This window comes from Gordonia sp. CNJ-863 (genome assembly GCF_001942325.1).
GTDB lineage: Bacteria > Actinomycetota > Actinomycetes > Mycobacteriales > Mycobacteriaceae > Gordonia > Gordonia alkanivorans.
The window spans coordinates 1-113,316 of record NZ_MKKG01000001.1; the positions used below are offsets into that span (position 1 = coordinate 1).

Sequence of the window (113,316 nt, forward strand, 5' to 3'; positions counted from 1 at the left end):
CCCGAACACACCACCGCCGCCAGCATCCTCGACCGGCTCCTACACCACGCCACCATCGTCATCACCGACGGCGACTCCTACCGCATGACACACCGAACGGAGGTACCACCCACCTAGAACATCCCGCACAGGGTGGGGACTTTTACCTGGCCACCAGCGGGGACATCAAACTGGCCGTTGACAACTCCTCGTGAGCAAACCTCGCCAGAGCAACAGCCACCTCAATGTCCGAGCGGTCCGGGAGCGTGCCACTCGCGATTCTCCGTACAAGCAGGTGGTCCATCACCCGCTTCTGGCGGACGGTGCCTTTCCACGGGTCACGGCCGGGCACCGTGCGGTCGGTCCAGAAATCGACCGACCTCATCAGCTACCGGCCGCCGATCCCGGCCTGTTCACGGCCCTCATGCCCCGTCGACCAGCTGTGCAGGCAGCGCGACCTCGACGGTGCGGTCACCGAGACGGGCGGTGATGGTGACGTCGGTGGCGCCGGCGGCGGCCAGGTAGTTGGCCAGCGTCGACAGCAACAGGTCCTCACGTGCCTCCAACCCCGACACCGCAGCCTGCTTGATACCCATCCGCTGGGCCAGCTCGGTCTGGGTCAGCTGCGCAGCCTGCCTGATCGCCGCCAACCCCATCGCATGCGCCCGGTCGGCCTGGGCCATCTCCGCGCGGATCGTCTCGACCCGCGCCGCGGTATCGGGATCGGCCAACAGCTCCGCGATCCGCTCATTGCCGCGCCGGAACGTGGCCCGCTTCTCCTCACTCATCAGCCCTCACCTCTCTCAGTCTCGGTTTGCCGTTTCCACGCCTCGATCGCGACATCCGCGCGCGGTCCGACGCTGTCGTAGAACACATCACCCATGCGCGCCTTGTCCCCGGAAAACAGGGCCACCACCACATGCGCGTCGTCGGGAAACCACACGATCAGCCGCACCGCCACACCCTCGCGATACGGGTGCGACACCCGCCACACCACATACCGCTTCGACTGCCGCACCCGCTTGAGCGTCGCCGATTCCACCACCGGCGGCTCCTCGAGGTCAGCGAGCACCTGCAACTCCGCCAGCAGCAGATCCAGCCGCAGCCGATCCACGGCATTGCCCGCCGCAGCCGACTCCTCCAGCCGGGTCAGGAAGTCGTCGAACTCGCTCGACCAGTCGATCAACACACGCTAGATATTACTCCAAAGCAATATCGCTCACAAGCGATACGGCCAGGCCTCTGGCCTACACAAGTCACGATGCCCCCTTCGGGGGCTGGTGCACGAGTAGGTGACATCTGATCTGGCTTGCCCTGCCGGGCGGCCTGGAAGGATGCCAGCTGTGCCCAAGCCCTATCCCCAGGAGTTCCGCGACGACGTTGTCCGCGTCGCCCAGAACCGTGAAGACGGTGTGACTCTCGAACAGATCGCTGCCGACTTCGGTATCCACCCGATGACCCTGAACAAGTGGATCCGCAAGGCCGACGTGGAGGCCGGGATCAAGCCCGGCACCACGTCGGCCGAATCGCGTGAGCTGCGCGAGGCCAAGCGGCGTGTGCGCCTGCTTGAACAGGAGAACGAGGTCTTACGCCGGGCGGCGGCGTACCTGTCCCAAGCGAATCTGCCGGGAAAAGGTGGTACCCGCTCGTGAGTGAGCTGGCCGCTGACGGCATCCCCGTCACGGTGGCGTGTCGGGTACTCAAGATCGCTCGCCAGCCCTACTACCGGTGGCGCAAGAACCCGATCACCGACGCCGAGCTCGCCGAGGCGTACCGGGCCAACGCCCTGTTCGACGCCCACCGCGAAGACCCGGAGTTCGGCTACCGCTACCTCGCCGACGAGGCCGAAGCCGCAGGCGAGAAGATGTGCCGGCGGACGGCGTGGCGGATCTGCTCCGCCGGCGGCTGGACCAGCACCATCAGCAAGAGAGGCCGCGGCAAGCACCGCAAGGCCGGCCCGCCTGTACACGACGATCTCGTCAAGAGAGACTTCACCGCGCCCGGCCCCAACGAGCTGTGGCTGACCGACATCACCGAGCACTGGACGGCCGAGGGCAAGCTGTACCTGTGCGCGATCAAGGACGTCTACTCGGGCCGGATCGTCGGGTACTCGATCGACTCGAGAATGAAGTCCCGCCTGGCCGTGGCCGCCCTGAACAGCGCTGTCGCCAGGCGAGGGGACGTGGCCGGCTGCGTTCTGCACAGCGATAGAGGGTCTCAATTTCGTTCGAAGAAGATGCAGAAGGCCATCACCCGGCACGGCATGCTCGGGTCGATGGGCAGGGTCGGTGCGTGTGGTGACAACGCGGCGATGGAGAGCTTCTTCTCGCTGCTACAGAACAACGTCCTCGACCGTCGATCCTGGGCCACCAGAGACGAGCTCCGGGCCGCCATCGTGCACTGGATCGAACGGACCTACCACCGCCGCAGACGACAGGACCGCCTCGGCAGATTGACCCCCATTGAATTCGAGACCATCATCAACCACGAGGCCCCTCAGGCCGCGTGACTAACCCTGTCACCTATCCGTGCACCAGGCCCCAAGAACTGACAATCTGTATATGCGTCACGTCGTCGATCGTGGCCGTAATAAAATTGCAAGTGCGTGTTGCAGACACAAACGCGCCTGCGCCTAAATAGGTACACCCTCGCCGACAAAGTACATGAAACTACGGTAGCAAACTAACGATTTCGAGCACCGATACAACTCTGAGCCTGGCAATTTAAGGGCGCGACCACTCCGTCCCTTGTCCCGGCTATCCGGCGACAAATATCGGGTACGCCCAGCAGCTCGATCTGCATTGCCCCGAGCTAATGGCTGTATACGGGCCGTTTTAGCAGGCGGGTACCCCCGCCTAACCCGCGTCGTCGACCATTGAAAGTAGCAACCGCAGGAAGGAGGCGCCTCTCGTAAGCCGGCCAAGAATGCGGCTTCGCTCTTATGGCGTCTCGTGCCGAGCCGCGCGGAGTGACAATTATGTGATCTCTTCTGGGAGTGCTGCTCGTTCGAGGGCGGCGTCGGCTCCGAGTTCGTTGATAAAGATGACCACATTGGTCCCGTCAGATCGCGCACTCGGAACGATTAGGGCGTCGAATCCCAGAAACGCTGCGTGCTCACCGATTCGTTGACACTTCGTGAAGTTTGGGTCTTCGATATCGCCTGGCGATAAGCCAAGGGAATCAAAGTCTGCGGCCGTTATCCGAAGGGCTTTCGATGCACTCGCCCGAAGCTTATAGACGAACCGTCGAGCCTTGGGACGCAGCGGCTGCGAGTCGATAGCGTGCTGCCCCTCTGCGACCGCAGTGCCCCGCTCACTCGAAGTGTATATCGCGGCTAGGCCGGGCGGGTTCCATCGTGCCCCTCGTGTATTTGATAGCTCCGGAGGGTTGTCATTAAACATGTGCCGCCACAGCGTCACATTTACCAGTGACTCAGAGCCGAGCTGTTCGATTGCATCGAGAAGGCTGGGATCGTGGATCGCCATCAGTCAGATGTACGCGCCGTCACGGAGCTGATCAATCAGAGCTAGAACGGCGTCGATATCGCCGTCGGCGATCTTCTCGGCTGGGCGCTTTCCAGACAGCAGCTTGTGGGGGCTGTATAGCCATAACCGGGCGTCCTCCGGTTCGTAGAACTCGGCAAGCTGATTGATGAGCCATTCCAACGCGAGAAGCTGGTGCAGCTTGGCGGGTTGGGGATCGACCCGCCCCTGCTGCCATCTCGATACAGTCTGCGGCGTTGTGGCGAGTAGCTCCGCGATTTCTCGTGACCGGACTCCGCCATGGCTCTTGATCGAGTCCAAGCGCTGGGCGATCGCGCCCGTCATTGCTCCTCCTGTGTACTGACTATTTGTGTAGTTCCACTCATGCGGACCTCCGCACTCGCTTGCCGGCCGCGGGAGGGCTGAAACTGTGAGCCGGGTTGTCAGTCAGATCGGCCCCGAAAGTTCCTCGCCAGCTGTCGAGGCGCCGGCGGACTACGGACAGCGCAGGCTCTGCCTCCGAAGCACGAATAGCTTTGTCCGAAGCCGGTCGAAGAAACCCTTCAAGGTACGAACCTGCGCGGAGTGTGTCTGGGGTGTTGGACAGAGATGCAACTTCCTGCGCACGCTGGGTGACAAAGTGTTCCCGGTACCTGCCGGGGGTGTCCTTCCACCCGCGTCGGCAGCAAGACGTGTCAAGGCATGCGTGCGCCGCTTTCATTCCTGGCCGGTTGAGCAGCGTCTGCGCTTTGCTCAGCTCCAAAAAAGCGCCAAGCTGATGTAAGTAGATGCGCGCTTCACCCCCGCCTCCGCCGGACTTCTTCGGCTTGCGCAGCCACCGGGACAAATCTGTTGTCTCGTTCACTGTCACGCCAGATTCGATGCCGCCAAGTGCGCCAAATGCCATCAGGCCTACGCCAACAGCGCCAGTATGCTCACCCACCAGCGGGCGACCAAGCTCGTGCATATGGCGGCATGCAGCCAGGTAACGCTTCAACGCAAGGGGACCCGATGTCGATGTGCCAAACGGGTGAATTCGGAGCCACAGCGCATCGATGGGCAGGGGTCGAAGATGCTCCTGGATCTGCTGCCGCCAATCTGCGTCGTAGAAGTTGTTGCTTCTTGCGATTAACGGATAGTAGATCGGTACGTCCGTTAGGCCATTGCGGTCCAGCGAGGAACGCAACCCGGTAGTAAGGTCCGCGTCGATTTCTAGCCACGGATCATCTGCAGTCGCGAGGAAGTGCGTTGGGGCTAGCACTGCGGAATGGCCCGCCTCGTCAACCATGTCGACGAGCTGAGCGCATAGATCAGCTCCGGCCTGACCGTAAAGATTGTCCGGAACGTGTGGCGCATTCGAACCCCAAGGCAGGTCATGAACACCACCCCGGAGCATTCCTCCCGGCGTTGAAAGGTCGAGGGAACGAGGATCCAGCACCGTCTCCACTCCGCGTTGCCGCGCCTCAACCCACAAGTCCTTGTGCCGCTCGTGACAGGCAGGATCAGCGATCAGACCGGTCCCAGTATTGCGCCCATCGACCAGCATCTGAGCCAGAAAGGAGTGGTCGTTTCGACCCACACGAAGATACGACCCCAGCGGGTCGCTCACTGGGCGCAGCGTTCGGATCATTCCGCCTCCTGATGTATGAACACATACTAGCGCAGATCCATGAACATACAAGTTCACACGCCCTCGGCCAGCTACCGCCAAGCACATCTCCACGACGGGGCGGGGTCTCGCCCGCTCTCATACCAGCGCCTCCTGCAAGGAGATCTATCCCTGACGGCCCAAACCGCTCAACGGACCGGACGGGTGACTCCCGCACCCGAACCATGATGCCTTCGCCCACCGTCGACGACACCCGAATCTGGCGCTCATCGGACATTGCCTACAGCAGCAGGCACGCCTCGCCTGCTTCGCGTCGCCCTGGTGGGGTGTCACGCACTGTTCACACGATCGCTGACGGAAAACCACGCCGCGCCGGGCATTCCCGTCGACACTGACGACATGCCCGAACGAGTCGATTGGACCCGTGAGCGACAAGCAATGCTCGCGTTCGCACTGCGATGGGCACCCCACGGCGGCGACCCCGACGACATCTGGACCACATTCGGCGTCTCAGATCGGACGTACTTCCTGCGCCTACGCACGCTCTGACCCAAGCGCGCCCCACCGCCGTCGACGACAGCACCTGGCAGCGGCTACAGCAACTGAGCACCGACCGCCTCACCACTGACCCCGAAGTCGCCTAACACTCTTCCACTCCACCGGTATTTGAAGCGGTCACCAGGCCCCTCACCCCCTCTCACCCTCCCCCTGGTCAGCTGCTGCGGACGACCCAGTCGCTACAAAGTGCAGGCGTGGCCCCACTCGGCGTCGCTACTCCGCCGTCGTCGCCGTCGGGACGTTTTCACCAGCTTCTGGACCAGTGAGGACGACGCTGGGCCCGACGGTGCGCGAACACAGACGCGAACCGTCTCGGTAAGGAGATGTGACCATGTCACGACCGCTGGAACAGCGTCGGTTATGACGTTCGGCCATGTACTGCCCTGCCCCCCTGATGATTACGATTTCCGATACTAGATATTATGACATTTCTACAGTCGAGAGGCTTGCCTATCGGCAACTCTGGGTCGTTCGGGGGGCGTTGGCCACGGATGACTCAACCCACTCGCCGCGCCGACCCGAGCGAGATCACGACGATCGAGTGCTGCCGGGCAGGCCTTGTGGCCGATGGTCTAGCTGTCGATCTCTGCGTACGTGGTACCAAGCTGCGTTGCCGCCTGGCGGGTAAGGATGATCGTGTAGTGGGCGCCGCTGTTGAGTGCGCCCCAGCCGTCGTCACGTCGGCCTTGGTCGTACGTGTCGATCAGGGCATTTGCGTCATGGGTCAAATGACGGTGGTCGCAGGAGATCTCGTCGTTGACGAACAGTTCGTGTGTGGTGCCAGCGCTATTGCAGACGAGGATTGCGCAGCCAGGGGGTGCGCTGCGCAGTTGGGTAGGACGCTCGCTCCAGGGGCGGACGGTTGCTCTGATGTGGTCGAAAGTCATTGTGTTCTCCTTGCGTGCTGTTGCAGATGGGAGGGGCGGTGGACAGCTTCCCCACCGCACCACCCCTCCCTGTAAATGGTCAGCCGTTCTCGGTGACCGTTGTGTTGGGGTGCCGCGTCGTAGTGGCTTTAGTGACGTAGCGGCCAGTGATGGCGCTGCGATGGCTGGTCCCGGAGCTGCGGTTGCGTCCGGTCTCCGTCACCGTGGTGCGCGGGTGTCGTGCCGCGGTGCCGCGGGTGACGTAGCGGCCAGTAATGGCGCTGCGTGCGTGGCCCTTTGCCATGGTTCCTCCTTGTTGGTGGCCCTCTCCTTGTTGAGCGGGTCATCTACTACTAAGTGACGGCTGGCGGGAAACCCCTGAATGTTGTTGTGTGGTGGCTTCGAGTGTCATGGCTGCTGGTTGGACCTGGTGGTGTCAGCATTTCGTCGGGCGGCTTGTTGGGCCACGGCGCGGCCGCGTTGCGCGGGCACACTGCGCCGGGCTGCGCGTGCGGATGCGGTACCGAGTGACGAGTTCTCGATTAGTTGTTGAATCATGTGACGGCGGTCTGCAGGTGTGCTCATGATGAGCGTCTCGCTCTCTTCTTCTGGTAGGTGATCATGTTTTCGATGGCTTTGGCGCCCCCGGCGATTCCCAGGTAGTCAGCAATTTCCTGGTAGGGGTATCCCTGTGCGTGCATGACCAGGGCGCTTCGCGCTCTGGGTGTGGTGATCGATCGAAGGGCGTGGCGGACGGCGTCGCTGGTGATGACTGCGTCTTCTATGCCGTGAAGGGTGCGGGCGACGAGTGCTATTGAGTCGTCGTCGGCGATGATCTCGTTGGTGCGGCGGAGGAGTTCGGCGTCGAAGAGACGCCGGTAGCAGTTAGGGAATCGGAACAGGCACTGCCCGATGAAGTAGGTGCGCAGGCTGGCTCCTTTGGTGGGGTCCCACTTGCCGGCGATGAGCACGTTGTTCTTGAAGTAGCTGAGGGCTTCGATGACTACGTCGTCGGCAAGCTCGACGACTGTGTGTTGATCGCCGGGCCAGTCCACGAGGGTGGGTAGGCCATATCCGGTCCGCCGTTTGACCTTGGAAAAGATAGTTCTTTTGTGTATCCAACTGGTGATCACCGCCAGCCCATAGCGGGCAAGCTCCTCAGCGACCGGATTCCAGTCTCGGTCGGCGAAGCCACTGAGTTGTAAGGCGAGAAGCAGTTCCTCGTCGCCGCCGAGACGCTCGATGAGGTCGCTGGTGGGGCGATCGAACTCAGCATCGGAGAGCCATAATGAGACTTCGCCTGCGTCTGCCGGTTCTAAGTGCATGCCAGCATCGGCTGCGCGGCTGGTGGGCCGGGCTCGATCCATGGCTAGTCTCCGGGCTGCTTGAGGGTGGGCACCCCGAAGCCCTTCGGGGTGTACACCCTCTTAAGTGTCGGCCGACCGGAAATCCCTGAAAGTTTCTTCAATCAATTTTGATGGCCGCCAAAACCCCATCTTACCTGCAGAAACGCGGAGAGTCCGGATCCGCTCGGCCGACAACCGGCCCCGGCGGTACTCGGTGCGCCGGCTATCGACCCACCGGCCAATCGGGAACCCGTCGATGGTGTCGCGTTGACGCGGGTTGCTGGTGCCATACGCGGCGACGTAGCGGTGCAGGTGCGCGACTCCGGCATCGAATCGAGCCTCACTCATCCGACCCCTCGTGCCTCGCCAGGAGAAGGGTACCCATTCTGGGAGGTCCCGGCGGCGGCAGAGCCGGCGCCAACGATTGACGCGCACCCGACAACCAGCGCCGAACCGGCGACCACGAGATGAATGCGGAGGCTGCGGGAATGCAGCATTGGAGTGAGAGCTCTGGTCGAAAGGAGACCTGGACCCTCGTGCGGTCCGTCGAGACGGTCGTCGTCGAGAAGCCCTCTTATACAGACCCTCCTTTCTCTCGATCACGGCGGTCCGCTTGTGAATGTCATATCACTATGCAAAGATAACATACATGACAGACTTATCGGCCGCTCCGGCCCTCCTGCGGGCTATTCGCGCCTCGCTTGATCTGACGCAAGCCGAGCTGGCTGCGCGGATCGGGGTTTCGTTCGCCACGGTCAACAGGTGGGAGGGCGGAGCCAACAAGCCGCAGCGGGCCCAACTGGCGAGGATCACTGCGCTGGCCGAAGAGGCCGGCGTCGACGTCGGTGATGCCCCAGTCACGGGCGGCGCGGTTGTGGCCCGGCGTCGCGGCCGCCAGGCCAAGCCGGCGACGCCGACCACCAAGCCGATGGAGCAGATGCTGTGGGACGCGGCCTGCTCGATTCGTGGCGAGAAGGATGCGCCGAAGTTCAAGGACTACCTGCTCCCGCTGTTGTTCTTGAAGCGCCTATCGGATGTCTTCGACGACGAAATCGACCGCCTCGCCGAGGAGTACGGCGATCGCGAGGTCGCCGTTGAGATCGCCGACAACGACCATGTTCTCCTCCGCTTCTATCTCCCACCCGAGTCTCGGTGGGCAGTCATAAGTGGTCGCACCCAGTACGACTGGCCGAACGACGAGCGCGGTCGTACGACCCGCCCCCGCGACATCGGAGAGCACCTGACCAAGGCGGTACGTGCGGTCGTCCGCTTCAACCCGACGCTGGCAGGCGTTATCGACGTCGTCGACTTCGCGGCCGAGCGCAACAGCGAGCGAGACATCAACCCCGCCAAGCTCAACGGTGTAGTTGAGACCTTCTCGGATCCGCGCTACCGACTCGGCCTCGCTGATGTGCAGCCCGACTTCCTCGGTCGTGCCTACGAGTACCTCCTCCGCAAGTTCGCCGAGGGCTCCGGCCAGAGCGCCGGCGAGTTCTTCACGCCGACCGAGGTCGGCTTCCTCATGGCCCGGATCTTGCGCCCGAAGCCCGGCCAGACCTGCCACGACTACGCCTGCGGATCGGCCGGGCTCCTCATCAAGCTCCAGCTTGTTGCCAGCGAGCTTGATCCGACCGCGAAGGTGCCGCTGAAACTATACGGGCAGGAACTCCAGGCCGAGAGCTATGCGGTCGCACGGATGAACGCGATCATCCACGACATGGACGTCGACCTCCGGCGGGGCGACACCATGATCAACCCGAAGTTCCGTACGCCCTCCGGCTCACTCGACCAGTTCGACCTCGTCGTCGCTAATCCGATGTGGAACCAGCCCTTTGGCGCCAGCATCTTCGAGGACGACCCCTACGACCGCTTCATCAAGAACGGAGGAGCGACTTCGGGCAAGGGTGACTGGGCTTGGCTTCAGCACACGCTCTCGGTCCTCAAGGACGGCGGCCGTGCCGCCGTGGTTCTCGACACCGGCGCTGTCACTCGCGGCTCCGGCTCGAAGAACGAGGACAAGGAACGCAACATTCGCAAGTGGTTCGTCGACCGGGACCTGATTGAGGGCGTCATCCTCATGCCCGACAACCTCTTCTACAACACCACCGCCGCAGGCGTAATCGTGGTGCTCAACAAGCGCAAGCCCGAGTCCAAGAAGGGCAAGATCACGCTCGTCAACGCCAGCAAGCGCTTCACCAAGGGCAGGCCCAAGAATCACCTCGCTGACGAGGCCGTTGCCAATCTCGCGAGGCTCTTCAACGCGAGCGAGCCTGTCGATGGCGAGGTCGCGGTCATCGAGATCTCGCAGGTTGCAGAGGCGGACTACAACCTCAGTCCGAGCAGGTGGGTAGTTCCGGTTGGGTCTGACGACACGGGCGATGTGGGGGTTCTGCTGAGCGAGTTGGAGAAGTGCCTCGCCGAGGAGGCGGGCCATGAGGCGCAACTCCAACGGGCATTTGCAAGCCTAAGGAAACTCGCATGAGCACTCAGACGATCCAACTGGACAAGCTGTGCGATCTCGTGAGTGTTCAGGTCAAGCCTGCCGACATGCGCGATGCGCCGTACCTGGGTCTCGAACATCTGGAGTCTGGGCGCCTCCTCCCCGCTGGGTTTGGTGGTGCTGACGAGGTGGGGAGTCAGAAGGCGGTCTTCGAGCCCGGAGACGTGCTCTACGGGAAGCTGCGGCCGTATCTCGACAAGGCAGTCCTGGCAGACCGCCACGGCATCGCCACAACCGAGTTGCTGGTACTGCGCCCAAAGCCTGAGGTCAGGCCAGAGTATCTGGTCTGTGTCGTTCACTCGCCTGCGTTCATCGACTTCGCCATTCAGGGTGTGACGGGTGCACAGCACCCGCGAACATCGTGGGCGCATATCCGCAACTTCGAGGTCCTTGATTGGGATGCCCACCAGCAGGAGTCGATCGCCGGACTCCTGTGGAGCCTGTACCGCCTACGGATGGCGACAGCAGCGGCAATCGAGTCGGCTTCGGGCTTGAAGCACTCATCGATGCGGCCGTTGTTCTCGCGGGGGCTGAGAGGGGACGAGCAGAAGGAAACCGAGATCGGCCCGGTCCCGTCGAGTTGGAGGGTCGGCGCGCTCCGAGACCTCGCTGAGTTTCAGAGAGGGTTCGACATCACGAAGAGCACGCAAGTCGTGACCGGAACTGTCCCCGTGGTTTCGTCTGGAGGAGTCAGGAGTTACCACGACACGGCCGCGGTTGAAGGCCCCGGCGTGGTCCTTGGAAGGAAGGGTTCGATCGGCAGCACCTATTACGTCGCGTCCGACTTCTGGCCGCACGACACGACACTCTGGTGCCGAGACTTCCACGGCAATCTGCCAAAGTTTGTCTTCTATCGGGTGCAAATCCTCGACTTGAAGCGCCTTGACTCTGGTGCGGCAAACCCCGCGCTGAACCGCAACTTCCTGCATGCCGAGACCATCAGCTGGCCGGGAGTCGACGAGCAGAAGGAGATCGTCGACGTTCTCGATGCTCTCGATCGCAAGATCGACCTGCTGTGTCGCAAGCGCGAGGTGCTGGACCAGCTCTTCAAGTCACTGTTGCACAAGCTGATGACGGGCGAGGTATCCGTTGACGACCTCGACCTGAGTGCGCTGCCGAAGCTCGAGGGGAGCGCTGCATGACTCAGATCAAGATCTCAGAGGCCAAGTCGGTGCAGTTCCCGATGGTGAAGCATGCTTCGGCGGTCGGATGGGAGCAGCTCACGCCAGAAGAGGCCGAGGGAATGCGGCGCGGCCGGGCGAACATGCTGTTTCCCGAGGTGATCGAGGACAAGCTGCGAGGGTTCAACGCGTGGCTGACCGAGGATCAGGCACGTGCCATCGTCGAGAGTATCGAGGCGCTCCCGGCGACGATCGAGGGCAACCGGGAGGTGCTCCGATGGTTGCGTGGCGAGCGCCAGTGGAACGACGAGAACGAGCAGCGACAGCGCCCCGTTCAGGTCGTCGACTATGCCGTCCCGGACCAGAACGCGCTGCAAGTCACCTGGGAGTGGAAGATCGAGCCGCCGGCACGCGCCAAGGGCAACCGCGCCGATGTCATGTTCGTCGTCAACGGCATCCCGGTGACCATCGTCGAACACAAGAACCCGAAGGATCGTGACGCCCTGACTAAGGCAGTCACCCAGCTCCGTCGCTACGAGAAGGAGACGCCCGAGCTCGTCACCCAGGCGCAACTGCACAACGAGACGCACCTCATCGACTACTGGTATGGCGTCACCTGGAACGTCAATCGCCGCATGCTCTTCAAGTGGAAGCACACGAGTGACGAGTTCTACCGCGACGCGGTTCAGGCGTTCTTCGAGCCGCGTGAATTCCTGCGAACGCTTCGCGAGTGGGTGCTCTTCTACGTTGAGGACGGCGAGACCCGGAAGTCTGTCCTCCGCGAGCACCAGCGCGGGGCTGTAGACGCCGTAGTCGAGCGCTGCGCCGACTCAACGAAAAACCGTGGGCTGATCTGGCACACCCAGGGCTCGGGCAAGACGTTCACCTTGCTTACTGCCGCCCAGCTGATCCTGAGCCAGAAGGACCGCTTCAAGAAGGCGACCGTCATCCTTGTCGTCGACCGCACTGAGCTAGAGGGCCAGCTCAAGGAGTGGGTCGACAGACTCCTTGGTGAGATGCAGGCCAACGACATCCCCGTCCGGCGGGCCAACAGCAGGGACGACCTGCAGAACATCTTTGACTCAGACTTTCGCGGACTCGTGGTCTCGATGATCCACAAGTTCGAGACGATCCGGAAGGACAGCTCTGACCGGGACAACATCTTCGTCTTCATCGACGAGGCTCACCGATCGGTCGCTGCCGACCTCGGGTCCTACCTGATGGCGGCCGTGCCGAACTCCACCATCATCGGCTTCACCGGAACTCCGGTCGGGGGCACGCAAGGCGGCGGGTCGGGATCGTTCCAGATCTTCGGCGCCCAGGACGAGAAGGGCTACCTGCACAAGTACTCGATCATCGAGTCCATCGACGACGAGACGACGTTGCCGATCAAGTACCTGCTTGCTCCGTCGACGATGTCCATGGAGCCTGAGGACCTCGACGAACAGTTCTACGCCCTCGCCAATGACGAGGACATCACTGACGTTGAGGAGCTCAACAAGATACTCCAGCGGGCTGTTGGCCTGCGTACCTTCCTTGGTGCAGACAGCCGTGTGAAGCAGGTGGCCGAGTTCGTCGCCAACCACTTCAAGGAGAACATCGACCCGTTGGGCTACAAGGCGTTTCTCGTTGCCGTCGACCGGGAAACATGCGCCAAGTATAAGCGCGCGCTAGACGAGCTGCTGCCGGTTGAATGGTCCGAGGTCGTCTACAGCAAGAACGCTAACGACGTCGTCGAGCGGCCGGATGTCCACGATCTCCAGCTCTCGGATGACCGGGAGAAGGAGGTGCGCCGCCAGTTCAAAAAGGCTGACCAGCAGCCAAAAATCCTGATTGTCACCGACAAACTGCTGACCGGATATGACGCGCCGGTGCTGTCCGCGATGTACCTCGACAAGCCGATGCGCGACCACGTGCTGCTCCAGGCGCTCGCCCGCGTGAACCGCCCCTACGTCGACAGCGAGGGAGTCCAGAAGAAAGTCGGCCTGGTGGTGGACTTCGTCGGCATCCTCAAAGAGTTACATAAGGCGTTGCGCTTCGACTCAGCCGACGTCGAGGGCGCGCTGGAAGACCTCGACGTGCTGCTGGCCGATCTGCTCGACAAGATCGACGCGGCATCGACCGAGTACCTCCAGGTCGAAAGCGGTCAGGGAGCCGACGAGCAGTTGGAGAGCCTCGTTTACGGCAAGTTCCTGACCGAGGACGCTCGCAAGGAGTTCTTCGACGCCTACCGCGACATCGAGTCTCTGTGGGAGATCCTCTCGCCGTCAGCAGAGTTGCGCGACCACATCACGACATACAAGCGGCTCTCCGTGCTGTACGCCGCTGTTCGAAATGCATACTCCGACGTGGGTAGCTTTACCGCCGACCTGGAGCACAAGACCAAACGGTTGATCGAGGAGAGCGCGACCCAGGAAGGTCTCGGCCGATTCAGCAAAGTTGCCACCTTCGACGTCGAGACACTGGAAGCCATCGGCAAGGACGACGGACCGCCGGAGGAAAAGGTCTACAACCTCCTGCGCGGCCTGCGGCAGGAGATCGAGGAAAATCCCGCCGCTGCTGTCGTGCTCCAGAGCATCAAGGAGAAGGCGGATCGCGTCATCGAAAACCTCGAAGAGCGGAAGGTCAACGGGCTCGCCGCCCTCGACGAACTGAAGGCAATTGCCGAGGAGAAGGACCGGCTGCGTGAGTTCGCAAAGAAGGCCGGGCTGTCGGATCGTGCCTTCGGCATCTATGCGGCACTCAGCAAGGAGCCCGCGCTGGAGGGCTCGAAGGTAGACATCCAGTGGATCGCGTCGACCATCGAGGTCGCCGTCGATCAGTTCCCGCACTGGAAGCAGAATCTGGACGAGCGTCGCCGCCTCCGCAGCGGCCTCTACAAGCCCCTGCTGGACAACAAGGTTCCCGCGAAAGCATGCAACGAGATCATCGAGAACGTCATGAACGTGCTGGAGAAGGTCTGATGGCGCGGCCCAAGATGATCCTGACTGCGGATCAGATGCTCACCCGCAGGGCGATGGCCTGGGCGACCAAGATCCGCGTGAATCCCACCCGCATCGTGATCGCTGAGCTGGAAACGAAGTGGGGTTCCTGTGCACCTGACGGCGTTGTCACCCTGGCCGGCGATCTCGTCGACATGCCCGAGGAGTTCCAGGACTACGTCGTGGTCCACGAACTGCTCCACCTGCGCTACCGCTCCCACGGCAAGGCGTTCACCGCCATGATGACCGCCCTCGTCCCCGACTGGCGAGAGCTCGAGATGTCAAGCCCCGTGAGGGAAGTGCGCAAGTGAGCGAGGCGGGCAACGTCGAGGGGCGTTGGGACGGGCATCTGATTAAGGTGCTCGAGGTGCTAGATGGGGGCGACGCGTTCCTGGGCCGCACTTCAAACGGTGGCACTGCCAGATTCTCGCTGGGATAACTGGCCGACCTTCGGAGGGGCTCCGTTGTCTTCGTGAGTGACGACAGATGGGAGGTAGTACCTAAGAATGCTTGGCCGGATGATTCTGTCGAGCTCACCTGACACCGCTTGTCGGTCTCGTTCAACACCATGCCTGGCGGGGACAAGATGGATGTCGATGAGCGGTGACACCACTGGCGGCTGGGGTCGACCAGGAAGTCCAACGGGCCGCAGCACGGTCTTGACGCGTAGGTTTTTTCCTACGTAAGGTGGGGGAATGGCTATCAACACCGTGAAGACCGTGACCGTGTTCGTCTCCGACCAGGACCGTGCCCGCGACTTCTACGTCGACGCGCTCGGGCTCGAGGTGAGGACCGACCAGACGTTCGGCGAGAACCGCTGGCTCGAGGTCGGTGCCCCGAGCGGCACCACACTGGTGCTGCACAAGCCGTTTCCCGGGATGAGCGCCGGCGGCGGGCAGGGCATTCTGTTCGGCAGCTCGGACCTCGACGCCGACGTCGCACGCCTGCAGGAGGCCGGCGTGGTCGTCGACGGACCGAACGAGATGCCGTGGGCCCGGCAGGCCACCTTCTCGGACCCGGACGGCAACGGCTACATCCTGCAGGGCTGAGGTCGTCCAGCTTGCCACGCCGTCTCAAGAGCGGTCCGCTGGACGAGGTGTTCGGCGCGCTCGCCAATCCCACTCGTCGCGACATCCTTGACGCGCTCCTCGGCGGTGAGCACACCGCCGGGGAACTTGCCGGGAAGTTCGACATGGCTCGTCCCAGCGTCTCCGAACACCTCCGCGCGTGCGCGAGTCCGGACTCGTGGAGGAGCGCCAGGAAGGCCGGCACCGCTTCTACCGCGTCACGGGAGAGCCGATGGCCGAGCTGATCGACTGGCTCACACCCTACGAGCGCTTCTGGCGCTACCGGATGACCGCCCTGGGCGGTGTGCTCGACGAAATGGACGACGATGACCACGCATGAAGACCTGACCCGGATCGAGGTCGACCAGTACTTCCCGCACCCGCCCTCGAAGCTCTGGCGGGCCCTGACGACGCCGGAGTTGATGGCGCAGTGGCTGATGCCCAACGACTTCGAACCCGTCGTGGGTCACCGGTTCACCTTCTGGGCACGCCCGGTCGCGCAGACCGGGTTCTCCGGTCGGATCGTGTGTGAGGTGCTTGACTTGCTGCCCCAGAAGATGCTCCGGATCAGCTGGGCTGACGCCGAGCAGCCCGACTCGATGGCCACCACCGTCACCTGGATGCTGCAGCCCGAAGGGAAGGGCACCCGCCTGTTCCTGGAGCACGCCGGCTTCGACCTCGACGACCCCACGCAGCAGCTCGCCCGGAAGTTCATGAACGGTGGGTGGCGCAGCCACGTCCTGCGTCGCCTCAGCGAACTGCTCCAGCACCTGCACTGATCCGCCCCCGATTCACCCGGCCCCAACCAACCACGGCTGACGCATGTCAGCGAACGGCCACGAACAAGGAAGGCCCACTATGGCACGCACGATCGCGGAGAAGCTCCAGATTAAGCCCGGCACCGAGCTGCTGCTCGGGCAGTCCTCACCAGAGCAGCGAGGGCTGCTCGACCCCCTCCCCGAGGACGTCACCGTCGTCGATGGGGTCGACCGCGACACCGGCGGCGTCGCGGTGATGTTCGCCCACAGCCGCGACGAGCTCGACTCGCTCTTGAATGACGTGTTGCCCAAGCTCACGGCCCCGAGGCCGTGTGGATCGGCTACCCCAAGGGCAACAAGGCCGACATCAACCGCGACAGCATCTGGAAGCGCGCCGAGGAGTCCGGCTGGACGCTCAACGGCAACATCTCGCTCTCGGATACCTGGTCGTCGGTCCGTCTCAAGCCCATGAACTGATCGAGGGCTCGACATGACGACCGGACGGACGGAACCGACGCCGAGCGCAGACGTGGCGATCCAGGCACGAGGGCTGCGTATCGAGTACCCCAAGCGCACCGTGTTCGAGGAGTTGAACCTGAGCGCGCCCGCGGGGAGGATTACGGCGGTCCTGGGACGAAACGGCGCGGGGAAGACCACCCTGGTGCGTGCCCTCGCGACCCTCCAGCCCTACCGGGGCGGGTCGCTGCGCGTGTTCGGGCACGAGGTGCAGGACGAAGCCCAGACGGTCCGGGGAATCGTCGGACTGGCCGGGCAGCACGCCGCCGTGGTGGCCGAGCTGACCGGCGTCGAGAACCTCCGTATGGTCGCCCGCCTCTACGGGCTCTCGCTGAAGGAGGCCGGCGCGGCCGCGGCGGCGGTGATCGACGAGTTCGCGCTGGGCGAGTTCGTCGACCGGCGCGTCTCCACCTACTCGGGCGGACAGCGACGCCGCCTCGACCTGGCAGCGACGTTCGTGAACAGGCCGTCACTGCTGCTGCTCGACGAGCCGACCACCGGGCTGGACCCCCACAGCCGCAACAGCCTCTGGGAGTCCATCCGGACCTTGCCCGCAGAAGGCACGTCGGTGCTGCTGACCACCCAGTACCTGGAGGAAGCGCAGGCCCTCGCCGACGAAGTCGTCATCATCGACGCCGGCCGCGTCGTCCAGGCCGGAACGCCCCACCAACTGCGCCGCACGATGGCCACCACCAGGCTGCGCCTCGTTACCCACGAACCGCTGTCCGACGACGACTCCGCCGCGCTGGCCGCGCGACTCAGCGGCGAGGTGAGCGAACTGCGGGACAACGAACTGACGGTGACCGGCCAGTTCGACCTCGACACCGCACATCGTGCAGTGACCGAGCAAGGGATCCCGACGGACATCACCGAGTTCTCCGTGTCCCCGCCGACACTCGACGACGTCTTTCTCTCCATGACCGGAAGCGAGGCACGCCCATGACCGCCACCATCCCCACGACATCGGCCACCCGGCCCATCTCAGCCGGCCCTGCGGCGACCAGCGCCACGATCGCGTCGAAGACTCTAAAGGTGTTCCTCCGCGACCCGCAGGTCGTGTTCCCCACCCTGCTGCAGGGCGTTCTCTTCCTGCTCGTGTTCCGCTACGTCTTTGCCGGGGCGATCGACTCCGCTCCGCTGGCATACGTCGACTACATGACGCCCGGCATCATCACCACGACGCTGCTGTTCGGCTCGTCCCAGGCAGCGGTCACCGTCGCCAAGGAACGCTCCGCCGGGTTCACCGACCGCGTGCTGTCACTGCCGGTGGCCCGCGTCGGGATCACACTGGGACGGCTCGCCGCGCAGTCGACGATCGTGGTCGCCGCAGCACTCACAACGCTCCTCGCGGCCTTCATCACCGGCTTCAGACCCCACGCAGGCGTACGCGAACTCGTCTTGGCGTTGGCGATGCTGGTGCTCTACTCGGTCGCGTTCGCCGCGCTGTTCCTCGCACTCGGGTCAGCGGCCTCCAGCCCGGAGGCTGCCCAAGGGCTGGCGTTCATCGCGATTCCGCTCACCTTCATCTCCAGCGCCATCGTCCCCACCGCGTCGATGCCCAGCTGGCTGGCAGCCGTGGCCGACTTCCAACCGCTCACCCCCATGATCGACGCACTGCGCGGCCTCACCCAGTCCAACCTGATCGGCGTCGACCAAACCTCCCTGATAGCCGCCCTCGCCTGGTCGGCCGGGATCCTGCTGGTCTCGGTGATCATGGCAGTCCGTCTCGCGCCGCGGACCAAGGCGCTCAACTAACCGCAACCCCCTGCGGACACCGACGTCATGGCGCGTGAAGCACGAACGTCCCGTGTCGACCTCTACGCAGCAATTCGACGCGATGCCAAGGAGGGCCTGTCGAAACGGGCACTGCAACGCAAGCACGGGGTCGGGTACCGCACAGTAGCGGCAGCCTTGGCCTCGGCATGGCCCAAGGAGCCCAAGCCGCCACCGAAGAGAGGGTCGCGGCTCGACCCCTACCGGCCAGTGATCGACGTCTGGCTCCGCGATGACCTGGACGCGCCGAGGAAGCAGCGACACACCGCGAAGCGCATCTTCGACCGGCTGCTCGACGAGCACGACGCCATTGGAGTGGTGTCGTACGGGATGGTGCGCGACTACGTCGCGACCCGTCGCCGCGAGATCCGCATCGAAACCGGGCGGGAGCCCGTCACCACGTTCATCCCGCAGACCCACCTGCCCGGCCGCGAGGGCGAGGTTGACTTCGGCGAGGTCGTCGTACGGCTGCGCGGAGAGCTGGTGACCTGCACGCTGTTCAGCCTGCGACTGTCCTACTCTGGGAAGGCCGTCCACAGGATCAGCGCCTCAGCCGGGCAAGAGGCGTTCTTCGAAGGCCACGTCCACGCCTTCCGTGTCCTGGGCGGGGTACCGACCGGGAAGATCCGTTACGACAACCTGAAGGCCGCCGTCGCGTCCGTGATCGGGTTCTCCCGTCAGCGGGTCGAGGCGGATCGGTGGACCGCGTTCCGCTCCCTCTACGGGATCGAGGCGTTCTACTGCCAGCCAGGGATCACCGGCGCGCACGAGAAGGGCGGCGTCGAGGGCGACATCGGCTGGTTTCGCCGCAACCACCTCGTCCCCATCCCAGAGGCCGACTCCATCGAGCAGCTCAACGCCATGGTCGACGCCTGGGACCGCAGCGACGAGCAACGCAGGATCGCCTCACGCGCGCACACCATCGGCGAGCACTTCGCAGCCGAGCAACCACTCCTCGCTGCGCTCCCGACCGAGCCGTTCGAGACCGGCCGATGGTTCACCCCGCGGGTCGACAGGTTCGCTCAGGTGAGCGTCCGGATGAACAAGTACTCCGTGCCCGCCCGCTACGTCGGTCGCCAAATCAGGGTCCTGCTGCATGCCAGCGAGCTGGTCGTCTACGACGGCCACAAGGTGGTGGCGCGCCACGAGCGGCTGATGACCAAGGGCGGTGTCCAGCTCGACCTGGACCACTACCTCGAGGTCCTCCTCCGCAAACCCGGAGCGCTCCCCGGAGCCACTGCCCTCGAGCAAGCCCGGAAGACCGGCCGGTTCACCCCAATACATGACGAGTGGTGGGCCGCGGCCTGCAAGACCCATGGCGATGCCGAGGGCACCCGCGCCCTGATCGAGGTCCTGCTCCTGCACCGACACCTCGCGCACGAGCATGTCGTCGCCGGGCTAGCCGCCGCCCTGCGAGCCGGTGGGCACACCGCCGACGTCGTCGCACTCGAAGCGCGCAAGGCCGAAGACAAAACCCACGACAACAGCGGCGCGCCCGACTCCGCGGTCTCCCCTCGAAGCGACCCCACCGTGATCGCGTCGCTCACCGAACGGCGACTACGCAAGCCCTTGCCCGTCGATATCCGCCCGCTGCCGACCGTCGACCAGTACGACCAGCTGCTACGACGCCGATCTCGCGCCCAGGAATGAAGGAGCCCCATGACCCGCCGCCGAGGCATGACTGAAGAAGCCGCCGATGCTTCCATCGACCAGGCGTGCCGCATGCTGCGGCTGCCGACCATCCGCCAAGGCTTTGCCGACGGCGCAGACCGGGCGGCAGCCGAGCAGATGTCCTACCGCGGGTTCCTCGCAGAGCTCCTCCTTGCCGAGTGCGACGACCGGGCTCGCCGCCGCTCCGAGCGACGGATCAAGGCCGCGAAGTTCCCCCGAGAGAAGTCCCTGCGGGCCTTTGAGTTCGACGCCAACCCCAACATCGACCCCGCCACCATCCACACCCTCGCCAAGTGCGACTGGGTCAAGAAGGGCCAACCCCTGTGCCTCATCGGCGACTCCGGCACCGGCAAGTCCCACCTGCTCATCGCACTCGGCACCGAGGCCGCCATGGCCGGCTATCGGGTCAAGTACACCCTCGCCACGAAGCTCGCCAACGAGCTCGTCGAGGCCGCCGACGAGAAGACCCTGTCGAAAACAATCGCCCGCTACGGACGCGTCGACCTGCTATGCGTCGACGAGCTCGGCTACATGCAGCTCGACCGACGAGGTGCCGAACTGCTGTTCCAGGTCCTCACCGAACGCGAGGAGAAGGCATCTGTCGCGATCGCGTCCAACGAGTCCTTCTCCGGGTGGACCAAGACGTTCACCGACCCGCGGCTCTGCGCCGCCATCGTCGACCGCCTCACCTTCGGCGGCACCATCATCGAAACCGGCACCGACTCCTACCGACTCGCCCACACCAACCGGCGACTCGCCCAGCAGTAACACGGGTCGCGAAGTGGTGTCGAACGAAGCCGACACTCCTACCCCATTCGGTGCCCAAGTGGTGTCGAGCGAGACCGACAAACGGTGTCAGGCGAAACCGTCATGGCCACTGTGCCGCAATGCCGAGCGAGCATGAGCCTGGCTCGGCCAGCCGTGGTGGTGCCTACGATAATCTCTTCGAGTCCGGGATCGCGCACCTGCACCGCTACACCGCCGTCCACGGCACAAGCTCGCCGGCCCGCGATGCGACGATCGACGGCTTCGCGATCGGTTGGTGGGTCGTCAACCGCCGTGCCGAGTGCCGGCGGGGTCGGTTGTCGGCCGAGCGGATCCGCCGCCTCGAAACCGAGTTTCCCGGCTGGGTGTGGAATGTGCGTGACGCGATGTTCGACGTCGGCGTGACCCATCTGCGCAGGTATGCCGCCGTCCACGGCACGAGCAACGCCGGAGAAGGAGATGTGATCGACGGTTTCGAGATCGGTACCTGGGTCGCGTCCCGTCGCGCCGACTACCGCAAAGGCCGACTGTCGGCCGAGCGGATCGCGCGTCTGGAGTCCGAGTTCCCGGACTGGCGGTGGCTGCCTCAGGACGAGGCCTTCGCGGCCGCGTTCGAGACCGGTCTGTCTCACCTCCGCCGCTACGTTTCCGCCCACGGGACCAGCCAGATCCCTCAGCGGGATGTGATCGATGGGTTCCCGATCGGTATCTGGGTTGCCACCCGTCGCGCCGACTACCGCAAAGGCCGATTGTCGGCGGAGCGGATCCGCCGCATCGAGACCGAGTTCTCGGACTGGCGGTGGACGGTACGACCCGCCGCCACGAACAGGCGGTGACGCCATGCCCAGCGAGCACAACACGGTCCCGGCCGCTGACCGCCGACGTGCGGACGATCGGCGGTTCGGCACCGGGATCGCGCACCTGCACCGCTACGTCGCCGTGCATGGTTCGAGCTCGCCGGCCCGCCACGCGACAATCGACGGATTCAAGATTGGCGCCTGGGTCGACAGTCGCCGCACCGACTACCGGCTAGGCCGGTTGTCCGCGAAGCGGATCGTGCGCCTCGAGGACGAGTTCCCGGGTTGGCGGTGGACTGTGCTTGATGCCGCCTTCGCGACCGGGATCGAACATCTGCGGTGCTACGTCGCCGCACACGGCACCAGTAATGCCCGTCAGCACGACGTGATCGAGGGTTTCGCGATTGGCCAGTGGGTCGCCAATCGCCGCACCGACTACCGCAAAGGACGGTTGTCGGCCGAGCGAATTGCACTGTTCACGAACGAGTTTCCGGATTGGCAATGGAACCCGCAGGACGCGGCATCAGCGGCCGCTTTCGAGACCGGTGTCGCACATCTGCACACCTATCGCGCGGCGCACGGCACCAGCTCGCCGGCCCGCCTCGAGGTTATCGACGGCTTCAAGATCGGCCAGTGGGTCGCCAACCGTCGGGCCGACTACCGTAAAGGCCGGTTGCCGGCCGAGCGGATCCGCCGCATCGAAACCGAGTTCCCCGACTGGCGATGGACCATCCGCACCCGCACTTGATCAGACAGCGCCAAGGCAACGGATTCAAAATCCGTCCAGTGTCAGTTCGAGTACGGCCGGGGGCACTGAAGCAAACGTGGGACGGGATTGTCCGGTTTCGTAACGTTGTCCGAGTGGGTTGCTATAGCTAGGTGACATTGCATCGGCCATTGCGCGCCGGTCGCCGTTTTCGTGAAAGGCTCTCCCGCTCAATGGCTATGCCACAGCTCTCCCCTGCCGTCTCCTCGACAGAGTCGCCGGCCACCCCTTCACCTCGCAGGATTCGCCCTCGGGTCCTGGTCGGTAGCTGCGCCGCTGTCCTGGCCCTGACGTTGGGGGCGTGCGGGACGACCGAGACGATCACCGAGCGGGTCGCTGACACCTCGACCTTGCCGGCGACCTCGACCTCGGACGCCCCGACGTCGGAGGTGTCGTTGCCCACGGCGACACCGGTGGTCACTGTGTCGGCGGCACCGGCCGCGAACAAGGCGCTGGCGACACTGGACACCCTCGCGGTGAAGGGACGCGCACCCAAGACCGGATATGACCGTGCGCTCTTCGGGCAAGCCTGGACCGACGACGTGAACGTCGACAGCGGCCACAACGGGTGCGACACCCGCAACGACATCCTGCGCCGCGACCTCACCAACATCGTGCTCAAGCCCGGCTCGAACGGCTGCGCCGTCCAGTCCGGGACACTCGCCGACCCCTACACCGGTCGGACCATCACCTTCACCCGTGGTCAGCAAACCTCCTCGGCGGTGCAGATCGACCACGTCGTCGCTTTGTCGGATGCGTGGCAGAAGGGCGCACAACAGCTCTCCCCCGCTCAACGGGCCGACTTCGCCAACGATCCGCGCAACCTGCAAGCCACCGACGGTCCCACCAACCAGCAGAAGGGCGACGGTGACGCCGCGACCTGGCTGCCGCCGAACCGTTCCTACCGCTGCACCTACGTCGCCCGTCAGGTCGAGGTCAAAGCCGCCTACAAGCTGTGGGTGACCCAGGCCGAACGGGACGCCATCACCCGCGTCCTGACCAGTTGCGGCGCCGCGGTCCCGGCACCGACGACCCGCCAGGTTCCCAACACCCGTACCTCGACGGCGACGCCGATCCCTGAGCCGAGTTACACCCCTCCGACGACGACTTACACCCCGCCGCCGGCGGCTGGGGCGCCGTCGTCGGTCTACTACGCCAACTGCTCGGCAGTCCGCGCCGCGGGCGCGGCCCCGATCTACGCCGGCCAACCCGGTTACAGCAGCAAGCTCGACCGCGACGGCGACGGCGTCGCCTGCGAGTAGCGCTGACCGTCAGCGTCACTCGAGAGGAATACCGCGAGTTGGTCCGCCGTTGAGTGGTGTGACGGTGGCGGGCTCATTGCCCCGGGCCTCACCCCTTTTCGCCGCTGCGTGCGGCCACTCGCCGAGAGGCGCACTGACCGGCACCGTCCATCTACACACTGAGGCCGTCGACCCACTCGGGTCGGCGGCCTCAGTCGTCAACCAGCACTACCGTCTCTGCGGTGATGCGGACGCGTTCGATCACGGCCTGAGGATAGACACCGACCGGTGGGTGAGCGAGGACAGTGGAGCGTATGGCTTCGATGGCGCCGATGCTCGCGACCCCAGGTCGGGCTCCGTCAGGTTCGGGCTGGTCGTGGGAGATGAAATATGACGGTCAACGGTGCACAGCCCGGGTTGCCGGCGGTGAGGTGTTGCTGTTGAGCCGCAACCTGAGCCCGATCACCTCGACGTATCCCGAGATCACAGCTGCTCTGCGCACGGCGAGCGGTGGCCGCGACGTCGTGGTCGACGGTGAGATCGTGGCCCTCGACGCTACGGGGCGACCGTCGTTCTCGCTTCTGCAACGTCGGATGCACACCCCACGGCCGGGCCGCCGGCTCCTCACCGACGTCCCGGTCGCGTTCTATCTGTTCGACGTCCTGGAGCTCGACGGCACAGACGACGTTGCACCGCTGCCCTACCTCGAACGCCGGGAACTGCTCGACTCCGCGATGACGAGCACCGGGGCGGTGCAGGTCACCCCGTATTGGCCTGACAGCTCGGCTGAACCGATGCTGGAGCTCGCGAAGCAATTCCGCTTGGAGGGCGTGGTCGCCAAAAGGCGGGCGTCGAAGTACCTGCGCGGCCAACGGTCGCCGTCGTGGGTGAAGGTCCCGCTGCGGCTGAGCGCGGAAGTGATCGTGTGCGGGTGGACCGGCGGCCCGACTGCGGTGCGGTCGCTGCTGGTGGGCGGGTATCGGCCGTCAGGTGAGTTGGTCTACCTCGGAGAGGTGGGGACCGGATTCACCAAGCAACAGCGCCGCGAGATCGCCGACCTGCTCGCCGCGGTGGCCCACCCTGGCCATCCGTTCACCGCAGAACACTCCCCTACGAGGATCAGCAACGTGCGATGGGTGAAGCCGGTCCTAGTCGGCACCATCGAGTACCGCGAGATCACCCGCCGCCTCCGACATTCCTCATGGAAGGGCTTCCGCACCGACAAAACCCCAGACGAAGTGATCTGGCCCGAACCCGACGATAGGTCCTGACCTCGACTGTCCCCGGACGGCACGCAACCACACCGGATTCTGGGGCAACCGACCCGACCGGGGAAGGCGGCAGCGCAGCGCAGCGCAGTCAGCTTGTGTCTTCTACGAGTTGCTCGACCTGGCCGCCAACCTCGGAGGCGTACGCCTGGGCTTCGGCCGCTTCATCGTCGGTATAGACCCGAACGTCGGCCGGCCGGCCGGGTGGCCGCACGATCAACGTCAGCTCACCCATCGTGACGCGACCCCGTTTGGGCGCGACCCGATTAGTGGGGCCGACCCCGTCGGTATTCTCGGTCATTGCTCGGTGGCATCCTCTCGCGGTCGCAGGGCCTCGGGCGGTACCCACATCGTGATGGTCGCGGACGAGACGTGGTTGGCGCTCTCGACCGGCATCTGACATATACCGCGCCACAACCCATTTGAGAGCTGCAACCAAGCCAAGAGGGACGCGGGCATGGTCGGCTCGATGCGCGCGCCGGATGCGCGTACTCGCAACGACACTCCCCCACCGGCCGCAAATGAGCGCCCGCACGACGGGTCCGCGATCGCCATGTCGATCAGCACGGGCCGCGGTGGGTCGAACACGCGGAGTGTCCGGGTGTCGGGCCAGTGATCGAACATGTTGACAGTCTAGCCGCGCTAGTCGAATGGGTGTTCGATGGTGGTGTAGTCTGTTCGCGTGGGCGGGGGTGTGCCCGGATCGGGAAGTCCGGGGCCGCACGCACCCCCGCCACTTCAGCCCCTTGTCCCACCTGACGACGTGACGACGTGACGACGTGACGACGTGACGACGTGACGACGTGACGACGTGACGACGTCAGGTTTTTGCGGCGCACATGAGTCTGTGGCCACCACCCAGCCCGAATCCTTGTCCCCTAAACGGCTGCACCCCCGCCACCCGGCTGCGGTGGGGCGGGGGGGCAGCCTGGGTGTGGAGTGTCTAGCGGACGTAGTTCAGGGTGAATTGCCATCCGCCGGAGGTCTTGGTGCACGGGGAGACCGAGAGGTTGGGGCTGGGGTACGGCGCAAGCTTGCCCTGCGCCCGTAGCGCTGCTCGTCGAGACGTTCTACGGGTAAGGAGCATCCAGATGGATGAGCGGCCGCGGTTGCATGTGACCCAACGCGCCATCCTCACCGAAGACGCCAACGGTGTGTGGACAGGTCGGTACGGCGGCGAAGACTGGTCTGTCACCGCCGAGTCGAAAGAAGGCGCGCTCGAACGTCTGCGGGAGAAGCTGGAAGCATTGCTCGACGACGAGGATCGCCACGCACGCATCATCGCCCTCGGCGAACAAACCGCTGCCGGCGATCACGCCGAAGAGGGATTCGACGCCCAATTTATCAGCCAAGAAGCGTATGACGGCCGGATGATCGAGACTATGGAAACCCACTTCGACGACGACTGACGAACACTGTGACCCCTACCTCTCCGCCCCGCCTGAGCCCACAGTTGGCGCGGCAGGCGCTCGTCATCGACGACGTGCTGGCACAGCAGTGGGGGTTCATCACCACCGGCCAGTGCCTACGACTGGGCCTGACGCGCACCCATATCACGCGGTTGCGCCAGCCCGGCTACCTCGATGGGGTTGCTCACGGAGTGATGCGCCGACCTCGCAGAGTCAGGTCCGGTGTCCTTTATGGCGCTCGGCTTGCGTGGGTGGCCGCCGGTGGCGACTTGTTCCCGGCCGAGCGATTGGCAGCCGAGTGGCCTGACTACGTCGTCACCGCGACCACCGCACTCGCACTCCACGGCCTGGCCGAGGCTGTCTCGCTGCCGCAACTGGCGGTCATCAACACCAGAGGCGCGCGCGAACGATGGAGCACCGCTGAAGTACTCGGTCTCGAGCGACCGCTGAGCTGGGGCACCGACGTCCTCAGGCGTAGAGGGCTCCCGGTCGCTACCCCAGCGTCGGCGATCAACGCGCTCAGCACAGTTGGCCGAGACCTGGTCGACGACTTCGCCACCTATCTGGACGGGGTCGCGGCAGCCGCGGATGATCGCCGTGATCGTGAGTCCATCCTGGCGGCCATCGCCTCAGCCATCTGACACTCGGAAATACAGATCCGCGACGCACCCACCCGCTCACACTCGTCGGCGCCAAACTGGCAGTACGGCAGGCCAGATGCGCTCACGTGCGTGCCTCTCCCCCGACTCCCGAGTGTGCGCACGCTCATGAGACGTCTACGGGCGTTGACTGAATGCCTGGGTGCGCACGCTCGCTGTGCGAGGCGACTTCTGGGCGGCACTCAGCCGCGAGTTCCATCCATCGTCCGATGGTGGTTCTGTGCACGCCTGTGAGCACGGCGGCGTCTTCGCGGGATATGCGGAGGCGCTCGGCGACGAGCACGCGAGCGACGGCGCGTTCATCGTTTCTCAGCCGACCCTTGCTGCATACAAGACGAGCCAGTTGCAGGTCGTCTTCGGAGATCTGTTCGTCGACCTCCTGAAGGCCCACGAGCTGCGCGCCAGCAGCAGGCTGCGTATTGACGGGCAGCTGTGGGGCGGTGACCTGCGAGTGTGCATAGGACGCACTCGTATCGAGCTCATCCTGTGCATGCACCGTCATGTCCGTGCCACCCTGCGCGGCAGGCTTATCGTTGTCCCTGGTCTGTTCAAACTCTGGCCCACCACCAGTCCAGACGTGCATAACGAGTCCGTGAATAGAGGCGAGCAGAGCTAGAGGTGCGACGATCGCGATAGCCACGGCCATGAGTCCGCGCATGACGCCCTGGTCGGTAGCGAGGAACGCATGGCCGGCGTTACCTGCGACGCTCACTGTCGAGAAGATTGCGAGCATCGCGAAGTGGTAGTGCCTACCGGCGTCGTCACGACGTCGCGTCGCGACGTAGACACACCAGGTGGCCTGCAAAATGAAGACGTCGACGACGACAGGCAGCAGAGGCGTCAAGGGCTTAGGGATGGCGCCGGACATACGTGCGAGGTCGGTCAATGCGCTGAAACTCAACGTGAATGAAGCACCGACAACAATCAGGCTGAGAACAACCGCGATCGCGACACTCGCGGCGCTCGTCGCGCCATTGTCGGCGTTGCGGGCGTGGGTAGGGTCGGACATAGATCAACAGCTCCATTTCTGTTGGTCGCCGGTCCTGGTGGTGCTCCAATCACCACCAGGACCTTCAAGAATTAGCAGTGCTAGCATCCCTAGCTAGGTCAGCTAGCAGCCGTGTTTCCGCAGGTATTCGTCCAAGGCTGCGTCTGTGATCGATTGCAACGAAACGTCTTTGTTGCCTGTCTCGTACCGCAATTTGCCCACTGCGCGGACTGCACGCGCCTTGACACTCGGGCGGATGCGCACGTTGTGCTGTTCCGTCATCTTTTCGACCTCTCCCCCGGTCTGCCGCACGTCCGGAGCGGCCGCGAGGGGCGCTTCCGCAGGTTGGGTAGGCGCCTCCGCCGCGGCGGCCGGCCGGGCTGGTCTTTCGGGTAGGTCGTCAGCTGGATGGTGCCGGCGAATTGCTGGGGCTCGATTGACACCACTCATGATGCCGTCTCCTTTGCACTGAGATCGAGTTCGTCGATGAGGTCGGAGTACGCCAGTTGCAGGGCAAGCGATTTGCCCCCGCGGTACTTGTGTATCGGCGTGTGGGCGCTGTGCGCATCTTGGCGCGCAGCGAGCTCGGGAACCGTGGTCGAGGCGACCAGGTCGCCGTAGGCTGCCCGCAGTTCCTGCTCTCGGAAGGTGTGCTCGCCAGTGTTTCGCTTGCGACTGATGACGACCTTGTCGAACGACAGCTGCGGGTTCGGTCGACGGGTGACACTTCGGATCGTGTCTTCGAGATTGCTGACCCCTCCTACGCTGTCGATCGTGGGCTCGGTGACGGCAACAACACCGTCGGCGGCGCAGAGCACGGCGAAAAGGAGCTTGCCCAACGAAGGCGGGCAATCGAACAGGACCACCGCGTACGGGGACAAGTCCACGCCCTCGAATGCGACGTCCAGGCGGAAGATCAGGTCGTTCGCTCCATCGGCCTCGATGTTCGCCAACGACACACTCGCCGGGATGAGATCAACCAGATCCCACGGAGTCGCCACCACAGCATCACCCGCGGTGCCCTCTTTGGTTTGAGCCATGAGGTCGTAGGAGGTAACCGCGTCGTCCGTGACCTCGACACCGAGGCCGGTGGTGGCGTTCCCCTGAGGGTCCATGTCGACCACCAGCACGTTCTGCCCTCTATTACTGAGAGCGGACGCCAGACCAAGGACAGTTGCGGTCTTTCCGACGCCCCCCTTCTGATTCGCTATCGCGATTCTGCGCGGTTGCATTTCAACTCCCTCCTCAACTGGTGGCTACTACTGCTAGCAACCTAGCTAGGCTAGTGTAGCTACGTTAGCGACTGAAGTTAGTGCAACATGCACAGCGACTATAGCTTTGGTAGCTAGAACAGCGGTGCGTGTTATGACAGCGGACGTTGCTAGTGACCCTTCGCTAGTTAGGAACGCTAGGGCAGCTGTTACCTGCGAAGTGCCTGGCAGCGCCCCTGGACAACATGATGCTCGGAGCTGGCCCCGCTCCTGTTCGGCCCACCACACGCCCACCACACCTATTGCCGGGGCCCGGCGGCCGGACTCCTGCGAGGGCTGCCGGTCTCGCTAACCTACTTGCCATAGCATTGCTAGCTATAGTAGCTGCACTAGCACGGATAGCGATGCGAGTTCCGTTTGGCGTGGAGGTCGCTCGTGGTGCCACCCATCGGACGAGCTCTAAGGATGATCCTCTAGCTGACGGCGTCCGGGAGCCCGGTCGAAAGGACCGTCATGCGCGGTGAGCATTGGAAAAAGACTGCCTTGCTCGCGTCCCACCACGTCGGCGTGGGTGAGTCTGCTTCGGAGAACCTTCAGACCGGCGCGCATGCGGGCACGCTCACCAGGTCCTTCCGCGTGGTAAGCCTTGCGTTCGCCCACGATCCGCGCACGGAGTTGTTTCGCCCGCTCGAACGCCCCGCTCGAGGTGGCCGCAGCGTCGACAGCCTCTGAGCCGGCCTGGTCAGGGGCGACAGTCCAGCGCGTTCCTTTGCCCGTGCCAGTCCGTGTGACCAGCCCCAACGAACCAAGGGTGTGTAGGAGACCGAGCACTCCCCATCCGGTACCGCCGGTGGGGAGGGGGGACTTTGCTGTCACCTCAGTTGTGGGGATCGCTTGGCCCTCGTGGGACAGCACTGCCCATAGGCCGTGGGCGTGGTGCCCCAGTTGCCCCCAGAGTGGGTGCAGCCGCAGGGGGTCTGTGACGTCATGGTCACCATTTCCACGGTAAAACTCATCTGGCACCCGCAGCGAGTACAGCGCGGCTTCGTTGACTGGTCCGTCCCGCCAGTCTCGGGTCCGAACGAGCAGGCCGCGCTCCTGGAGGCGTTGGAGGTGGACGAATGCACGGCTGTCGCAGACCGACATCCAGGTCGCGAGGCAGCGTTTGGCGATCGGGCGATCTACGAGGCCGTGGCCGTCGGTGTAGCGGTGTGTGATGACTGCGACGGCAGCCGCGACCAGGTCTGGATCGTCCCAGGTGGCGACCTCGGCCAGGGCGTCGTCGACGAGTTCTTGGTCAGCGGGGTCCAGCGGTGGGCGGTGGGTACTGGCACGCTCAGCGATGCTCCGCCAGTGCGCGGCACACGCTGAACGGCCGCGCCGGCGGTTACCATCGCGGTCACGGAACTTCGCAAACGCTGGGCAGTGCGCGTAGAACCATCTCACTGCGGCGAACGACCGCAGGCCCACGTCCCAGAGCACCCATGCCGCGGCCGTCGCCGCGGCCGAGCGGTCCTCACCTCCGGTGTCGTTGAGGATGCGCCACTGCTGCGCCGAGATAGACGTGCGTCGCCGCCAGGCTCGAGGTGCCTGCCATTGCAGCTGATCCGCATCGTCGGTGTCAGGGGCCAGCTCGTGCATCTGTGCAGCCGAGGACAGCGCGACCATCGGGCCCGGGGCAGGGGAGTGGGGGGTGAGGTCGTCGGTGATTGCGGCGCGGACTCGATCGCCGGCATGGGCGACGACATCGCCGATACGTACTCGCTTAACCTGACCGTCGCGGCGATGGACCTCTACCTCGAGGCCGGAGCGATACACCTCGGCGTCGAGCTGCACGCACCACCCGTCGTCGTGGCGGGCGAAGGTGGCCTGCACGGGTCCTGGTTCGTCGCTGCCGAGGGCAGTGCGCAGCCTCTCGGCGGTCTGGACGGCGGTGATGGGTGTGAGGTCGTCGTTGACCGGTGTGCAGTGATGGCCGCCGGGTTTCAGCGAGGCGCTGCCCGGCAGACGTAGCAGATGTCCTGGGCTCAGCACGTCGATGCGGCGAGCCGACAGGTTGAGGTGGCGGCGCAGTTCAGCGAGGAACTCGCGGATGCCGCGGTCAGAGGAAACTGAGGCGCATGTGAGCACCACGTGCAGCGAGTCCGGGCTGCCGGAGAGGGCGAGGTAGGCGGTGGTGGCGGAGTAGTGGCCGAGCACGTCGCGGAGGCGTGGCCACACTTGCGCAGCGCAGCGGTCGAGGTCGATGACCAGCAGATCGCTGCGGATCGGGGTCCCGGTAGTAATGGCGCAAAAAACAACGAAGTTCGCGTAGTGCCTGGTCAGCGGCGATTTCTCGGTTCGGGCTGCGGGCCGGGGTGGTTGGTGCTTGGCTTGTCTGCCGATGAGGTTGGTCGGCGTGTTGGAGGCTGGGGTTCGTGGCGACGCGGGTATTCGCGGACGAGGAGTTGCAGCGCCTGCGGGAGTTCCCGGAGATCAGTCGTGAGGAGTTGTTCCGGTACTTCACGCTGACCCCGGCGGATCTGGCGTTTGTTGCTCCGCAGGGCAGGGGCCCTGCGGTCCGTCTGGGCCTGGCGGTGGCGTTGTGCACCTTGCCGTGGCTGGGGTTCGTGCCGGACAAGGTGCCGTCGGCGCCGCCGGTGGCGGTGGCCCGGCTGGCGGATCAGCTGAATATCGATGCAGCGCAGCTTCGTTCGTATGGCAAGCGGGCGCAGACGCGGACCGAGCATGTGCGGCTGGTGGCCCAGTATCTGGGGTGGCGGCCTGCCGGGGCGATGGAGTTGAAGGAGCTGGATGAGTTTCTGCTGGCGCGGGCGATGGAGCACGATTCGCCGACGCTGTTGTTCCGGCTGGCGTGTGAGTACCTGATCTCGGCGCGGGTGATCCGGCCGGGCCCGGAAACGGTGGTCCGCCGGGTCGCGCACGCTCGCACGCGGGCGCAGCGGGAGACCTACGACCGGTTGGCGCGCGAGTTCACGCCGCAGCGGTGTAAGGAACTGGATGCGTTGCTGGTCGTCGACCCGTCGATCGAGATGTCGCGGTTGCGGTGGTTGTCGACCGGCCCGGTGGAGGCGTCGGCGACCGCGGTGAAGGCCGAGGTCGAGAAGCTGGTGTTCCTGCGCAACCTGGGCGCGGATGAGCTGGACATGTCGGTGCTGCCGGCGGAGCGGCGGCGGTTCCTGGCGACGGTGGGCCGCCGCTTGACGGGCCAAGCCCTCGAACGCCGGGATCCGCAACGCCGCTACCCGATTCTGCTCACCGTGTTGGCGCAGTCGGCCACCGATGTGCTCGACGAGGTGGTGCAGCTGTTCGATCAGGCGATCTCGGCCAGGTTGAGCAAGGCCGAACGCCGGATGCGCGACGAGCTGGCCGAGCGCGGTAAGGCCGGAGAGGATCGGCAGGGGTTGCTCGACGACCTGCTGGCGATCGTCTGTGACCTGCAGATCCCCGACGAGGAGATCGGCGGCCTGATCCGGGGCGATCGGATCGGATGGGAGCGGTTGCGGGCCGCGGTCGCGCAGGCCAAGCCTCGGCTGCCGCGCGATCACGGGCACCTGGCCGCTCTGGACAGCTCGTACTCCTACCTGCGGCAGTTCACCCCGCAGGTGCTGTCGACAGTCCGGTTCGCCGGCGGCACCGCCGCGACCGAGCTGCTGATCGGGGTGCACATGCTGCGGGAGCTGAACGCGACCGGTACCCGCAAGGTGCCCGACGACGCGCCGACCGGGTTCGTGCCGACGAAGTGGCGCGGCTACCTCGACGAGGCCCGCAAAGCCGGTAACACCACCGCCTATCGGCACTACTGGGAGCTGTGCGTGCTGCTGGGGCTGCGTGACGGGTTGCGCAGCGGGGATGTGTTCGTGCCGGGGTCGCGCCGCTACGCCGACCCGGCCGCGTACCTGCTGACCCCGCAGGCGTGGGAGCCGCAGCGTGACGAGTTCTGCCGCCTGGTCGGCAAGTCCGCTGATCCCGCTCGCGCGCTGGCGACCGCCACCGACGAGCTCGACGCCGCTATGGGCGAGTTGGAGAAGGTGCTCGCCGGCGGCGACGGGCCGGTCCGTCTCGATGAGGCCGGTGACCTGGTGATCTCACCGCTGTCGGCGGAGGATGTGCCCGCGGAGGCGACGGCGCTCAAGGCCGAGCTGACGGAGATGCTGCCGTTCGCGCCGATCGTGTCGCTGCTGATCGAGCTGGACAAACGCACCGGCTACCTGGACTGCTTCACCCACGCCGGCGGCAAACAGGCCCGCAGCCCGGAGCTGAAACGCAACCTCATCGCCGTCCTGCTGGCCTACTCCACCAACCTCGGGCTGACCCGAATGGCCGAGGCGTCGGGCCTCTCCTACGACATCCTGGCCTGGACCAGCGAATGGTATGTGCGGGAGGAGACGCTGCGGGCGGCGAACCTGACGATCATCGACTACCACCAAAGGCTGCCGCTGACCCCGGTCTTCGGCGCCGGCACCCTGTCGTCGAGTGATGGGCAACGGTTCCCGACCCGCGGCAAATCGGTCACCGCCAGAGCGTTGAGCCGCTATTTCGCGAACGAAGGACTGAGCACGTATACCCATGTCACCGATCAGCACGCCACCTACGGCACCAAGGTCATCGTCGCGACGAGACGCGAAGCTCACTACGTGCTGGACGAAATCCTCGGCAATGCAACGGATCTGCCGATCACCGAGCATGCGACCGACACGCACGGCGTCACCCTCGTGAACTTCGGGCTGTTCGACCTGCTCGGATTGCAGCTCTCGCCCCGCATCCGGGACCTGGGCCGGATCACCCTGTATCGGGCGGCGCCTCGGGCCCAGGTGGAGTCCGCGTTCCCGCACGCCGGGCCGCTGCTGACCCGCAAGCTGAATCTGGATCTCATCGCCGAGCACTACGACGACCTGCTCCGGCTGAGCGGGTCGCTGAAGTTCGGGCACGCCACCGCGTCGCTGCTGGTCGGCAAGCTCTCCGCGTCGGGCCGGCAGAACGCCCTCGCGGCGGCGCTCAAGGAATACGGGGCGCTGCGGCGCACGATCTACGCCGCCCGGTACCTGTCCGACCCGGGCTATCGGCGCAAGATCTCCCGACAGCTCAACAAGGGCGAATCCCTGCACGCGCTCCGCCGCGACCTGCTCTACGCGCACGAAGGCGCCGTGCGCGCGAGGCACCTGGAGGGACAGACCGAACAGGCATGGTGCCTCACGTTGGCGACCAACGCCGTCATCGCCTGGACCACAGAGTATTACGGGCTGGCGACCGAACAGATGCGGCGGGCCGGGCGGCGCATCGACGACGAGGTGCTGACGCACATCTCCCCGGCCCACAGCGAGAACATCAACTTCTTCGGCGCCATCGAGGTCGACATCGACGCCGAACTCGCCCAGCTCGGCCCCACCGGGTACCGGCCGCTGCGCGTGCGGGACACCCTGTTCTGACCCGCAGCGCCGGCCCGGATCGGCGGCGGCGCGATCTAGCAGCAGGCGCTGGTTCCGGTGGTCGTGGTCGGGTCGGTGATCGCGTCGGCGAGGGGGCGGGCGAGCTGGTGGTAGGCGTCGGTGACCGGCAGCACCGTCATGCCTGGGAATTTCGCCTGCCAGTGGTGGGCGGCGTCGGAGGTGGCGAGGAACATCTGCGGGTTGCAGCAGGTGGCGCGGAGGTGACCGGGCTGGATCCGGTCGGGGTCGACGAAGGCCACCATCGCGGTGGCCGGTTCCAGGTCGCTGACCCCGGTGACGGGGTCGATGGTCAGGCGCACGGTGGTGCCCGTGATCGGGCAGTCGGATTCGATGCAGGCGGGTGCGCCGATGACGGCGGGGAAGATGAGGGTGTCGGGGGCACACCAGGTGTAGAGCTGGTGGCCACCGACGCTGAACCGGTGCGGGGTCGGGTTGAGGGTCAGGCCCCAGCCGACGATCCGGCCGGCCTCGTCGTATTCGACGTCGGCGCCGATCGGCGTCTGCGCGGGGTCGAGGTCGGGCACTCCCGCGGCGGCGGCGAGTTCGGTGACGGTGACCGGGGTGCCGTGGGCGAGCAGCCGCAGCGCGGCGCGCATCAGCGCCCGGTCCCGGCCGGCGGGCAGGATCTTGGCGAAAACGTCGGCAGTGAGGTTGTCGGTACTCATGGGATCGGACTCCTCGAGGGCGATCGGACAGTGACGGTGCCGACGGTAGGGTCTGTCCCCGGGGTGAGGGTCAAGCCCGTAGCTCGCATCCGCACGGGTCACCGGCCCAGCACAGGTCGTCGGTGGCCAGATGCGCACGGTGTGCGGTTTCGAAGGCGTCGATGCGGTCGAGGATCTGCTCGGCATCGGGCGCAGCCGCTGCCGCGACCGCTGCAGCAGCTCGGCGAGATGGGCGCCGACCGAACGGCCGTGGTCGTCACGGTCGGTGGAGGTGAGCTGGCAGATCTCGGCGATGGTGAGCCCGAGGCCGCGCAGCTCGCCGATGAACCGCACGCACCACTCCGCGTCGTCGGTGTAGAGGCGGTAGCCGGCCGGGCTGCGGCCCAGGGTGTAGATCAGGCCGAGGTCGGTGTACTCGCGCAGCGCCTTCACCGGCACCCCGGTGCGGGCCGAGAGGTCCCCGATCGTCATGTGTCCGTTCATCACTGCCTCCCGTCCGACGGCGTCAGCCTGCGCAGCAGGACAGTTTGGTGACGTCGGTGGTGAAAGTCTGCGCGGTCAGTTTCAGCGCTTCGGCCATGGTCAGGTACGGCGCCCAGGTGTGGGCGAGCCGGTCGACGGTCAGACCCGCGGTCATCGCATAGGTGGCGGCGGTGATCAGGTCCCCGGCGCCGTCGCTGAGGGCGTGCACGCCCATGATCCGGCCGGTGCCGGCTTCGGCGACGATCTTGACCAGGCCGCGGGTGTCCCGGTTGACCAGCGCCCGCGGCACGCTCGACAACCCCAGCACCCGGCACTGGCAGGCCAGCCCGGCCGCGGCGGCTTGCGCGTCGGTCAGTCCGACCGAGGCGATCGCGGGGCTGGTGAACGTCACGCGCGGCACCGTGGTGTAGTCCAGGACGCGATCGGCACCGGCCAGGGCGTTGTCGGCGACCAGGGTGCCCTGCGCGGCGGCCACGTACACGAACTGCGGATCCCCGGCCACGTCCCCGGCCGCCCAGATGCGCGGATTGCTGCTGCGCTGGCGGTCGTCGACCACGACCGCGCCCCGCTCGTCGACGGCGACGCCGACCGCATCCAGGCCCAGCCCGGCGGTGTTGGGGCGGCGGCCGGTGGCCATCAGCACCTGCTCGGCCCGCAGCTCGGTGCTGGCGCCGCCGCCGGTGCGCACGGTCACCACCTTGTGCCCGTCGTCGGCGAGGACCTTCTCGACGGTGGCGGCGGTGAGCACGTCGATGCGCTCGTGGGCGAAGACGGCCTCGAGCGCGGCCGAGATTTCCGGTTCCTCACCCGAGGTCAGCCGGCTACGCGCGATCACCGTGACCTTGCTGCCCAGGCGGGCGAACAGCTGGGCCTGCTCGAGCCCCACATAGCCCGCACCCACCACGATCAGCGACTCCGGCAGCTGCTGGAGGTCCATGGCGGTGGTCGAGGTCAGATACCCGGCCTCAACGAGGCCGTCGATCGGCGGAGCCCAGGGCGCGGCACCGGTGGCGATCAGATACTGGTCGGCCTCGATCACCCGTACACCGCCCTCGGCGCGCGCGACCCGCAGCACGGGTGCCTCGGCGCTGCCGTCGAACACCGCGGTGCCGGAGACGATCTCCCACCCGTAGTCGGCGGCCAGGTCGACATACTTCTCCGCCTGCAGCTGCCCGACCAGCGCGTCCTTGCCCGCGATCAGGGCGGGGAAATCCAGCGGCACCTCGGCGGGGGTGAGCCCGGGGAACCGGCCCGCCGCCTCGGCGGCGTGGCGGGCCTCGGCGGCGGCCAGCAGCGCCTTCGAGGGCACACACCCGACGTTCACGCACGTGCCCCCGACCGTCCCGCGCTCCACCATCACCACCCGTTTGCCGAGGTTGACCGCGGCGATGGCGGCGGCGAACGCCGCCGAGCCGGAACCGATGATCGCCAGATCGGCGCGGGAATCTGTCAAGGTCACGAGGGTGCCTCCTGGTCGGGCAACCGCTGAACCGACAACGGCTGCTATTCGTGTTGACGAATATCTACCGGAACCATATTATGCGTTTATCCGAATAGTTCAAGTCTCGTGGAGGCGATCCCATGGCCCGGTCCACCACCGCCACTGTCACCGTGCCCGGTGCCGAGTCGGCGTGTACGCATCTGGATACGACGGCGAAGTTTTTTCGCGCCCTGTCGGATCCGACCCGGCTCAAGCTCCTCGAATTCATCCTCGCCGGGGAGCGCACCTCCGCCGACTGCGTCGAACACGCCGGCATCTCGCAGCCCCGGGTGTCGGTACACCTGTCCTGCCTGGCCGACTGCGGGTATGTCCTCGCGCGCCGCGACGGGAAGAAACTGCGGTACTCCGTGGGTGATCCGCGGGTAGCTGACCTGGTGATGCTGGCGCGGTCGCTGGCGGCCGACAACTCCGCCGCGCTGGGCTGCTGCCCGCGCATCCCCGCCGCGGACGGTAGTGGGCGGCGATGAACACACCCGACAACAAGGCGATGAACACACCCGACAACGACTCGGGCGGGTTCGGTGGTCTGCTCGCAGTGGCCGGTGGCGTGCTGGTGATGGTCGCCTGCTGCGCCGGTCCCGCCCTGATCGCCGGCGGCGTGCTCGCCGGTCTCGGCGGTGTCTTGACCAGCCCGTGGCTGCTTGCCGCAGGCGTGCTGGTCGTGGCCGCCGCCGTCGGCTACACCCTGCGGCGCCGCGCCCGTAAGGCCACGGGGTGTTGTCCGCCCCGACCCGGATCCCCTCGGTCGGCTCCGGCCGACCGCGACCGGACGGAAACCCCGGCATGACCGTCTCGAACTCTGACACCCCGATGAGCGGTCGCGAGACCGCGCTGACACTCCCTCGCCCCCCGCACGAAAGGCCACTGTCCTCGAATGGCCACTCTGCCACGCTTTCGCCGCCCCGCCCTCGCCGCCGCCGCGCTGGCGCTGTCCGCAGCCCTGGCCCTCACCGGGTGCACCTCGACCGACACGACGGCGCAGGATCCGGTGGCGCCGGTGCAGGTCGACACCGTCACCGGCACCTCCATCAGCGTGCCCGGTGACAAGCCGACCGCGTTGTTCTTCTTCTCCGTCGGCTGCGGCGAATGCGTGGGCGGCGCGAAATCGGTGGCGCAGGCGGCCGGACAACTCGGCGACAAGGCGTCGTTCGTGCTGGTCGACATGGATCCGGGTGAATCCGCGCAGACGGTGGCCGGGTTCCAGGACTTCACCGGCACCCAGGCGCTGCCCGCCGTGATCGACACCGGCGCCACCCTCACCACACGACTCTCGGTGGCGTCGCTCTCGACGCTGGTCGTGGTCGATCCGGCGGGCAAGGTCACCTACCGCGCCACCGACCCGTCCGCCGACCAGATCACCACCGCACTGCGCGACGCGGGAGCGGCGTGATGGGCGGACTGCTGGCGCTGGCGTTCACCGCCGGGATGCTCGCCCCGGTCAACCCGTGCGGATTCGCGCTGCTGCCCGCCTGGATCACCCACACCCTCGGCGACACCACCACCGACGCGTTCCCGGTCCGCATGGCGCGCGCCCTGCGCGCCGGGACCGCGCTCACCCTCGGATTCGCGGGCACCCTCGCCGCGGCGGGCCTGGCCGTCAGCGCCGGCGCCCGCGCGCTCATCGCCGCGGCCCCCGCCTCGGCCTGGCCGTCGGCGCGGCGCTGGCGGTGCTCGGGCTGGTCATGCTCACCGGCCGTGGCCTTGGCCTGCGCCTGCCCCGCCGCGCTCAGCGCCCGCCCCGCGCATCGATGACCACCACCGGTATGGTGGCCGCCGGTGCCGGCTATGCGGCCGCGTCGCTGTCGTGCACCTTCGGGGTGCTGCTCGCCGTGATCGCCCAAGCCCAGGCCACCGCCGGATGGGCAGCGCTGCTGGTGGTGTTCGCCGTCTACGCCGCCGGGGCCGCGACGGTCTTGCTGCTGGTCAGCCTCGCCACCGCCGCGGCGGGCACCGCTGCCACCCGCTACCTCGCGGTGCTCGCCCGCCACGGCACCCGCATCACCGCCGTCGTGCTCGTCGCTACCGGCGCCTACCTCGTCTGGTATTGGTGGCCCGCCGCTATCGGCAGTACCGGTGGTGCCGCGATGGGCTCCACCGCCTGGTCCGCCGCGGTGAGCATCTGGATTCAAAACCACACCGGCACGGTCATCATTCTCGCCGTGGCGGCCGTGGCCGCCACGCTTGCCGCCACCGTCGTTGCCCGCAACACCCGGGCCCGACACCGCGACGCCACCCCCGACAACGACTGCTGCGCCCCCGCACCCGCCACAATCGAGGAGAAACACGCGCGCTGACCGCGCCGACCGGTCGACTGCCGTACCCCTTCCAGAGCGATTCGATCGAGGAAAGGCACCGAGCACATGAGCGAACGCTACGACACCCTGGTACTCGGCGGCGGCATGGCCGGCCTGCCGCTCGCGCTGCGCGCGGCCCGGCACGGCCGCGTCGCGTTCGTGGAGAAAGAACTGCTCGGCGGGACCTGCCTCAACCGCGGCTGCATCCCCACCAAGACCATGATCGCCTCCGCCGCCGTGGCGCACCAGGCGCGCCGCGCCGCCGAATTCGGGGTCCGCCTACCCGGACCGGTCACCGTCGATTTGGCCGCCGTGGTCGACCGCAAGAACACCATCGTCGACTCCATCCGCGCGGGCTCCTACCGCACCGTCGAGAAATCAACGGACCTCGACTTCTACCACGCCACAGGACATTTCACCGCACCCCGCACACTCACCGTCGACGGCACCGACCTGACCACCGACCGGATCTTGCTGGTCACCGGCACCCGCAGCACCATCCCCGCCATCGACGGCCTCGACACCGTCCCCTACTTCACTTCCCGCACCCTGCTGGACCTCACCGACCTGCCCTCACATCTGCTCGTCGTCGGCGGAGGCTACGTCGGCTGCGAGTTCGCCCAAATGTTCCGGCGATTCGGCTCCGAGGTCACCCTCATCCAACGCGCCGACCGGCTGCTCCCCGGCGAGGACCCCGACATCTCCGCCGCCGTCAGAGAGGGCATGACCGCCGACGGCATCACCGTGCTCACCGGCACCACCTGCACCGCGGCCACCGGCACCACCGGGAACATCCGGCTCGGCTGCACCGGCAGCGAAGCCGACGACATCACCGGCAGCCACCTGCTGATCGCGACAGGACGCACCCCCAACAGCGACAATCTCGGCCTCGAGTACCTCGGTCTCGAACCCGACCCACAGGGCTTCCTCACCGTCGACGCCTCCCTGCGCACCGACGCCGAAAATGTTTGGGCGCTCGGCGATCTGCGCGGCGGGCCCATGTTCACCCACACCGCCCGCGACGACGCCGACATCGTCTACCGCACCATATTCCGAAGCCAGGACCGCACCACAACCGGGCGCATCGTGCCTCACGCGGTGTTCACCGACCCCGAAGTCGGCGCCGTCGGGCTCACCGAACCTGCCGCCCGCGCCGCCGGCTACGACGTCGTCGTCGGGCGCCAGGACTTCACCGGCGTCGTGAAAGCCCGCGCCATCGGCAACACCCGCGGCCTGGTCAAATTCGTCGCCGACGCCGCCACCGACCGTATCCTCGGCTGCCACATCGCCGGACCCGACGGCGGGAACCTCGTTCACGAGGCCGTCATCGCCATGACCACCGGCGCCACCTACACCCAACTCGCCCAAGCCATCCACATCCACCCCACCCTCGCCGAAGCGGTCAACACCGCCGCCGGCGGCGTCCACCGCGAAATCGGCGCATAGACACCCCATGAGCATCGCCCGGTACTCGGGTGAGGCCATTTTCCGACTGCCACGGATAACACCCTGTTATCTGTAGCATCATGACATCCGGCCTGCGCCGACTCCGCTCCGGCGGTGCGCGACGCGGACCTGTTATCTGCGGCAAGCCCAGTGAGGGAGGTACCACCGTGCCGTCCGGGATCACCGTCCGCGCCGCCGGCGACAGCTTCCTCGACTCGATCGGCTCCCCGAACACCCGCCGCGCCTACGGCATCGCCGTCGACAAGACCACCGCCACGCTCGGCGAGACCCGGCGGCTGGCCGACGTCGCCGACGATGAGATCGGTGAAACCCTCGAAACCCTGTGGGGCTCCTCAGCAGTCAACACCTGGAACGCCCGCCGCGCCGCGGTCGCGTCGTGGCTGGCGTGGTGCCGCGAGCACGGCCACACCGCCCCGGCGGTCCCGGCCTGGGTGAAACGCTCCACTCCACCGGACTCCACCACCCCGGTGCACTCGCGCACCGCGATCGACCGGCTCATCGCCCGCCGCGACATCGACCTCCGGGAGAAGACGCTGTGGCGGATGCTCTACGAAACCTGCGCCCGCACCGAGGAACTGCTCCAGGTCAACATCGAGGACCTCGATCTGGCCGGGCGGTGTTGCCCGGTGAAGTCCAAGGGCGCCAAGCCCCGCACCCGCCGCCGCGGTGCCACCTACCACGAGTACGCGCACGAGCTCGTGTACTGGGACGCGGGCACCGCCCGGCTCCTGCCACGCCTCACCAAGGGCCGCACCCGCGGACCGCTGTTCGTCACCCACCGCCGACCGGGCCCCGGAAAGGCCGCCGCCGACCGGGACATCTGCCCCGACACCGGGCTGGCCCGGCTGTCCTACGGCCAGGCCCGCGCCGTGCTGGATGCCGCCACCGCGACGAATGGGCCCGGCACCGGTTGGGATCTGCACGAACTTCGGCATTCCGGCCTGACGCATCTCGGCGAGGCCGGTGCCAGCCTGGTGGAGCTGATGGCCAAGTCCCGCCACCGCAAACCCGAGAACCTACGCCGCTACTTCAAACCCTCACCGGCAGCCATGCGCGGCATCACCAGCCTCATCGGCCCCGACCGCAGCCACCGATAGCGGCCACCAACAAGAGCGTCCGTCTACCCGCTGACCAGGCACTACGCGAACTTCGTTGTTTTTTGCGCCATTACTACCGTGACCCCAACAAGCCGAACTGATCCGTAGCCACCGCCCGCAACTTCGAAACCCGTGCCGCCATGCAGCAATAATAGCAACGGGGCCGGTGCGTCGACGGCCGTCGGCATTACGCCTCGAACACGCCATCCAGGTAGCTCAAATCGAGCTGGGATCGCATATCGACAAGGGTCCCGTCGTAGTCGAACGGTTGTGGGTGCGTCCACGTCTTGGTGTCCATTGACACCAGTGAGCCTCCGTGGGCGGTGTCGACGTAGGACACGTTGGGGCCGACGAGACTTCGATACATCTCCTGGACCGCGAAGTGGGTGGGAAACTTGAGCCCAGGGACCAGTGCTCGCCCGTTGCGGATCGCGGGGGGAATGCAGGCGAGGTTGCTCGACACCGCGCCGAGGTAGCTCTCGAAGCCGCTGTAGTGCAGCTCGCGGGCGATCATCGTGTTGACCCTGAACTCGGCGGAGATGATCACCACCGGTCCGGCGTGCAGCGCGCTGAACCACGACACCCCTCCGTCGGTCGAGCCGGGCTCGGTCTCGAAGCGCATGAAGTCGAACTGTGTGCCCGGGTAGGTATCTAGGGTCAGGATGAGGTGCGTTCCGAAGTCTCGAGGCTGCCCTGTTCTCGTGAACCTGATCTGGCGACGGTGCTCGACCGGTACGTCGAACCTCGGGCCTGTCTGCGTTGCGAGTGCGCCGACGATCGTCGCCCAGTGGGCCAGCCGGAAAAGGTCTTTCGGGGGCGGAGCGCCGTGTCCTCCCATGAGGGCTTTGATGATAGGACCAACAGCCCTCTCGATCGGTTCCATCCAGAGTCGATTGCAGGGGCCACACAGCTTTTTGACGTTCATTTCACGAACATCACCTGTGTAAATGAGGTCTTGTACGAGCCCCCCAGCGATGCTCGACGCCGCCAGAGTCACCTCCGTGGACTCATTCGGAAGCGCTGCGCGGATGTCCTTATGGAACAGGTGCGCGCGGGTGAGCTTGGCATCAGTTCCGCAGAAAAAGCACTCGGCCATCTCTCCCTACCGTCGTTTTCTACTCCGCCAACAAGTCCGAGACCGGAACGCCGAAGTGGTCGGCCAGTCTGTAGAGCGTGGAGAACTCGATGTCGTCACGTTGCGGATGATCCCAGCCGTTGAGAAGGTTGTTGTCGATCGCCTGCACGACTCCACGGACCTGGAGGTCGGTGAGACCTGAGAACAACTCCGGCCAGCGGGCGATCCACCGTAACTCAATCATCGCCACACCCACTACTCGCCGGCACCCTCGTCGAAGCCGAGGGCACGAATGTCCTGAGCCTCGGGAATGCGAGCCCGCGCAATAAGGAAGCATACGGCCGCTCCCGGACAAAGCACCACAGCGCCGTACACCAACGTCGTGCTGCGTCCGTTGTTGAGGGCCGCTGCGGTAGCACCGCATACGACTGTGATTGCGGCACAGGTCATCGCGACCCGTTCAACAACATGTCAGTGGGCATGATTGGAGCCGACGTTCGTTGGGTCTGCGCGCGATTCGGTCGTCAGACTGCTTGATGAATGATCGTCCGGTGGTCGAGTACGAGCCGGGTGTCCGGTGTCTCGTTCCCGCGGTCCGCACACTCCTCTGGGGTCACGAACAGCACGCAGCAGTCGACATCATCGACTGCTGTTGACCGCCACAGGATGCCGTCGACGGGACCATGTGGGAGGCCGTAGCGCAGGAACTCGGTGATGATCTGGGTCGGGATGTAGGTGACGTCATCGGAGCCACCGGGGCGGGTGGGTTCACCGATGGACTTGATGAACTCCCGCAGAAACACAGTCGCCGGCCTCCGGTCCCGGTCCGCTGCGTTGAACAGGGACGGAACGGGCGGCGGGGTACGCAGATCGAGTACCCGCACTCCACGGTGGAGCGCGAACTCGCCGACGCTGAGCCCGCTTCCGGGATCGGCATACTTGCTCACCTCCCCGACGGCACCGGCACGCGTCGAGGCGCCGTAGAGCGCACTGATCCCCGCCGCCGTCATACGGTTGCTACGCGCGTACTCCGACGGCGGTGGACCAATGTCGGAGGCGGTCGCGAACGTCTCCCCGGCGTTGCCGACCCGCGCACGCCACCAGGTGCCACCGGCGGGTTGGTCGATGACCAGATCGGCGAGTTGGACGGCTCTGGTGACGGCGGCGGGAACCTCGTGCACCAGATGCATCCCCGGCTCGTCTTCCTCGGCAGGATCGGGCAACAGGAACGTGTAGCGGCGCCGCGTCCGTACCTCCTCGCGAAACCGGTTCCAGCTCCACGCCAGGCCCATGCCCACCGGGGGCATGGCGAGATCGCGGTCGCACCACTCGGTGGTGTGGACGCTGCGCGCGATCTCCTCAATGACGGCGTGATCGCTGCTGACGTCGTTCTCGTAGAGCAGTTCCTCGGTGTCCTGCATCGCGGCCTGATACCCGCCTTCGCTGGAGTCGTAGTACGCCTCGTTGATCGGGTCGGTGTACTCAGTCCTCAGGCCGTCGACGACCAGCTCCAGGACGACGTCGAGCGACGCCGCGGGTCGCCGACCGCAGAACGTGCACGGTCCGACCGAGGTGTCAGCGGCGTGATGGACCGACTGCTTGAGGATCGGGTCGTCGAGGCACTGCGAACAGACAACAGCGTCAGAGTAGGACCAACCCTGCTCCATCATGTGCTTGGCCATACCCATGTCATAACTATCCCGCGGCCCATCGTTTCGCGCGAACGAGCGCGGCGGGCCGGCCATCGCTCGGCACCGTCGTCGACAACGAGGATGAAGTCCTGCTGTTCGGTCTCGCCAGGTACTACGGCCGCGCGCCGTACGGCCACCCCGTTCATGGCGGGTGGTCGCACGGCGCGGGTGTCCGGGGGCAGGGCTACATGCGGATTCCGAAGATGGCTTGCATGCACCACTTCATCACTCCAGCCCCGACGGGGCCGAGCCGCGGAATCCACGCTTTGGCCGCCGAGATCGCGCCCGAGGGGCCGCCGAAGGTGAAGCCGATGACGATCGGGGCGGCAGCGACTCCGAATCCGCCCAGGCAGCCGGCGAAGCGTGCAGTGTCACCGGCGACACTCACCTGGTGGCGACCTGAGTCGGCCAGCAGCGGACTCGGCTGCGCGTGGGCGGGGGCCAGCTCTGTCGCGGGCGCCGTTGATGCGGGCGGGGTCGCGGAAGGCTGGGCCATGGCCGGGGAGCTGGCGGCGAAGGTCATCGCCAACCCTAGGAGCAGGGAAATTACGATGGTGACCGTAGGCGAGAGGATACGCCGCGGCCCCAGAGGGGAGGGTGCTTTCGATGACATGTGCGTGCTCCGTTCGGGGTGTGGATGGGTGTATGCCCTCTCGATCTGAGGCGTCCGGCCGCCCGTCCGCACCTGGACGGACAAGCTCGGATGATCTGCGCTCGTCGTCCAGTCCGGTTCGGTTGCCGCAGCCGAGCCTGGACGGTCAGATCGAATGACCGACACCCAACGTGCACCGTGGAAGGACTATGTGATGTGGCGATGACGTCATCGGCGGACGACGAACTCTCCGACCAGCCCCCTGCCTCATCGGACCCAGACGACGAATACCGCGCGGCCGTGGCAGCGTTCAAGACCGAACTCAACGCGTTCCGTAAACGTCATCCGAACTCCAGCTTCGAAGCGTTGGAGAAGACTGTGGCCCGACGTCATCCTCACCTGACAGTGGGCAAGACCACGCTGAATGACGCGACTCGCGCTGATCGGCCGCTGCCCACGCCGCGCACGCTGACCGCCATGGTGATGGCGTTGACAGACGACCCGGCCGAGGTGGCTGACTGGCAGCAACGTCTCGCCGATCTCACCCCGTCTGCGGCCCCGTCTCCGCTCGCACCAACAGAGCTATCGACTACCGGCGGCTACCCAGGCTGGCGACAGCGGCGGTGGTTGCTCGTCGTTGCGATTGTCGCTGTGCTGATCGGCAGCAACGCGGCCACCTTCTTCATCACCCGCCATATGTCGACACCATCGCCGCCTGCTGTTCGCACCGGGGACAACCCCATCGCGACCGACTGCGTGGCGGACGCGCGCCCTGCCGCGAACAGCACCGACAACCCAGCCTTCTTGCTCGAGTTGATCTTCTCTCCGAGCTGCGACGCCGGGTGGGGGCGGATCACCCGCTTGGCCGGCGCCGACACCAACAACATCTTGTCGGTCACCATCTACCGCAATGCAGACCCCTCCGGACCATCGCGCCAGCTAGCCACCGAACCCGACACCCACTCGGCGTTCAGCACTCTCCTCATCCGCGACAACCCCACCGACCGACTCTGTGTCACTGGATGGGCCACCATCGACGGCCAGCGCACCGACAGCCCCACTCCCCTATGCATTTGAAGACGTCTCGAGCGGCTGGGGTTTGGGAGTAGGACGCCGTACGACCGCGCCCCGCCAACTGATGCGGTTGGCGGGGCGCAATACACAGTCGGGCAGGAGATCACCAGGTGAGCTGCGGCTGTTTCGTCGGAGCCTGGTAGGTGTCGAACTGCCAGCCCTTGAAACCCCGCGCGCAGGCCGTTGCGCCCAGGCTCGAGTTTTGCGCGAGGACCGTGTTGCGCCACGCGTCGCATTCCACGAAACCTGTGTAGGTGTAGGTGGTCGCCTGCGCGGGTGACGCAGCGAGCCCGCCGACGACCACGGACGCACCGATTCCGGCGGCGGCGACGGCACAGGCGACCACTGAGGCGCGCATTCTCTTCTTCGTGATGTCCATAGTGACCTCTTCTTGGAGTGTGTGTGATCGCTACACAACGTGATTGGTTTCATAAGCTGCCGAAAGGTGGGCGCCTGTAGTGACCGTCGATGCGTCGATGCTCACCCTCGTCGACCGCGTACGGGGCGGGCGACATCGGCTACGACGCAGTGCTTGTCATCGGACGAACCCGATCGGCACCCGAGCAGGTGTCTAGTTCTGACGAGATCGGCGCCAGCAACGCTCAATGCTGCGCTGGCCGTTACCTCACTTCGAAGTGCGGATCGTCAGGGAGGCTGGACCATTCTCCGCCCCAAACGATTTGACCGCCCGTGCTGGCTAGCTTGGCGCGAATCTTGCCGGTCTGCTCGGGGGTGAAGGTGCCCGAGAAGCCCTGCCCGCCATGAATTTCGAGGTTGAGATCCACGGCGGTGCCGCTGCCGTGGTTGGAGTAGGCCGTATTCGTCGGCGGGACGAGTGCCGGTTCGGCCCATGACCAGTCGTCACCGTTGCCGAGAGTGATGGGCTCGACGTTGGCGTCGAACCAGGTGACGAACTCGCGGAGCAGTTCGGTGGGCTTACCGGGGGCGGTCCAGAAATTGACCCCGTTAACGGCCCATTGGGTGGTTTGGGCCTGAGTGATGAGAGGGTACCCATTTTGGGAGGTCCCGGCGGCGGCAGCGCCGGCGCCGAGGATGGATGCGCATCCAACGACAAGCGCCGAACTGGCGGCCAGGAGATGGGTGCGGAGGCTGCGGGTGGGCAGCGTGGAGCGAGAGTGACTGGACGGCATCAGTCAACCTTTCGATTTGATTGTGAACGTGCGGTTCTCAGCAGACCCGCGCCGACGGCAACCAGCAGGGATCTGCAGCAGAGAACCTATCGCAAACAGTACCCGTAACTGTCCACCTCAAGGTCTGCGACCGCGGACTATCCGTATACCGTCGAGTCGAAGAGTCCGGGAGTACGTCAGTTTTCGCGCTGTGAAGTCCCTGGCGACCGACCGCTTGCGGCGGGTTAGGCTACGCGCGTGACCATGCCGCCACCTGGTCCTGGCCATCCCGGTTACGGGTTCCAGGGCCCGCCCGGACAGCCCGGGCAGCATCCGCCGAACGCCGGCTTTCCGGGACAGGGAGTCCCGTACGGCGCGCCTGCGCCCTATCCGGGAGGTGTGTACCCGCCGCATCCCGGTGGTCGGCCACCGAATAAGGGCCGCAAGGGATTATGGTTGCTCGCCGGGTTCTTGGGGTTCGCGACGGTGCTGGCCTTGATGATCGCGGTGAGCGTGGCCCTCGAGGACCCCAGCGACTTCGAGAACAACGTCGCCAACACCACCGAAGTGGAGGTCGGTGACTGTTTGACGGTAGGCGAACTCGCCGGGGAGCTTGAGGTCGAGACCGTCGACTGCAGCTTCCGAGGGTTTCATTATGCAGTCGCGGAACGGGTGCAGACCCGAAACGGTTGTGGCACTGAGTACGCCGCATTCTGGTATGAGGAACGCCCGTACGCCGGCGCCCGCCCGCGCATCGCGGAAGTACTGTGCCTTGCCCCGGTGTACCGGCAGGGGCTGTGCTACTCCGAACCGCCAACGGATGTGCCAAATCCGTTAACCAAGGTGAACGAGGTCGACTGTTCAAGGGTGACGCTGGTCCCTGGCGGTACGAACTACTTCAAGGTCGAGACCAAGGTGGCCGCGGCTCCGGAATGCACAGAGGGACAGGTCGAGTACTTCGCCGCGAAGCCGACACCGGCTGGATACTGCTTGACGTACTTCGAGCCTTAGACCATCCGCCGCGCGGCTAGTACGCAGTCGTAGAGCCCTCTGCGCCGTGATCGTGAGGCACGGGCGGCCGGGGCGAGGATCGGAGGTTCCACTGCCAGTCGGGGAACTCGGTTTCGAGCTGGGTGATCCGGTCGGACGAGAGTCGGTGTCGTCGGTACTCGGTGCGGCGTTTGGCCACCCAGGCGCCGATCGGGAATCCGTCGATTGTTGCATCGCGGGGCGGTGAGCTGGTGCCGTGTGCGGCGGCGTAGCGGTGCAGGTGATCGAGGCCGACGTGGAACGGTGGTCGAGCCCGCAGGGTCCACTGCCAGTCGGGGAACTCGGCTTCGAGCTGGTGGGCGTGTCCAGGTGGCATTTGTCCGGCCCGGTATTCGGCGCGGCGGCTGGCGACCCAGGTACCGATCGGGAATCCGTCGATGACGTCGTGGCGGCGGGCGTTGCTGGTGCCGTGGAGGGCGACGTAGCGACGCAGGTGGGTCACGCCGGCAGCGAAGGTCGTCCGGGCATTGGTCTTCCATTGCCAGTCGGGGAATTCGGATTCGAGTTGCGCGATCCGCTCCGCGGGCAAGACGCCACGACGGTAGTCGGTGCGGCGGGTGTTGACCCACCGGCCTATCGGGAAGCCGTCGATGACGTCCCGCTGGCGCGGGTTGCTGGTGCCGTGCACGGCGACGTACCGATGTAGATGGGCGATACCCTCATCGAATCGGCTGGTCACGGTCACCTAGTGTGCCTGTCGCTGGCAGCGGTCGGCCACCCACCCGAAGTCCTCACCACGACCACCAACGGGTCGCGGCGAGCATTACTTCTGGCGTCTAGCTGTCACACACCGTGGGATCTATACTGGGATCGAGAGGTGATCACCATGACAGCAGCGCATCCCCGGCCAGACCTGGCCGCCTACGCCGAAGCGGCACGTATGTCGCAGCCCGAACTCGTGGCTGCGTTGCGCGATCTGCTCGGCGCGAAGCTCGTGGCCTACCTGGGGCGGGTGAGCGAGACCCGAGCGGTACGGCAGTGGGCCGAGGGCACCCGCACCATCGCCAACCCCGACGACGTCGAACGGCTCCGGATCGCCTACCGCGCCGCCCGCCTGATCACCGAACGCGACACCCCCGCCGTCGCCCAAGCGTGGTTCCAGGGCCTCAACCCGGTCCTCGACGACCGGGCGCCGGCGTTGCTGCTGCGCGACGGCGAGCTCGCCGACGTCGGCCCCCAGGTGCTCAACGCTGCCCGCCAGTTCGCCGCGGTGGGATGAACCAACCCCGCACGTCGACGGTCGGCACCCCGCACGGTCCGATCACCACCAGCATCCAGGTCGCCGCGCCCATCTATCGGGTCGGGTACGCGCCGAGTCCGTGGGAGTGGACGCCGTGGGAGTACGCCACCGACGGCCGTTTCGCCGGCCGCTGGGATGACCCCGACGGGGTGTGGCGCACTCTGTACTGCGCCGGCACTCCCTTGGCCTGCTATCTCGAAGTCCTCGCGTTCGCCCGACCCAGCCCGCAACTGATCGCCGAGCTCGACGACATCGTCGTCGACGAGGAAGACGAGCAGGACTATCCCACGCTGCCGCCCGGGTGCGTCCCGCGATCGTGGTGTGAGGCACGGATGCTCGGCCACGGCACCCTGACCGGACGGTTCGCGGTGCCCGCCGACCCGGACAGCCTCGCCACCCTGCGGACGGTGTTTCGGCCGCTCGCGATCCGCTACGGGCTCGATGACCTCGACACCGCCGCGTTGCGGGACGGCCGGCCCCGCGGCCTCACCCAAGCCATCTCCCGTTGGCTCTACGCCCTCACCGACCACGGACAGGCAGCAGTCGACGGGATCGAGTTCGACTCCCGCCACGGCGACCAGCTACGCATGTGGGCGCTCTACGAACGCGCCGCCGACCCCGACATCAGCCCCCACATCGACGTGGTCGACCACTGCCCCATCGACGCCGCGGATCCACACCTGGCCCGCGCCCTGACCCTCCTCGGACTCAAGTGGACCCCCGCATAGACCGACCTGAAACAGGCTGTGCCGCAACGCCGAGCGAGGATGAGGCTGGCTCGACCAGCCGTGGTAGTGCCTACGACCGTCTCTTCGACACCGGGATCGCCCACCTGCACCGCTACGTCGCCATGCATGGTTCCAGCTCACCTCCCCGCGGCGCGACGATCGACGGGTTCGCGATCGGTCAGTGGGTCGTCAACCGCCGTGCCGAGTACCGGCGGGGCCAGCTGTCGCCCGAGCGGATCCGCCGCCTCGACACCGAGTTCCCCGGCTGGGTGTGGAATGTGCGTGAGGCGATGTTCGACGTCGGCGTGACCCATCTGCGCAGGTATGTCGCCGTCCACGGCACGAGCAACGCCGGAGAAGGCGATGTGGTCAACGGTTTCGAGATCGGCACCTGGGTCGCGTCCCGGCGCGCCGACTACCGCAGAGGCCGACTGTCGGCCGAGCGGATCGCGCGTCTGGAGTCCGAGTTCCCGGACTGGCAGTGGCTGCCGCAGGACGAAGCCTTCGCGGCCGCATTCGAGACCGGACTGTCCCACCTGCGCCGCTACGTTGCCGCCCACGGCACCAGCCAAGTCCCTCAGCGGGATGTGATCGACGGGTTCCCTATCGGTACCTGGGTCGCCACGCGCCGCGCCGACTACCGCAAAGGCCGATTGTCGGCGGAGCGGATCCGCCGCATCGAAACCGAGTTCCCGGACTGGCGGTGGACGGTACGACCCGCCGCCACGAGCAACCGGCGGTGACACCGTGCCCAGCGAGCACGACTCCCCGACCGCTGGCCGTCGCCGTGCGGACGAGCGGCGGTTCGACGCCGGGATCGCGCACCTACACCGCTACGTCGCCGCGCACGGTTCGAGCTCGCCGCCCCGCCACGCGACGATCGACGGCTTCGCGATCGGCGGCTGGGTCGACAACCGCCGCACCGACTACCGGCTCGGCCGGCTATCGCCCGAGCGGATCCGCCGCATCGAAACCGAGTTCCCCGACTGGCGGTGGAATGTGCTCGATGCCGCCTTCGCGGCCGGGATCGCACACCTGCGCCGCTACGCCGCTGCACACGGCACCAGCAACCCCCGCCAGCACGACGTCATCGACGGGTTTCCGATCGGCCAGTGGGCGGCGAACCGTCGCGCCGACTACCGCACAGGCCGACTAACTGCTGATCGAATCGCGCTGTTCGACAACGAGTTCGCGGACTGGCAGTGGAACCCCCAGGACGCGGCATCGGCCGCCGCGTTCGAGGCCGGCGTCGCGCACCTGCATCGGTATCGGGCCGTGCACGGCACCAGCAGCCCCAGCCAGCGGGACGTGATCGACGGCTTCGCGATCGGCCAGTGGGTGGCCAACCGTCGCGCCGACTACCGTCGGGGCACCATGCCAGCCGACCGGGTCGGCCGCCTCGAGGCCGAGTTCGACGACTGGCGATGGACAGGCCACAACCGACCTGGTGTTCGTCGCGGCGCTGGGGAGCGATGAGGAGATGCGGTGAACCTTGCTGCGGCAGTAGCGGAACGGGTGGCAGCGAAGGCGGCACAGCCTCCTGCATGCGACGACGTCGCTGTAATGGCCGCGTGGGCTGTCGGGGACTGTGTGTGCGTGGTGTTTCGTTCACGCCTGGTCAGTGACCCGGCGAAGGTGTTCGGCGTGATCTACGACCTCGACTTCCACCCTTCGGATGCAGGACCCGTCACCGATATCGAGGCTGCCGCCTATCACATCCTCGCGTTCGAGGTCATCGAGCCGCACCCCTATCCCCAGGTGTTCGCCACCGGTAACGAAGCTATTCACTGGCGGGTGATGTCGGCGCGGGAACATGACCTACTGGCCGTCATATCGCAGCTGCCAGACGTCGGCGCTGTGGGCGATCAGGGCATAACGATCCGAGGCCGCTCCTGATCCGACACAGCAGCCCGCCGGGCTGAGGCAACGGGTTCAAAACCCGGCCAGTGTCAGTTCGAGTACGGCCGGCGGCACTGAAGCAAACGTGGGACGGGATTGTCCGGTTCGGTAACGATGTCCGAGTGGGCTGCTATAGGTAGTTGACATTCGATCGGCCATTGCGCGCCGATCGCCGCTTGTGTGAAAGGCTCTCCCGCTCAATGGCTATGCCCCCGCTCCCCCCTGCCGTCTCCTCGTCAGAGCCGCCGGCCACCCCTTCACCTCGCAGGACTCGATCCCGGGTCCTGGTCGGCAGCTGCGCGGCTGCGCTGGCCCTGGCGCTGGGAGCGTGCGGGACGACCGACACCGTGACCACCGAGCGTGTCGCTGACACCTCGACGCTGCCTGCGACGAAGACGTCCGCGGTCGCGGCGTCGGAGGTGTCGCTGCCCACCGCGACGCCGGTCGTCACGGTGTCGGCGGCACCGGCCGCGAACAAAGCGCTGGCCACGCTGGACACGCTCGAGGTGAAGGGTCGCGCACCCAAGACCGGGTATGACCGGGATCTGTTCGGGCAAGCTTGGACCGATGGCGTGAACGTCGACAGCGGCCACAACGGCTGCGACACCCGCAACGACATCCTGCGCCGCGACCTCACCAACATCGTGCTCAAGCCCGGCTCCAACGGCTGCGCGGTGCAGTCCGGAACACTCGCCGACCCCTACACCGGCACCACCATCTCGTTCGTGCGTGGCCAGCAAACCTCGTCGGCGGTGCAGATCGACCACGTCGTCGCGTTGTCGGATGCATGGCAGAAGGGCGCCCAGCAGCTCTCCGCGGCTCAGCGAGCGGACTTCGCCAACGATCCGCGCAACCTGCAAGCCACCGACGGCCCCACCAACCAGCAAAAGGGCGACGGTGATGCCGCGACCTGGCTGCCGCCGAACCGTTCCTACCGCTGCACCTACGTCGCCCGTCAGGTCGAGGTCAAAGCTGCCTACCAGCTGTGGGTGACCCAGGCCGAGAAGGACGCCATCACCCGCGTTCTCGGTAGCTGCGGCGCCGCGGTGCCGGCACCGACGACCCGCCAGGTCCCCAACACCCGGACCTCGACGGCGACACCGATCCCGGAACCGACCTACACGCCGCCGACGACGACCTACACCCCGCCACCTGCGGTTGAGGCGCCGGCGTCGGTCTACTACGCCAACTGCTCGGCAGTCCGCGCCGCGGGCGCGGCCCCGATCTACGCCGGGCAACCCGGTTACAGCAGCAAGCTCGACCGCGACGGCGACGGCGTCGCCTGCGAATAGACACCCCGCCATCCCCCACGCCGTCACGACGGTCCTTTCGGAACGTCGTGACGGCGGTCTAGGCTGCGGGCGCGGCACCTTCCCGGGGTGTTGCGAACCCTGTCGTCGAGAACTCTCAAGGAGTGGTCATGGCTGGAATCGCAGACAAGTTCGACAAGGCATACGAAGACAAGTCGCTGGCCGAGCTGGCCGATGCGCCGGTCGCGGCGCTGCAAGGCGTCAGCGACGGTGACGCCGAAAAGCTCCAGGCGGCGTTCAACATCAAGACCGTGCGTGACCTGGGCACCAACAAGTTCTTCCTCTGGGCCCAGGCGGTCGCCAAGCTCGCCGAATAGACCGGCCAGCTGCGCGGAATACCGCGGGTGGGGCCACCGTTGACTCGTGCGACGGTGGCGGGCTCATTGCCCCGGGCCTCACCCCTTTCCGCCGCTGCGTGCGGCCACTCGCCGAGAGGCGCACTGACCGGCACCGTCCATCTACACACTGAGGCCGTCGACCCACTCGGGTCGGCGGCTTCAGTCGTCACCAGCAGCGCGTGTGTGCAGTCACCGCGGGATGACGGTGCCCTCGGGGAGGTCGTACTCGGCGAGGATCACCTCGTCGCCGTAGACGGGTGGGAAGTCATCGCCGGGGATCTGTGGGACGGCAAACATGAGTTTGAGGAACAGGCCGGGGTCGGCTCCGTCGAAGGCGCGCAGGGAGATCCACGGCCGGGTGCCGAACGGGTCATCGACGTGGCCGTCCCATCCGCCGAGCTGGTCGAGATAGTTGGCGAGGGTGCGGCCGGGGTAGCCGAATCGGGCTGCGTAGTTGATCGCTGTGGTCTCTGCGGTGATGCGTACGCGTTCGATCACGGCCTGAGGATAGACACCGACCGGTCGGTGAGCGAGGACAGTGGAGCGTATGGCTTCCATGGCGCCGATGCTCGCAACTGCGGGTCCTCCCCCGTCGGGTTCGGGCTGGTCGTGGGAGATGAAGTTCGATGGCCAGCGCTGTGTCGCCCGAGTCGCTAGCGGGAAGGTGTTGCTGTTGAGCCGCAACCTCAGCCCGATCACCTCGACCTACCCCGAGATCACGGCCGCCCTGATGAACGCCAGTGGCGGCCGCGACGTCGTGGTCGACGGTGAGATCGTGGCTCTCGACGCCGACGGGCGGCCGTCGTTCTCGCTTCTGCAACGACGCATGCACACCCCGCGGCCGGGCCGGCGGCTGCTCACCGATGTTCCGGCGGCGTTCTATCTGTTCGACGTCCTGGAGCTCGACGGCTCCGACGTCGGACCGCTGCCCTACTTCGAGCGCCGCGAACTGCTCGACACCTCGCTCACCAGTATCGGCGCGGCGCAGGTCACCCCGTACTGGCCTGACAGCTCCGCCGAACCGATGCTCGAGCTCGCGAGGACGTTTGGCCTGGAGGGGGTGGTCGCCAAGCGAGCAACGTCGAGATACGTGCGGGGGCAGCGGTCCCCGGCGTGGGTCAAGGTTCCTCTGCGGCTCAGCGCCGAAGTGATCGTGTGCGGGTGGACCGGCGGCCCGGCGATGGTGCGGTCGCTGCTGGTCGGCGGCTACCGATCCTCGGGTGAGTTGGTCTACCTCGGGGAGGTCGGTACCGGGTTCACCCAGCGGCACCGCCGCGAGATCGCTGAACGACTGGCGGCGATAGCGCGCCCCGAGCATCCGTTCACCACCGAGCACTCGCCCACCAGGATCAGAAACGTGCGGTGGGTGCGACCGGTATTGATCGGCACCATCGAGTACCGCGAGCTCACCCGCCGGCTGCGACATCCCTCGTGGAAAGGCTTGCGCACCGACAAAACCCCGGACGAGGTGATCTGGCCCGAACACGACACCCAGTCCTGACTACTCGGACGTCGACTCGGTCACCTGCACAACGCAACCACGATGGCCCTGTGGCAACCGACCCGCCGGGGAGGGCGGCAGCGCAGCGCCAGCGGAGTCAGCTCGTGGCTTCTCCGAGTCGATCGACCTGTCCGCCGACCTCGTCGGCGTACGCCTGGGCCTCGGTCGCCTCATCGTCGGTGTAGACCCGGACGTCTGCCGCCCTACCGGGCGGCCGCACGATCAACGTCAGCTCGTCGATCGCGACGCGGCCGCGTTTGGGTGCGACGCGATTCGTGGGCCCGGCCCCGGCATCGTTGTTCTCGGTCATCGCTCGGCGGCGTCCTCTCGCGGTTGCAGCGCCTCGGGTGGCACCCACATCGTGATGACGGCCGACGAGACGTGGTTGGCGCTTTCGACCGGCATCTGACAAATACCGCGCCACAATCCATTTGAGACCTGCAACCACGCCAAGAGGAGCGCGGGCATGGTCGGTTCGATACGGGCACCGGAGGCTCGCACCCGCAGCGAGACTCCCCCGCCGGCGGCATATGACCGTCCGCAGGACGGGTCAGCGATCGCCATGTCGATCAGCACGGGCCTGGGCGGGTCGACCACGCGTAGTGTTCGGGTGTCGGGCCAGCGATCGAACATGCTCACAGTTTAACCCAACGGGTCGAATGGGTGTTCGATGCTCGTGTAGTTTGTACGGGTAGGCGGGGGTGTGACCGGAAGGGAAGTCCGGGACCGTACGCACCCCCGCCGTTCCCGCGGCTGGGAGGTGAATCGGTGGATGCGCGACCACGGTTGCACGTGACCCAACGTGCCATCCTCACCGAGGACGACAGCGGTGTCTGGACGGGCCGGTATGGCGGAGAAAACTGGTCTGTGACAGCGGATTCCGAAGAGGGCGCTCTCAGACGTCTGCGCGAGAAGCTTGAATCCCTCCTCGACGAGGACGAGCGCACCGCACGCATCATCTCCCTCGGGGAGCAGGCCGCCCAGGGCAGCTACACCGAAGAGGGTTTCGAGGCGCGTCTCATCAACCAGGAGGCCTACGAGGATCGGATGATCGAGGCGATAGAGACCGACTTCGACCAGGACTGACCCGTGACGTCTGCCTGCCTGACGGCCCTCGCCGGTGATGCAGCGGTGCACCGACACCGCAGACCTTCGCCCCAGCACTGGTTCATCACGCGACCTGCTGAAAGGGCGTGACGGTCCGGCCTGTCGAACCGCTCGACAGGGGCCTCGCGGCGAATGCCCGGGATCAGATTGCGCCGCTGCTAGCCGCGAACACCGCGGCGTAGAGGACTGCCACAGTCCGGGATGCTTGCTCGCGGACAGCGCTGTCGGGGTCGTAGAGGTAGGCCTCGACCGTGCCGATGAGATGGACGGGGGTCGGCCGGAACCGTCGGAGGCAGGCTATCGCTGTCGCCCGCACGCTGGGATCGCTGATTTGGTCGGCAACGAGATGCACATCCTCTTGCTGGCCATGCTCGGTCAGGAACTCAAGGATCCCCGATCGACAAACGCCCAGTGTGCGGTCTGCTGCGAGCCTCGATAGTTCGTCGCGATGATCGCGGGATGCCAACTCCCGCAGCGCTTGCGCCGCTTCGGTCAAGACTTCAGCGCTCACTGGTGGCTGAAGGTGAAACTGGTCGATGAGCGCCTCGGCGGCGCCGCAATCGCGGACGCCGGTGCTGGCCAGCAACCGGCAGAGATCGATCCGGAGTTGATCGACCTCGCTGCTGTCGGTGAACCCAGATCGTTCCTCGATATGGCGCAACCAGTCCACGAGAACGCGCGTGGGAGAGGACATCCGCCGCGTGTCGGCTACGCCGAGGTGTCCGTGCGAGTGTGGCGAGGGATCGGCGTGTGCGAGGTCGGCGGCGAGGCGCTGGTAGACGCGCTCTCGCTTCGACAGCGCGGTCACATCGGGCCTGTCGATCGGCGGTCGATGTTTACCTGCGTGGGTGACGCGGGAACGCATCCTGGCATCGCGAGTCCTTACCCGTCCGGAGCCGCCGCGGATCGGCTGGCTGTTCGGAGGGTCTGATGCAACTGGGCTGCCGAGATGTTCCGACCGACCGACCAATCGGCCGGATAGGCCTGGCCCACGGCGTCGGTGGGACGGCGCTGCCAGGTGCTAGAGCTGATCACTGACACGCCGGAAGCCGGTGATGCCCGCGGAGTCGATCACTGCCCGCGATAGCGGGCGACCCAAGGCTTGTGCGGTGTCAGTTGCAAGTTGCCGAGAGCTCGAATTGCTTGGTGATAGGTACGGCGAGATCCCAGCTTTCCGCAGTCCCGCGAACCGTGATACGGGAACCGTCCTGGTCGACAGCTTCGACTGAACCCTTGCCCTGCTTGGCGGTGTAGAGGACCCCATCGAGTCCGAACGACACCCTCACGAGTTTTGGTGGATTGCCTGGCTGGAGATCGGCACTCAGCCCAGGCTGCCCGTCGGTGGGGTCCTGTCCGGTGATGCTGATGGAATTGCTCTGTCGGTAACACATGAACTCAGACGGGTCGATGCCTGGGAGTGGTTGGCCATCGACAGTGGCGCTGAGTTCGGCGTAGGGGATGTCGATCTTGGACAACTCCGGTCGCGTATCCGCGGTTTGGGAGGCATCGGATTCCGAACATCCGGCTATTACGAGACCGACACAGGATGCCACCAGGAGTGGCACCACGAAACGCTGACGGCTAGCCATATTCTGTCTCCCCCTGGGCTGGTCGTGAGGCACACGATCTGCTTGCTTGCTGCGGGACTGTACCGGGCGAACCCGCGAGGGGAAGGCGCCGGACCGCCGCGGCGCCGGTCGGTCACATACCGCCGGGGTCAGTAGACGGAACCCACCGGCTGGAACTAGGCGGGGTGGTTGCTGCAACACATCAGCATGCAGCCATTGATTCGAGGATCATCCTCGACAGGGAGATCCCTGCCGCCGCACACCCGAGGGCGGTCGGCGTCTCCACACGCTTCTGTGCGCGCGGCGGCTCCGAGCGGCACCGTCCGAGTGCGAGAACCGCTCGCACACAGTGATAATCGGTCACTGGCGATGTCGTCGGCTGTATGGGAGGCCCACCGATTCTCGGTTGCCGTCATGCAGCTGGTGTGCGAGGTGATCGGCCGCCAGCGAGGAACGTCTCGTCTTGGCGAGACGGTGACCCCGGCGATCGCGGACCAGATCGCGGTACTGGTCCGTCACGACGCCTTTCATATCGCGAAGACGGTTGCCGCGACAGCCAGTAGGGCCCAGAGGTCCTCGATCGGGCCATCGGTGCATCGCCTCCACGTACAGCTGTGTGACCCCTGCGGCGCCGAGATCTTCGGTTCCGTCACCACGGACGGCCAGGTGCGGCCATTCGCCGCCCGCGTCGAGCGCAAGCCATGTCGGATACGTGCCGCCGCGCGGCCGGGCAGCCGATCCACTCTGGGCCGTGTCGCCTATCGGTGGCAGCTGGTTGCCCTCGAGTTCTGCTGATTCGACGGCTGGCGTTGACATCTGTCATCGGCTCGGCGTGACCTATCCTTTCCCGGTGGTTGCGCAGTCGTCGGTGTTGGCTCGGAGATGGGCCGATTCTGCACCGTTGCGTGCCCAGCAGTGGGGCCTGATTACCAGCGCCCAACTCCAGCGCCTCGGCGTCAACGGGTCGAGTCAGCTTCTGCTGCGGCGCAGAGGATTGCTGGTGTCGGTGGCCAGAGGTGTGATGCGGGAACCCCGCCCGCCGGCGGACGACCTGCTGGCCGTAGCCCAGCTGGCCTGGGTGTCGGCAGCGCCGGGTTCGGCTCCGGAGGAACGGCTCTCGGCCGCGCGGCCAGACTATGTGGTCACCGCGTACACCGCGCTGGCCCTGCATGGACTCGCCGCTCCGCCCGTCGAGACGCTGCCGCTACTGGCTGTCACCGGGCGCTTCCAGCACCGGCAGACCGCCACCTACGCGATCGTTCCTCGCCGGGCGGAACTGTCGTGGGATGACGTGGCGGTTCTCGACGGACTGCCCGTCTTCACCCCGGCCGCGGCGATCCGCGATGTCGCCGCGCACGGTGGCGCCCGATTCGGCGACGACCTGGCCGACTACTTCACTACTATCGCCGGGGCTGCGGCCGACCGCCCCGATCAGGCCGCCATCGACGCCGCGATCGCGGCCACCGGTATCCGCCTGGACGCCCCGTCACCGTCATCTCCCCTGCCCCCGCTGCTGGCTCGCAAATGGGCCGATACCGCGGCGCTGCGGACGGCCCAGTGGGGACTGATCACCAGCGTCCAGCTCCAGCAGCAGGGCGTGACCCGCAGCGATCACGTGAAGCTGCGCGACGCGGGCCTGGTGGTTCCGGTCGCCAACGGCGTGATGCGCGAAGCCGACCGTCCCGGTGAGGGCGCCCTTGCTGCGGCGCAGCTGGCCTGGGTAGCGGCCGTACGGGATTCGACCCCTGCTCAGCGGCTGTCGGCGCCCCGTCCTGACTGTGTGGTCACCGGCACGACCGCCTTGGCCATCCATGGCCTCGGCCAGCCCGGTCAGGGACTGCCGCAGCTCGCGATCACCAAGGCACCGAAGAACGGGGGACGTACGACCACGACCGCCCGATATCTGGGCCGCTCGACGGCGTTGTCGTGGGACGACGTCGACATCGTCGACGGCCTGCCGGTGTTCACCCCGGCCGCGGCGATCCGCGACCTGGGCCAAGACAGCCGTGGTCGGCTTGTCGATGACCTCGCCGGTTACTTCGCTGACATCGCCATCGCTGCTGCTAACCATCCCGATCGCGACGCCATCGTGGCGGCGATCGCGGCGTGCGGCGCCCGCCTGCGTACGGTGGTCTGCGATGCGCGCGCCGTCCTCGACCGGGTCTACCGCACCGCGGGTGTCTCCGACGACCTGTTGGCGGCCACCATCTGGGGCGGCCAGTGGCAGCGGCGCTTCACCGCCGACCGGGTACAGCACATCGTGGCTACTGCGCTGTCGGTCGCCGTCGACACCATCGCCGGCCGGGCCGGAGACGATCTGTCCACCGCCCTGGTTTACCTGTTGGAACGCAACGGTCAGGCGCGTAAATGTGTTGTGGCCGACTGTGAATGGTGGGCGGTGGAACAAGACCGCTGCTCCGCGCACGCGATCCAGCGGCGACGCGAGCGCGTGCTAATCGACCCCTCAGGCGTCGATTCCTCCGCCACGTCGACTCCTCGCCGGTCAGGACATGGCTGGTGGGGCCACATCGACGACGACGGCGAGACAATCGCGTGCCATGAATGCGGTGAGCGTTTCCGTGCGCTGACCCGCACCCATCTGGAAACCCACGACCTGACCGCCCGCGAGTACAAACAACGCCACGGCCTCGAACAGCGCATCGGGTTGGTCTCCACCGAGATTCGCGAGCGGCAGCAGCACCAGGTCGCTACCAACCCCCGCTACTCGGAACGGTTCCGCCGCAACCCGAACGCGCCACGCCTGACCGATCTACCGTCAGCCCTCCTCGACGACCAATCTCGCTGATCGACGTCTCGTTCGACGCTATTGGCCTGTCGCTGCGGCGGTGTCGCGTAGCAGGTCGGCGAGTTGGGTGCGGGCTCGGTTCAATCGGGATTTGACGGTCTGAACACCAACGCCCTGGTGGGCGGCGATATCGGCGTAGGTGAGATCACCGAATTCACGCAGCACCACGGCTTCTCGGAAATCCTCGGGCAGTTGTGCCAGAGCTTCGCGTACCGCGTCGCGCAGCGCGATCTGGTCATCAAACGCTGACTGGTGGGTGTCCTCGACGAGTTGGATCGGCTGGTCAGGGTCGGTGAAGTCGGTGATGGTGGTGTTGGCTTTGCGGCGCCGCACGACCATCAGGGCGTTGTTCGCGGCCACCCGGTGCAGCCAGGTGCTGAACTTCGACTCACCGCGGAACTTGTGCAGGTTCTGCCACGCCGCGACGAGGGTGTTCTGCAGGGCGTCCTCGGCGTCGTGGGGGTTGGAACAGATGTTGAGGCACACCGCCCACACGTGCGTGCGGTGAGCGCCGACGAGCTCGGCGAAGGCGTGCTGGTCGCCGTTACGTGCTTGCAGCAGCAGACGTGCTTCGTCCATCAACTCCCCCAACCCGGTTCTCAGATGTCGTCGTGCGTGTCGTGGGCACCGGGGTGCGGGTCCTCGACACCGGCGTCGGCGAGGTCGACACTCGCGCTGCCCTCCTCGGCGGGCGGGAGCTGTCCCTCCTCGGCGGCGTCTTGGGCGGCGTGAGCGATCGGCGGATCAGCCGGTGCCTCGCTGGGCGGGCTGTCGGGGGTGTCGTCACCCAGGTCGATGTCCTCGTCGAGGTCGGCCGGCGGGGTGTCGTCCATGTCGGGGACGGTGTCGGGGTCGGCGACGGCGGCGGGGTCGAAGGCTGCCTGCAGCGCGTTGTCCCACACTCCCGGCGGGAGGTCGGTGGTGAGGGTGGCGGGGTCGATGCCGAGTGACGCCAGAACCGGCGACGGTTCGTCCTCCTGCATGTGTTGACCTCCGTTTCTGGTGAGGTGGTCGCCGACGAAGGTCGCCGTCGGCCCGGTCACCAGGTGAGATGTTACGGCCCACCCTCGGTGTTCCCGACCAGGTCCCGACAGCTGTGATGTAATCCTCCTCGCCAGATAGACGCGGATTCGGGGTCGCGGCGATCGTGGGCGGGAACATTCCTCATTCCTGGTGGCAACAGATTCCCGACACGCTCACAGACCGAGTTCGAAAGAGGACGCACCATGTCCGGTACCCCCAGAAGCGACGCCCCCATCATCAGCCCCGACGAGCCCTACAACCCCGACGCCACCCCCGCCGATGCGCCCGCCCCCGCCCCGGAAGCCGCCGACGGCCCGGCCGGCCAGGTGGTACACACCACCGACGACGCCGGCAACGCCATCGACGTCCACTACGACGAAGCCGGCGAGGTCGTCCTGGTCGAGGCCGACACCGATGGTGACGGCCATGTCGACACCGCCGCGGCACCGACCGCCGACGGCGGCGCCGTCATCGCCAGCGACCTCGACAGCGACGGCGTCGTCGACGAGGTCGCCCACCTCAATGCCGACGGCGACCTCACCCAGGTCGATCCTACGAAGACGGGCAACTGGTCACCCAGACCCTCGACACCGATGCCGACGGCGCACCCGACACCCTGCTCGTCGACACCAACGCCGATGGGGCCATCGACGCCGTTGCTGTCGACACCGACGGCGACGGGCAGTTCGACGCCGTCGCGCTTGACACTGACTTCGACGGCCAGGCTGACGTCTACGGCCAGGACACCGACGGTGACGGCGAGCTCGACCTCTACAGCGACGACACCGGCACCTACAGCGACACCCCGGACGCCCCCGAAGACACCACCCCCGGTGGTCACGACAGCGACGCCCTCGTCTGACCCCCGCCCGAGGTCAACCACAGCGATGCCGACCCCCAGGGGTCGGGCATCGCTGTGTGTGGGCTTGACGGCCTCGGCGTCAGAATCCGCGGAAGATGCCGTCGGTGTCGGCGGCGCGACGAAGTCGGCGAAGTCCATGTTGGCCAGGGCGAGGTTGTTTTCGATCGACCACATCGCAGCGGGCACGACCCGCACGCTCCGTTTCGAGGTGTCCTCGCCGTCGAGATTGATGGCCAGGATCGGGTGGTCGGGGTGGGACAGAGTCTGGGTATCGCACAGGAACACGTAGAACGGCGGCGGTTCCCCGATCGCGTGCGCCAGCTCGTCGACGGTGATGTTGTCGTAGGTGGGGTCGTCGACCAGGGTGAGATCGGCAGAGAACCCGTCGACAGGATCGGGGGCCAGCGCCGCATTCGCCACCGTCGTCCACCCTTCGGGATCGCTGAAATCACCGCGGATCAGCAGGGACAGGCCTGTCAGATGGTCGGCGTCGAGCGGCCCAGACACCGAGGTCGCAGAGTCGGCCGCCACGGCGGCGTCGATGCGCTCTCGCACCTCGGCGGGCTGGGCCGGGGCGTGTGACGCGGCCGGAGTGTTGCGGCCGGTCGGCGTGTAGCGGATGACCTCGAGGCCGGCCGGCCCGGGGATCGGCCAGATGTCGACACGCACCTGCACGACGGGATCGGAGGGTCGCCGGTCCCGGCAGGACACGCGAACCATGTTCCATGGACCAAAAATCGTGTGCACCAGAGGCTTGATGCGCTCGTGTTCGCTCGGCGACGACCACACCAGAGGCTGCATCGTCACAGGCAGGTAGCCGAATTCGGCGCCACCTTGCTCGACATGGACCCAGCCGTCGGCAGCATCCAACAGGGTCGGCTCGGCGTCGTGAGTGATGAGGTCGACGACCACCGGGGCCGGCGCATCAGGGATCAGGAACGTCAACTCGGGAAGCCGCGGCGGGTCGAACCCCGGCTTACCAGGTTCGTAGCTGAGCGTGTAGTTCTTGGTGTCCTGGATGCCGATACTCAACCGATGCTGGCCGGTGTACCAGCTCTGATAATGCTCTGGCTCGAATGATGCGAATGCGCCAGTGAGAGCGATGAAATCAGCCGTACGGTGTTCGTACTGCACGTGCTCCAGCTCCACAACCACTCCTCGTTACTGTCGACCCCCACAGCACGCTCTTCTAGCGGCTGCCCCGCCGCCACCCTAGGGCCGAACGGGCGGCGATCACGCCGACAACACACCCGCCTGCCTAACGGCGTTGATCCTGCATCGTGCTGCCGGGAACATTCTCGGTTCTCCGAGGCAACCAATCCTCAGTTGCTCACGCAGAGCACATTTCTCGCCCCGATGAACGAGGCGGGACTGCCAGCACAGGGCGCGGCGATTCGCTGCGCCAGGACCAGAGGACACTCCGATGAACAAGACCGCCATGACCATTGCCGTTGCCGCCGTGTCGATGGGCGCCGTCGCGAGCGGGTTCGCCGCCGGCACCGCCGAGGCCCAGCCGGGGCATCAGCGCAGCTGGGTCACCGACGACGGCTGGAAGGCCTCGATCGCCTCCACCCACGAGAAGGTGCAGAAGGTCGCGCCGCTGTCCTCGGTGCCGACGTCGCGGGAAGCGTTCATGTCGATGCGGGCGGTGTCCACGCTGACGCCGCCGGCCGGGCAGGCCGGAGCAGCGATCACCGGTGAACTCGAGGCCGGGTACATGATCGGATGCGCGGTGCAGCTGGAATCGGTGACCGGCAGTGTCGGGGCGAGCCTGGGCATCGGTGGCAGCGGTGGTGGTGGTATCAGCGCGGCCGGACCCAGTGGAAACCTGTCGATCAGTCCGCAGGCCCTGCTGCAGCCGAGTCTGTCGGTGACGATGTCACCGGGCAAGATCACCACCGTCACCTTCGACAAGAAGGCCGTCGGCGCCGGACGCGCGTCGACCACCACCCGCGAAGGCCACATCAGCATCGACGGGTGCGCGGGCCCGGTCGCGGTCCGCTCCTACGCCATCCTCAAGACCAGCACCCCGAAAGCCAACGACGGCAACGCCGTCTACGGCCGCGTCGTCTACCTGTAAACCAATCGGCCCCAAATCTGCTGTTCGGCGGGAACATTCCACCACCCCAGGAGCAACCCATTCTATGGACGCACAACCCGTGCGCCTCGCACGATCTGCGACCGCAGACGTGCAGAACACCGAAGCCCAGCCAAAGAGCTGGCATGACGAAAGGAACACTCAGATGCGAGTAGGTAAGGCGCGAGTGCGTAAGACGATTGGGTCCACCGTGGCGGCCGTCGCGGCGGCCGGTGCACTGTCGCTGATGGGCGGCGGGCTGGCCTCGGCAGCCCCGATCGAACTGCAGCACGGCGACGACGGACTGACGACCTACGACTTCGGTATCGACGGCCAGGACGTCATCATCGGCGGCACAGGCAACTTCACCTGGCCCTGACCGCCAGTCCTGGTGGCCTGAACCGATGACTGCGGGTGGACGTTCGGCGTCCACCCGCAGTTCTCGTTCAGTCGGTCGTCGCCGACCAGTGCCCGACATACCGGTGCCGTGACGGCAGCGCCGAACCGAGATGGGCTGCAGCGTCGGCAAGGATCGGCCACGGCTCGACGAGCTCGCCCTGCCAGCATGCCCACGGCACCGGACCCGGCCCGAGAACATCGCCGAGCAGCGGGTGGCGGCTCCGCGCAATGCTGTCGGCGGTCTTCTCCACGGCGGCCACCAGGTCCCATTTGGTCACTTCGGCGACGTAGCTGGGCAACTCGGCCGTAGCCTCGGCGACGGCGTCGACCGAGCCTCGCTCGGTCGCCACAATGTCGGCGGCACGAGCGGCTATCACTTGCGGACGAGGTTCGACGGCCATACCGTCCGGCTGGACATTTCGGTAGCTCAACGGCATCGAACCTCGATCGTTCGCATCCACGCCAGCAGCGTATCGCCCGCTCCGGGTGTGTGCAGACGGCCAATCGTCTGCACGCGCCCACACCTACACTCACAACCCGGCAATGCGTATCGGTCGCTTCGTCACCCCCCTGCCGATACACGGACGATCCCAGGAGGCCACGCGCAAGATGGCTGATCACGTGTTCACGACTCTCACCGAGCCCGTCTTCGAGCGCGACCCCGACGGTGGGTTCACCGTCTACGACATGGTGTTCGAAGACGGCGACGGCGGGTTGTGGGCCTACCCGGGTCACACGTCCGAAGACTCGCGGGTTGATCCGGCCAGCTGGGCGGCCCAGCATTCGGTTCCCGCCGGCCGGATCGGACCGGTCGGTCCGGGGATCGCACCTCAGCAGTGGCCGCGCGATCCGACGACGGGGATGCCGATGATGCACATCATCACCCTGTGGCTCCCCGACCACTTCCGCCGACACGGCCCTGACCTCCCAGGAATTGCGCTTTTCCAGGGAGCCGGCGAGGCATTCATGCCGCTACCCGACACCCCCGATCCGGCCGATCCGTTCATCATCGACCTGCACCATCACCGCCCCCACCCCCAGCAGATTCTCCTCACGGACATCCTTGATCTCTACTTCGCAGCCATTTGGCTCACCGCCGATGAACTCACTCAGATCGGCTCACCACCGGCAGACCGCCGACGTCCCGGAGAACATGCCCACGACGGACTGCCCCGCCATGCGTGGAACCACGACGACCCGCCGATGCTCGTGCGCCTCACGCCGCGCCGCAACGACCCCAACGCCGGGATCGCCCCCGTCGAACGTGACGCCACCACAGAGACTCCGTACCTCAGCACCTGGGGCGACGGCGACTCCCACGACTGGGCCGACAGACTTCAGTGGTTCAATCACCTCGGCGGCACAGTCTTTCCCTCCCAGTGGATTCCCGACGGACTCACCCCGTACTATCTCGACCTGTTCGAACTTCCCGGGATGAACATCGGCACCGGCACCCTCCAGTACGACCTCGAATCGAACGTATTTGACTGGGCCTGTGGGTAACTGCCGTTTCAGACTCACAGAACCCCGTCGAATACCAGGCCTAGCCAGATGCAATCGGCCGCCAGGCCGAAGGTCAGCCCCGACCAGAACGCGATCTTCTCTGCCGGATAAGCACCAGCGATAGCCGCAACGAGGAAGCCGAAAGCAACGAGCCCCAGCGGGAATACGACCACGATGAGGTAGTCCGGGAGCAGGAGCGCGCAGGCCGCGAGAACCAGTCCGGCGATCGCATAGGAGGCGTAGCGCGGCCCGTCATCGAGCTGGGCGATCCGACTGGCGACCGCACGGACGATCGCGCGCTCGATCGACTTCGTCATTCCAGTCCTTCACGGTGGGCTTGCCCGATCACGTCGACACCTCTGCGCACTCAGTTGATGAGGCCGGAGCGGGTGAGGAAGGTACGGGCATTCTCTACCGAGGACAGCTCGGCGACCGAAAGGATCACTCCGGTACCGGTGTTGGCGTAACTGATGTCGTATTCGTTGTCGCTCAGGCTCGGCGCGATCTCGGCGGCCGCCTGGCGGTTGGTGTCTTCGACGACAGTGCCCTTACCGGCGCTGTAGACCCCGTTACGCAGGTTACGAACCTCGCGGGCGGCTTCGTTGTCGTCGACGTTGATGTGGATCCGCAACGAGGGTGAGAGGCCGCCCGCAATCTTGAGGCCACTGAAGGTCCCGTTCTCGTTGAGGGTGCAGTCCAGCTTGAGCGCGCCGTTGTCGGTGAAGCTGCCGTTGGTGCAGTCGGTGATCTGGGATTGCAGGGCGCCGGGCAGTTGCTGGCGGATTTGGTCAGGGTCGGTGAGGATCGGCCCGCCGTCTTCCCCGGTGGGCCCGGCGGCGGTGGTGTCGGTGCCCAAGGTTTGGGTGGCCTGGGGTGCATCGGTGGGGTCGTCGTCGCTGCCGCTGGCGGTGGTGACGATGGTGGTCACGATCGCGGCGGCGGCGATGACGGCGACCGCGGCGGCGCCGATGCGCAGCCAGCGTCGCCGCGAGGAGGTGGGCTGGGCTGGTGAGCGCAGGGTGCGGGGTTGGGTGTGCCAGGTCGGCATGAGGTCGGCGGCTTCGGGGATGCCGCGGGGCTGTGTGGGCGCCGAGTCCGCCAACACGGTGAGCAATGCGCCCTGGGCGACAACAGTTTTGGGGTCGTCGAGGGTGGCGACGGGACCGAGTTCGCCGAGGCGTTGCTGGATGAGGGGGATGCGGGAGGACCCGCCGGTGAGGTAGAGGGCGGTGAGCTGGTCGGGGTGGGTCAGTCCGGCGTCGGCGAGGGTGGTTCGGGTCAGCTGGACGGCGGCGTCGACGGCGGGGGTGATGAGTTCGTCGAACTCGTCGCGGGTGATCTGCAGGGTGGTGCGTTCACTGGGGCCGGGCACGGAGATGGTGGCCGACGGCGTTTCAGACAGCAGCTCTTTGGCCTGCTGGATGGAGTCCTGCAGGGACTGGATGGCGTCGATGGGGGCGGTGCGGCGCAGCCAGGCGGCGTGGTCGGGGTCGCGGTCGGCGAGGCGGTCCTCGACCCAGCGTTGCAGCAGGGCGTCGAAGTTCTTGCCGCCCAAACCGTTGTCGCCGCGGGCGGCAATGACCTGGAAGGTGTTGGTGGGGGTGACCTCGAGGACGGCGATGTCGAGGGTGCCGCCGCCGAAGTCGAACACCGCGATCCTGGTGCCGTGTTGCAGGGCGTGGGAGCGGGAGTAGTGCCCGGCCGCGGCGCGTGGTTCGGAGATCGTGGTGATCCGCTCGGCCGGGATGCCGGCAGCCCTCGCGGCGTCGGTGAGGACCTGGATCTGTTGGGGCGCCCACGCTTCGGGGTGGGTGAGCACGACCCGGTCGGGCATGGTGCCGGCGTGTGCGGCGACCCCGCGGCCGATGATGGTGCGCATCACGGCGGCGACGAGGGCGTAGATCGGCAGGGTGTGCCCGTTGGCTGCGACGGCCGGTTGCGCACCGATGAGGCGTTTGGGTGAGGCGATGAACCCGGCCGGGTTCTGCGCGGCGGAGTTGAGGGCGGCACCCCCGACGAGGACAGTGCCTGCGGTGTCGACGAACACCGCCGAGGGCATCAGGTTGCTGGCGTGGGTCAGCGCGAGCGCTTCGATGCTGCGGCTGGTGGCGCCCGAATGCGCGGCCGCCGAGTTTGAGGTGCCGAAGTCGATCGCCAGCGACCAGGCGTGGGGGGCAGATGTCTGGGTGGCAGATGTCATGGTGTCGGATCGTCCTGTGCGGGAGGGGTGTCAGTGGCCGGCGGCCAGAGCGGTGTAGGTGCGGATGAGGGTGACCAGGGCGGCGTCCTCGGCCGCCGACCGGGTGGCCAGGCTGCGTTGCTGGGCGGCGGCCAGGCGGCGGTGGGCTTCGGCGGTGACGGCGGCCGGTGGTGGGTGGCCGTCGAGGCCGACGCGGCCGGCGGGGGTGGTGGCGGTGAGGATGGTGCGCAGTTCGTCGGTGACCGCGGCGTCGGGGTCGACGTCGAGCATGCGCTGGTAGTCCTCGAGCACGGTCACCGCGGCCATGGCCGGGTCGGCACGTAGACCGGCGGTCAGGGTGCGGATGTGGTCGCGGGCGGGATGGGTGAAGGCCAGTTGATCGAGGCGGGCCAGGATGCGGTGGGCGCGGTGCAGCACGGCGAACCGTCCGGTGGCCGCGGTCAGGGCGTGGCGCAGGGCGGCGATCCCGGATCGTTCGGCCAGCCAAGTGCTGAGCGCTGCGGCGCCGTCGGCGGCGACCCGGCGACCGTTGAGAGCACCGTATTCGCCGAGCAGGGCGAGCAATTCACGCCGGTCAGCCGGCGGCACTCCCCCGCTGGCAGGGTCCTCGGAGTCGAAGATCCGCAGCACCTCTAGCGGCGGGACGTCGCGGAGCTGGGCGAGCAGCGCGGCGTGGCGTTCGGTCAGCATGCCGGTGTGGCTGGTTTGCGCCATCAGCCCGGACACCGGGACGATCGTGTGGACGATCCCGGCCAGTGGGCCGGCCATGGCGGCGGCGTGGGCGGCGGCGTGGGTGAGCGGGTCGCGGCGGCCGAAGGCGCCTTCGCCGAAGGAGTCGGCGCGCGAGAGCACCCCGAGCATGGTCAACGGGGTGAACGGCAGCCGGTGCAGGAACTCGATCTCATCGACGCGGGGTGCGGCGTCGAAGAGGAACACCGCGGCGTCGGCATCGATGGAGGCGGTGCGGGTCTGTTCGAAGCCGTCGATCATCACCCGGCGGGTGGCGGCGTCGTTGGCGGCGGTCAGCGTCGACAGGCCGGGGGTGTCGATGAGGGTGAGTTCGCGCAGCGCCGCCGAGGGCAACCACCGGTCGACGTAGGCGACCTCGGCCGACGGGATCGGTAACTCGATCCCGGCGCCGGGGCGCAGCGCGGCGCGGTGGCGGGTGCCGTCGAGGGCGAGGACCTCTGCCCGCGACGGGGACCCGTCGCGGTAGACGGTGACGACGTTGGTGGCCTCCAGGGCGGCGGTCTCGGCGACCGGGGCGCCGATCAGCGCATTGACCAGCGTGGATTTGCCCGCTTTGAGCCGGCCGACGACCACGACGCGCGGCGGTGACCACAAGATGGTGCCGATCGCATTAGCGTGGTCGACGCAGTCCCCGCCGAGCGCGGCCAGCTGATGCAGCCCACGGTCGAGCGTGGTGTGCACCGAAACTGGTGTCCCGCTGCTCATGTCGGGTCTCCGTCGAGGAGTGCTTGGGCGGCGGTGATGCGTTTGTCGACGATGGCCAGGTTCGAGGTGAGGCGTTGGGTGGATTTCTCGCGGGTGGCGGCGTCGGCGGCTGCGGCCTCCTGGACGTGGGTGATGGTGGTTTGCAGCTGTTCGATGGTGGCGCGCAGGTGATCTCGGTAGCGGATGACGATGTCGGGGCGGGCTTGGGCGACGGCGCTATCGAGGAGTCGGCCGGTGGCGGTCTTGGTGGCGGCCAGGGTTTCTCGCAGCCAGGCCAGCAGGTTGGTTTTGCCGGCGCGGATCGCCCGGAAGCTCAAGTTCACTCCGACCCACACCGCGCCGATGACGGCGCCGACGCCCATCAGCGCTGAAAGCCCGACAAGCCCGCCGAGGGTGGAGGACCCGACCACACCCATGGTCAACAGGGTGGGGTCGAGCAGCCCTTGGCGTTTGCTGGTGACCTGGTGGGTTTCGATCTTCTTGTCCTGCATCGAGGCGACGATGCGGTCGCTGATCTGTTCCCACACCGTGGGGTCGTCGGCGAAGCGTGGGGTGATGATCGTGTCGTGCAGCTCGTGCAGGAACCCGGCGAGGGTTTCGGCCATCGCCATCTGCAGATCGACCTGCATGTCGGCGGTGAACTTCTGTTCGCTGCGCCGCAACACGGCCATGCCGTTGCTGTTGATGTAGGTGGTCCACTTCTCGCGCACCCCATCGAGGCGGCGTTCGAGGTCATCGACCGCTGATTGCCGCAGCAGGGTCAGGTCCCGGGCGAGATATTGCTCCCATTGGCGGGATTGGGCGTGCAGGTCGGTGAGCCGGTCGCGTTCGGCGGTCAGGTCCGGCAACGCCTGAGCGCCGGCGCTTAGCGCGGCGAGCTCGTCGGCGATGGTCGTGCGCACGGTGCGCAGCCCGTCCAGACAGGTGCGGACCGCATCGAGGTGCGGGGCGGCCGCGGCGGCGTCGAGTCGGTCGGTGATCGCCGCGCGCAGGGTGGCGATCCCGGAGTCGGCCTCGAGGCGGTGACGCGCCTGCGGGTCGGGGGTCTCGGCGGCCAGGACGGCGAGCAGACTCGACACCCCGATCACCGGCACCACCCGGCCCAGGTGCTCGGTGATCAGCCGCTGGTTCTCGGCGACGATCGCCCGCCAGCGTCCCAGGTGTTTGTCGGTTTTGGTCACGGCCACGACGACGGCATCGACGCCGGCGGTGGCCTCGCGGACGAAGGTCATCTCCGGGGCTGTGATCGGGGCGGAGGCATCGCAGACCAGCACCAGCACGCACGCCTGCTGGGTGGAGTGCGCGGCCAGTTTCGCCAAGCCGGGGTCCAGGCCGCCGACACCGGGGGTGTCGATAAGCGTCATCTCGGCCACCGCCGCCTCGCGCAGTGCGATCGCCGCCGCAGTGGGCAGCTCCTCAACGCTGCGATCACACACCATGCGCCCGCCGGTGGTCACCCAGTCGGTCAGCTCGCCGATCTCGGCCGGGCGCGGACCGGAGGGAAAGAACAACTCGGCGGCATGGGCGACGGGCAGATCACCGGTGGTGGTGACCGACACCGCGACCGAGGAGGTGACATCAACGCCGACCGGGCATAGGTCGCGGTAGCCGACCAGGGCGTTGACCAGGGAACTTTTGCCGCGCTGCACCTCGCCGGCCACCACCACGGTGCGCTGCGGCGCGCGGTGCAGTTTCGTCTCGGCGAGGTCGGCGACGGCGTCGTGTTTGTAGGCGCGCAGCACTTTTCCCGCCTCAGCCACGACCGCCGCCGCGGCCGCGTCAACCCCCGTCTGGGGTGCTGCGGGCGCGTTCACGCCGACCATCGTCTCGTAGCGGTGCCGCCGTTCCCCCGACCGGTCATGGAAAGCATGCTGGTCGACGCGGCAGGGCAACGCAAAACGGTGGGTGTCAGGCGCCGGCGGTGCAGGCCCAGATGATCGTGCGGGACCCCGGCCCGGACTCATTCGCCGCGGCTACCTCCGCGGACCGTCGGGTCGGGGCGTAGGCCCACCCCCACCGCAAGGTGCGGGGCTGCTGGGTGACCGCACCGCAGTTGCGGGCCATCTGCACCACCCACCGGCAATCCGACGCCCGGCATTTCGCTTCGGCGGCCCGCTTGGCCGCCGACGCGGTGGCGTAGTTGATCGCATAGGCGGTGTTGCCGGTGCGCTGGGAGATCGCGATCGCACCGTAGACGTTCTCGGCGGCTGGGCTGGTGCCGGCGCCACCAGCAGCCCAGCACCAGCAGCCACCACGGCCAGAGCGGTCACCGCCGCGCGCACACCACGAGTCGAGATAGGCATCAAGAGGGGGCTCCTCATCCGGGAATCGAGAACGCCTCGACCCTAAAGCGCGTGTCCCACGAGCTGAGGGGTCGAGACGGGTGGTTTCGACCGTTCGAATGGGGCACCGACCGCCCGATGTCAGACCCGACTGTGCAGGCACGACAGCGGGCGCACTATTCTGCAGCCGAACAAGAGGATCGTGCAGATCCGGGTTTCGGGGGAACCGTTCGGGGTTCGCGCAGCAACACACTGGAACAACACCAGTGTGCAGCGGTGGCCCGGGTGAGGTCGTTGGTCCTCCGCCGCAGGGGCTGCAGGAGAGAAACGAGACCCTGATGAAGCGTTGGTACCCACTCGCGGCCGCAGCCGCGGTCACCGCGGGCATGCTGGCCGCATGCTCAACCGGCGGCGAACCCGCACCCGAATCCTCAACAACCGGCAGCGCCGAGCCGACGGTCGATCTGGCCGCCCTCGATCCGGGCGCCTACCCCACCGAACCGCGCCCACCGTTCGGTGTTGCCGACGACTCACAACTGGTGCAGGTCGAAAGCCAGCGGATGGCACAGTTCATCGTGGTGCCCTTCGAGGTCGACCCGGACCTGACCGCCCCGGACAAATCCAACGCACCGATCACCAGCCGCCGCAACCTGGTGCCACACATCAACGCCGACGCGGCGGTGATCCCGGCAAACGACGCACTGCTCGGCGGGTTCTCGTCCCTGTTCACCACCGCGCCGACCGAACGTGACAACCCGCGCGGCCTGCACAACATGGTGCTGCGCTACGAAACCGCCGCTGATGCCCGCGCCGCCGCGCAGCAACTCGCCCAGGTCAGCGCCCGCCAGCAGAACAGCCCGGTCACCAGCCTGCCGGGGGTCGAGGGTGCCTACGCCCTCGAGACCACCCGCAACGACAAGAGCTACTTCACGACCTACACCCCGCACGGGGTGTACGTGATCTACGAGTTCGCCTCCTCCCTGGCCGCCCACTCCGACCAGCTCGAGCCGATGGCCCGCAAAGCAATCACGTTGCAGTCGGCGCTGATCGACCAATTCCCGCGCACCCCCACGGCTGCGGAGAACGCCGCCCGCGGCAACGGCGGAGGATTCCAGCCGCCAAAGATAGACGAGAACAGCATCCTCATCTACGCCCTGCCCTACACCGACACCGAGATGGAAAACGGCATCACCGGCCGACCACAGCAGAGCATGCGCGCGGTGTACGGGCCGCGTGGCTTGTCGCACTTCTCCACCGACCCGGCCGGCATCTTCAACGACCTGCGTGCGGCCGGCTCGACCGCGAACGCGATCGAGCGTTCCATCGTCTACCGTGCCGACACCAAGGAGCAGGCCGCCACGCTGGCCGCTACGAGCGAAGCCGACGATCAGAAGATCGACGCACCGCCCGGGCTGCCGGCCGCCAACTGCTCTGCCCAATCCAGCGCTGACGGCAAGTACACGATCTATCACTGCAAGGTGCAGGTCGGCCGCTACGTCGGAGAAGTGCAGTCGCCCAACAAGACTGACGTCTACCAGAAAGCCGCGGCTCAATATCTGATCCTCACCAAGGCCGACCAGAACGCCAAGTAGACGGGACGAGAGGCGACGATGACGCGCAGCTACCTCGGTCGCTCCATCGCCGCGGCCGCGGCGGTGACCGCAGTGCTGGCCGGCTGCACGGTCGACGGGCAGCCCAGCTCAGCCACATTCACCGACCCTGCCGTGCAGGTTGATGCCCTCGACACCGGTGACTACCCCACCCGGGCGCGAGCCCCGTTCGGGCGCGCGGTCACCGACCCCGAGCGGGTCGAGGCGACCCGGATGGCGCAGTTCGTGCTGGCGCCGTTCGAGGTCAATCCCGATCTCACACATGGGCAATGGCCTGTCGGCGAGTTCGACGACGCTGCCGGGATCGGGCGCGCGGTCGTCCCGGGCGCGGCCGACGTTCCGGCCAACGCGGAGTTCATCACCGGATTTGTCACCACCGCCGACAACGGGGATGCCAACGTCGGGGCTGCTCGTCACCTGCTGCGGCATGCGGTCCTGAAATATCGCAACCCTGCCGACGCCTCCGCCGCCGCTGAGCAAATGAGTGCCGCGGTCGCCGAAATCGACAACAAGCCCATCGTGCCGCTCGACGGGGCGCCGGGCACCCGAACTGTCATCCAAGATTTCGGTGCGTCCACAGCGATCCTGGCTGTCACCGCTCACGACTCGTATGTGTTCTTCGATCGGTACTACGGCCCCACGACGCAGTTCCGCAGCGGAGAGTCGTTGGTGCGTATGGCCAACGCGATCACTCAGCAGAAGATTTACATCGACGAGTTCACGCCCACCCCCGACGGTGAAACTCCGCTGATCGACCCCGACGCCATCCTCATCTACGCGCTGCCGTTCACCGCGGCCTACCTGCGGGCGAACCCCGACTCCCCTGACCGCGGAGCGGTGTACGGGCCACGCGGCATCGCCCACACCAGCACCGACCCCGTCACCGACTTCGAGGTGCTGACCAAGATCGGCTCGGATGCCAACGCAGTGGAGAACTCGGCGGTCTTCCGCGCGGACACCGCCGAGGGCGCGCGCACCTATCTCGACAGCTTCCTCGGGTCCAACCGCACCCGAGGCTGGACCGGCGCCGACAACCCACCAGGCTTGCCCACCGCCACCTGCCAAAAGCACCCAACAAGCCAAGCACACAGCTGCGCACTGACTGTCGGGCGATACGGCGCCCAGGTCATCGGCAACACCAAAACCGATGCTCACCAACAAGCCTCGGCCCAATACCTGATCCTGACGACCGCCGACCAACGAGCACACTGACCGACGACATCGCACACGTCGTCGTCATCTCCCCGCAGACAGAGGTGCCCGGACCCGCCACCGCGGGTCCGGGCACCGAACCCACCCCGAATGTCAGGGGCGGAAAACCTTCAACTGCCCAGCGTCACCGATCGGATCACCGTAGCCACGACGAGTGAAGTCGTCGTTGCCAACTGGATCGCCGTACTCCGCACCGAATTTGAAGGTGAAGGGCTCCTGACTTTCGGTGGCACCACCATGCACATGGTTGATTCCGAAGTCCGAAACCCACGGGCCCGTCGCCGCGGTCGCGACACCCGCTCCGAGGCCCGCGAGGCCCGCTGCAAGCACAGCGCCGGCGAGCAGACGAGTCGAAGTTGTTGCCATAGGTTGGTTCTCCAATCGGGTGAGAGGTGGCCGCTGCGGCGACCCTTACACCCGTCAGTTGCTGTGTAGTCACCTAAAGGTTCCCGAGTTTCGACGCCCGACACCCGACACCCGGCCGATCATCAACGGCCCGCCAACGGAGGTGTGCCAGCGTGAGCAGGCGTCCAATCCGGCCCAGCACTATCTCTTTAGACCCCGCGGGAACTTCGCTGTGGCGTGATGTCGGACTGTCACGCAGAGTCCTGATGATCGCGGTGACACCTAAGCAGCGTTACTTGTCTGCATGTGACTACGCACCAACGAACGAGCCAACGGATAGTCGACCTTCCCGTTGGGCCGCGTCGGGAACCGCCCATACCGTGTCCGCGAGGGCGCTGCGATTGGCAGTGCGATCGCTTGCGGATCCGTTGCCACTCTGCCCGGACCTCGATACCTTCGCTTCCCTCTTTGCTTTCGCCAGCTAAGTTCTTCATCCCACCAGTCGCGAACCAGTCGATCGACGAGATGGCTCTGTGCCCGTCGGACCATTGCGCCGTAAGATCCGAATGCGACGGCTACTTCGTCCCACCTATCCCTGGAGGGAGTCAGTAGGTTCAGCTCCCGGAAGTAGCGAAGCCACGCACGGACGCACCGGCTGGAGTAACCCGTGGCACTCACAAGACCGATCACGGATACGTGACCACCCTGCCAGGCTGCATGGATCCTCTCGGCGATTCCGCCTAGACCTTCTCGCCAAACCCAGATGTCGTGGTGGGCATGGTGGAGTCGCAGGGTGGAGCTGGCAAACGGGGGGCGTGTTTCCCCTTGTGTTGCAGCTGTGTCAAACGCAACATGTGCGAGCTCCCAGGTTGCCGACTCTGTCCCCTGCGCCTCAGCGACTCGTCTGATCCAGCCTTCTGCCTGGAGGCGGTGAAGTGCCCTCGATGCTGTTGCGGCGTGAACGTTAGCGGCTTCGGCTAGCCGGCGAACGTCGATGTTCACGGTCGTTGTGTGCGCCTGAGCGCACACAACGAGGAGGCTGTGCAGGACCCGTTCAGCACTGGCCCACCCCTTCCGTGCCCAAGTTGCGGGATCTGAGTTCGCTGCAGCGAAGACAGCCTCAATGTGAGTGCGGACTGGGTCGTCGACGGTGTGGTCGCCTTGCGCTCTTGGCCACGCTGTCTCGGCAGCAGTACGCAGTGCTTTATGCCATTGCGTGAGGGCGTGCGCCTCGTTCTGGCGGAGGTCTTCGCGCAAGCGGACGAGTCCAGGCTTGTGCAGATGTTGAAGCACATCAGTCCAACACCAACCGCTAGCGGCCATCCCGAGCATGATCGACCACGCGTGTGACGAGCGATCGTCGGCGGCTGTGAGCCGCGTGGCTAGGCGCTCAGCCGTAGTTGAGGATAGTTCGGTTCGCGCGCGATCAACCCGTGTGGCAGGCCCCTGCCCGACCAGACGTAGGCCGATAGTCGTAGTGCGCTGCGTGGAGTTTTGCCGCGCGGTTGTTGGGAACCTCGCTATCAGCCACTCAGCTAGGTCGGGTGGCGCCGGCCGAGCCTGCATGTCCCTGACGGCGTTGCCCAGTTCCCGTCCGGTCAATAGTGGCGTCGCGTTGCCGCCCGACCGGTGCACAGACCCGGGGATCCGAACTGCGCCCGACACGGGGTTGGTAAGCGGAGAGATGTCGAGGGTTGGAAGGTGCGCGCGCAGCCTACGAGCAAGGTCGGCGACTTTCTCCGCGGGTATCCCTGGGTCAATGACGCGCACCCAGATGTGCCGCCCTCCTGAGGGCCCCGACTGCACTTGCAGGTGGCTCACACCCAAGTCGGTTAGGACGCCGGTAAGTACGTTGGCATCCACAGCAACGGCCTCGGGACCGTACGGTCCTGCATCCAGGTCGAATGCGAGCAGCGTGTACCGGGAATGGCGGTCCGCTAGATACGTCGCGATAGGCACCGGTGGCATTCGTTCTGGCCATGGTGCTGATCGGTATCTGTGTTCATTTGTTGCGTCGACACGCACTGTGGAGCGGGGCGACCACTGCCTCCATTCACTCAGCATGTCCACCCACTAGTGGGTGAGTGCTGCGGACGAATGCAGTCGATTCCCCGCGTGTGGTTGTGCGACACGCGGAGCACAGGGATTGCGGGCACTCCTAGAGGGCGCACGCTACCCTGAGATCTGTCCGGCAAGACAGTCCCTTCGGGGATGGGCGAGAGCCCGTGAGACCGAGCTGGTAACTCAGTCTCGAAACTTCAGATCAAGGACCCTCCGACTGGTAATCGGGGGGGTCCTTGTGTTGGACCTCGCGCGTTATTCAGATGTCAGCGTTCGGAAGGTTCGGAGGCTCCCTTCTGGGTTGGCGATGCTAGGCGCGCAGCGTGAAGGTGGCGCAGGGTAGGAAAGATCTGGTTCGCGTCGAAGGCGCGGCACCGGCGTTGATCGACCGTCGTCGGGAGTAGGGGCCGATCGTGGTGCTGGGCTGAAGAACTGCGCAAGCTCGAGCACGATCTTCCGCAGGGACGATCGAGCCGCGGTGCAGCGGCCACCCTAGGACCGGTGCTGCCTGCGCGTCCTGCAGTCATCACACCCCCTCGTCGGCTCGAATCACATCGGTGTAATTGTATGAGCGCTAATTCCGCGCGATTTTATGTTGGTGCTGGACGGCGGGTCAGGGGACATCGAGTAGGGCGGTTCTCGCATCTCCGCAGGTCACCTGCGTTGTGCGGCTGTATTTTCGCGCGAATTTATGCCACACTGGGTGGATGGATCGGTCCGCTGACGGCCGGCGTGGGCGCCTTGGCGCACCCACGCCAGTTCCGGCAGCTATCGAGAACCGGTCGACCAAAGCTCCGGTAGTGACGGCGTACTGCGCTGACCCGCAGTGCCGAAAGGAGTTTCGTAGGACCGCGGGTCGTGGTCGGCCTCGAATCTATTGCTCGGATGCCTGCCGGCGCTCCGCCGAGAACGCCGCTCGACGAATTTCCGCGCAACTTCAGCATCATCGCGAGATGGCGCAGATGCTCGAACGCGACCTTGCGGCGTTCGATTCGTCCGCGTCACCCAAGTCCAACCCGGAGCCCTCGTCAGTCGCTGGCTTAGACACAGCCGTTGCCCGCGCGGAAGGTGTGCTCCTGGGGCTTTCAGACGGGAGTGTTCTGGCAAGCGAGTTCACTCGCTTGCTGGACGCAGTTCGTGCTGCGCAGCCCTCGCAGCAGCAACATAGAGCGGGCTAACCGGCAGGCATCGACAAGCCGTCGGCCTGTCGGTAGAAGCGGCACCGACTGAGTCACAGGCGCGCCTCAAGCGGGCCATCAGTAGTTCGCCGATTGGGTCAGAAGATCTACTCCGCCGCGGTTCTCCGCTCCCCCACCGGCCAGCGGTGCGCGTCGAGAGCCAGCGCGTGACTACAGTTACCGGATCACGACAGCATTTGCGCACCGTTGACCTGCGCAAATCGAAACCGCCTCCCAGTTCCCCGCAGAACGACGAAATTGAGTTTTCCTATCCCCTAGGGCCAAAATGGGTGACAGCTCGTCACGGTGCGATCTGGAGTCGTTTACGTAAGTCTGCCGTCTCAGCGCGATTGCCAGGACTCCTGTCAGCCGCACTAAGCGTTCATTCTTGCTTCCTCAGCCCAACGGGTCGTCGGTACGCGATCGCCCACCTTCAGAATCGAACATCTCCCGCCGGCCCATACGGCCGACCCATACGGCTGTCATCCGGTTGGTGACGACGTCGCCTCAGTTCTCGGAACCCCGCCGCAGCCATCACTCAGCAAGTCTCCCGAAGTGCCGAGAGCCTGGTGGCACTGGGCCTAGCGCCGAACTCGAGGGGCCGGCGGGCGACACCGGTGCCCCCGGGGGAGTGAAACGACTCGGTGATCTACGTAGAGCACGGAGTTTAGGTGCCCGCCTTGAGCTGCCGCTTGTAGTTGTGGCACTGGTTCCCCGGTCAGCATCAGGTCATCCTGAGTGAGCCCGGTTCAGTTGTGGGCCTATGTCGGTGTCGTGACCCAAAAAGGGGTCCGCCCGGCCAATCCACAGACTTCGAGGACCGCTGTCACATGTTAGCGGATGGCTGCGGCGAGGTAGACCAGCGATCGAGCAAGGCGGACGCGAGCCCCAGTCATCATTGGTGGGACGAAACTCGTCGTGACGAGCTGCGCTGTGGTCTCATGTCTTTATGACTTTGTGCACCCGTGTCGCGGATGGTCAAAGCCGTCCCACCGGGTCAGGTCACTCAGACGCGCAAGTCTGCGCGGGGACCGCTTCGTTGAGCTGTCGGTTCACAAGCCACTCGGTCGACAGCCGAGCTGCGTGGCTATGCCACCGGGCGCCTTGGTCTTTCAAGGGCCTAGTCGAGAGCGCGAAACTCTCTCGGGCGCAGACACGAAGCTTTTGTTCGTCCTGGGTATCGCATCCGCGATCCTGGTTTCCGACTTTCGTTCCCCGCAAACGTGGCTACCGACCGCGTCGATGGCGACCCGCATGCGCACAAACAGCCTGTTCAGGTCGTAATAATGCACGCATTACTTCACGCTGCAAGGCGCGCAGCCACGCGCTCAGTGCAGTCGACAAGACCGTCTAGATGAATCGGGACAACACTGTGGTCACGGAGCTGCGCCCTACGCCCCCCAATGGGCCTTCTAACACGCACTACGACATCCGAGGAAGTGCACCCTCGTTGGTTGCTGCTCGGACCTTCTGCGTTAATGGCCGCCACCAGTCAGACCGCACGCCGACAAATACGTTCCTACGTCTACCTGGACGTACCTTGCACTTTTCGGCGCGCCATACATACAGCGTGAAGTGCCGCACCGATGTACGGGATGGGCCGCAGCGTCCTTACCCCCATACGCTGCGCTGCAGCAACGAACGTACCCACCCGATTACGAAAGCCCATGTCGCACTCAGTACACGTTGCTGTGAAGTGCTAAGTACTGGGCTGCTTGCGTGCGCTCGCAAGGCGACCTATGCGACACAGAGCACTCATGTCCGCATGCACCGCCATAACTTGTTTCACGTTGCAAGCGTTGTGCGTCTAACTGTTTCTCCGTTTACCGGCTCCGCTGATGCGGTACACGAAGATCGATGTACACACCGAACTACTGAACACATACCCTTGCGCGGTGATGGCAGCTCTGTCTAAGCAGTTATGTCTATACGTAACGCAGGACGTAGATGTCGCCCGCCCACCAGGTACATCGTCGTTGTTAACGCCTCGATCATTGCCAAGCTCAAGTGAGTATCTGCGGCGTCGCGCACGGGAGACCTCGCGGTAGAACGCAAAGTCGTCCGTAGCGTGTCGTACACCGCGCGAACCGATGTGCGCTGTTACCCTCTGCGCATAGCGGACCCCAAAGCGCCCGGGAGGTACCGCCTTCCTGCGGTCCATGCGCACCACCCCATTGGAGGACTCAGTGCAACACCTATCTCAACCCGCACTGTCTCGGGTTGTCACGATCGCAAACGGCAAGGGTGGCGTCGGTAAGACGTCCACGGCGACAAATGTCGCTGGTTTGGCCGCTGCCGCCGGCTGGCACGTCCTGTTCATTGAGCTCGATCCGCAGGGCAACGCGGGACGCGACCTAGGCTACGAGATTGATGGGTCCGGGGATTCTGGACAACAAATCTTTGACGCGATCATGCAGGAGAAGGCACTACGACCCAGTCTGGTCAACTACCGACCCAATCTGGACGTACTTCCGGGTGGGAGCAGACTCGACGATCTGGAAGCGATACTGATCGGACGTTCTCAGCGTTCGCCAGGTTCACACAGGCAACTTGCAGATGCGTTAACTCCCATCGCAGCTGACTATGACCTTATAATTATCGATACCCCACCTACACGACCCCATCTTCTACGGTTGGCACTGGCTGCGACACGTTGGATCGTCATCCCGACAAAACCGGACGACTCGAGCATCGACGGCCTGCAGAAGCTCGCTGACGAAATGGTTAGTGCCAGGTCAACAAACCCCGACATCGAGGTCCTGGGCGCCGTGCTTTTCGGCATCGAGGTCGCTGCGAAAGCCATTCGTAGAGAGGCGCGAGCCAAGCTAGACGCAGCGCTAGGAGGAGTGGCCCCGCTGTTCAATTCCGTTGTGCGCCATAGCACCATGACCTCGGTTCAGGTACGGGAGAAGGGTTTGCTCGCCCACGAGCTGGCCGAGCAAGTCGACAACGCCGAGCCGTACTGGAAGGCCCTCAAGGAAGGCAGACGGCCCGACCGTGTGCCAGGCACCGCGCCGTCTCTCGCTGAAGACTACGTCCTCCTCGCCCAGGAGATCCTCCAGGAGATCGACCGACGCGAGACCGAGCAAGATTCCTCCGCAGAGCCGACACACGAAGGAGCACCCGCCTGATGGCCACCGATCGCAAGCCTGTAACCGGTCTCGCGAGGACCGGCGGCGTCCCGGGGCCGCCGCCCCGTAGGCCATCTGCTCCTGCCGCAGCACCAGCGGCGATCCCAGCTGTACCCGACGGCCCAGCGCTACCGCACGATCGACCGCAACCGGCAGCGTCCACTCGGCCTATCTCGCGAGGTACCCGACGCCCGAAACGCGTCGAAACCCGCCCAGACGAGATGCTGGTGCCAGTCACCCTCTCGCTTCCCACGCCACTCTGCACAGCCACCAAGGCGCACAACAAACAGAACGAAACAACTATCGCCGGGACATTGATGGACGCGATTGTCGCCAATCATGACCGCTTGCCGGCGTTAGTAGAGAAGCTCAAACGCCAGCACCACGACGATGGGCTGTTCGTACGAATCGAAGCCAGACCCGAAGAGGAGCGATCTTCCCTGACGTTCCGGATGCTGGGTCGCAACCTGACTGTCATAGACCGCTTAGTTGTCGAAGTCGGTGCCGAGAATCGCTCGCAGCTGTGCAGGGCAGCTCTAGAAGCCCACCTCCAGTCTGAATCAGTGGATTCAGAGTAAGCCGGTACGCCCAACCCCTCGGACGGTTCATCCCTACCGGCCGGTACGGCGGTTCGCTGGCACGAGCTGCACACCCAAACCCGCGGCGTCGCAGCAGTCACGCGGGGTAGGGGGCGACCGGTCCGCGCGATCACCGCAGTTCGATAGTGATGGTCGACGAAGAGCGTCTAAGGTCTGTAGACGTAACGAAACGACGCAACGGTCACGCAAGGGATTGCCAAACCGTACCGCCGCAGGCGAGCCTCGGATTCGCCCGCGTTCGACGGACGCGCAGGGTGTTTACCCTTCATTTCGGTCTAGTATCGGTGTACCTTCGGTTTGCCACCACCAATGGCGTCTTGTGGCGCGACGCGATGAACAAAGACTGCGCGGCCTAAAGACTGGTTTTGCCGGATAGTGCTCTCGGGTCGGGTTGGAGGTTGTATTAGACCAACCCGACCCGCAGGGCCACCGAACCTAGCAACGCATGAGGAGAGCACCGACTCCGTGTCAGTCAACCTGCTCTGACTGACTCGCTACGAACTCAGCGAAACGCGTTTCGTATCGCCGAACCTGAGGCATCGACATCGAGTAGCCGGCTAGCCACCTCAAGTAGTTGAGGTCATCGCTGTCTGAGGCGGACTCGCCTTCCGGCGGCGGCATTCGCAGATGATCATCAAGAACGAGGATCAGATCAGCGAGAGTGCCGTCACGACGCGCTATTTCTGCCTGCCTGATTATCCACGCTCGGGTCAATCTGTCGGTCGCATGACGAAGATTCGACACCACAACGCGCTGGTCCTCGGCGAGCGAAGGCGACAGGTCATCGACAGCGCGCACCTTCCGAGTCAGTTCGGCCAGCGCGTCGGTTCGAATGAACACTCCGTACGCAGAGGGCGTCAGGGGACGTGTGGGGCGAGAAGAGATCGGGTCATTCGTGCCCGCGGCCAGATCGGTCGTGGGCTCATCTCGCAGAGGTTTCGGATCTCCTCCCTCGAAAGCGCGAGCGGCGCTTCCCGCGGACCACCGCAGCGGAGCGTCCAGCTTAGTCAACGTGACGAACCGCGGTTTAGCCATCAAACCCTGCTCGAGGCGTCGCACAGTCGCGTCACTCGGCCCGCCGGCGAGGCTTATGTCGGCTTGCGACAGTCCCAGTTCCTGCCGGCGCCGCTGCACGAGGCGCCCAAAGCGCAAAGCATCGGCCACACCCGCACTCTAAGCGCCGTGGACCCGTTCCGGGGCAGCCCCCTCCCCAAATGTCACTAGTGCAAGGCTACCGTCGGTTTACATTCGGTTTAGCATCGGGTTATAGTTCGGACTGGCGCTCGGATAATGAAAGCCGTTTGTAGGGTTGAGCCGCCAATAGAGCAGCTTATGCACTGGAGATACACATGCACAGCAATTAGACACAGGGTCTCAGACTACGAGTTTGACCCCGGCCCGGACGCTGCAAAGTTTGGCGACTCGAACGGCGTCCGGACCGGGTGAATACCAGCTCGATGCGGTATGTGCGGGCATCGAGGCGGGCGTTGAGCAGTGTACCTGCGGGTATGGGCTGACAACGGTCGTCTGGGGTGGGCTGCTCCTACAGCTTCGAGGAAACCCTTGGAGTGAAGGACTCGCATGACGAACCTTCTTGAGCCCGATCCTCGTGGGCCAGATTGGTCTGGGCGTGTTGCTGTCGACTTTCGATCGATGGCACGGGTCCCAGGCTCCGGAGAGGGACGGTCAGATTGCCGTCGAACAGTCCCTCTCCGGAGCGGTGGTTGGCGACTGCACGCGAGCGCGATTGATTTGCCGTCGAACGGCTCGCGTGTGGTCGCCGGAGGGGTCAGCTCCCTGTCTTTCGATGGGGGGCCGGCCCGGTGACCAGTGTAGAGGTGATTGATCCTGTCCAGAGGGGTGGACAGGACTCGCGACGCTCGCCCTGGGGGGCGGCCTTGGCGGTGATGGCTACGGCGGTTATCGCCCTGGCCAGTGTCGGGGTCGGGAACGTGTCGGCGGCGCCAGCGCAGCCGGGGGGTTGCCCGGGTCTGATGGTGTACGCGGTGCAGGGCACCGGCCAGTCGTCGCCAGACGCTGATCCGTCCAAGGACGCGGGGTTCCTGTCCCAGGTACTCCATCCGGCGATCACGGCCGCGCGCGGGGATATGGACCGTGCGTATGTACCCTATGACGCTGGCTTCGGTGGTGCTGTGGCTGGCGGAAAGGTCCCGTACGAGCAGTCCGTTCAGGGCGCAGTCGCCAAGACCTTGTCCTGGATCAAAGACAAGGCCGCCGCGTGTCCGGCCACGAAGTTCGGTCTGGTCGGTTACTCCCAGGGCGCTCACGTCACTCGGATCGTTTTGAACGACATCGTCGGTGGCAAAGCAGCGATCGGCGCCGACAAGCTGGCTCTGTTAGCCAATCTCGGCGATCCCGGCCGACCTGAGGGTGCGCCGTTGTTCCCCGGTAAGCCGGGGCAGACCTCTCCTGACCCGGTGCCGGGGACCAGCGGCGCGAACGTGTCCAAGGTCGTGGCGGTGTCGACGACCAACGCGCCGGGCGGCGGTATCGCCCCTGTCGGCGACGTTGAGGACACGTCGTACCAGGCCATCGCGGGGCGCTATCTGTCGGCGTGCACGCCTGGCGATCTCGCTTGCGATGCCCCGGCGAATGCTCCGTTGGCGCGGTTGGTCACCAACATCGCCGGCCAGTCGGAACTCAACCCGGACGATCCGATCGGGTCGTTGTCGACGATCGCCGAAGCGCTGGCACTGACCGCAGTGAAGACCGCGGTACCGGTAGTCAATGAAGATGTGCAGGCGTCGGAGAACAACCTCGAATCGTTGAGTTATCAACCGCGCCAGACGTTGTCGGAGCGGTTGGCGGTGGCCTCGGACCCGCGTACGCCGTTGCCGAGTGTGCAGGATGCGCTGTCGGCGGTGATCAAGGTGGGCACGATCGGGTTCAACGCGGTAAAGACCGTTGTGCAGACGGTCGCTACTCCGGGCACGATCGCTGCGATCGCCACCGCGGGTGCTGCGAATCCGTTGGCCATCGTCGGCATTCTGGGGGCGAAGCTGGGCCAGGCAGCGGTCACGCTGGTCCCACCGGCAACCCAGGAACGTCTTGTCTCTGAGGCGTTTACCGCGTTCAAGTCCGAGTTCCAAGCGAACTCCGACCTGTTCAAGGTGTCCTCGCTGTTGAAGTACTGGGATGCGGCCAAGCAACACGCCTCGTACTCGGAGGTCTCGGCCACACCGACAGGCCAGCCCCCGACGAAGTTGATCGGGGACTGGATTGTGGCGGCCGCACGCGACATCGCCGGCAAGGACGGCGGGTCGTCGAACTCGCCCGATAGCGGCAGCGGCGGCGATGACTTCTCGTGGCTGTTCGGGGAGGGGTCTGCTGGTTCGTCGACACTTCCATCGTTGACCACGACGTCGTTGCCGCCGAGCGCTGCGACGTCGGAACCGGCTTATCCGTGGGAGCTCGGCACCTCGTCACCATCGGCTCCGTCCGAGACAGTTCCCTCGGGGGCCTCATCGGTCCCGCAAACCACACCTCCCGGCGGCGCGTCCGGGCTGCCGCCGTTCCTCAGCGGGGCCTCGCAATGAGTCTGATCGTCCTCTCGGCCAACCCTTCCCGCGTGTGCGGGCGCGGGTTGTGCCGCGCTTGTGGTGGTGGTCGAACCACCACCGCCAGCTAGACCCATTCTCTTCCACTCACGCACCCAGCGAATCACTCCGGAAGGAGCGAGTACATGTTCAGTGACAGTGCAATCCGACCCCCGCTCGGGGGACATGTCTCTCACAACCTCGGACATCCGGGCCGTCCCATCAACCCGCAGGCAGGTGAGCCGGTGTGGTTGAGTCCCGTCGATCTGGTCACCGCAGTCACCGACCCGGCCACAGCGGTGATCCTGACCGACGAGAACGGCTGCGCGTCGACTCGATGGGGGATGGGCAACGGCCACAGCATCACGCGGCTCAAAGAAGCGTACGACGAACGGGCGCGGTGCGTACTGCCCGGTGACCGCGGCTACCGTCTCGACGCGAACAGCGTTGTGCTGGTGGTTGGTTCGAACGGTTCGTTGCCGGAAGAACTGCTGGTCGGCGCCACCTACCGCGACGTGTTCGACAACACGCTGCACACCATCGACCCGTTCTCCCTGACCGCGGCCCGCCGCGGTGTGTTCGGCGATGAACACCCTCTGCACTGGCACCTCGCCGAGTGCGATCGCTGGACCCGCGCATACCGCCCCGGGGGCGAGGTGAAGTTCGGATGAGTACCGGTTGGCAGAACGATCCGAGTGTGCAGACCTGGCTGCACACCGCCGAACCTCACCCGGACCAGCCCACCGAGTGGAACGACGAGCCGACGCCTGCTGAGCAGGACATCACCGCACCCATCGATGACGTCGAACCCCTCGACGACAACCACTACAGCTACGCCGCCCACGAGGACCCCCAGGTCGTCGAGTTTGAGGATGTCGAGGACGACCCTTACGTCGAGACTGTCTATCCCACACCGACTGTCGCTCGAAGTACGCCACCTCCGGCGCCTCCGGCACGGGGGCAACGTCGGTGGTTGCTGATCGTGGGCGCCTCGGTGGGCGTGATCGTCGTTGCGGTGCTGGTGATCGTGTTCTCGATCAAAGCGGTCGTTGGCGGCGGGGGAGGCGACGGCATCACCGATCCGGTCGCCGCCATGGACACCCCAGACCCGTTCTCCGATGCAGTGGAATGCCCCTCGACCACCGAAGGGTCCACCACCACCGGCCGCGACCCGGGTGACCTGACGTCGGGCCCGAACGTGATCAAAGCGTTCAACTACGCCTACTTCCACTGGCGTTCGGGGCCGGCCGCGCGGGCGATGGCCTCGTCCAATGTCGAGGGCATCGGCAGCGCTGTCGATCTGCAATCAAGCATCGACACGCTCAATCCCCAAGCGCGGTATTGCCTGTCGATCGACGAGACCGGCGCCGATACCTACCGCGTGGAGGTCACGTTGATCCTGCCCGACGGCACCCGCGATCCCGACCCCGATGTCCAGAACATCACCACCACCCAGATCGGCGAACGCACCTACATCGCGTCTGTCACACGAAATAAGAAATAGAAAGGTCACCCCCTCCCATGTACCTCACCTCACCAGCGGTCACGTCTCCGCGGTTCGACACCCCGCCCCGGCGGTCGCGGGCACAACGCCGGCACCGCACCACCCCACCAGCCACCCCGTTCGTCGGGACAGTGCTTGCTGCGCTGATGGTTTCCGGTTCCTTCGGCGCTACCCTCCTGGTCGACAGCCCTGCCGCAGCCTACGAACAGGGCGGTGTCGACCAGGGCGAGACCGACGACGGGTTCGAGCAGGGCGGCGTCGGCGGTGGTGGCGACGACGCAACCCCACCGGTCGCACCTCCGCAGCAGACTGCGCCAAGCTACAACTACAACCCCGGTCCGGGCGCAATTCCGGCACCGCCCCGGGAAGCTCCGTATCGGCCCTACGCCGATCCGCAGGCGTACAACCAGCCCAACTACGACACCGTCTACAACCCGGCACCGCCGCGGGCCTACACCTTGCCCCGCCCGGTCGCGCCGGTCCGCCCGATTGCCCCGCCCCCGAAGACGTTGCGCGTGGGCAACTTCCTCGTCGAGGAAGACCAGCTCAAACGTGATGCTCCCTGGCTGACCGACCGTCAGCGGGTCTCGATCAACGAGTGGTCGGCCTATGGCGAAGCGAAGATCGCCCAGGGCCTCATCTCGGTCGGCGTTCCCGAAGACGAAGCGTCCCGCCAGGCCGCGGCCACCATCATCGGCGTGGCGCTCGGCGGCACCGCAGGTGCGGTCGCCCTCGGCGTGCCCGCCGCAGTGACCGGCGGTGTCGGTGGTGCGCTGATCGGTACCGGCGTGGGCGCAGTCATCGGGTCGACCATGGTGGTGCCCTTCCCAGGCGCGCACACCGGAACGGGCGCAGCGATCGGCGCCGCAGCCGGTGCGGCGATCGGTGCCGCCGCCCTGGGTATCCCCGCGGCGATCGTCGGCGGTGTGGCCGGTGGAACGGCCGGCGGACTCCTCGCGCACGCACTCGGTGCCGGAGATCCGGGCGCGAACCCGCGTCAGCCCGGACTGCCCGGCCAGCCCGACCCGAACCGCCGCGCCCCGCAACCCCGCCCGCAACCCGCTCCGCTGCCCAACCCCGGCGCCAACCAGTTCGAGCTCCACCTACCTGCCGACCAGGCGACCAAGGCCGGTCTACCTGCGGTGCACTACCAGGTCAGCGTCGGTGGAGATGTCAACGCCGAGACCACCATCGGCGGACAGACCTACACCGCGAACTGGACCGCTGAGCAGGCCGAAGCCCCCTACAAGGCACTGGGCGGTGCCGCCGATCAGGTGCGCAAGACCGTCACCGACGCCGCTGTCGACCTCTCCCGGCACGCCGAGAAGGCCGTCCCGGGTCTCAAGGTCACCTTCCCGCAGCTCACGCCGAAGGGGGCATAACAACGATGGCCGCGAGTGTGGAGACGGTGTCGGCGGCGCAGAACGCCGGAGCGATTCGGGGTGCGTCGATTTTGCCGCCGAGCGCATCGGAGATGTTGGGGCGGCGCACGACCCGGTTACCGGCGCATCTGGTGGCGGCCGTGGGCTGCCACGGCGGTGCTGGTGTATCCACGCTCGCGGCCCAGCTCGAGCATGTCGGCGATTCCGGCCAGTTGTGGCCCGGGCGGGCCGACGAGCCACCGTTCGCGGTACTCGTTGCGCGAGAATCGGCGCGCGGCCTGGCCGCAGCGTCGCTGGCCGCCCGCCAATACGCGACGAACAATGCGCCAGCCCATGTGCAGTTGCTGGGTTTGGTGCTGGTAGCCGGGCGGAAGGGAAAGCCGACCGCCCGGCTCCGGCGCGACCGCGAATTGCTGGTCGGGTCGGGCCTTTTCGCGAACGTGTGGCACATCTCCTGGCACGACTTCCTCGTCGACACCCCGCTCAACGAGCTGCCCTCGACCGGCCCCGATCCCGCGCCGGCCGCGCGGCGGTCCGATCCGCGCACCGTCGTCGCCCCGGACATCGCCGCCGTCGGCCAGGGCCTGCGAGACGCCGCGGTCGCGGTGATGTCGAACGACAACAGCACAACCCCGTAACGGCACAACTGCACAACCCTCCACACCTCACGAGAAGGAAGAGATCATGCTCCAGTCCACCCTGGCCTCGGCCACCACCACCTACGTGGCGTTCAACCCCATCCCGATTCCCGGCCTGTCTGATCGGCTCAACACCTTCGGCGGGTGGGCCACCTTCCTGGCCTACTTCGCCTGCGCGGTGGCGATCGTCGTCGGCGGCGGCTTCATCGCATGGGACAAGATCACCGATCGCGGCGACAGCAAGGGCGTGAAGATCGCGATCGGCGCGATCGTCGGGACGATGGTGATCGCGACGGGCGCCACGATCCTGCAGGCCGCGGGCGGGCAGTGAGCCGTGCGGACCGAAAGCTACAGCGATGAACACCACCATGACAGTGGCCTACGCGAAACTACCCCCCGAGGTGATGAGCAACATCACCCTGATCGGCGGCTGGTTCGTGTTCGTAGCCAACATGCTCGCGCTGCTACACCTAGTCTTTCTGGGCGCCTCGATCGCCTTCGACAAGGTGCGCGAGCATCCGTTCTCCCAGATCCCCGCGGGGGAGTGGTTCACCAAGATCATCTTCGGGGTGTGGGTGGTCGCGATCGCCGGCAACATCGCGGCGGCCGTGCTGGTATTCGGCTGATCACCACACCGATCACCCTCCTCGGCCTGGTGTGCACGGTGATCGGCCTGCTCGCCGGGTGCGGATCAGAGCCCGACACGGCCACGCCGTCGACGCCGCAACAGATTCCGCTGACCGCGCCGCCCACCGATCTGCGGTGGGTGGAGTTCAACGGGATGCGCCTTCCCCAAGCCGCCGAAGGCCCCCACGAGATGTCCGATGTCATCGCCCCGGGAGGGTTCGACCGCACCCCTCCGGGCGCGGGGTTGGCCGCGGTCAATGCCATCGTGCGTCTCTCGGTCGCGCTCGATGACCAGTGGCCCCAGGTTGTGCGTGAACTCCTCGCACCGGGACAAGCGCGAGATGACTTCATCACCAACCGCATTCAGCTGTCGACCACGTCCGGCGTGCCAGCCGGTCAGGCGCCGCAGGTGCAGGGCTGGAAACTGACCGCGTTCACCCCCGACAAGGCATCGGTCGACATCTACACCCGGCTGCCGGACCGCTCGATGACGGTCAATCACACCACGGTCGTGTGGGCACCGGCGTTCGGTGACTGGCGGCTGCTGCTGCCCGACGCCGCGGCGGGTGCCTCACCGGTGGATGCGATCTCGGCCACGCCGACCGACATGGTCGCACTGACAGGAGCGTAACCCCATGAGCACCCCCGATCCTCGCGACGACGACCTCGGCCGACTGGCAGCGGTGCACTCACTGCGCCAGTCCGGTGGCTACAAGAGCACCACACTGGTGCTGTCGCTGCTGGTGTTGACCATGGTCATCGGCGCGGCCGTGCTGGTCGCCATCCGCGGCGATGATGGCGATTCGTCAGCACCGCCGCCACAGGTCACCGCCACGGACACACCGACGTCGCTGCCGCCGCAAACCCCGGTGACCCGGCTGCCCGACGACGCGTTCGGGATGCCCACCACCGACACCCGCGGCCGCCGGGTGGAAACCCCGACCAACCCGCTCGGCCAGGTCCTCCCGCAGACCACCGACCCCTCCGACACCGATGACCCTGAGGCTGTGCTCCCGCCGCCGAAGGGATTGATGTGGCAGCGCGTGTACGGCGCGACCATCCCATTCTCCACCTCCGACGGTCCGACCGCGATCAGCACCGACGGGGTACCCACCGGATTTGCCCACACCCCGCAGGGCGCGGCACTGGCCGCCTGGCAGATCGGCCAGCGCGCCACCTGGGCACCCGATGACCAAAACGTCGCTCTACTCGATCGCGCGGCCGTGGTCTCCGAGGCCGCACGTCCCGAGGCCGACAACCTGCGCACCAACGGCGCGCAAATCTATGCCGGAAACCCTGAGTTGCCCGCGCAGATCCGGGATGTGCCGGTCGCGGTCCGCGTCACCACCTACTCCACCGACTTCGCCCACGTCGAGTTCGCCCAACCTCTCAACCGCGACGACGGCTTCACCGCCATCTCGGTCGGCGTCGACATGGTCTGGCGCGACGGTCAGTGGAAATGGGTGGTCCCCGAACCCGGCACCGAACCGAGCCGCCTGCTCATCTCGACCACCGGCGATGGGTGGACCCCATGGTGAACCACCACAACGACTCTCACCTCCGGGAAGCGCGTTCCGGCCGACGAGGGCGTGTGCGCGCTGCCCTGACCGGCCGACGCACCCACGCCGCGGTCGTGGTGGCGCTGATCGCCGCGACGGTGTCCTCGTGGGCCGGTGCGGGCACGGCCGCAGCGAACCCGCTGTGCGACGCCCTGGGACCGTTGAGCCGGACCGTCTGCGGCGCCGCGGGCAACGCCGCGAGCAATGTGGCCGGCAGCGTGGTCGGCGGAACATTCGAGAAGATCGTCAACTCGCTACTCGAGGGCTACCAGACCGTCCTGACGTGGGCGATGGCGTGGTGGATCAAACTCCCGAACCCCCAGTTGGACAACAAGTCCTCCCTCATGCAGGAAGTCCATGATCACACCCTGCAAATCCAGATCGTTGGTTTGACGTTCTCGCTGATGTTCTTCGGCCTACGGATGATGATCGACCGCAAACGCTCCCTGGCCGATGACGCCGAAGAGGGCTTCAAACTGATCTTCCGCTCAGCGATGGCCACCGCCGCGATCCCGCTGGCACTGACCGTGGGCGGCCGCATCGCCGACGGCATCTCCAACTGGCTGGTCAGCGAATCAGTGACCGCCGGCGGCGGCAACGGCGACGTCATCAAGAACTTCCTCAAACTCAACCTGCTGACCAACTCCGCGCTGGGCACCACCGCCATCGGCATCTTCGCCCTCGTCGGATTCCTCGGAGCCTTCTTGCAGTTGGCGTTGCTGGTGGTGCGCGAGGCGATGCTGCTGCTGGTCGTCGCCGCGCTACCGGTGGCCGCCGCATTCTCCGGCACCGGACCCGGCTCGCAGAGCTACCAGCGACTTATCGCGTGGTCGGTGGCATTCCTGCTGTTCAAACCCGTGGGCGCGCTGACCTACTTCGTGGCCTTTCGCGCCGGAGCCTCCAAAGACAACGCCCAACAGGTGGTCCTGGGCATGGTGCTGATGATGCTGTGCGCGTTCGTGTTACCCGCGCTCATGCGCCTGATCGCCCCCGCCGTGGCAAGCATGGGCGGCGGCGGATCAGGTGCCGCAGCAGCGGGTGCGGCCATCGGTGCCGGTGTCGCGGCAGGCAAGGTCGCGGCCGCGGCCGCCTCGGGTGGGGCGACCGCCGGGGCCAGCGGCGGCGCGAGCGCGGGCGGGATGTCCTCGATCGCCGGTCGCGGCGGCGGCGGACCCTCGGGCGGTATCTCCACGGCATCAGCACCCTCACCACCACCACCATCCGGTGGCGGCGGGCCCGGCGCCCAACCCGCCCTCTCCGGTGGACAGGGCGGCCAGGCCAGCTCCGGCGGCGGGGGAGGAGGCGGCGGTCCCACCTCCGGGCTGGGCGACGCGATGGGATCGGCCGGCGGACTCGCCGGGGCAGCAATGCAAACCGTCAGCGACAGCGTCGAATCCGAAGTCGAAGCCACCACCAGTGCTGACCCGTCCCTGAGCAGTCCACCGCCGATGCGTTCGGGCTGGAACGAACACGCCATGGCGCACTAGCCACCACCGACCCATCTCTCTGACTGTCGAAAGAGGTTGTCATGACCGACAAAGCCGGCACCCGCCGACTGCTGTACCGCCCCGCGGCGGCGTTCCGGTCCTCCGGCGCATTCGGGTTCACCATGTTCTCGACGATGGTGCTGCTCGGGTTCCTGTTCATCGCCGTCGTCGGGCTGATGCTGCCGCTGCCCGGGGTGATCAAGTTCTTCGGGCTGCCGTTCACCCTGGCTGTGCTGTTCGTGCCGCTGGTCGTGTCGCTGCGAGGCCGCTCAGCCTGGGAGCTGGGCATGGGTGCACGGGCGGTGTCGAAGTCGCGCCGTGCCGGTGAGACCCTGGTGCGGTCGGGGCCGTTCACCATGATCCCCGACGGCACCCCACCACCGGGACCGCTGGCCACCGCCGAGACATTCAACTTCTCACCCGGCGACGGATCGGCACCGTTCGGTCTGATCAAATTGTCGTCGAAGAACTTCTACACCCTGGTACTGCGGACCTGGCCCCAGGGCGGGGAGTGGAATGACCAGCCCGTGCGGGACCGCTGGGTTGCCCGCCTCGGCGACATGCTCACCTTCCTCGGGCAATCACCGGACTTCGTGGCCGCCACGGTCACCATGGAAACCCTGCCCGAATCAGGGATGCGGGCCTCCAGCATCGTGCGGTCGCGACTCAAAGACACTGCGCCAGCGTTGGCCCGCAAGATCATCATCGAAGCCACCGAAGCGGTACCGACCGCCGAAGTGCGCCTGGAAGCGCGGATCGGGTTGACCTGGCGCGCCGACACCATGCACCGCAAACGCGACGCCACCGACATGGGCAACGAGTTGGCGCGCCGCCTCGGACGGATTCGGGACTACTGCCACGCCGCCGGTCTGCGAGTACGGCCGATGCTCGAACGCGAAATCTGCGCCATCGCCCGCCGCAGCTTCTCCCCGGCCGACGAGCTCGACCTCGAAATCGGTCTGATGAGCGGTGAACCGATGCGCCTGCGGTGGGAAGACTGCGGACCGACCTCAGCCTCAGACCAGCACGGCCGCCTGCTTCACGATGCGGCGCAGTCGATGTCGTGGACGATGCGCAACGAACCCGAGGCGCCGTTCGACTCCAACGTGCTCGCCGATCTGCTGTCCCCGCACAGCGACGTACCGCGCAAACGAGTCACCTTCGTCTACCAGCCCTACACCCCGGCCCAAGCCACCACCATCGTCAACAAGGACCACAACGATGCCCGCCAGGCCGTGCGCACCAACGTCGGCAAACTGCCCGAACGCGCACTCGTGCGCCTCGACAGCGCCGAAGGTGCCCGCCAGGAACAGGCCCGCGGCGCCGGCGTGACCCGGGTGTCGATGATCGTGACCGCCACCTGCCCCATCGGTGCCGACACCCAGAAGATCGACACCCTCGTCACCGATCTGGGCCTCTCGGCGGCCACCCCACTCGAACCGACCCGCGACGAACAACTCGTCACCTTCTGCGCCGGACTGGGTTTCGGTGTCGTGCTCTCCGAAGAGAGCACCGTCTCCGACAAGCTCGCCGCCTGACCAGGACAGAAAGGACCACCCTGCGATGCCGACGCTTCCCGCCCTGACCTCGCTGCTGCAGCGTTCCCGCGCCCGCCTGTCCTCCTCGGCGGCATCCCTGCCCCAGATCAACACCGTCCTGTCGATCACCGAGCACCGCTCGGCCGGCGGCCACGACTACGGCCTGATCCGGGCACACGCCACCGGCCACTACACGGTGATCCTCGCCGCGACCGGCGCGACGCTGCGCGACTGGCAACAACTGTGCGACTACACCCGCATCGACTTCGGTGCCGACGCCTGGGATGTCGTCGCGGTCACCGCCGTCGCCGATACCTTCCCGCGCACCGACACCGCACACCGGCAATGGCTGGACACAGAGCACCACTACCGCCTCGACGTCGCCGACCTCGCCACCGACACCTATCTCGCGGTCACCTTCGTCGCGGCCACCTCGGCAATGAAGACCACCCCCGACGAGATGGCAGTGGAAGTGGGCCGACGCCTGCACACGCTGATCGGGTCCCTGCACGCCGCCGGGCTGGACACCACGCCGCTGACCGCAGCGCAGGTCGCCGCGGTCGGGGTACGGGCCTACCGCGGTGGCCTGGCCGATGACGCCTCGCCCACGTTCGCCGACATCGCACCGGACTCGACACCACACCGGGTGCGGGATGTGTTCTGCCACAACGACCTGCTGTCGGCGACTTGGGTGATCGCCCCGCACGTGCTGGAACCGCCACACGCCATGGGTTCGGTCCTGGCCCAGCTGCTCGAGCGTGACCCGACCACCCCGCGCACCCGGCTGGCGATCACCTGGCGGGCGACCTGCATCGCCGACACCATTCACCCCGACGACCCCATTCGGCTCACGTTCGAGCCCGTGCTGCAGCGCTTCGGCGCCACGCTGACGATCACCGAGCCGCGTCCCCGCACGCCGTCGGTGGACGCCCTACGAGCCCGGTTGCCGCTGTTCGCCCGCCTCGGCGTGCGCAACGGCTACGACCGCCACGCCGAACTGTTCGCCGCCGGAACCGGGCTGGGGGTGCTGCTGCCCGAACACGGCGACATCACCGACGAAGCCCTGCGCCACCGCCACCGCTAACCGATTGCGAGACGCCCCACCATGACTGTCACTGACCTCCACAAGGCCGCCACCACCACCGCCACCGGCGGCGACACCACGCCGTCGACGTTGCGCCTGAATGCTGGTGCGGCCTCGGCCACCCGGCCGAGCACCAAGGAACGCTCGACGAAGCCGACCACGTTCTACGACGACGACACCCGCGAGGACCTGCTCGACACCGCCCGCAGCGGTGGGATCAGCGGCTACCTCGCCCGACAGAAACTCGACAACGACACCCGCCGCCGGGAACGCCACGACGCCGCCATTGCCCGGCCGATCCAGTTCGACGTGCCCACCCTGATCCGCACCAACCGCGGCTTCGACGGGCGTGGCGGCGGCCGCGTCGCCCACGTGCGCCGCCCCAACGAGCTGCGCGGCACCACCGCGCACGTGCCGGGGTTCTACCCGTTCCCCATCGGCGCCTCGGCACCTCTGGACGGCGCGCCCGTCGGCTCGCACCTCGACACCGGACAGCCCGTCGGGTTCGACCAGATCGGCTGGTTCGAGGCCGGACAGATCACCGCACCCTCAGCGATGGTGTTCGGGCTCAACGGATTCGGAAAAAGCACCCTCAACCGGCGCATTGTGTGCCACGACCTGGCCACCGGGGTCCGCCCGCTCATCATGGGCGATCACCGCCCCGACTTCGTCAACATGATGCGCCAGATGGTCCTCCACGACAGCGACGGCCGGGTTCAGCACCGCGAGGACGGCATCACACCGGTCACCCCGCAGGTCACCAGCGTCGGATTCGACTCGCCGATGAACCCCCTCGCCGTTGGCACCTTCGGCAACCTCATCGCCCGGTTGCCCACCGCCGCACGCCAACTCGCCGAACGCGAAATGCGGGCCCGCCAGGTCACCGCCGCGACCGGGCTCCTTGAGATCAGCTCCGGCCGCCCGATCGCCCCGCACGAGGAGACGCTGCTGACCACCGCGTTGCGGGTGCTCTACGGCACGGCCAACGAGTTCACCCTGACCAATGCGCCCCTACCCGGCGATGTGCTCAACCTGCTGCGCCAAGTCCCGCAAACTCTCATCGACGCCACCGCCCGCGACGCCGACACCAATCCGGAGGTGCGTCGCGCCCACCAGGACCTCCTCGATGCCTCCGGCGCCCTGGGCCGCCGTCCGCATGACGCGATCGCCGTCGACCGCTACCTGCTGCTGACCGAGAACCTGCGCCAGTCGCTCGACCAGCTGGTGTCGGGGCAGTTCGGCGAGATCTTCAACGCCCCCACCAAAGAACCCATCGACATCGACGCCCTCGGGGTGTGCGTGGACATGTCCCGGCTACCGGCCAACGCCCGCAAGCTGCGCGCCGCGGTACTCCTGGCGTGCTGGTCCGACGGATTCTCCGCCGTCGAAGCCTCCCATCTGCTCTCCGATCACGGCCTGCAAGAACCCCGCAACTACGACCTGGTGTGCGACGAGTTCTCGCTGGTGCTCGGCGTCGGCAACGGCATCGTCTGGCGCGTCGACGAAGTCACCCGCGTCCAGCGCGAACAGGGCACCGGCAGCCTGTTCACCACCCACACCGTCAAAGACCTCCAGGCGTTCGACTCCATGGAAGATCGCCAGCGCGCCATGGGCTTCCTCGACCGCGCCCGAGTCAAGGTGTGCTTCCCGCTACCCGAGGACGAAGCCTCGCTGATGGAAGGCAAGGTCAACCTCAACGAGAAAGAAGCCGCCACCCTCGCCGAGTGGGCCACCACCCCCCGCGGCATCGACGACCCCGTCGTCTCCGAGATCAACGAAACCGACTGGGCCGACGGGGTCCGCGCCACCGGCACCGAAACCAACACCGTACCCCCGGGTATGGGCAAGTTCCTGATCAAAGAGGGTGAGCAGCCCGGTATCCCGGTGCAGATGCGGTTGACCGCCACCGAGCGCGCCACCGAGATGCACAACACCAACAAGCGCTTCAACCGCGGCCGCGGCGCCCAGTCCGGAGCCGCGGCATGAGCACCGACAGCGACCCGGGCACAGCCACCCCAATCGACCCGCTACCCAGCGCCTGGGAGCAGGTGCAGGACTGGGTGGTCGAACCCAACCCGCGCCGCACCGCCCACCCCGAGGAAGTCCGGCGGTTGGCAGTGCGCGCCGTCGCCGAGCTGCTCGCCCGCACCTCGCTGTCGCTGACCGCCGCGGCCGCCGACGTCGCCGCCAACATCGGCGCCGGCACCAACAGCGTCATGCGGTGGTGCCGGGCGGCCGGGGTCGGCCGCGATGTCACCGCCCGAGACCGCGAATGGGCCACCCGCCTGGAGGTCGTGCGCTCGATGAACAAGGCGCTGACCGAACACGTCCGCGACCTCGACCGCGACCCCACCGACTACCGGGACCTGCCTCGTGGGTGAGGGCAACGCCTCCAAACTGCTGGTGCCACTGCTGGCACTGGTCATGGGGTTCTTCGCCTCGTGCACCCTCATCATCTCCGTCGCCGGCGACGACGACTCCTGCCTGCCGCTGACCGGCGGTGTCGACCAACCCGCCGACGCCTCCCACTCACCCGGCGCCAAGGTCAAGCCGATGAAAGTCAAGGACTTTCAGATCACCTCCGGCTACGGCCCACGCGACGGCGCGATGCACGAAGGTATCGACCTCGCCGGGGCGATCGGCGCGCCGATCTACGCCGCCGCCGACGGCACCGTCACCGCCGCCGGGACCGCGTCGGGGTTCGGGCACTGGATCGTGCTCACCCACAACATCAACGGGCACGTGTGGTCCACGGTGTACGGGCACATGTTCGCCGACGGTGTGCTGGTCAAAGCCGGTCAGAAAGTCACCGCCGGACAACACATCGCCAAGCTCGGCAACGACGGCCAATCCACCGGCCCGCACCTGCATTTCGAGGTGTGGGATGGCGGACACCGCGACTTCACCGGCGGCCACTCAGTCGATCCAGCCGGGTGGGTGTCCACCAGCCCCGAACCCGGCGCCGCCCCGGCCGGACGCGCGCCCGCCCAACCGGGCAGTCCGCGCGTGCTCACCGCCCCACGCGTGATCCCCGCCTCCGACGTCGTCACCGCCGCCGACTGGGATGCCGTCGCCAAACACGAATCAGGCGGCAACTGGAAGATCAACACCGGCAACGGTTACTACGGCGGACTGCAGTTCGCGGCGTCGACCTGGACCGGCGCCGGGGGAGCGCAGTACGCGCCGACCGCCGACAAAGCCACCCGCGAACAGCAGATGGAGGTCGCCAACCGCGTCCTGGGTTCCCAGGGCTGGGGCGCCTGGCCGACCACTTCCAAGACCGCCGGGGTCACCGGCAAGAAACCGGCACCCGCAGGCACGTTCCTCAACGCCGCCGCGGTGCCCCCGCCCGCGGGCGCACCCAGTGGGCCGCCCGCACCGTCGGGGCCGTCGGGCCCGTTGCCGCCGCTACCGAAGTCCAAGGGCTCCGAAGCGCACTTCCAGGTCGACTCCATCCGCCTCGCCCGCGCGATCGCCGCGAAGTTCCCGCAGATTCAGACCATCGGCGGCTGGCGTGCCGACGGCGGCGGTTTCAACGACCACCCGTCCGGCCGCGCCGTCGACGTCATGATCCCCAACTACACCTCCGCGCAAGGGATCGCGCTCGGCAACGCCGTCAACAAATACATCCTCGACAACAAGAAGCACTTCAAGCTCGAGTACACGATCTGGCGCCAGACCTACTACCCGGTGGTCGGCAAGTCCAACGTCATGAACGACCGCGGCGACCCCACCCAGAACCACTTCGACCACGTCCACGCCACCGTCGAAGGCCACGGCATGCCCCGCGGCAATGAGGTCTACACCGCACCAGGCGTCACCGGCGGGATCAGCGCTGACGAGGGCGCCGACTGCGGCCCGGTCGAGGACCAGCACGGCGGGGGAGTCGACAACCTCGCCGCCGGACGGGTCCCACCGGCCTACGAGCCGTGGTTCCGCAAAGCCGGACTGCTGTGCCCGCAGATCAGCTCGGCATTCCTCGGCGGAATCGGCAAGCAAGAGACCGGGTTCAACGCCTCCCTGGTGTCCCCGGCAGGAGCGAAGGGGCCGATGCAGTTCATGGACTACACCTACCCGTCCTGGGCCAAAGACGACGACGGCAACGGCCGCGCCTCGGCCACCGACATCGGCGACGCCGTCATGGCCGCCGGACGGTTCTCCTGCGCCAACGCCAAACAGATCGACGCCGCAATCGCCTCCGGCCGAGTGAAAGAACCCGCCGAAGGCCGCGAAATTCTCTACGCCTACGCCTACAACGCCGGAGTCGGCGCGGTCCTCAACGCCGGCGGAACACCCACCGGCGGCGACTACGACACCCAGACCCGCCCGTACGGCCAGAAAGTCATCGCCTACGCCAAACAGTTCGCCGATCAAGGGCTTCCGGAGAAGAACCGATGAACCACCACCACCGCCACCTCCTGGTCGTCCTCGCGATCGTGCTGATCGCCGCACTGGCCGGATGCTCCGGCAGCGACGACACCACCGAACCCGCACATGACCATGACCACGGCGAGCACTACAGCAGCCCGCCCGGCCTGCCCGATCGCGCTGAGCCGATCGGGGTGTTCACCACCACCGTCACCACCATGTTCAGCTGGCAACCCGCCACCGACACCTCACCCACCGATGCACTGCGCCGCACCCGCGCCACCCTCACCGGCCAGGCATTGGACTCCGCCAACAGCTCGGCAACGGTGCGTCCCAGCGCCCAGTGGGGCGCATGGAAGCAATCTCTCGACGTCATCACCGCCCGCGTCGAGGGCGCCTCAGCAGTGCTGATCTCACCGGACAAGGCCAGCGCGCGCGGCACCGTCATCCAGACAGTGCTCGGCATCGACGCCACGGTGACCTCGTTCCGGAAGTTCACCGTCACCGCCGATCTCGTCCGCGTCGACGGCCAGTGGAAGGTCGCCACCTACCCCCGCGCCGACACCTGACCCACCGGCCGCCCCAGCAGCAACCCGCACCTCACAGAAAGGGCACACCATGCTCGACCCACAGAGCGTCCCCCAGGACACCAGCCGCGAAGTCGACGACATCTTCGACGAAATCCGCACGATCATGCGCCGATCCCGCCGCCACGCCGACGAAGTACTGCGCCAGGTCCGCAACCAACAGCACCGCCGACGCTCCCAGCAGACCCGAGCCCAGCAGCGCCTGAACACCGCGCGAGCCACCGGCGCCCGACCGCCCCACTTCGCCGACACCAGCGCCGAACGTCACCCTCTGACACCGGATTTGATGGCCCGCTGGGCCGGGGCACACGCCGCGGCCGATCTGGCGCGCGAAGCCGCGGCCGAGGCCGCCCGCGACGGTGACACCGCCCGGCAAGCTCAGATCAATGCCACCGCGCAGCGCGCCGAGCAATGGGCGCACGCCTGGGATGAGCGGCTGCGTGAGGCCGGCGTCGACCCCGACACCATCGGTGGCCGCGACCGCGACCAGGACCTCGGCGAGGTCGCCGACACCGATCTTCTCGACCAGGTGTCGGCCTCGGCCGCGAACTATGCCATCGACGTCGACGACGCCGCAGCCGGGGCCGGGCACCGCTCGATGAGTGAACTCATCGCCGACACCGAACCCGCCCCCGAAGCCGCGTTGATCGCCGCTGGCGACAGCGACTGGCAGACCACCCCGGTCCCCGAGGTCGGGGCCAGCGTCACCCTCGACACCGGAGCCCAGCTGTGAGCACCACCCATCGCCGCGACCGCGGCCAACACGACTCCATGGCCGGCTACTACCTCGCCGCCGCCGTGTTCGCGCTGCTGGCGATCATCTACGTGTGCTGGCGGGCGGGCTGCTGGCTCACCGGCCAGCCCGGCTCGGTGCTGATCAACCCGGCCACCGCCGCCGTCGAGGGCACCTTCCACTGGCCGGTGGCCTCCACCGTGCTCCTGGTGGTCACGGTCATCGCCGCCGTCGCGATCGCGGTCGTGGTGGGACGTCATCGCGCCGCGACCGCCGTGCTGCGTGAGTTCGACCAGGTGGCACAGTTTCTTCCTCGTCCCCGGGAACTGCACGCCATCACCGCCCGCGACGCCAAGCACGCTGCGCAGCGCCTCCGCGGCCGCGACGCCATCACCGGGCACCTCGACTACGGGCTGGTGCTGGGATCGCTGATCGGATCGGGCAAATCCGCGCTCTACATGAGCTGGGAGTGGGTCGGACTCGTCATCGGCGGACCCCGATGCGGCAAGACCACCGGCTACGCCATCCCGATGATCTGCCAGGCGCCCGGCGCAGTGTTCGCCACCTCCAACAAGCCCGACATCTACGACGCCACCCGCTGGGTCCGTGACCGCAACGACCTCACCACCCACGCCGCCAAGGCCGACACCAGCCGACAAGGGCTGCGCGCACTGTGGGCCTATCGCACCCAACGGCGCGAACCACCACGCACCCGCGGCACCATCTGGCTCTCGGACCTCCAACACATCGCCGGCACTCAGGGCCAGCAGTGGTGGTGGGACCCGTTCTGGTGCGTGCACGAACTCTCCGACGCCCGCGAGCTTGCCGCGATCTTCGCCGCCGCCGAAACCGCCGAAGGATCACGCCTGGACGCCTACTTCGACGGCGGCGCCAAAGAACTGCTGGCACTGCACATTCTGGCCGCAGCCGTCGGTGGGGGAGACCTCAAACACGTCGACGGCTGGCTCACCGACCCCAAACTCAAAGTCGCCCGCCAGGTGTTGACCCGCCACGGCCACCACGACGCCGCGGCCAAGATCGACACCGCCGCCAACCTCAACCCCCGCCAGCAAGACGGCCTCTACGACATGGCGCGACGGTTCATCAACGTCATGACCGTGCCCGCCTACGCCCGATCGGTCCTCCCACCCCAACGTGTGCGGTTCGACGGCGACAACACCGTCGGTAGCAACGACATTCGCCACGACCTGCCCAAGTTCGATCCGCAAGCGTTCGTCACCTCCACCGACACCATGTACGCCCTGTCGATGGAAGGGGCAGGATCGGCCACCGCGTTGACCACCGCCCTGGCCGACACCATCTTCAAAGCCTCCGTCGCCCAAGCACGGCGCAACGGTGGACGCCTGCCGGTGCCCGTCGTGGCAGTGCTCGACGAAGCCGCCAACGTGTGCAAGCTGCCCGAACTACCCGACTGGTACTCCCACTTCGGCAGCCAGGGCATCGTCATCGTCACCATGCTGCAATCGCTGGCCCAGGCCGCGAAAGTGTGGTCCAAGGACAAACTCGACATGCTCGTGGACTCCTCAAACGTCTACATCTACGCCGGATCATCGAACAACGAGTCCTACCTGTCGGGCCTGAGCCGCATGATCGGCCAACGCGACGTCCGTCGCCGCAGCCGCTCGCACTCCAACTCCGGCCTGGGATCGACCAGCACCAGCGAATCCTGGTCCAGCGAACCCATTCTCGGTATCGACGACCTCAAAGCACTCCCCGCCGAACGAGCAGTACTGGCCACCTCCGGCAACCGCACCGTCGTCACCACCAAGAACTCCTACTGGCTCGGCCCCTACGCCGAACTGATCGACGCCTCCAAGAAGGCCTGCGCGACCGAACGCGCAGCCCAGCAGACAGCACTGACCACTGCACCGCCCCTCGCCGCCACCACCCGGGAAAGGACCTTCTGATGACCACCCCCGACACCGACACCCCCGACGACGACCCCCGTGCGCACTGGCGATTCACCTCCGGCGCCGACTGGTTCACCAACTGGCTCAGCCACATCAAAGCCGGACGCTTCGACCGCGACACCCGCTGGTGCGCGCAGTGGTGGCGCCACGACGAAGTCGTCATCCGCCTCGAGGAGCTGTGGAAAGCGTGGGAGACCGCCCGCCTGAGCGAAGACCCCGCCGCACTGTCGTCGTGGTGGACCGCCCACCTCGACGCCCACTGGCGAACACTCACCGCCGAAAACGGTCCGCTGTATCTGTGCACCCCCGAAAAACACACCACCACAGACACACTCACCGACGCGAGCACTCCACCACCGCCCGGATGGTTCGACCCACCCGCCGACCACACCACCGCCGCGTAACACGACGAGACGAGCCAGCCATGCCACCAACACCACTAGTGCACTGGGCGCTCGTCGGCTGCTTCGTGCTGCTGATGGTCGGAGCCATCACCGGCGTCATCGTCGTCACCAAAGCCGCACTGCGTCAACGCCGCCCACCCCCCAGACACCACCACAGACCTGATCACGACGGAGCACACCATGACGACTGACCGACACCTCCACATCACCGCGTCCGAAGGAGACCCATCGTGATCGCCATCCCTCTCGCATCGTTTCCTGGTCCAGCGATGGGACCCGGCTGGCAGCCCTACCGACGGTCGGTGTCGTCGACCTTCCTTGCCAACATCGGCATCGCGGCGGTCATCGTCGGTCTGTTCCTCGCGATTCGCGACCTCTGGACCTCCGACGGGGGCGAACAGGTGTGGTCGTGGCTACACACACTCGCCGAGGACCGCGCCGCTGCGGGCACTGACGACGGCCACCGGGATGGCCAGATGATCGGCGAGTCGATCGAGTCCGACGGCCACCTGCGGGGTGAATGAGCGATGGCGACACAGGTTGTCGGCGGCCGGTATCGCATGGCCAGCCAGCCAGTGGCGTTGCTGGTGGCAGCGCTGATCGGCGTCACATCAGTCGCAGGCTGCGCGGCCGGTGATAGGGGCAGGTCATCGTCGCCCCAGACCGTGGGGTGCACCCAGACCGCGGTCGCCCTGGCTGAGCGGTTGCAAGAGCAGTATCCGCAGACCGAAGTATCGGTACGCCCGACCACCGATACCAGCCCACCAGCTGACCGCGGCCGCGTGGTGCTAGTCGGGATCAACAACTGGGCCACCGATGCCGGCCGCGCTCTCGGTGCCCGCATCGCTACCGCAGTGCAGCGCGACGCCGCCGTCAACCGCGTCGAGTACGTGCTGTTCAACCGCACCTACTGGCCGGGCGACCCGACCGTGCATCCGCGAGCGCAACCGATGGAAGACCGCGGCAGCCCAATCGCCAACCACGCCACGCACGTACGGATCACCACCCAGCCCGCACCGTTGGTCGAGTGCCCTGATGCCTAATCCCGGCGACGGCGAGGACCCGCCGTGAGATGACTCAGGCCCTGACAGGTGCTGGACACACCTGCCAGGGCACTGATCGGCCAGAGATCGAGCCTCTGACCAGTGAGAAACGATAGCCACCCACCCTCGCCCCGGCGCAGTCCGGGCCGGGAGTGGACCTCACTTTGGTAGGAGCTCGACGCATGGCACGCAACGCCACCCCTGAGGACAACGCCCCCAATCTGTTCGATCTGCTCGCCGACACCGACCCATCCGGGCAGCGGATGTCGGCACCGCAGAGCACTATGGATACCCACACCGAGGAGGACACCGATGTTTCACGATCTGCGCACGGCACTGACCGAGCGGTACGCCCAGGAACTGACGCAGATGGACCGCACGCAGTTCGAGGACTTCCTGACCGCGGAAGTGACCCGGCTGCAGGCCGAGATCGCTCAGACGCAGTCACAGACGGAACTGGCGACGATCGCGGCGTGGAAGGACCAGCACGGGGGCAAGGACCCGGACGTGCTGACGACGCAGCGGCTGTATCAGCAGGCCCGGTACTCGGCGGAGGAGACGGTGCTGGCGACGTTGTGGGAGGGATTCAGCAGTCCCGAGGACGACGACCAGCCGGACGACGAGCCGAACCCGGACACGATGACCGGGATGCAGCGGTGGCTGACGGCGTGGGCGATCGAGGCGACCCCGGAGACCGAACGACTGACCGAGCAGGTGTGGCCGGAGCAGACGCCGCGGTTTCAGGTGTGGGCCGAACAGCTGCTGCAAGCACGTCTGACCGACGGACTGCCGGTGCCCGACGGGCCGGAACATCCGCTGGTTCCCGAGCTGACCGCGATGGTGGCCGCAGCGCTGGCCGATCAGGATCGCGCCGACGCCGAGCCCGCGCGGAGGTAGTCGACGACGGCCAGGGACTGCTGTTTGAGTCGCTGGACGATCTGCGGATCCCGACTGACCCCGCCGTCGTCGACCCAGGCGGCACGCCGCTGCCGCCGAAGGCCGACGACGCGCTGCCGCAGGTGCCGCAGTCCGAGACGGGGTTGCCGCTGACCGCGTGGGCGAGCACCCGAGTCGCCCCGGCACGCCGCCCGGACGGCTCGGTCGTCTACGTCAAGGCCGACCATGTGGTGGCCGGCCTCGAACCCGACCCCACCCCCGACTCGGACACACCGGAACCGGAGCCGTCGAGCTCCGCGGCCATCGACGAGACCACCACGTCTATAGCTGCTGATGTGGGGCCTGCAACCCGGTTCACGCATCCGGGGACGGTGCTGGTGCCGTCTGGTGCCAAGTCGCGTGCTCGCGCCAACATCGCCGCACTCGAGGTCCTCATCGAGACAGCGCGCACCGGACGCCCGGCGACAGCGGCCGAGCACGAGGTCCTGGCGCGGTGGTCGGGGTGGGGTGCCGCGGCCGACATCTTCGACGAGTCCAAGTCGGAGTGGGCACCCGAACGTGACCAGTTGCGTGTCCTGTTGGATTCGGAGCAGTGGCGCCAAGCGAAGGCCTCCACGCTCAACGCCCACTACACCGATCCCGCGATCGCTCAGACGATGTGGTCGGCGATGAGTCGCGCTGGGTTTGACGAGGGACTGGTCCTCGAACCCGGCTGCGGCAGCGGCACGTTCATCGGTCTCGCCCCGCCCGGCGCACAGATGGTGGGGGTGGAGCTCGACCCGACGACCGCTCAGATCGCCCATCTGCTCTACCCCGACGCCCAAGTACGGTTGGAGGGTTTCGAGACCACCCGCGTCCCGGACGGCTCGTTCGCCGCGGTGATCGGCAACGTCCCGTTCGGCGGGTTCACGGTGCACGACCCGATCCACAATCCGGCCCGCCACCGCATCCACAACCACTTCCTTCTCAAGTCGCTCAACCTCACCGCCCCCGGCGGCTACGTCATGGCGATCACCACCGCCGGGACCTTAGACGCGGCCTCGGACAAGGCGCGCCGCGACATGCACGCCGTCGCCGACCTCGTCGGCGCGGTGCGGTTGCCCTCGACCGCATTCGAACGGGTCGCCGGCACCCAGGTCGTCACCGACGTCTTGGTGTTCCGCCGCCGCGAGTCCGACGCCGCCGCACCCGCGGACGCCGACTGGCTGCATTCTGACCTCGTCGCCCTCCCTGACCGGACCGGCGAGACCACCGAGATTGGGGTGAACCGCTACTTCACCACCCACCCCGAGCATGTGCTGGGCACGATGCGTGTCGATCGCGGGCTCTACCGCGACGGGATGCTCGTCGTGGCCGCCGACCCCGGCAACGATGTCGCCGCCGACCTCGACGACCGACTGACCAACATCGTCGACGCCGCACTGGAACGCGGCGACGGACTGTTCCTCGCCGACGACACCGCCACAGCCGGGATGGAGTTCACCGCCGGCGCCCTGGACACCGACGCCCTCTACGGCGAGGACATCCCGATCGGGCACGTCAGCTACGACGAGACCACCGGGGTGTTCACCCGCCGCGGGATCGACGGCGACGAGCCAATGAAGGTGCCCGCGACCCGCACCACCGAGACCCGACACCTGTTGCGGCTGCGTGACCTGTTCGCGGCCACAATCGCCGCCCAACGCACCCAGAGCAGCCGCGCAGAGCGTGACGCGCTGCGCGCGGACCTCAACGAGGTCTACGACGCCTACCTCAACACCTACGGCCCGGTGAACCGGGCGAAGCTGGTGGGCGGCAAGGAACGCACCGCCGAGGAAGCCGCGAAGAAGTTCGTAGAACTCGAAGGCAAGTGGCGGACCGCCAATCGCGACGCCGACGGCGCCGACTATCCCGGCCCCCTGCCCGAGGATGTGGCGGCCGAGCTCGATGAGAAGGCATGGCAGGTCAGCGCACCCTCGCGGCGCCAAACCCATCTCGAGGCGGTCCGCGCCGACCCGGGGATGGCCGGCGTGCTGGCGTTGGAACGCTACGACGACCAGACCGGCACAGTCAGCAAGACCGCGGTGTTCTCCCGCGACGTCGTCGTCGCGCCGGTCCCGGTGTCACGCGCGGACACCCCGGCCGAAGCCGTCGCGATCAGTCTCGGTGAACGCGGCCGAGTCGATCTCGACCGCGTCGCCGAACTGCTCGACCAACCCGCCGCCCAAGCGCGCGAGTCGATCCGTGGGCTGGTCTACGCCGATCCAGACATGCCCGAAGATCTGATACCCGCGCCCACAGCGTTGTCGGGCAACGTGCGCGCCAAACACGCCCGCGCCGCCGAAGCCGCCCGCGCCGATCCCGGTAACCGGGACTGGGCAGAGCTAACACAAGCACTGGCGCAGGTGATTCCGGACGACAAGCAACCCTCCCAGATCGGGTCAGTCAAACTCGGACCGACTTGGATCGAGCCGCGCGACTACGAAGCGTTCGTGCGCGAAACCTTCGGCGCCACGAGTGCCCGAGTGACGCGCGCGGCCGGTTCGTGGGGCGTCGAGGTGCCACCTGACGAACGCAACAGCGCGCTGATGCGCACCGAGTACGGCGCCGACAATGCGGACAGGAAGAACAAGGCGCTCGATGCGATCGACATCACCGAAATGCTGCTCAACCAACGGTCGATCGTGGTCAAGAACTCAGGGCCGGCGCAGGAAGAGGGGGCACCAGAAGTCGATGCCCAGGCCACCATCCTCGCCCAGGTCCAAGCAGAGAAGATCACCACCGAGTTCCGGTCGTGGCTGTGGTCGGATGATGAGCGCCGCGACCGCCTCGTCGCCGAATGGAACCGCCGCTTCAACACCTGGGTCCGCCCCGAACACGACGGATCACGGCTGGCACTGCCCGGTCTGTCCCCGGTATTCGAGCCGCACCCCTACCAACGCGATGCGGTAGCGCGGATTCTCGCCGAGCCGACGGTGCTGCTCGATCACGTGGTCGGCGCTGGCAAGACCGGCACGATGTTCATGTCGGCGATGGAGCTCAAACGCCGCGGCCTGGTGAATCAGCCGTGGATCGTGGTGCCCACCCACCTCATCGAGCAGTTCGGCCGAGAAGTGAAGATGTGGTACCCCGCGGCCAACGTGCTCGTGGGGCGCAAAGGAATGTCACCTGAAGACCGCCGCGTGTTCGCCGCCCAGACCGCGACCAGCGACTGGGACATGGTCATCATCCCAGCCTCGGTGTTCTCCGCGATCCGGGTCCACCCGCAACGCCGTGTCGACTACATCGCCGGCCAGCTCGCCGAACTCGACGCCGAATTGTCTGCGAGCGCAGGCGACATGACCCAGGCGACCGTCAAGAAGATCGAACGCGCCAAGAAACAGCTCCAGAAACGACTCGACGCCGCGACCGATCAGGCCAAGAAGGACCACGGGGTGTTGTTCGAAGACACCGGCGCGGACTATCTGTTCGTCGACGAGGCCCACGAGTACAAAAACAAGGGCCGCCAGTGCGCGATCGACTCGCTGTCACTGACCGGGTCGAACAAGGCCGAGGACCTGTCGATGAAGCTGGACTACCTGCGTGAACGCCGCCAACACCAGGCGGTCGCGGCCGGGCGGGTCATCACCCCGGGCGCTGAGCGGGTCGCGACGTTCGCCACCGGCACCCCGATCGCGAACTCACTCGCCGAGTCGTGGGTGATGCAGCAATACCTACGCCCGGATGTGCTGGAGGCGGCCGGGGTCCGCTCGATCACCGACTGGGCGGCGTCGTTCACCGCGACCCGCTCCGAGACGATCCCCAACGCCACCGGCACCAAACTGCGTGTCGTGTCGAAGGTGTCGGCGTTCGCCAACCCCAAAGAGATGTTCGCCATGGCCGCCCAGTACACCGACGTCGTTGTCCGTGAACAGGTCCCAGCCAATCTGCCCACCCATGACGGGCGGCAGATCATCACCAGCACACCCGGTCAGGAGCGGCGCGATTTCATCGCCGACCTGGACTATCGGGCCGACAATCTCGACCCGCGACGCGCCGACATCGACAACGTGCTCAAGATCCTCAACGACGGCCGCAACGTTGCGCTCGACCCGGCGCTGGCCAACCTCGACCCGGATCCGGGAAACACCCGCGCCGATGCCGTGGCCGAACAGGTCGCCCGCATCTACCACGCAAACGCCGACAACGAATACCTCACCGAGGAAGGGGAGCGGTCCCCGATCCGCGGGGCGTTGCAGCTAGTGTTCTGTGATCGCGGCACCCCGCGGCCCGACGGCCCGTCGGTGTACTCAAACCTCAAAGACCTTCTCGTCGAGCAGTATCAGGTGCCCGCGGAGAAGATCGCGTTCATCCACGACGCCAAGTCGCCGTCGCAGAAACTGGCGTTGCAGGCCGACTGCCGCGCTGGTCGGATCGCTGTGCTGGTCGGGTCGACCTCGAAGATGGGTACCGGCATGAACGTCCAAGGTCGCCTCATCGGTCTGCACCACATGGACGTACCGTGGCGGCCCGCCGATCTCGAGCAACGCGAAGGCCGGATCATCCGCCAGGGCAACCAGAATCCGCGGATCGAAATTCTGAACTACGTCACCGCAGGCACCACCGACACCGTCATGTGGTCGAAAGTCGAGTCCAAGGCGGCGTTCATCGAACAGGCCAAACGCGGCCAACTCGACGACGTCACCGAAGTCGACGACATCGCCGACGACTCACTGTCCGAAGCGGCTGCGGCGACCAAAGCCGCCGCGACCGGCGACGAACGGTTCCTCGAAATGGCCACCCTGGAAGACGAGGTGAAAAGCCTGTCCGCACTGGCCAGCGCCCACGCCGACTCCCGCTCCCACGCGCGACGCGTCGTGGCCGCCGCCGACCGGGCCATCCCACGGCTGGAAGACAACATCGCCAAGCTCGACGTTCTGCTGGCCGGTCACCAGGAGTGGATTGATGCCGGCAAGGAGTTCGTCGTCACCGGGGCCCGTCCTCTATCGAAGCGTCCGGAGCGGTCCGAGGCGCTGTTGTCGCGGGTGACCGCGGTCTACCACGAGCTCAAAGGTGCCGGCGTGAAGCATGCCATGCCGATCGCGTCGATACCGTCAGGGCTTCAGGCGCACGTCTCGCGCGAGTTCGCCCAGGACAAGGTCCACGTGTGGCTCGATTGTCCTGGGCGACCAGGGTTCACCCTCGACGCCTCCCAGGTGTTCACCACTGCCGAGCGGCGCACCGCGACCGCGTCGGGGCTCGCCACCCGTCTGGAGAACCTGTACACGGGCCTCGACGACACCCGTGCTCAACTGGTCGCCGACATCGCCAGCTACCGCCGCGAAGTCGAGGTGAACGCTCCGCGTATCGACGCACCGTTCACCCGGGCGGATGAGTTGCAGACCAAGCAGGTTCGGCTACGACAACTGCGGATGGAGATCGAACGGGCCCAACAGTCCGAGGAAGCGGTCGCCGCCCGCCAGGCTGCCGAGGAACGGATGCGTAGTGCCGGTCGTGAACCCGGCTGGAGTCTGGAACTCAACCCGACACCGGTCATGGTCGAAGAAGCAGGACTCGACCATGCCGACGAGTACATCGCCGTGATGAAGCGCTCCCACCAACGCCAAGCGGAGCTTTACCAGGCCGAGAAGGAGGCCACCACAGCAGAACCGGGAATCGGGACACTGCTCGCCGACACCCGACCCCCACCAGAGGCAGAACGCACAGAGAACACCGGATCACAGCCCCCGCCCCACGACCCACTCGATAACGGGACACAGCCCCAACGCGACCCGGACCTGGACCTGTGAGGCGACAGGGACGTTCACCGCGCGCAGACGGAGGCGATGGCAGGTGCGAGCTCGCTGTCGCACCCCCGATGCGGTTGTCGGCCCGGCCGGAGCTGATCTCGAGCAGGCCGCCTCGGACATGACTCGACGACAAGGGGCAACCGCTCACAAGAACCGGCCGCGTCAAGATCACCAGGTCCCCAGGAGCACAAGCCCACCCCGCAGCGGTGACCCACCGGACAGGCGTGGCTCGCCACGCGCGACCAGCATCGCCTGTCCCGGGTTCGTGATAGAAGCGAACCGCCACACCCGCGCACCCATCACCAGCAACCGACACCGAACAGGACGTGACTTCATGCTTTTGCAAACAGCTCGACTCTCCACCGCCGTCAAGACCATCGTCGCCGGACTTCTCATCACCGCCGGCCTCGCCACTGGTCTCGGCCTCGGTAGTGGGCAAGCGCACGCGAAGATCGACGACGGCCGATATAAGTACCAGCTGGTCATGTACGGCGTCATCCCATACCCGGAGTCCAACGCGCGGGTGATCGGCAACCGTCTGTTCCAAGACATCTACGGCGTCGGACCGTGGAATGCCACCAACAGCCACATCACCCAGACCCGCAACGGCGGCATCGTCTCGATCGCCGGTGACCCAGTCGCGCACTGGTACTCCCGCGTCGAACTACGCAAGACACCACACGGCTACAAAGGTGTTCTGTTCGCCGGCGGCGTCCCCACCGGCGACGTCTACCTACGTAAAGTCCGCTGACCACACAAAGGGTCGCGCAGGAACTGCCTGCGCGACCCTTTGCCGTTCGGGCGATCGGACGGACCGACGCTGTCGAGCGGGCGGTGCTGGTCAACAGTGACGTTCACCGCGTTGCGAACTGAGG

114 protein-coding genes are annotated in these 113,316 nt (G+C 66.4%); 73 read left to right on the top strand and 41 right to left on the bottom strand.

The window, feature by feature from the left end; all coding sequences use genetic code 11:
* On the top strand, positions 1–117 hold a 117-nt coding region (locus BJF87_RS26365; protein ID WP_222844774.1), incomplete at its 5' end, for an ATP-binding protein.
* 284 nt (positions 118–401) lie between these two features.
* On the opposite strand, the gene BJF87_RS00015 is transcribed toward BJF87_RS26365, so the two are convergent.
* Both BJF87_RS00015 and BJF87_RS00020 read right to left on the bottom strand, forming a co-directional pair.
* Positions 402–767 carry an XRE family transcriptional regulator gene (locus BJF87_RS00015; protein WP_006359780.1) on the bottom strand — a complete coding sequence of 122 codons (366 nt, stop codon included), beginning with the start codon at positions 765–767 and terminating at the stop codon, positions 402–404.
* The gene (locus BJF87_RS00020) at positions 767–1,168 is read right to left on the bottom strand and encodes a hypothetical protein (RefSeq protein WP_006359781.1); all 402 of its coding nucleotides are present in this window, start codon (positions 1,166–1,168) and stop codon (positions 767–769) included. The genes BJF87_RS00015 and BJF87_RS00020 overlap by 1 nt, the downstream gene beginning before the upstream one ends.
* A 154-nt stretch (positions 1,169–1,322) precedes the next feature.
* Here BJF87_RS00020 and BJF87_RS00030 point away from each other — a divergent pair.
* Positions 1,323–2,488, top strand: a protein-coding gene (locus BJF87_RS00030) for an IS3 family transposase (RefSeq protein ID WP_085948641.1) whose coding sequence is annotated in 2 segments (ribosomal slippage) — positions 1,323–1,607 and positions 1,610–2,488 — 1,164 coding nt in all. Because the reading frame shifts where the segments join, the coding sequence is not laid out codon by codon here.
* A 466-nt stretch (positions 2,489–2,954) separates the two neighbouring features.
* Here BJF87_RS00030 and BJF87_RS27160 read toward each other — a convergent pair.
* The 3 genes from BJF87_RS27160 to BJF87_RS25585 are packed head-to-tail and all read right to left on the bottom strand — an operon-like array spanning position 2,955 to position 5,091.
* On the bottom strand, positions 2,955–3,464 hold the full coding sequence (locus tag BJF87_RS27160; RefSeq protein ID WP_075862387.1) for an RES family NAD+ phosphorylase: 510 nt from the start codon (positions 3,462–3,464) through the stop codon (positions 2,955–2,957).
* Positions 3,465–3,467: 3 nt separating this feature from the next.
* On the bottom strand, positions 3,468–3,806 hold the full coding sequence (locus tag BJF87_RS00040) for an antitoxin Xre/MbcA/ParS toxin-binding domain-containing protein (protein ID WP_075862388.1): 339 nt from the start codon (positions 3,804–3,806) through the stop codon (positions 3,468–3,470).
* 37 nt (positions 3,807–3,843) lie between these two features.
* Positions 3,844–5,091 (bottom strand): hypothetical protein, encoded by a 1,248-nt coding sequence (locus BJF87_RS25585; protein ID WP_139319377.1) that lies wholly within the window; start codon positions 5,089–5,091, stop codon positions 3,844–3,846.
* 378 nt (positions 5,092–5,469) lie between these two features.
* Here BJF87_RS25585 and BJF87_RS26005 point away from each other — a divergent pair, with 378 nt between their 5' ends.
* Positions 5,470–5,619: a hypothetical protein gene (locus BJF87_RS26005; RefSeq protein ID WP_158037433.1), complete on the top strand. Its 150-nt coding sequence runs from the start codon at positions 5,470–5,472 to the stop codon at positions 5,617–5,619.
* A 581-nt stretch (positions 5,620–6,200) separates the two neighbouring features.
* On the opposite strand, the gene BJF87_RS25590 is transcribed toward BJF87_RS26005, so the two are convergent.
* The 4 genes from BJF87_RS25590 to BJF87_RS25360 form a co-directional block, all read right to left on the bottom strand.
* Positions 6,201–6,515, bottom strand: a complete 315-nt coding sequence (locus BJF87_RS25590; protein WP_139319378.1) for a hypothetical protein — start codon at positions 6,513–6,515, stop codon at positions 6,201–6,203.
* A 79-nt stretch (positions 6,516–6,594) separates the two neighbouring features.
* Positions 6,595–6,798: a hypothetical protein gene (locus BJF87_RS00045; RefSeq protein ID WP_075862389.1), complete on the bottom strand. Its 204-nt coding sequence runs from the start codon at positions 6,796–6,798 to the stop codon at positions 6,595–6,597.
* A gap of 277 nt (positions 6,799–7,075) precedes the next feature.
* Complete coding sequence (locus BJF87_RS00050) at positions 7,076–7,819, bottom strand: RNA polymerase sigma factor (RefSeq protein ID WP_075862390.1); 744 nt, start codon at positions 7,817–7,819, stop codon at positions 7,076–7,078.
* Between the two features lie 102 nt (positions 7,820–7,921).
* Entirely contained in the window at positions 7,922–8,188 is a 267-nt protein-coding gene (locus BJF87_RS25360) for a helicase associated domain-containing protein (RefSeq protein WP_084813117.1), read from the bottom strand.
* A gap of 271 nt (positions 8,189–8,459) precedes the next feature.
* Between BJF87_RS25360 and BJF87_RS00060 the strand changes: the two genes are divergently transcribed.
* The 16 genes from BJF87_RS00060 (at position 8,460) to ligD (BJF87_RS00130) (ending at position 25,067) form a co-directional block, all read left to right on the top strand.
* A complete protein-coding gene (locus tag BJF87_RS00060; RefSeq protein WP_262338798.1) occupies positions 8,460–10,322 on the top strand; it encodes an N-6 DNA methylase in 1,863 nt (620 codons plus the stop codon).
* Positions 10,319–11,482: a restriction endonuclease subunit S gene (locus BJF87_RS26460; RefSeq protein WP_075862392.1), complete on the top strand. Its 1,164-nt coding sequence runs from the start codon at positions 10,319–10,321 to the stop codon at positions 11,480–11,482. Before BJF87_RS00060 ends, BJF87_RS26460 begins: the two co-directional genes overlap by 4 nt.
* A gap of 41 nt (positions 11,483–11,523) precedes the next feature.
* Positions 11,524–14,424 carry a type I restriction endonuclease subunit R gene (locus BJF87_RS00070; protein ID WP_262338814.1) on the top strand — a complete coding sequence of 967 codons (2,901 nt, stop codon included), beginning with the start codon at positions 11,524–11,526 and terminating at the stop codon, positions 14,422–14,424.
* On the top strand, positions 14,424–14,753 hold the full coding sequence (locus BJF87_RS00075) for a M48 family metallopeptidase (protein ID WP_075862394.1): 330 nt from the start codon (positions 14,424–14,426) through the stop codon (positions 14,751–14,753). The genes BJF87_RS00070 and BJF87_RS00075 overlap by 1 nt, the downstream gene beginning before the upstream one ends.
* Positions 14,754–15,137: 384 nt before the next feature.
* Entirely contained in the window at positions 15,138–15,491 is a 354-nt protein-coding gene (locus BJF87_RS00080) for a VOC family protein (protein ID WP_075862395.1), read from the top strand.
* A gap of 11 nt (positions 15,492–15,502) precedes the next feature.
* Positions 15,503–15,754, top strand: a complete 252-nt coding sequence (locus BJF87_RS00085) for an ArsR family transcriptional regulator (RefSeq protein WP_316042956.1) — start codon at positions 15,503–15,505, stop codon at positions 15,752–15,754.
* Between the two features lie 81 nt (positions 15,755–15,835).
* Positions 15,836–16,288 (top strand): SRPBCC domain-containing protein, encoded by a 453-nt coding sequence (locus tag BJF87_RS00090; protein WP_075862396.1) that lies wholly within the window; start codon positions 15,836–15,838, stop codon positions 16,286–16,288.
* Between the two features lie 309 nt (positions 16,289–16,597).
* The gene (locus BJF87_RS26375) at positions 16,598–16,744 is read left to right on the top strand and encodes a hypothetical protein (RefSeq protein WP_222844771.1); all 147 of its coding nucleotides are present in this window, start codon (positions 16,598–16,600) and stop codon (positions 16,742–16,744) included.
* 13 nt (positions 16,745–16,757) lie between these two features.
* Complete coding sequence (locus tag BJF87_RS00095) at positions 16,758–17,726, top strand: ATP-binding cassette domain-containing protein (RefSeq protein WP_075862397.1); 969 nt, start codon at positions 16,758–16,760, stop codon at positions 17,724–17,726.
* The gene (locus BJF87_RS00100; RefSeq protein ID WP_084813118.1) at positions 17,723–18,538 is read left to right on the top strand and encodes an ABC transporter permease; all 816 of its coding nucleotides are present in this window, start codon (positions 17,723–17,725) and stop codon (positions 18,536–18,538) included. The genes BJF87_RS00095 and BJF87_RS00100 overlap by 4 nt, the downstream gene beginning before the upstream one ends.
* 27 nt (positions 18,539–18,565) lie before the next feature.
* Entirely contained in the window at positions 18,566–20,206 is a 1,641-nt protein-coding gene (gene istA / locus BJF87_RS00105) for an IS21 family transposase (protein ID WP_075862398.1), read from the top strand.
* Positions 20,207–20,215: 9 nt separating this feature from the next.
* Complete coding sequence (gene istB / locus BJF87_RS00110) at positions 20,216–20,995, top strand: IS21-like element helper ATPase IstB (RefSeq protein ID WP_075862399.1); 780 nt, start codon at positions 20,216–20,218, stop codon at positions 20,993–20,995.
* A gap of 119 nt (positions 20,996–21,114) precedes the next feature.
* The gene (locus tag BJF87_RS00115) at positions 21,115–21,828 is read left to right on the top strand and encodes a helicase associated domain-containing protein (RefSeq protein WP_075862400.1); all 714 of its coding nucleotides are present in this window, start codon (positions 21,115–21,117) and stop codon (positions 21,826–21,828) included.
* 4 nt (positions 21,829–21,832) lie between these two features.
* Positions 21,833–22,537 carry a helicase associated domain-containing protein gene (locus BJF87_RS00120; protein ID WP_075862401.1) on the top strand — a complete coding sequence of 235 codons (705 nt, stop codon included), beginning with the start codon at positions 21,833–21,835 and terminating at the stop codon, positions 22,535–22,537.
* 197 nt (positions 22,538–22,734) lie between these two features.
* On the top strand, positions 22,735–23,817 hold the full coding sequence (locus tag BJF87_RS00125) for a DUF1524 domain-containing protein (RefSeq protein WP_075862402.1): 1,083 nt from the start codon (positions 22,735–22,737) through the stop codon (positions 23,815–23,817).
* 311 nt (positions 23,818–24,128) lie between these two features.
* Positions 24,129–25,067: a non-homologous end-joining DNA ligase gene (gene ligD, locus BJF87_RS00130; RefSeq protein WP_262338815.1), complete on the top strand. Its 939-nt coding sequence runs from the start codon at positions 24,129–24,131 to the stop codon at positions 25,065–25,067.
* Between the two features lie 88 nt (positions 25,068–25,155).
* On the opposite strand, the gene BJF87_RS00135 is transcribed toward ligD (BJF87_RS00130), so the two are convergent.
* Both BJF87_RS00135 and BJF87_RS00140 read right to left on the bottom strand, forming a co-directional pair.
* Positions 25,156–25,365 carry a hypothetical protein gene (locus BJF87_RS00135; protein ID WP_075862404.1) on the bottom strand — a complete coding sequence of 70 codons (210 nt, stop codon included), beginning with the start codon at positions 25,363–25,365 and terminating at the stop codon, positions 25,156–25,158.
* The gene (locus BJF87_RS00140; protein WP_075862405.1) at positions 25,362–25,688 is read right to left on the bottom strand and encodes a hypothetical protein; all 327 of its coding nucleotides are present in this window, start codon (positions 25,686–25,688) and stop codon (positions 25,362–25,364) included. Before BJF87_RS00140 ends, BJF87_RS00135 begins: the two co-directional genes overlap by 4 nt.
* A 467-nt stretch (positions 25,689–26,155) precedes the next feature.
* Between BJF87_RS00140 and BJF87_RS00145 the strand changes: the two genes are divergently transcribed.
* Together BJF87_RS00145 and BJF87_RS25595 are read left to right on the top strand one after the other, a co-directional pair.
* Complete coding sequence (locus tag BJF87_RS00145; RefSeq protein WP_075862406.1) at positions 26,156–26,473, top strand: hypothetical protein; 318 nt, start codon at positions 26,156–26,158, stop codon at positions 26,471–26,473.
* A gap of 8 nt (positions 26,474–26,481) precedes the next feature.
* Positions 26,482–27,114: a type IV toxin-antitoxin system AbiEi family antitoxin domain-containing protein gene (locus BJF87_RS25595; protein ID WP_139319379.1), complete on the top strand. Its 633-nt coding sequence runs from the start codon at positions 26,482–26,484 to the stop codon at positions 27,112–27,114.
* A gap of 124 nt (positions 27,115–27,238) precedes the next feature.
* On the opposite strand, the gene BJF87_RS00155 is transcribed toward BJF87_RS25595, so the two are convergent.
* The 3 genes from BJF87_RS00155 to BJF87_RS00170 form a co-directional block, all read right to left on the bottom strand.
* On the bottom strand, positions 27,239–28,141 hold the full coding sequence (locus BJF87_RS00155) for a DUF2637 domain-containing protein (protein ID WP_075862408.1): 903 nt from the start codon (positions 28,139–28,141) through the stop codon (positions 27,239–27,241).
* A 425-nt stretch (positions 28,142–28,566) separates the two neighbouring features.
* Positions 28,567–29,352: a ParA family protein gene (locus BJF87_RS00165; RefSeq protein WP_065630570.1), complete on the bottom strand. Its 786-nt coding sequence runs from the start codon at positions 29,350–29,352 to the stop codon at positions 28,567–28,569.
* Between the two features lie 438 nt (positions 29,353–29,790).
* Entirely contained in the window at positions 29,791–31,551 is a 1,761-nt protein-coding gene (locus BJF87_RS00170) for a hypothetical protein (RefSeq protein WP_262338799.1), read from the bottom strand.
* A gap of 197 nt (positions 31,552–31,748) precedes the next feature.
* On the opposite strand from BJF87_RS00170, the gene BJF87_RS00175 reads away from it, so the two are divergent.
* Positions 31,749–34,760 (top strand): Tn3 family transposase, encoded by a 3,012-nt coding sequence (locus BJF87_RS00175; protein ID WP_005203168.1) that lies wholly within the window; start codon positions 31,749–31,751, stop codon positions 34,758–34,760.
* A 35-nt stretch (positions 34,761–34,795) separates the two neighbouring features.
* Here the strand turns inward: BJF87_RS00175 and merB are convergent, their stop codons facing one another.
* Together merB and merA are read right to left on the bottom strand one after the other, a co-directional pair.
* Positions 34,796–35,917, bottom strand: a complete 1,122-nt coding sequence (gene merB / locus BJF87_RS26465; RefSeq protein WP_017681707.1) for an organomercurial lyase MerB — start codon at positions 35,915–35,917, stop codon at positions 34,796–34,798.
* 34 nt (positions 35,918–35,951) lie between these two features.
* Positions 35,952–37,388 (bottom strand): mercury(II) reductase, encoded by a 1,437-nt coding sequence (gene merA / locus BJF87_RS00190; protein WP_005195274.1) that lies wholly within the window; start codon positions 37,386–37,388, stop codon positions 35,952–35,954.
* Positions 37,389–37,510: 122 nt separating this feature from the next.
* Between merA and BJF87_RS00195 the strand changes: the two genes are divergently transcribed.
* From BJF87_RS00195 to BJF87_RS00220, 7 genes are all read left to right on the top strand, one after another.
* A complete protein-coding gene (locus BJF87_RS00195) occupies positions 37,511–37,897 on the top strand; it encodes a helix-turn-helix transcriptional regulator (protein WP_004018626.1) in 387 nt (128 codons plus the stop codon).
* On the top strand, positions 37,894–38,217 hold the full coding sequence (locus tag BJF87_RS00200) for a hypothetical protein (RefSeq protein WP_005180211.1): 324 nt from the start codon (positions 37,894–37,896) through the stop codon (positions 38,215–38,217). Before BJF87_RS00195 ends, BJF87_RS00200 begins: the two co-directional genes overlap by 4 nt.
* An 87-nt stretch (positions 38,218–38,304) precedes the next feature.
* A complete protein-coding gene (locus BJF87_RS00205) occupies positions 38,305–38,820 on the top strand; it encodes a hypothetical protein (protein ID WP_005180213.1) in 516 nt (171 codons plus the stop codon).
* Entirely contained in the window at positions 38,820–39,182 is a 363-nt protein-coding gene (locus tag BJF87_RS26470; protein WP_235194086.1) for a hypothetical protein, read from the top strand. The genes BJF87_RS00205 and BJF87_RS26470 overlap by 1 nt, the downstream gene beginning before the upstream one ends.
* Positions 39,179–39,724 carry a cytochrome C biosynthesis protein gene (locus tag BJF87_RS26475; RefSeq protein ID WP_235194085.1) on the top strand — a complete coding sequence of 182 codons (546 nt, stop codon included), beginning with the start codon at positions 39,179–39,181 and terminating at the stop codon, positions 39,722–39,724. The genes BJF87_RS26470 and BJF87_RS26475 overlap by 4 nt, the downstream gene beginning before the upstream one ends.
* A gap of 66 nt (positions 39,725–39,790) precedes the next feature.
* Entirely contained in the window at positions 39,791–41,170 is a 1,380-nt protein-coding gene (locus BJF87_RS00215) for an NAD(P)/FAD-dependent oxidoreductase (protein ID WP_075862409.1), read from the top strand.
* 167 nt (positions 41,171–41,337) lie between these two features.
* A complete protein-coding gene (locus BJF87_RS00220; protein WP_005195278.1) occupies positions 41,338–42,288 on the top strand; it encodes a site-specific integrase in 951 nt (316 codons plus the stop codon).
* 187 nt (positions 42,289–42,475) lie between these two features.
* On the opposite strand, the gene BJF87_RS00225 is transcribed toward BJF87_RS00220, so the two are convergent.
* The 4 genes from BJF87_RS00225 to BJF87_RS00240 form a co-directional block, all read right to left on the bottom strand.
* Complete coding sequence (locus BJF87_RS00225; RefSeq protein WP_139319380.1) at positions 42,476–43,285, bottom strand: hypothetical protein; 810 nt, start codon at positions 43,283–43,285, stop codon at positions 42,476–42,478.
* A gap of 118 nt (positions 43,286–43,403) precedes the next feature.
* A complete protein-coding gene (locus BJF87_RS00230) occupies positions 43,404–43,607 on the bottom strand; it encodes a hypothetical protein (RefSeq protein ID WP_075862493.1) in 204 nt (67 codons plus the stop codon).
* A gap of 280 nt (positions 43,608–43,887) precedes the next feature.
* Positions 43,888–45,051: a HEPN-associated N-terminal domain-containing protein gene (locus tag BJF87_RS00235; protein ID WP_075862411.1), complete on the bottom strand. Its 1,164-nt coding sequence runs from the start codon at positions 45,049–45,051 to the stop codon at positions 43,888–43,890.
* A 187-nt stretch (positions 45,052–45,238) separates the two neighbouring features.
* Complete coding sequence (locus BJF87_RS00240; protein WP_262338805.1) at positions 45,239–45,577, bottom strand: hypothetical protein; 339 nt, start codon at positions 45,575–45,577, stop codon at positions 45,239–45,241.
* Between the two features lie 291 nt (positions 45,578–45,868).
* Between BJF87_RS00240 and BJF87_RS00245 the strand changes: the two genes are divergently transcribed.
* Complete coding sequence (locus BJF87_RS00245; protein WP_158037435.1) at positions 45,869–46,723, top strand: DUF2690 domain-containing protein; 855 nt, start codon at positions 45,869–45,871, stop codon at positions 46,721–46,723.
* Between the two features lie 100 nt (positions 46,724–46,823).
* Here the strand turns inward: BJF87_RS00245 and BJF87_RS00250 are convergent, their stop codons facing one another.
* Positions 46,824–47,099, bottom strand: coding sequence for a hypothetical protein (locus BJF87_RS00250; protein ID WP_075862414.1), 276 nt, complete (start codon positions 47,097–47,099; stop codon positions 46,824–46,826).
* A gap of 241 nt (positions 47,100–47,340) precedes the next feature.
* On the bottom strand, positions 47,341–47,871 hold the full coding sequence (locus tag BJF87_RS00255) for a M15 family metallopeptidase (RefSeq protein ID WP_075862415.1): 531 nt from the start codon (positions 47,869–47,871) through the stop codon (positions 47,341–47,343).
* 435 nt (positions 47,872–48,306) lie between these two features.
* Between BJF87_RS00255 and BJF87_RS00260 the strand changes: the two genes are divergently transcribed.
* Positions 48,307–48,861 (top strand): hypothetical protein, encoded by a 555-nt coding sequence (locus BJF87_RS00260; protein ID WP_084813121.1) that lies wholly within the window; start codon positions 48,307–48,309, stop codon positions 48,859–48,861.
* A gap of 16 nt (positions 48,862–48,877) precedes the next feature.
* Here the strand turns inward: BJF87_RS00260 and BJF87_RS00265 are convergent, their stop codons facing one another.
* Positions 48,878–49,579 carry a helicase associated domain-containing protein gene (locus BJF87_RS00265; RefSeq protein ID WP_084813131.1) on the bottom strand — a complete coding sequence of 234 codons (702 nt, stop codon included), beginning with the start codon at positions 49,577–49,579 and terminating at the stop codon, positions 48,878–48,880.
* A 147-nt stretch (positions 49,580–49,726) separates the two neighbouring features.
* Between BJF87_RS00265 and BJF87_RS00270 the strand changes: the two genes are divergently transcribed.
* From BJF87_RS00270 to BJF87_RS00300, 7 genes are all read left to right on the top strand, one after another.
* Positions 49,727–50,119: a hypothetical protein gene (locus BJF87_RS00270; RefSeq protein WP_058253264.1), complete on the top strand. Its 393-nt coding sequence runs from the start codon at positions 49,727–49,729 to the stop codon at positions 50,117–50,119.
* A complete protein-coding gene (locus tag BJF87_RS00275; protein WP_075862418.1) occupies positions 50,116–50,868 on the top strand; it encodes an RES domain-containing protein in 753 nt (250 codons plus the stop codon). Before BJF87_RS00270 ends, BJF87_RS00275 begins: the two co-directional genes overlap by 4 nt.
* Positions 50,853–51,611, top strand: coding sequence for a helicase associated domain-containing protein (locus tag BJF87_RS00280; RefSeq protein WP_075862419.1), 759 nt, complete (start codon positions 50,853–50,855; stop codon positions 51,609–51,611). The genes BJF87_RS00275 and BJF87_RS00280 overlap by 16 nt, the downstream gene beginning before the upstream one ends.
* 4 nt (positions 51,612–51,615) lie before the next feature.
* Positions 51,616–52,344: a helicase associated domain-containing protein gene (locus BJF87_RS00285; protein WP_075862420.1), complete on the top strand. Its 729-nt coding sequence runs from the start codon at positions 51,616–51,618 to the stop codon at positions 52,342–52,344.
* A gap of 9 nt (positions 52,345–52,353) precedes the next feature.
* Positions 52,354–52,764, top strand: coding sequence for a hypothetical protein (locus BJF87_RS00290; RefSeq protein WP_139319381.1), 411 nt, complete (start codon positions 52,354–52,356; stop codon positions 52,762–52,764).
* Between the two features lie 209 nt (positions 52,765–52,973).
* Positions 52,974–54,059, top strand: a complete 1,086-nt coding sequence (locus BJF87_RS00295; protein ID WP_075862422.1) for a DUF1524 domain-containing protein — start codon at positions 52,974–52,976, stop codon at positions 54,057–54,059.
* A 128-nt stretch (positions 54,060–54,187) separates the two neighbouring features.
* Positions 54,188–54,394, top strand: coding sequence for a hypothetical protein (locus tag BJF87_RS00300; RefSeq protein WP_044508856.1), 207 nt, complete (start codon positions 54,188–54,190; stop codon positions 54,392–54,394).
* 210 nt (positions 54,395–54,604) lie between these two features.
* On the opposite strand, the gene BJF87_RS00305 is transcribed toward BJF87_RS00300, so the two are convergent.
* Positions 54,605–54,913 carry a hypothetical protein gene (locus BJF87_RS00305; RefSeq protein WP_075862423.1) on the bottom strand — a complete coding sequence of 103 codons (309 nt, stop codon included), beginning with the start codon at positions 54,911–54,913 and terminating at the stop codon, positions 54,605–54,607.
* 49 nt (positions 54,914–54,962) lie between these two features.
* On the opposite strand from BJF87_RS00305, the gene ligD (BJF87_RS00310) reads away from it, so the two are divergent.
* Positions 54,963–55,916: a non-homologous end-joining DNA ligase gene (gene ligD, locus BJF87_RS00310; protein ID WP_075862424.1), complete on the top strand. Its 954-nt coding sequence runs from the start codon at positions 54,963–54,965 to the stop codon at positions 55,914–55,916.
* Between the two features lie 97 nt (positions 55,917–56,013).
* Here ligD (BJF87_RS00310) and BJF87_RS00315 read toward each other — a convergent pair whose 3' ends face one another.
* Together BJF87_RS00315 and BJF87_RS00320 are read right to left on the bottom strand one after the other, a co-directional pair.
* On the bottom strand, positions 56,014–56,226 hold the full coding sequence (locus BJF87_RS00315) for a hypothetical protein (protein ID WP_058253254.1): 213 nt from the start codon (positions 56,224–56,226) through the stop codon (positions 56,014–56,016).
* Positions 56,223–56,549, bottom strand: coding sequence for a hypothetical protein (locus BJF87_RS00320; protein ID WP_058253253.1), 327 nt, complete (start codon positions 56,547–56,549; stop codon positions 56,223–56,225). The genes BJF87_RS00315 and BJF87_RS00320 overlap by 4 nt, the downstream gene beginning before the upstream one ends.
* A 159-nt stretch (positions 56,550–56,708) precedes the next feature.
* Here BJF87_RS00320 and BJF87_RS00325 point away from each other — a divergent pair, with 159 nt between their 5' ends.
* Positions 56,709–57,002, top strand: coding sequence for a hypothetical protein (locus tag BJF87_RS00325; protein WP_258326184.1), 294 nt, complete (start codon positions 56,709–56,711; stop codon positions 57,000–57,002).
* A 163-nt stretch (positions 57,003–57,165) separates the two neighbouring features.
* On the opposite strand, the gene BJF87_RS00330 is transcribed toward BJF87_RS00325, so the two are convergent.
* On the bottom strand, positions 57,166–57,888 hold the full coding sequence (locus BJF87_RS00330) for a hypothetical protein (RefSeq protein WP_139114234.1): 723 nt from the start codon (positions 57,886–57,888) through the stop codon (positions 57,166–57,168).
* A 247-nt stretch (positions 57,889–58,135) separates the two neighbouring features.
* The gene (locus tag BJF87_RS00335) at positions 58,136–58,498 is read right to left on the bottom strand and encodes a lipoprotein LpqH (RefSeq protein ID WP_058253250.1); all 363 of its coding nucleotides are present in this window, start codon (positions 58,496–58,498) and stop codon (positions 58,136–58,138) included.
* A 462-nt stretch (positions 58,499–58,960) separates the two neighbouring features.
* Between BJF87_RS00335 and BJF87_RS25370 the strand changes: the two genes are divergently transcribed.
* Both BJF87_RS25370 and BJF87_RS00345 read left to right on the top strand, forming a co-directional pair.
* The gene (locus BJF87_RS25370; protein WP_222844772.1) at positions 58,961–59,386 is read left to right on the top strand and encodes an Rv3235 family protein; all 426 of its coding nucleotides are present in this window, start codon (positions 58,961–58,963) and stop codon (positions 59,384–59,386) included.
* Positions 59,387–59,441: 55 nt separating this feature from the next.
* Entirely contained in the window at positions 59,442–61,397 is a 1,956-nt protein-coding gene (locus BJF87_RS00345) for a MucR family transcriptional regulator (RefSeq protein WP_139319383.1), read from the top strand.
* Between the two features lie 18 nt (positions 61,398–61,415).
* Here the strand turns inward: BJF87_RS00345 and BJF87_RS00350 are convergent, their stop codons facing one another.
* The 4 genes from BJF87_RS00350 to BJF87_RS26015 all read right to left on the bottom strand — a co-directional run bounded on the left by BJF87_RS00350 (position 61,416) and on the right by BJF87_RS26015 (position 64,431).
* Positions 61,416–61,976: an RNA polymerase sigma factor gene (locus BJF87_RS00350; RefSeq protein ID WP_075862427.1), complete on the bottom strand. Its 561-nt coding sequence runs from the start codon at positions 61,974–61,976 to the stop codon at positions 61,416–61,418.
* 20 nt (positions 61,977–61,996) lie between these two features.
* Positions 61,997–62,440: a hypothetical protein gene (locus BJF87_RS00355; protein WP_075862428.1), complete on the bottom strand. Its 444-nt coding sequence runs from the start codon at positions 62,438–62,440 to the stop codon at positions 61,997–61,999.
* A 153-nt stretch (positions 62,441–62,593) separates the two neighbouring features.
* Complete coding sequence (locus BJF87_RS26010; RefSeq protein WP_075862429.1) at positions 62,594–62,848, bottom strand: hypothetical protein; 255 nt, start codon at positions 62,846–62,848, stop codon at positions 62,594–62,596.
* Positions 62,791–64,431, bottom strand: coding sequence for a DUF6924 domain-containing protein (locus BJF87_RS26015; RefSeq protein WP_158037438.1), 1,641 nt, complete (start codon positions 64,429–64,431; stop codon positions 62,791–62,793). The genes BJF87_RS26010 and BJF87_RS26015 overlap by 58 nt, the downstream gene beginning before the upstream one ends.
* A 274-nt stretch (positions 64,432–64,705) precedes the next feature.
* Between BJF87_RS26015 and BJF87_RS00370 the strand changes: the two genes are divergently transcribed.
* Both BJF87_RS00370 and BJF87_RS25600 read left to right on the top strand, forming a co-directional pair.
* Positions 64,706–65,362, top strand: a complete 657-nt coding sequence (locus BJF87_RS00370) for an MspA family porin (RefSeq protein ID WP_058253243.1) — start codon at positions 64,706–64,708, stop codon at positions 65,360–65,362.
* 163 nt (positions 65,363–65,525) lie between these two features.
* A complete protein-coding gene (locus BJF87_RS25600) occupies positions 65,526–65,738 on the top strand; it encodes a hypothetical protein (RefSeq protein ID WP_139319384.1) in 213 nt (70 codons plus the stop codon).
* A 67-nt stretch (positions 65,739–65,805) separates the two neighbouring features.
* On the opposite strand, the gene BJF87_RS00375 is transcribed toward BJF87_RS25600, so the two are convergent.
* The gene (locus BJF87_RS00375) at positions 65,806–66,219 is read right to left on the bottom strand and encodes a hypothetical protein (RefSeq protein ID WP_139114230.1); all 414 of its coding nucleotides are present in this window, start codon (positions 66,217–66,219) and stop codon (positions 65,806–65,808) included.
* 148 nt (positions 66,220–66,367) lie between these two features.
* Between BJF87_RS00375 and BJF87_RS00380 the strand changes: the two genes are divergently transcribed.
* Entirely contained in the window at positions 66,368–67,261 is an 894-nt protein-coding gene (locus tag BJF87_RS00380) for a hypothetical protein (protein WP_139114229.1), read from the top strand.
* Positions 67,262–67,275: 14 nt separating this feature from the next.
* On the opposite strand, the gene BJF87_RS00385 is transcribed toward BJF87_RS00380, so the two are convergent.
* The 5 genes from BJF87_RS00385 to BJF87_RS00405 all read right to left on the bottom strand — a co-directional run bounded on the left by BJF87_RS00385 (position 67,276) and on the right by BJF87_RS00405 (position 73,361).
* Complete coding sequence (locus BJF87_RS00385; protein WP_058253240.1) at positions 67,276–67,578, bottom strand: hypothetical protein; 303 nt, start codon at positions 67,576–67,578, stop codon at positions 67,276–67,278.
* A gap of 50 nt (positions 67,579–67,628) precedes the next feature.
* A complete protein-coding gene (locus BJF87_RS00390; RefSeq protein WP_058253239.1) occupies positions 67,629–69,461 on the bottom strand; it encodes an Hsp70 family protein in 1,833 nt (610 codons plus the stop codon).
* Between the two features lie 30 nt (positions 69,462–69,491).
* Positions 69,492–70,916, bottom strand: a complete 1,425-nt coding sequence (locus tag BJF87_RS00395; RefSeq protein WP_058253238.1) for a GTPase — start codon at positions 70,914–70,916, stop codon at positions 69,492–69,494.
* Entirely contained in the window at positions 70,913–72,739 is a 1,827-nt protein-coding gene (locus BJF87_RS00400) for a dynamin family protein (RefSeq protein WP_058253237.1), read from the bottom strand. The genes BJF87_RS00395 and BJF87_RS00400 overlap by 4 nt, the downstream gene beginning before the upstream one ends.
* Before the next feature lie 85 nt (positions 72,740–72,824).
* Positions 72,825–73,361 (bottom strand): DUF4189 domain-containing protein, encoded by a 537-nt coding sequence (locus BJF87_RS00405; RefSeq protein ID WP_075862430.1) that lies wholly within the window; start codon positions 73,359–73,361, stop codon positions 72,825–72,827.
* Between the two features lie 175 nt (positions 73,362–73,536).
* Here BJF87_RS00405 and BJF87_RS00410 point away from each other — a divergent pair, with 175 nt between their 5' ends.
* Both BJF87_RS00410 and BJF87_RS00415 read left to right on the top strand, forming a co-directional pair.
* On the top strand, positions 73,537–74,790 hold the full coding sequence (locus tag BJF87_RS00410) for a hypothetical protein (RefSeq protein WP_058253235.1): 1,254 nt from the start codon (positions 73,537–73,539) through the stop codon (positions 74,788–74,790).
* An 18-nt stretch (positions 74,791–74,808) separates the two neighbouring features.
* A complete protein-coding gene (locus BJF87_RS00415) occupies positions 74,809–76,020 on the top strand; it encodes a hypothetical protein (RefSeq protein ID WP_075862431.1) in 1,212 nt (403 codons plus the stop codon).
* Positions 76,021–76,113: 93 nt separating this feature from the next.
* Here the strand turns inward: BJF87_RS00415 and BJF87_RS00420 are convergent, their stop codons facing one another.
* Entirely contained in the window at positions 76,114–76,386 is a 273-nt protein-coding gene (locus BJF87_RS00420; RefSeq protein ID WP_139114228.1) for a hypothetical protein, read from the bottom strand.
* 261 nt (positions 76,387–76,647) lie between these two features.
* Entirely contained in the window at positions 76,648–78,429 is a 1,782-nt protein-coding gene (locus tag BJF87_RS27165; RefSeq protein ID WP_396246690.1) for a MarR family transcriptional regulator, read from the bottom strand.
* A 3,334-nt stretch (positions 78,430–81,763) separates the two neighbouring features.
* On the opposite strand from BJF87_RS27165, the gene BJF87_RS00440 reads away from it, so the two are divergent.
* A complete protein-coding gene (locus tag BJF87_RS00440; RefSeq protein ID WP_058253231.1) occupies positions 81,764–82,735 on the top strand; it encodes a ParA family protein in 972 nt (323 codons plus the stop codon).
* A gap of 227 nt (positions 82,736–82,962) precedes the next feature.
* Positions 82,963–83,313 carry a hypothetical protein gene (locus BJF87_RS00445; protein WP_139114226.1) on the top strand — a complete coding sequence of 117 codons (351 nt, stop codon included), beginning with the start codon at positions 82,963–82,965 and terminating at the stop codon, positions 83,311–83,313.
* A 489-nt stretch (positions 83,314–83,802) separates the two neighbouring features.
* Here BJF87_RS00445 and BJF87_RS00450 read toward each other — a convergent pair whose 3' ends face one another.
* Entirely contained in the window at positions 83,803–84,498 is a 696-nt protein-coding gene (locus BJF87_RS00450; RefSeq protein WP_231742572.1) for a helix-turn-helix domain-containing protein, read from the bottom strand.
* Between the two features lie 830 nt (positions 84,499–85,328).
* On the opposite strand from BJF87_RS00450, the gene BJF87_RS00455 reads away from it, so the two are divergent.
* The 24 genes from BJF87_RS00455 (at position 85,329) to BJF87_RS00575 (ending at position 113,192) form a co-directional block, all read left to right on the top strand.
* Positions 85,329–86,891 (top strand): cutinase family protein, encoded by a 1,563-nt coding sequence (locus BJF87_RS00455; protein ID WP_084813128.1) that lies wholly within the window; start codon positions 85,329–85,331, stop codon positions 86,889–86,891.
* Positions 86,892–87,037: 146 nt separating this feature from the next.
* On the top strand, positions 87,038–87,562 hold the full coding sequence (locus BJF87_RS00460) for a hypothetical protein (protein ID WP_075862436.1): 525 nt from the start codon (positions 87,038–87,040) through the stop codon (positions 87,560–87,562).
* Positions 87,559–88,395 (top strand): hypothetical protein, encoded by an 837-nt coding sequence (locus BJF87_RS00465; protein ID WP_075862437.1) that lies wholly within the window; start codon positions 87,559–87,561, stop codon positions 88,393–88,395. The genes BJF87_RS00460 and BJF87_RS00465 overlap by 4 nt, the downstream gene beginning before the upstream one ends.
* A gap of 17 nt (positions 88,396–88,412) precedes the next feature.
* A complete protein-coding gene (locus BJF87_RS00470) occupies positions 88,413–89,777 on the top strand; it encodes a hypothetical protein (protein WP_075862438.1) in 1,365 nt (454 codons plus the stop codon).
* Positions 89,778–89,782: 5 nt separating this feature from the next.
* Entirely contained in the window at positions 89,783–90,415 is a 633-nt protein-coding gene (locus tag BJF87_RS25610; RefSeq protein WP_139319385.1) for a hypothetical protein, read from the top strand.
* 46 nt (positions 90,416–90,461) lie between these two features.
* Positions 90,462–90,746: a hypothetical protein gene (locus BJF87_RS00485; protein WP_075862441.1), complete on the top strand. Its 285-nt coding sequence runs from the start codon at positions 90,462–90,464 to the stop codon at positions 90,744–90,746.
* Positions 90,747–90,771: 25 nt separating this feature from the next.
* Positions 90,772–91,041 carry a hypothetical protein gene (locus tag BJF87_RS00490; protein WP_011161191.1) on the top strand — a complete coding sequence of 90 codons (270 nt, stop codon included), beginning with the start codon at positions 90,772–90,774 and terminating at the stop codon, positions 91,039–91,041.
* Positions 90,987–91,673, top strand: a complete 687-nt coding sequence (locus tag BJF87_RS00495) for a hypothetical protein (protein ID WP_139319386.1) — start codon at positions 90,987–90,989, stop codon at positions 91,671–91,673. Before BJF87_RS00490 ends, BJF87_RS00495 begins: the two co-directional genes overlap by 55 nt.
* 4 nt (positions 91,674–91,677) lie before the next feature.
* Complete coding sequence (locus BJF87_RS00500; protein ID WP_075862442.1) at positions 91,678–92,580, top strand: hypothetical protein; 903 nt, start codon at positions 91,678–91,680, stop codon at positions 92,578–92,580.
* A gap of 53 nt (positions 92,581–92,633) precedes the next feature.
* Entirely contained in the window at positions 92,634–94,088 is a 1,455-nt protein-coding gene (locus tag BJF87_RS00505; protein WP_139319387.1) for a hypothetical protein, read from the top strand.
* Positions 94,089–94,129: 41 nt separating this feature from the next.
* Positions 94,130–95,626 carry an SCO6880 family protein gene (locus BJF87_RS00510; protein WP_075862444.1) on the top strand — a complete coding sequence of 499 codons (1,497 nt, stop codon included), beginning with the start codon at positions 94,130–94,132 and terminating at the stop codon, positions 95,624–95,626.
* Positions 95,627–95,651: 25 nt separating this feature from the next.
* Positions 95,652–96,710: a hypothetical protein gene (locus BJF87_RS00515; RefSeq protein ID WP_075862445.1), complete on the top strand. Its 1,059-nt coding sequence runs from the start codon at positions 95,652–95,654 to the stop codon at positions 96,708–96,710.
* A 21-nt stretch (positions 96,711–96,731) separates the two neighbouring features.
* Complete coding sequence (locus tag BJF87_RS00520; protein WP_075862446.1) at positions 96,732–98,696, top strand: hypothetical protein; 1,965 nt, start codon at positions 96,732–96,734, stop codon at positions 98,694–98,696.
* Complete coding sequence (locus BJF87_RS00525; protein ID WP_139319388.1) at positions 98,693–99,091, top strand: hypothetical protein; 399 nt, start codon at positions 98,693–98,695, stop codon at positions 99,089–99,091. Before BJF87_RS00520 ends, BJF87_RS00525 begins: the two co-directional genes overlap by 4 nt.
* The gene (locus BJF87_RS27060; protein WP_075862448.1) at positions 99,084–101,108 is read left to right on the top strand and encodes a transglycosylase family protein; all 2,025 of its coding nucleotides are present in this window, start codon (positions 99,084–99,086) and stop codon (positions 101,106–101,108) included. Before BJF87_RS00525 ends, BJF87_RS27060 begins: the two co-directional genes overlap by 8 nt.
* Positions 101,105–101,647: a hypothetical protein gene (locus BJF87_RS00535; RefSeq protein WP_075862449.1), complete on the top strand. Its 543-nt coding sequence runs from the start codon at positions 101,105–101,107 to the stop codon at positions 101,645–101,647. Before BJF87_RS27060 ends, BJF87_RS00535 begins: the two co-directional genes overlap by 4 nt.
* A gap of 49 nt (positions 101,648–101,696) precedes the next feature.
* Positions 101,697–102,398, top strand: coding sequence for a hypothetical protein (locus tag BJF87_RS00540; RefSeq protein WP_075862450.1), 702 nt, complete (start codon positions 101,697–101,699; stop codon positions 102,396–102,398).
* Complete coding sequence (locus BJF87_RS00545; RefSeq protein ID WP_075862451.1) at positions 102,395–104,326, top strand: type IV secretory system conjugative DNA transfer family protein; 1,932 nt, start codon at positions 102,395–102,397, stop codon at positions 104,324–104,326. The genes BJF87_RS00540 and BJF87_RS00545 overlap by 4 nt, the downstream gene beginning before the upstream one ends.
* The gene (locus tag BJF87_RS00550; RefSeq protein ID WP_075862452.1) at positions 104,326–104,733 is read left to right on the top strand and encodes a DUF4913 domain-containing protein; all 408 of its coding nucleotides are present in this window, start codon (positions 104,326–104,328) and stop codon (positions 104,731–104,733) included. The genes BJF87_RS00545 and BJF87_RS00550 overlap by 1 nt, the downstream gene beginning before the upstream one ends.
* Positions 104,734–104,963: 230 nt before the next feature.
* Positions 104,964–105,257, top strand: a complete 294-nt coding sequence (locus tag BJF87_RS00555) for a hypothetical protein (RefSeq protein WP_139319389.1) — start codon at positions 104,964–104,966, stop codon at positions 105,255–105,257.
* A 3-nt stretch (positions 105,258–105,260) separates the two neighbouring features.
* Positions 105,261–105,776, top strand: a complete 516-nt coding sequence (locus BJF87_RS25615) for a hypothetical protein (protein WP_139319390.1) — start codon at positions 105,261–105,263, stop codon at positions 105,774–105,776.
* Between the two features lie 312 nt (positions 105,777–106,088).
* Positions 106,089–106,673, top strand: a complete 585-nt coding sequence (locus BJF87_RS00565) for a hypothetical protein (protein ID WP_075862455.1) — start codon at positions 106,089–106,091, stop codon at positions 106,671–106,673.
* A 122-nt stretch (positions 106,674–106,795) separates the two neighbouring features.
* Positions 106,796–112,441: a DEAD/DEAH box helicase family protein gene (locus BJF87_RS00570; protein WP_258325152.1), complete on the top strand. Its 5,646-nt coding sequence runs from the start codon at positions 106,796–106,798 to the stop codon at positions 112,439–112,441.
* A 334-nt stretch (positions 112,442–112,775) separates the two neighbouring features.
* Positions 112,776–113,192 carry a hypothetical protein gene (locus BJF87_RS00575; protein WP_075862456.1) on the top strand — a complete coding sequence of 139 codons (417 nt, stop codon included), beginning with the start codon at positions 112,776–112,778 and terminating at the stop codon, positions 113,190–113,192.
* Positions 113,193–113,316: the final 124 nt, after the last annotated feature.

Bases quoted from the DNA above. Each gene is read 5' to 3' on its own strand.
- BJF87_RS00520 (WP_075862446.1), top strand. From the start codon at position 96,732: ATGACTGTCACTGACCTCCACAAGGCCGCCACCACCACCGCCACCGGC.
- ligD (WP_262338815.1), top strand. From the start codon at position 24,129: ATGCTCGCGACCCCAGGTCGGGCTCCGTCAGGTTCGGGCTGGTCGTGG.
- BJF87_RS00525 (WP_139319388.1), top strand. From the start codon at position 98,693: ATGAGCACCGACAGCGACCCGGGCACAGCCACCCCAATCGACCCGCTA.
- BJF87_RS00485 (WP_075862441.1), top strand. From the start codon at position 90,462: ATGCTCCAGTCCACCCTGGCCTCGGCCACCACCACCTACGTGGCGTTC.
- BJF87_RS00100 (WP_084813118.1), top strand. From the start codon at position 17,723: ATGACCGCCACCATCCCCACGACATCGGCCACCCGGCCCATCTCAGCC.
- BJF87_RS00410 (WP_058253235.1), top strand. From the start codon at position 73,537: ATGAAGCGTTGGTACCCACTCGCGGCCGCAGCCGCGGTCACCGCGGGC.
- BJF87_RS00535 (WP_075862449.1), top strand. From the start codon at position 101,105: ATGAACCACCACCACCGCCACCTCCTGGTCGTCCTCGCGATCGTGCTG.
- BJF87_RS00230 (WP_075862493.1), bottom strand. From the start codon at position 43,607: ATGATTGAGTTACGGTGGATCGCCCGCTGGCCGGAGTTGTTCTCAGGT.
- BJF87_RS00390 (WP_058253239.1), bottom strand. From the start codon at position 69,461: ATGACATCTGCCACCCAGACATCTGCCCCCCACGCCTGGTCGCTGGCG.
- BJF87_RS00155 (WP_075862408.1), bottom strand. From the start codon at position 28,141: ATGTCCGACCCTACCCACGCCCGCAACGCCGACAATGGCGCGACGAGC.
- BJF87_RS26475 (WP_235194085.1), top strand. From the start codon at position 39,179: ATGACCACCACCGGTATGGTGGCCGCCGGTGCCGGCTATGCGGCCGCG.
- istB (WP_075862399.1), top strand. From the start codon at position 20,216: ATGACCCGCCGCCGAGGCATGACTGAAGAAGCCGCCGATGCTTCCATC.
- BJF87_RS00395 (WP_058253238.1), bottom strand. From the start codon at position 70,916: ATGAGCAGCGGGACACCAGTTTCGGTGCACACCACGCTCGACCGTGGG.
- BJF87_RS00040 (WP_075862388.1), bottom strand. From the start codon at position 3,806: ATGACGGGCGCGATCGCCCAGCGCTTGGACTCGATCAAGAGCCATGGC.
- istA (WP_075862398.1), top strand. From the start codon at position 18,566: ATGGCGCGTGAAGCACGAACGTCCCGTGTCGACCTCTACGCAGCAATT.
- BJF87_RS00540 (WP_075862450.1), top strand. From the start codon at position 101,697: ATGCTCGACCCACAGAGCGTCCCCCAGGACACCAGCCGCGAAGTCGAC.
- BJF87_RS00275 (WP_075862418.1), top strand. From the start codon at position 50,116: ATGAACCAACCCCGCACGTCGACGGTCGGCACCCCGCACGGTCCGATC.
- BJF87_RS25370 (WP_222844772.1), top strand. From the start codon at position 58,961: ATGTCGTCGGCTGTATGGGAGGCCCACCGATTCTCGGTTGCCGTCATG.
- BJF87_RS00245 (WP_158037435.1), top strand. From the start codon at position 45,869: ATGACGTCATCGGCGGACGACGAACTCTCCGACCAGCCCCCTGCCTCA.
- BJF87_RS25600 (WP_139319384.1), top strand. From the start codon at position 65,526: ATGCGAGTAGGTAAGGCGCGAGTGCGTAAGACGATTGGGTCCACCGTG.
- BJF87_RS00075 (WP_075862394.1), top strand. From the start codon at position 14,424: ATGGCGCGGCCCAAGATGATCCTGACTGCGGATCAGATGCTCACCCGC.
- BJF87_RS00145 (WP_075862406.1), top strand. From the start codon at position 26,156: ATGGATGAGCGGCCGCGGTTGCATGTGACCCAACGCGCCATCCTCACC.
- BJF87_RS26010 (WP_075862429.1), bottom strand. From the start codon at position 62,848: ATGGCCGTCACCATCGGTGTCGGCCTCGACCAGGACGACCTCGCCGGC.
- BJF87_RS00320 (WP_058253253.1), bottom strand. From the start codon at position 56,549: ATGTTCGATCGCTGGCCCGACACCCGAACACTACGCGTGGTCGACCCG.
- BJF87_RS00090 (WP_075862396.1), top strand. From the start codon at position 15,836: ATGACCACGCATGAAGACCTGACCCGGATCGAGGTCGACCAGTACTTC.
- BJF87_RS00115 (WP_075862400.1), top strand. From the start codon at position 21,115: ATGCCGAGCGAGCATGAGCCTGGCTCGGCCAGCCGTGGTGGTGCCTAC.
- BJF87_RS00200 (WP_005180211.1), top strand. From the start codon at position 37,894: ATGAACACACCCGACAACAAGGCGATGAACACACCCGACAACGACTCG.
- BJF87_RS00120 (WP_075862401.1), top strand. From the start codon at position 21,833: ATGCCCAGCGAGCACAACACGGTCCCGGCCGCTGACCGCCGACGTGCG.
- BJF87_RS00140 (WP_075862405.1), bottom strand. From the start codon at position 25,688: ATGTTCGATCACTGGCCCGACACCCGGACACTCCGCGTGTTCGACCCA.
- BJF87_RS00490 (WP_011161191.1), top strand. From the start codon at position 90,772: ATGAACACCACCATGACAGTGGCCTACGCGAAACTACCCCCCGAGGTG.
- BJF87_RS00385 (WP_058253240.1), bottom strand. From the start codon at position 67,578: ATGACGAAGTCGATCGAGCGCGCGATCGTCCGTGCGGTCGCCAGTCGG.
- BJF87_RS00330 (WP_139114234.1), bottom strand. From the start codon at position 57,888: ATGCGTTCCCGCGTCACCCACGCAGGTAAACATCGACCGCCGATCGAC.
- BJF87_RS00165 (WP_065630570.1), bottom strand. From the start codon at position 29,352: ATGCAACCGCGCAGAATCGCGATAGCGAATCAGAAGGGGGGCGTCGGA.
- BJF87_RS00465 (WP_075862437.1), top strand. From the start codon at position 87,559: ATGAGTACCGGTTGGCAGAACGATCCGAGTGTGCAGACCTGGCTGCAC.
- BJF87_RS26005 (WP_158037433.1), top strand. From the start codon at position 5,470: ATGCCCGAACGAGTCGATTGGACCCGTGAGCGACAAGCAATGCTCGCG.
- BJF87_RS00420 (WP_139114228.1), bottom strand. From the start codon at position 76,386: ATGGCAACAACTTCGACTCGTCTGCTCGCCGGCGCTGTGCTTGCAGCG.
- BJF87_RS00215 (WP_075862409.1), top strand. From the start codon at position 39,791: ATGAGCGAACGCTACGACACCCTGGTACTCGGCGGCGGCATGGCCGGC.
- BJF87_RS26460 (WP_075862392.1), top strand. From the start codon at position 10,319: ATGAGCACTCAGACGATCCAACTGGACAAGCTGTGCGATCTCGTGAGT.
- BJF87_RS00470 (WP_075862438.1), top strand. From the start codon at position 88,413: ATGTACCTCACCTCACCAGCGGTCACGTCTCCGCGGTTCGACACCCCG.
- BJF87_RS00415 (WP_075862431.1), top strand. From the start codon at position 74,809: ATGACGCGCAGCTACCTCGGTCGCTCCATCGCCGCGGCCGCGGCGGTG.
- BJF87_RS00195 (WP_004018626.1), top strand. From the start codon at position 37,511: ATGGCCCGGTCCACCACCGCCACTGTCACCGTGCCCGGTGCCGAGTCG.
- BJF87_RS25585 (WP_139319377.1), bottom strand. From the start codon at position 5,091: ATGATCCGAACGCTGCGCCCAGTGAGCGACCCGCTGGGGTCGTATCTT.
- BJF87_RS00400 (WP_058253237.1), bottom strand. From the start codon at position 72,739: ATGGTCGGCGTGAACGCGCCCGCAGCACCCCAGACGGGGGTTGACGCG.
- BJF87_RS00515 (WP_075862445.1), top strand. From the start codon at position 95,652: ATGCCGACGCTTCCCGCCCTGACCTCGCTGCTGCAGCGTTCCCGCGCC.
- BJF87_RS00135 (WP_075862404.1), bottom strand. From the start codon at position 25,365: ATGACCGAGAATACCGACGGGGTCGGCCCCACTAATCGGGTCGCGCCC.
- BJF87_RS00050 (WP_075862390.1), bottom strand. From the start codon at position 7,819: ATGCACTTAGAACCGGCAGACGCAGGCGAAGTCTCATTATGGCTCTCC.
- BJF87_RS00440 (WP_058253231.1), top strand. From the start codon at position 81,764: ATGCGCACCACCCCATTGGAGGACTCAGTGCAACACCTATCTCAACCC.
- BJF87_RS00460 (WP_075862436.1), top strand. From the start codon at position 87,038: ATGTTCAGTGACAGTGCAATCCGACCCCCGCTCGGGGGACATGTCTCT.
- BJF87_RS00380 (WP_139114229.1), top strand. From the start codon at position 66,368: ATGGCTGATCACGTGTTCACGACTCTCACCGAGCCCGTCTTCGAGCGC.
- BJF87_RS25610 (WP_139319385.1), top strand. From the start codon at position 89,783: ATGGCCGCGAGTGTGGAGACGGTGTCGGCGGCGCAGAACGCCGGAGCG.
- BJF87_RS00125 (WP_075862402.1), top strand. From the start codon at position 22,735: ATGCCACAGCTCTCCCCTGCCGTCTCCTCGACAGAGTCGCCGGCCACC.
- BJF87_RS00235 (WP_075862411.1), bottom strand. From the start codon at position 45,051: ATGGGTATGGCCAAGCACATGATGGAGCAGGGTTGGTCCTACTCTGAC.
- BJF87_RS00250 (WP_075862414.1), bottom strand. From the start codon at position 47,099: ATGGACATCACGAAGAAGAGAATGCGCGCCTCAGTGGTCGCCTGTGCC.
- BJF87_RS00240 (WP_262338805.1), bottom strand. From the start codon at position 45,577: ATGACCTTCGCCGCCAGCTCCCCGGCCATGGCCCAGCCTTCCGCGACC.
- merB (WP_017681707.1), bottom strand. From the start codon at position 35,917: ATGACGATCGGGGACCTCTCGGCCCGCACCGGGGTGCCGGTGAAGGCG.
- BJF87_RS27160 (WP_075862387.1), bottom strand. From the start codon at position 3,464: ATGGCGATCCACGATCCCAGCCTTCTCGATGCAATCGAACAGCTCGGC.
- BJF87_RS00510 (WP_075862444.1), top strand. From the start codon at position 94,130: ATGACCGACAAAGCCGGCACCCGCCGACTGCTGTACCGCCCCGCGGCG.
- BJF87_RS00295 (WP_075862422.1), top strand. From the start codon at position 52,974: ATGCCCCCGCTCCCCCCTGCCGTCTCCTCGTCAGAGCCGCCGGCCACC.
- BJF87_RS00500 (WP_075862442.1), top strand. From the start codon at position 91,678: ATGAGCACCCCCGATCCTCGCGACGACGACCTCGGCCGACTGGCAGCG.
- BJF87_RS00070 (WP_262338814.1), top strand. From the start codon at position 11,524: ATGGTGAAGCATGCTTCGGCGGTCGGATGGGAGCAGCTCACGCCAGAA.
- BJF87_RS25360 (WP_084813117.1), bottom strand. From the start codon at position 8,188: ATGAGTGAGGCTCGATTCGATGCCGGAGTCGCGCACCTGCACCGCTAC.
- BJF87_RS00205 (WP_005180213.1), top strand. From the start codon at position 38,305: ATGGCCACTCTGCCACGCTTTCGCCGCCCCGCCCTCGCCGCCGCCGCG.
- BJF87_RS26470 (WP_235194086.1), top strand. From the start codon at position 38,820: ATGGGCGGACTGCTGGCGCTGGCGTTCACCGCCGGGATGCTCGCCCCG.
- BJF87_RS00350 (WP_075862427.1), bottom strand. From the start codon at position 61,976: ATGGACGAAGCACGTCTGCTGCTGCAAGCACGTAACGGCGACCAGCAC.
- BJF87_RS00575 (WP_075862456.1), top strand. From the start codon at position 112,776: ATGCTTTTGCAAACAGCTCGACTCTCCACCGCCGTCAAGACCATCGTC.
- BJF87_RS00455 (WP_084813128.1), top strand. From the start codon at position 85,329: ATGGTGTACGCGGTGCAGGGCACCGGCCAGTCGTCGCCAGACGCTGAT.
- BJF87_RS25615 (WP_139319390.1), top strand. From the start codon at position 105,261: ATGGCGACACAGGTTGTCGGCGGCCGGTATCGCATGGCCAGCCAGCCA.
- BJF87_RS25590 (WP_139319378.1), bottom strand. From the start codon at position 6,515: ATGACTTTCGACCACATCAGAGCAACCGTCCGCCCCTGGAGCGAGCGT.
- BJF87_RS00565 (WP_075862455.1), top strand. From the start codon at position 106,089: ATGTTTCACGATCTGCGCACGGCACTGACCGAGCGGTACGCCCAGGAA.
- BJF87_RS00370 (WP_058253243.1), top strand. From the start codon at position 64,706: ATGAACAAGACCGCCATGACCATTGCCGTTGCCGCCGTGTCGATGGGC.
- BJF87_RS00015 (WP_006359780.1), bottom strand. From the start codon at position 767: ATGAGTGAGGAGAAGCGGGCCACGTTCCGGCGCGGCAATGAGCGGATC.
- BJF87_RS00300 (WP_044508856.1), top strand. From the start codon at position 54,188: ATGGCTGGAATCGCAGACAAGTTCGACAAGGCATACGAAGACAAGTCG.
- BJF87_RS00060 (WP_262338798.1), top strand. From the start codon at position 8,460: ATGTCATATCACTATGCAAAGATAACATACATGACAGACTTATCGGCC.
- BJF87_RS00080 (WP_075862395.1), top strand. From the start codon at position 15,138: ATGGCTATCAACACCGTGAAGACCGTGACCGTGTTCGTCTCCGACCAG.
- BJF87_RS00315 (WP_058253254.1), bottom strand. From the start codon at position 56,226: ATGACCGAGAACAACGATGCCGGGGCCGGGCCCACGAATCGCGTCGCA.
- BJF87_RS00255 (WP_075862415.1), bottom strand. From the start codon at position 47,871: ATGCCGTCCAGTCACTCTCGCTCCACGCTGCCCACCCGCAGCCTCCGC.
- ligD (WP_075862424.1), top strand. From the start codon at position 54,963: ATGGCTTCCATGGCGCCGATGCTCGCAACTGCGGGTCCTCCCCCGTCG.
- BJF87_RS00095 (WP_075862397.1), top strand. From the start codon at position 16,758: ATGACGACCGGACGGACGGAACCGACGCCGAGCGCAGACGTGGCGATC.
- BJF87_RS00270 (WP_058253264.1), top strand. From the start codon at position 49,727: ATGACAGCAGCGCATCCCCGGCCAGACCTGGCCGCCTACGCCGAAGCG.
- BJF87_RS00550 (WP_075862452.1), top strand. From the start codon at position 104,326: ATGACCACCCCCGACACCGACACCCCCGACGACGACCCCCGTGCGCAC.
- BJF87_RS00045 (WP_075862389.1), bottom strand. From the start codon at position 6,798: ATGGCAAAGGGCCACGCACGCAGCGCCATTACTGGCCGCTACGTCACC.
- BJF87_RS27165 (WP_396246690.1), bottom strand. From the start codon at position 78,429: ATGCTGAGTGAATGGAGGCAGTGGTCGCCCCGCTCCACAGTGCGTGTC.